This window comes from Pseudomonas sp. GD03862 (assembly GCF_029840855.1).
In the GTDB taxonomy this organism is placed as follows: Bacteria; Pseudomonadota; Gammaproteobacteria; order Pseudomonadales; family Pseudomonadaceae; genus Aquipseudomonas; species Aquipseudomonas alloputida.
On sequence record NZ_JAOCDI010000008.1, the window covers coordinates 57,672 to 167,079 of the forward strand.

General features: G+C 60.7%; 115 protein-coding genes, 5 tRNA genes and 1 riboswitch (1 of these 121 running past the window's edge). Of the genes, 36 read left to right on the top strand and 84 right to left on the bottom strand.

Translation table 11 applies throughout. From position 1 onward, the window contains the following. On the top strand, positions 1–1,275 hold the 3' portion of the coding sequence (locus N5D53_RS07715; protein ID WP_190869733.1) for a C13 family peptidase. 459 nt of this gene lie to the left of the window's left edge; only the last 1,275 of its 1,734 coding nucleotides appear in the window; the start codon falls outside the window, past its left edge; the stop codon is at positions 1,273–1,275. A gap of 27 nt (positions 1,276–1,302) precedes the next feature. Continuing rightward, the gene (locus N5D53_RS07720) at positions 1,303–1,947 is read left to right on the top strand and encodes an oxidoreductase (protein WP_104960714.1); all 645 of its coding nucleotides are present in this window, start codon (positions 1,303–1,305) and stop codon (positions 1,945–1,947) included. Positions 1,948–2,054: 107 nt separating this feature from the next. On the opposite strand, the gene N5D53_RS07725 is transcribed toward N5D53_RS07720, so the two are convergent. The 4 genes from N5D53_RS07725 to N5D53_RS07740 form a co-directional block, all read right to left on the bottom strand. Then, positions 2,055–2,342, bottom strand: a complete 288-nt coding sequence (locus N5D53_RS07725; RefSeq protein ID WP_003255347.1) for a YceK/YidQ family lipoprotein — start codon at positions 2,340–2,342, stop codon at positions 2,055–2,057. Then, a complete protein-coding gene (ubiX, locus tag N5D53_RS07730; protein WP_003255348.1) occupies positions 2,339–2,968 on the bottom strand; it encodes a flavin prenyltransferase UbiX in 630 nt (209 codons plus the stop codon). The genes N5D53_RS07725 and ubiX overlap by 4 nt, the downstream gene beginning before the upstream one ends. Next, positions 2,965–4,314: a UDP-N-acetylmuramate:L-alanyl-gamma-D-glutamyl-meso-diaminopimelate ligase gene (gene mpl, locus N5D53_RS07735; RefSeq protein ID WP_190869734.1), complete on the bottom strand. Its 1,350-nt coding sequence runs from the start codon at positions 4,312–4,314 to the stop codon at positions 2,965–2,967. The genes ubiX and mpl overlap by 4 nt, the downstream gene beginning before the upstream one ends. Positions 4,315–4,380: 66 nt before the next feature. Further along, a complete protein-coding gene (locus tag N5D53_RS07740) occupies positions 4,381–6,396 on the bottom strand; it encodes a sigma-54-dependent Fis family transcriptional regulator (protein WP_190869735.1) in 2,016 nt (671 codons plus the stop codon). Positions 6,397–6,650: 254 nt separating this feature from the next. Here N5D53_RS07740 and N5D53_RS07745 point away from each other — a divergent pair, with 254 nt between their 5' ends. The 10 genes from N5D53_RS07745 (at position 6,651) to N5D53_RS07790 (ending at position 16,879) form a co-directional block, all read left to right on the top strand. Next, positions 6,651–8,171, top strand: a complete 1,521-nt coding sequence (locus N5D53_RS07745; RefSeq protein ID WP_010951822.1) for an aldehyde dehydrogenase family protein — start codon at positions 6,651–6,653, stop codon at positions 8,169–8,171. Positions 8,172–8,398: 227 nt separating this feature from the next. Next, positions 8,399–9,847 (top strand): ethanolamine permease, encoded by a 1,449-nt coding sequence (gene eat, locus N5D53_RS07750; RefSeq protein ID WP_003255355.1) that lies wholly within the window; start codon positions 8,399–8,401, stop codon positions 9,845–9,847. Positions 9,848–9,893: 46 nt separating this feature from the next. Next, on the top strand, positions 9,894–11,288 hold the full coding sequence (locus tag N5D53_RS07755; protein ID WP_020193840.1) for an ethanolamine ammonia-lyase subunit EutB: 1,395 nt from the start codon (positions 9,894–9,896) through the stop codon (positions 11,286–11,288). 8 nt (positions 11,289–11,296) lie between these two features. Beyond that, a complete protein-coding gene (gene eutC, locus N5D53_RS07760) occupies positions 11,297–12,115 on the top strand; it encodes an ethanolamine ammonia-lyase subunit EutC (RefSeq protein WP_190869736.1) in 819 nt (272 codons plus the stop codon). A gap of 107 nt (positions 12,116–12,222) precedes the next feature. Further along, positions 12,223–12,681: a GNAT family N-acetyltransferase gene (locus N5D53_RS07765; protein ID WP_012051075.1), complete on the top strand. Its 459-nt coding sequence runs from the start codon at positions 12,223–12,225 to the stop codon at positions 12,679–12,681. Between the two features lie 217 nt (positions 12,682–12,898). Beyond that, complete coding sequence (locus N5D53_RS07770; RefSeq protein ID WP_003255361.1) at positions 12,899–13,546, top strand: DedA family protein; 648 nt, start codon at positions 12,899–12,901, stop codon at positions 13,544–13,546. A gap of 20 nt (positions 13,547–13,566) precedes the next feature. Next, the gene (locus N5D53_RS07775; protein WP_003255364.1) at positions 13,567–14,382 is read left to right on the top strand and encodes a M90 family metallopeptidase; all 816 of its coding nucleotides are present in this window, start codon (positions 13,567–13,569) and stop codon (positions 14,380–14,382) included. A 92-nt stretch (positions 14,383–14,474) separates the two neighbouring features. Next, a complete protein-coding gene (ppa, locus tag N5D53_RS07780) occupies positions 14,475–15,002 on the top strand; it encodes an inorganic diphosphatase (RefSeq protein ID WP_003255365.1) in 528 nt (175 codons plus the stop codon). A gap of 182 nt (positions 15,003–15,184) precedes the next feature. After that, entirely contained in the window at positions 15,185–15,886 is a 702-nt protein-coding gene (locus N5D53_RS07785; protein ID WP_190869737.1) for an XRE family transcriptional regulator, read from the top strand. 522 nt (positions 15,887–16,408) lie between these two features. Continuing rightward, positions 16,409–16,879 carry a hemerythrin domain-containing protein gene (locus tag N5D53_RS07790; protein WP_020193843.1) on the top strand — a complete coding sequence of 157 codons (471 nt, stop codon included), beginning with the start codon at positions 16,409–16,411 and terminating at the stop codon, positions 16,877–16,879. Positions 16,880–17,032: 153 nt separating this feature from the next. Here the strand turns inward: N5D53_RS07790 and N5D53_RS07795 are convergent, their stop codons facing one another. After that, positions 17,033–19,210: a TonB-dependent siderophore receptor gene (locus N5D53_RS07795; protein ID WP_104960709.1), complete on the bottom strand. Its 2,178-nt coding sequence runs from the start codon at positions 19,208–19,210 to the stop codon at positions 17,033–17,035. A gap of 181 nt (positions 19,211–19,391) precedes the next feature. Between N5D53_RS07795 and N5D53_RS07800 the strand changes: the two genes are divergently transcribed. The 3 genes from N5D53_RS07800 to N5D53_RS07810 all read left to right on the top strand — a co-directional run bounded on the left by N5D53_RS07800 (position 19,392) and on the right by N5D53_RS07810 (position 22,406). Continuing rightward, a complete protein-coding gene (locus N5D53_RS07800; RefSeq protein ID WP_190869738.1) occupies positions 19,392–20,084 on the top strand; it encodes a response regulator transcription factor in 693 nt (230 codons plus the stop codon). Next, positions 20,084–21,412, top strand: a complete 1,329-nt coding sequence (locus tag N5D53_RS07805; RefSeq protein ID WP_064492922.1) for a sensor histidine kinase — start codon at positions 20,084–20,086, stop codon at positions 21,410–21,412. Before N5D53_RS07800 ends, N5D53_RS07805 begins: the two co-directional genes overlap by 1 nt. Positions 21,413–21,512: 100 nt before the next feature. Continuing rightward, the gene (locus tag N5D53_RS07810; protein ID WP_121160963.1) at positions 21,513–22,406 is read left to right on the top strand and encodes an alpha/beta hydrolase; all 894 of its coding nucleotides are present in this window, start codon (positions 21,513–21,515) and stop codon (positions 22,404–22,406) included. A 21-nt stretch (positions 22,407–22,427) separates the two neighbouring features. Here the strand turns inward: N5D53_RS07810 and N5D53_RS07815 are convergent, their stop codons facing one another. Then, positions 22,428–23,408 carry a zeta toxin family protein gene (locus N5D53_RS07815; protein ID WP_104960705.1) on the bottom strand — a complete coding sequence of 327 codons (981 nt, stop codon included), beginning with the start codon at positions 23,406–23,408 and terminating at the stop codon, positions 22,428–22,430. A gap of 150 nt (positions 23,409–23,558) precedes the next feature. Then, positions 23,559–23,700, top strand: a riboswitch (FMN riboswitch). Between the two features lie 80 nt (positions 23,701–23,780). On the opposite strand from N5D53_RS07815, the gene ribB reads away from it, so the two are divergent. The 5 genes from ribB (at position 23,781) to N5D53_RS07840 (ending at position 30,430) form a co-directional block, all read left to right on the top strand. Further along, positions 23,781–24,431, top strand: coding sequence for a 3,4-dihydroxy-2-butanone-4-phosphate synthase (gene ribB, locus N5D53_RS07820; protein WP_020192444.1), 651 nt, complete (start codon positions 23,781–23,783; stop codon positions 24,429–24,431). A gap of 165 nt (positions 24,432–24,596) precedes the next feature. Continuing rightward, on the top strand, positions 24,597–24,839 hold the full coding sequence (locus tag N5D53_RS07825; protein ID WP_003255380.1) for an exodeoxyribonuclease VII small subunit: 243 nt from the start codon (positions 24,597–24,599) through the stop codon (positions 24,837–24,839). Beyond that, positions 24,836–25,723: a (2E,6E)-farnesyl diphosphate synthase gene (ispA, locus tag N5D53_RS07830; RefSeq protein ID WP_020192445.1), complete on the top strand. Its 888-nt coding sequence runs from the start codon at positions 24,836–24,838 to the stop codon at positions 25,721–25,723. Before N5D53_RS07825 ends, ispA begins: the two co-directional genes overlap by 4 nt. 177 nt (positions 25,724–25,900) lie before the next feature. Next, positions 25,901–27,796, top strand: coding sequence for a 1-deoxy-D-xylulose-5-phosphate synthase (gene dxs, locus N5D53_RS07835; RefSeq protein ID WP_104960704.1), 1,896 nt, complete (start codon positions 25,901–25,903; stop codon positions 27,794–27,796). Between the two features lie 762 nt (positions 27,797–28,558). Continuing rightward, entirely contained in the window at positions 28,559–30,430 is a 1,872-nt protein-coding gene (locus N5D53_RS07840; RefSeq protein ID WP_190869740.1) for a TonB-dependent receptor, read from the top strand. Here the strand turns inward: N5D53_RS07840 and N5D53_RS07845 are convergent. From N5D53_RS07845 to nrdR, 12 genes are all read right to left on the bottom strand, one after another. Then, a complete protein-coding gene (locus N5D53_RS07845) occupies positions 30,408–31,220 on the bottom strand; it encodes a cobalamin-binding protein (RefSeq protein ID WP_266023367.1) in 813 nt (270 codons plus the stop codon). The genes N5D53_RS07840 and N5D53_RS07845 overlap by 23 nt on opposite strands. After that, entirely contained in the window at positions 31,220–31,639 is a 420-nt protein-coding gene (locus N5D53_RS07850) for a hypothetical protein (RefSeq protein WP_020191402.1), read from the bottom strand. The genes N5D53_RS07845 and N5D53_RS07850 overlap by 1 nt, the downstream gene beginning before the upstream one ends. Next, positions 31,636–32,253, bottom strand: a complete 618-nt coding sequence (gene ribA, locus N5D53_RS07855; RefSeq protein WP_003255389.1) for a GTP cyclohydrolase II — start codon at positions 32,251–32,253, stop codon at positions 31,636–31,638. Before ribA ends, N5D53_RS07850 begins: the two co-directional genes overlap by 4 nt. Before the next feature lie 180 nt (positions 32,254–32,433). Beyond that, on the bottom strand, positions 32,434–33,177 hold the full coding sequence (locus N5D53_RS07860) for a transporter substrate-binding domain-containing protein (RefSeq protein WP_190869741.1): 744 nt from the start codon (positions 33,175–33,177) through the stop codon (positions 32,434–32,436). Positions 33,178–33,193: 16 nt separating this feature from the next. Next, positions 33,194–33,697 carry a phosphatidylglycerophosphatase A gene (locus N5D53_RS07865; protein ID WP_010951803.1) on the bottom strand — a complete coding sequence of 168 codons (504 nt, stop codon included), beginning with the start codon at positions 33,695–33,697 and terminating at the stop codon, positions 33,194–33,196. Then, positions 33,694–34,662 (bottom strand): thiamine-phosphate kinase, encoded by a 969-nt coding sequence (gene thiL / locus N5D53_RS07870; RefSeq protein WP_266023364.1) that lies wholly within the window; start codon positions 34,660–34,662, stop codon positions 33,694–33,696. Before thiL ends, N5D53_RS07865 begins: the two co-directional genes overlap by 4 nt. 18 nt (positions 34,663–34,680) lie before the next feature. Then, positions 34,681–35,181 carry a transcription antitermination factor NusB gene (gene nusB, locus N5D53_RS07875; protein ID WP_003255393.1) on the bottom strand — a complete coding sequence of 167 codons (501 nt, stop codon included), beginning with the start codon at positions 35,179–35,181 and terminating at the stop codon, positions 34,681–34,683. After that, positions 35,178–35,654, bottom strand: a complete 477-nt coding sequence (gene ribE / locus N5D53_RS07880; protein ID WP_003255395.1) for a 6,7-dimethyl-8-ribityllumazine synthase — start codon at positions 35,652–35,654, stop codon at positions 35,178–35,180. Before ribE ends, nusB begins: the two co-directional genes overlap by 4 nt. A gap of 91 nt (positions 35,655–35,745) precedes the next feature. Beyond that, entirely contained in the window at positions 35,746–36,837 is a 1,092-nt protein-coding gene (gene ribBA, locus N5D53_RS07885; protein WP_003255398.1) for a bifunctional 3,4-dihydroxy-2-butanone-4-phosphate synthase/GTP cyclohydrolase II, read from the bottom strand. Between the two features lie 18 nt (positions 36,838–36,855). Beyond that, positions 36,856–37,521 carry a riboflavin synthase gene (locus N5D53_RS07890; protein ID WP_003255399.1) on the bottom strand — a complete coding sequence of 222 codons (666 nt, stop codon included), beginning with the start codon at positions 37,519–37,521 and terminating at the stop codon, positions 36,856–36,858. A 42-nt stretch (positions 37,522–37,563) separates the two neighbouring features. After that, positions 37,564–38,694 carry a bifunctional diaminohydroxyphosphoribosylaminopyrimidine deaminase/5-amino-6-(5-phosphoribosylamino)uracil reductase RibD gene (gene ribD, locus N5D53_RS07895; RefSeq protein WP_049588007.1) on the bottom strand — a complete coding sequence of 377 codons (1,131 nt, stop codon included), beginning with the start codon at positions 38,692–38,694 and terminating at the stop codon, positions 37,564–37,566. A 2-nt stretch (positions 38,695–38,696) separates the two neighbouring features. After that, positions 38,697–39,161, bottom strand: coding sequence for a transcriptional regulator NrdR (nrdR, locus tag N5D53_RS07900; RefSeq protein ID WP_003255402.1), 465 nt, complete (start codon positions 39,159–39,161; stop codon positions 38,697–38,699). Positions 39,162–39,267: 106 nt separating this feature from the next. On the opposite strand from nrdR, the gene N5D53_RS07905 reads away from it, so the two are divergent. From N5D53_RS07905 to trxA, 3 genes are read left to right on the top strand one after another with little or no spacing between them, the layout of a single operon-like run. Further along, positions 39,268–39,714: a YbaY family lipoprotein gene (locus tag N5D53_RS07905; protein WP_020191400.1), complete on the top strand. Its 447-nt coding sequence runs from the start codon at positions 39,268–39,270 to the stop codon at positions 39,712–39,714. Positions 39,715–39,717: 3 nt separating this feature from the next. Further along, positions 39,718–40,374 (top strand): 50S ribosomal protein L11 methyltransferase, encoded by a 657-nt coding sequence (locus N5D53_RS07910; protein WP_064492914.1) that lies wholly within the window; start codon positions 39,718–39,720, stop codon positions 40,372–40,374. A 31-nt stretch (positions 40,375–40,405) separates the two neighbouring features. Then, positions 40,406–41,278, top strand: a complete 873-nt coding sequence (gene trxA / locus N5D53_RS07915; protein ID WP_190869743.1) for a thioredoxin — start codon at positions 40,406–40,408, stop codon at positions 41,276–41,278. A 151-nt stretch (positions 41,279–41,429) separates the two neighbouring features. Here the strand turns inward: trxA and N5D53_RS07920 are convergent, their stop codons facing one another. Beyond that, positions 41,430–41,774: a hypothetical protein gene (locus tag N5D53_RS07920; RefSeq protein ID WP_010951798.1), complete on the bottom strand. Its 345-nt coding sequence runs from the start codon at positions 41,772–41,774 to the stop codon at positions 41,430–41,432. 130 nt (positions 41,775–41,904) lie between these two features. On the opposite strand from N5D53_RS07920, the gene N5D53_RS07925 reads away from it, so the two are divergent. The 5 genes from N5D53_RS07925 to N5D53_RS07945 all read left to right on the top strand — a co-directional run bounded on the left by N5D53_RS07925 (position 41,905) and on the right by N5D53_RS07945 (position 45,912). Beyond that, entirely contained in the window at positions 41,905–42,504 is a 600-nt protein-coding gene (locus N5D53_RS07925; protein WP_104960700.1) for a DUF2796 domain-containing protein, read from the top strand. Next, positions 42,505–43,215 carry an ABC transporter ATP-binding protein gene (locus N5D53_RS07930; RefSeq protein WP_010951796.1) on the top strand — a complete coding sequence of 237 codons (711 nt, stop codon included), beginning with the start codon at positions 42,505–42,507 and terminating at the stop codon, positions 43,213–43,215. Then, positions 43,215–44,480 carry an FtsX-like permease family protein gene (locus tag N5D53_RS07935; RefSeq protein WP_010951795.1) on the top strand — a complete coding sequence of 422 codons (1,266 nt, stop codon included), beginning with the start codon at positions 43,215–43,217 and terminating at the stop codon, positions 44,478–44,480. Before N5D53_RS07930 ends, N5D53_RS07935 begins: the two co-directional genes overlap by 1 nt. Positions 44,481–44,606: 126 nt before the next feature. Further along, positions 44,607–45,119 (top strand): DUF3299 domain-containing protein, encoded by a 513-nt coding sequence (locus N5D53_RS07940; RefSeq protein ID WP_020191397.1) that lies wholly within the window; start codon positions 44,607–44,609, stop codon positions 45,117–45,119. A 109-nt stretch (positions 45,120–45,228) separates the two neighbouring features. Beyond that, a complete protein-coding gene (locus N5D53_RS07945) occupies positions 45,229–45,912 on the top strand; it encodes an OmpW family outer membrane protein (RefSeq protein WP_010951793.1) in 684 nt (227 codons plus the stop codon). On the opposite strand, the gene N5D53_RS07950 is transcribed toward N5D53_RS07945, so the two are convergent. Further along, the gene (locus N5D53_RS07950) at positions 45,900–47,105 is read right to left on the bottom strand and encodes an MFS transporter (protein ID WP_121160959.1); all 1,206 of its coding nucleotides are present in this window, start codon (positions 47,103–47,105) and stop codon (positions 45,900–45,902) included. The two genes, N5D53_RS07945 and N5D53_RS07950, sit on opposite strands and share 13 nt — an antisense overlap. Before the next feature lie 103 nt (positions 47,106–47,208). Between N5D53_RS07950 and N5D53_RS07955 the strand changes: the two genes are divergently transcribed. Further along, positions 47,209–47,652, top strand: a complete 444-nt coding sequence (locus N5D53_RS07955; RefSeq protein ID WP_010951791.1) for a helix-turn-helix domain-containing protein — start codon at positions 47,209–47,211, stop codon at positions 47,650–47,652. Between the two features lie 30 nt (positions 47,653–47,682). Here N5D53_RS07955 and N5D53_RS07960 read toward each other — a convergent pair whose 3' ends face one another. Together N5D53_RS07960 and N5D53_RS07965 are read right to left on the bottom strand one after the other, a co-directional pair. Beyond that, positions 47,683–48,615, bottom strand: a complete 933-nt coding sequence (locus N5D53_RS07960) for an NAD-dependent epimerase/dehydratase family protein (protein ID WP_003255418.1) — start codon at positions 48,613–48,615, stop codon at positions 47,683–47,685. Continuing rightward, on the bottom strand, positions 48,608–49,492 hold the full coding sequence (locus tag N5D53_RS07965; protein ID WP_019439170.1) for a sugar nucleotide-binding protein: 885 nt from the start codon (positions 49,490–49,492) through the stop codon (positions 48,608–48,610). Before N5D53_RS07965 ends, N5D53_RS07960 begins: the two co-directional genes overlap by 8 nt. Positions 49,493–49,750: 258 nt before the next feature. On the opposite strand from N5D53_RS07965, the gene N5D53_RS07970 reads away from it, so the two are divergent. The 3 genes from N5D53_RS07970 to N5D53_RS07980 are packed head-to-tail and all read left to right on the top strand — an operon-like array spanning position 49,751 to position 51,600. After that, positions 49,751–49,912, top strand: coding sequence for a hypothetical protein (locus tag N5D53_RS07970; RefSeq protein WP_155741836.1), 162 nt, complete (start codon positions 49,751–49,753; stop codon positions 49,910–49,912). Positions 49,913–49,954: 42 nt separating this feature from the next. Then, positions 49,955–50,746 carry a TSUP family transporter gene (locus N5D53_RS07975; RefSeq protein ID WP_014755162.1) on the top strand — a complete coding sequence of 264 codons (792 nt, stop codon included), beginning with the start codon at positions 49,955–49,957 and terminating at the stop codon, positions 50,744–50,746. Positions 50,747–50,754: 8 nt separating this feature from the next. Next, the gene (locus N5D53_RS07980; RefSeq protein WP_104960698.1) at positions 50,755–51,600 is read left to right on the top strand and encodes an alpha/beta fold hydrolase; all 846 of its coding nucleotides are present in this window, start codon (positions 50,755–50,757) and stop codon (positions 51,598–51,600) included. A gap of 11 nt (positions 51,601–51,611) precedes the next feature. Here the strand turns inward: N5D53_RS07980 and N5D53_RS07985 are convergent, their stop codons facing one another. Beyond that, positions 51,612–52,421 carry a helix-turn-helix transcriptional regulator gene (locus N5D53_RS07985; RefSeq protein WP_020191391.1) on the bottom strand — a complete coding sequence of 270 codons (810 nt, stop codon included), beginning with the start codon at positions 52,419–52,421 and terminating at the stop codon, positions 51,612–51,614. A 178-nt stretch (positions 52,422–52,599) separates the two neighbouring features. Between N5D53_RS07985 and N5D53_RS07990 the strand changes: the two genes are divergently transcribed. Together N5D53_RS07990 and N5D53_RS07995 are read left to right on the top strand one after the other, a co-directional pair. Further along, entirely contained in the window at positions 52,600–54,042 is a 1,443-nt protein-coding gene (locus N5D53_RS07990; protein ID WP_104960697.1) for an alanine/glycine:cation symporter family protein, read from the top strand. A gap of 63 nt (positions 54,043–54,105) precedes the next feature. After that, positions 54,106–55,104 (top strand): asparaginase, encoded by a 999-nt coding sequence (locus tag N5D53_RS07995; protein ID WP_279840185.1) that lies wholly within the window; start codon positions 54,106–54,108, stop codon positions 55,102–55,104. 107 nt (positions 55,105–55,211) lie between these two features. On the opposite strand, the gene N5D53_RS08000 is transcribed toward N5D53_RS07995, so the two are convergent. The 9 genes from N5D53_RS08000 to N5D53_RS08040 all read right to left on the bottom strand — a co-directional run bounded on the left by N5D53_RS08000 (position 55,212) and on the right by N5D53_RS08040 (position 66,118). Then, positions 55,212–55,307 (bottom strand) — tRNA-Sec (locus tag N5D53_RS08000). Between the two features lie 6 nt (positions 55,308–55,313). Next, positions 55,314–57,236, bottom strand: coding sequence for a selenocysteine-specific translation elongation factor (selB, locus tag N5D53_RS08005; RefSeq protein ID WP_104962848.1), 1,923 nt, complete (start codon positions 57,234–57,236; stop codon positions 55,314–55,316). Beyond that, positions 57,233–58,660: an L-seryl-tRNA(Sec) selenium transferase gene (selA, locus tag N5D53_RS08010; protein ID WP_104960695.1), complete on the bottom strand. Its 1,428-nt coding sequence runs from the start codon at positions 58,658–58,660 to the stop codon at positions 57,233–57,235. Before selA ends, selB begins: the two co-directional genes overlap by 4 nt. 139 nt (positions 58,661–58,799) lie before the next feature. After that, positions 58,800–59,726: a formate dehydrogenase accessory protein FdhE gene (fdhE, locus tag N5D53_RS08015; protein WP_064492903.1), complete on the bottom strand. Its 927-nt coding sequence runs from the start codon at positions 59,724–59,726 to the stop codon at positions 58,800–58,802. 4 nt (positions 59,727–59,730) lie between these two features. Beyond that, entirely contained in the window at positions 59,731–60,387 is a 657-nt protein-coding gene (locus tag N5D53_RS08020) for a formate dehydrogenase subunit gamma (protein WP_011953329.1), read from the bottom strand. Beyond that, complete coding sequence (gene fdxH, locus N5D53_RS08025) at positions 60,384–61,334, bottom strand: formate dehydrogenase subunit beta (protein WP_279840186.1); 951 nt, start codon at positions 61,332–61,334, stop codon at positions 60,384–60,386. The genes N5D53_RS08020 and fdxH overlap by 4 nt, the downstream gene beginning before the upstream one ends. Continuing rightward, positions 61,334–64,402 (bottom strand): formate dehydrogenase-N subunit alpha, encoded by a 3,069-nt coding sequence (gene fdnG / locus N5D53_RS08030; RefSeq protein WP_279840187.1) that lies wholly within the window; start codon positions 64,400–64,402, stop codon positions 61,334–61,336. The genes fdxH and fdnG overlap by 1 nt, the downstream gene beginning before the upstream one ends. 147 nt (positions 64,403–64,549) lie before the next feature. After that, positions 64,550–65,311, bottom strand: a complete 762-nt coding sequence (locus N5D53_RS08035) for an SDR family NAD(P)-dependent oxidoreductase (RefSeq protein ID WP_020192248.1) — start codon at positions 65,309–65,311, stop codon at positions 64,550–64,552. A gap of 21 nt (positions 65,312–65,332) precedes the next feature. Continuing rightward, positions 65,333–66,118, bottom strand: a complete 786-nt coding sequence (locus tag N5D53_RS08040; RefSeq protein ID WP_104960692.1) for a TSUP family transporter — start codon at positions 66,116–66,118, stop codon at positions 65,333–65,335. Positions 66,119–66,318: 200 nt separating this feature from the next. Between N5D53_RS08040 and N5D53_RS08045 the strand changes: the two genes are divergently transcribed. After that, the gene (locus tag N5D53_RS08045; RefSeq protein ID WP_190869744.1) at positions 66,319–67,701 is read left to right on the top strand and encodes a PLP-dependent aminotransferase family protein; all 1,383 of its coding nucleotides are present in this window, start codon (positions 66,319–66,321) and stop codon (positions 67,699–67,701) included. 90 nt (positions 67,702–67,791) lie between these two features. Here the strand turns inward: N5D53_RS08045 and N5D53_RS08050 are convergent, their stop codons facing one another. Then, the gene (locus N5D53_RS08050) at positions 67,792–68,337 is read right to left on the bottom strand and encodes a single-stranded DNA-binding protein (protein WP_003255446.1); all 546 of its coding nucleotides are present in this window, start codon (positions 68,335–68,337) and stop codon (positions 67,792–67,794) included. A gap of 9 nt (positions 68,338–68,346) precedes the next feature. Continuing rightward, positions 68,347–69,741 (bottom strand): MFS transporter, encoded by a 1,395-nt coding sequence (locus N5D53_RS08055; protein ID WP_104960690.1) that lies wholly within the window; start codon positions 69,739–69,741, stop codon positions 68,347–68,349. A gap of 129 nt (positions 69,742–69,870) precedes the next feature. On the opposite strand from N5D53_RS08055, the gene uvrA reads away from it, so the two are divergent. Next, entirely contained in the window at positions 69,871–72,705 is a 2,835-nt protein-coding gene (uvrA, locus tag N5D53_RS08060; RefSeq protein WP_162497225.1) for an excinuclease ABC subunit UvrA, read from the top strand. 72 nt (positions 72,706–72,777) lie between these two features. On the opposite strand, the gene bfr is transcribed toward uvrA, so the two are convergent. From bfr to birA, 50 genes are all read right to left on the bottom strand, one after another. Beyond that, positions 72,778–73,242 carry a bacterioferritin gene (gene bfr, locus N5D53_RS08065; RefSeq protein WP_003255449.1) on the bottom strand — a complete coding sequence of 155 codons (465 nt, stop codon included), beginning with the start codon at positions 73,240–73,242 and terminating at the stop codon, positions 72,778–72,780. Between the two features lie 163 nt (positions 73,243–73,405). Next, on the bottom strand, positions 73,406–74,845 hold the full coding sequence (locus N5D53_RS08070) for a catalase (RefSeq protein WP_010951777.1): 1,440 nt from the start codon (positions 74,843–74,845) through the stop codon (positions 73,406–73,408). Positions 74,846–75,017: 172 nt separating this feature from the next. Next, on the bottom strand, positions 75,018–75,404 hold the full coding sequence (gene rplQ / locus N5D53_RS08075; RefSeq protein WP_003255451.1) for a 50S ribosomal protein L17: 387 nt from the start codon (positions 75,402–75,404) through the stop codon (positions 75,018–75,020). 42 nt (positions 75,405–75,446) lie between these two features. After that, positions 75,447–76,448 (bottom strand): DNA-directed RNA polymerase subunit alpha, encoded by a 1,002-nt coding sequence (gene rpoA / locus N5D53_RS08080; RefSeq protein WP_003255452.1) that lies wholly within the window; start codon positions 76,446–76,448, stop codon positions 75,447–75,449. A 22-nt stretch (positions 76,449–76,470) separates the two neighbouring features. Continuing rightward, positions 76,471–77,091: a 30S ribosomal protein S4 gene (gene rpsD / locus N5D53_RS08085; protein WP_003255453.1), complete on the bottom strand. Its 621-nt coding sequence runs from the start codon at positions 77,089–77,091 to the stop codon at positions 76,471–76,473. Between the two features lie 15 nt (positions 77,092–77,106). Beyond that, entirely contained in the window at positions 77,107–77,496 is a 390-nt protein-coding gene (gene rpsK, locus N5D53_RS08090) for a 30S ribosomal protein S11 (RefSeq protein WP_003255454.1), read from the bottom strand. An 18-nt stretch (positions 77,497–77,514) separates the two neighbouring features. After that, positions 77,515–77,871: a 30S ribosomal protein S13 gene (gene rpsM / locus N5D53_RS08095; RefSeq protein WP_003255457.1), complete on the bottom strand. Its 357-nt coding sequence runs from the start codon at positions 77,869–77,871 to the stop codon at positions 77,515–77,517. A 131-nt stretch (positions 77,872–78,002) separates the two neighbouring features. Continuing rightward, the gene (gene rpmJ, locus N5D53_RS08100) at positions 78,003–78,119 is read right to left on the bottom strand and encodes a 50S ribosomal protein L36 (RefSeq protein WP_002555468.1); all 117 of its coding nucleotides are present in this window, start codon (positions 78,117–78,119) and stop codon (positions 78,003–78,005) included. 28 nt (positions 78,120–78,147) lie between these two features. Next, positions 78,148–79,479 (bottom strand): preprotein translocase subunit SecY, encoded by a 1,332-nt coding sequence (gene secY / locus N5D53_RS08105; RefSeq protein WP_003257108.1) that lies wholly within the window; start codon positions 79,477–79,479, stop codon positions 78,148–78,150. Next, on the bottom strand, positions 79,480–79,914 hold the full coding sequence (rplO, locus tag N5D53_RS08110; RefSeq protein WP_003255461.1) for a 50S ribosomal protein L15: 435 nt from the start codon (positions 79,912–79,914) through the stop codon (positions 79,480–79,482). It lies immediately after the preceding gene. Between the two features lie 3 nt (positions 79,915–79,917). Next, on the bottom strand, positions 79,918–80,094 hold the full coding sequence (gene rpmD, locus N5D53_RS08115; protein WP_003255463.1) for a 50S ribosomal protein L30: 177 nt from the start codon (positions 80,092–80,094) through the stop codon (positions 79,918–79,920). 2 nt (positions 80,095–80,096) lie between these two features. Next, positions 80,097–80,597, bottom strand: a complete 501-nt coding sequence (rpsE, locus tag N5D53_RS08120) for a 30S ribosomal protein S5 (RefSeq protein WP_003255465.1) — start codon at positions 80,595–80,597, stop codon at positions 80,097–80,099. A gap of 3 nt (positions 80,598–80,600) precedes the next feature. Further along, positions 80,601–80,951 (bottom strand): 50S ribosomal protein L18, encoded by a 351-nt coding sequence (gene rplR, locus N5D53_RS08125; RefSeq protein ID WP_003255467.1) that lies wholly within the window; start codon positions 80,949–80,951, stop codon positions 80,601–80,603. 10 nt (positions 80,952–80,961) lie between these two features. After that, positions 80,962–81,495: a 50S ribosomal protein L6 gene (gene rplF, locus N5D53_RS08130; protein WP_003255469.1), complete on the bottom strand. Its 534-nt coding sequence runs from the start codon at positions 81,493–81,495 to the stop codon at positions 80,962–80,964. A 12-nt stretch (positions 81,496–81,507) separates the two neighbouring features. Beyond that, positions 81,508–81,900, bottom strand: a complete 393-nt coding sequence (gene rpsH / locus N5D53_RS08135; protein ID WP_003255471.1) for a 30S ribosomal protein S8 — start codon at positions 81,898–81,900, stop codon at positions 81,508–81,510. Positions 81,901–82,108: 208 nt separating this feature from the next. Beyond that, positions 82,109–82,414, bottom strand: a complete 306-nt coding sequence (rpsN, locus tag N5D53_RS08140; RefSeq protein WP_003255472.1) for a 30S ribosomal protein S14 — start codon at positions 82,412–82,414, stop codon at positions 82,109–82,111. A gap of 13 nt (positions 82,415–82,427) precedes the next feature. Continuing rightward, positions 82,428–82,967 carry a 50S ribosomal protein L5 gene (rplE, locus tag N5D53_RS08145; RefSeq protein ID WP_003255474.1) on the bottom strand — a complete coding sequence of 180 codons (540 nt, stop codon included), beginning with the start codon at positions 82,965–82,967 and terminating at the stop codon, positions 82,428–82,430. 20 nt (positions 82,968–82,987) lie between these two features. Then, complete coding sequence (gene rplX, locus N5D53_RS08150; protein ID WP_003255476.1) at positions 82,988–83,302, bottom strand: 50S ribosomal protein L24; 315 nt, start codon at positions 83,300–83,302, stop codon at positions 82,988–82,990. 11 nt (positions 83,303–83,313) lie between these two features. Next, complete coding sequence (gene rplN / locus N5D53_RS08155; protein WP_002555479.1) at positions 83,314–83,682, bottom strand: 50S ribosomal protein L14; 369 nt, start codon at positions 83,680–83,682, stop codon at positions 83,314–83,316. A 23-nt stretch (positions 83,683–83,705) separates the two neighbouring features. Then, complete coding sequence (gene rpsQ / locus N5D53_RS08160) at positions 83,706–83,972, bottom strand: 30S ribosomal protein S17 (RefSeq protein WP_003255478.1); 267 nt, start codon at positions 83,970–83,972, stop codon at positions 83,706–83,708. 2 nt (positions 83,973–83,974) lie between these two features. After that, positions 83,975–84,166: a 50S ribosomal protein L29 gene (gene rpmC, locus N5D53_RS08165; protein WP_002555481.1), complete on the bottom strand. Its 192-nt coding sequence runs from the start codon at positions 84,164–84,166 to the stop codon at positions 83,975–83,977. Further along, a complete protein-coding gene (rplP, locus tag N5D53_RS08170; RefSeq protein WP_003255479.1) occupies positions 84,166–84,579 on the bottom strand; it encodes a 50S ribosomal protein L16 in 414 nt (137 codons plus the stop codon). The genes rpmC and rplP overlap by 1 nt, the downstream gene beginning before the upstream one ends. A 12-nt stretch (positions 84,580–84,591) precedes the next feature. Further along, positions 84,592–85,278: a 30S ribosomal protein S3 gene (gene rpsC, locus N5D53_RS08175; protein ID WP_003255481.1), complete on the bottom strand. Its 687-nt coding sequence runs from the start codon at positions 85,276–85,278 to the stop codon at positions 84,592–84,594. 13 nt (positions 85,279–85,291) lie between these two features. Then, positions 85,292–85,624: a 50S ribosomal protein L22 gene (rplV, locus tag N5D53_RS08180; RefSeq protein WP_003103908.1), complete on the bottom strand. Its 333-nt coding sequence runs from the start codon at positions 85,622–85,624 to the stop codon at positions 85,292–85,294. 11 nt (positions 85,625–85,635) lie between these two features. After that, on the bottom strand, positions 85,636–85,911 hold the full coding sequence (gene rpsS, locus N5D53_RS08185) for a 30S ribosomal protein S19 (RefSeq protein ID WP_003255482.1): 276 nt from the start codon (positions 85,909–85,911) through the stop codon (positions 85,636–85,638). A 16-nt stretch (positions 85,912–85,927) separates the two neighbouring features. Further along, positions 85,928–86,752 carry a 50S ribosomal protein L2 gene (rplB, locus tag N5D53_RS08190; RefSeq protein ID WP_003255483.1) on the bottom strand — a complete coding sequence of 275 codons (825 nt, stop codon included), beginning with the start codon at positions 86,750–86,752 and terminating at the stop codon, positions 85,928–85,930. 14 nt (positions 86,753–86,766) lie between these two features. Further along, entirely contained in the window at positions 86,767–87,066 is a 300-nt protein-coding gene (rplW, locus tag N5D53_RS08195) for a 50S ribosomal protein L23 (protein ID WP_003255484.1), read from the bottom strand. Beyond that, positions 87,063–87,665, bottom strand: a complete 603-nt coding sequence (gene rplD, locus N5D53_RS08200; protein ID WP_003255485.1) for a 50S ribosomal protein L4 — start codon at positions 87,663–87,665, stop codon at positions 87,063–87,065. Before rplD ends, rplW begins: the two co-directional genes overlap by 4 nt. A 12-nt stretch (positions 87,666–87,677) precedes the next feature. Then, a complete protein-coding gene (rplC, locus tag N5D53_RS08205) occupies positions 87,678–88,313 on the bottom strand; it encodes a 50S ribosomal protein L3 (protein WP_003255486.1) in 636 nt (211 codons plus the stop codon). A gap of 80 nt (positions 88,314–88,393) precedes the next feature. Next, positions 88,394–88,705, bottom strand: a complete 312-nt coding sequence (gene rpsJ / locus N5D53_RS08210; RefSeq protein ID WP_003186070.1) for a 30S ribosomal protein S10 — start codon at positions 88,703–88,705, stop codon at positions 88,394–88,396. Positions 88,706–88,846: 141 nt separating this feature from the next. Further along, positions 88,847–90,040, bottom strand: a complete 1,194-nt coding sequence (gene tuf / locus N5D53_RS08215; protein WP_010951775.1) for an elongation factor Tu — start codon at positions 90,038–90,040, stop codon at positions 88,847–88,849. Between the two features lie 27 nt (positions 90,041–90,067). Beyond that, the gene (fusA, locus tag N5D53_RS08220) at positions 90,068–92,215 is read right to left on the bottom strand and encodes an elongation factor G (RefSeq protein ID WP_003255490.1); all 2,148 of its coding nucleotides are present in this window, start codon (positions 92,213–92,215) and stop codon (positions 90,068–90,070) included. Between the two features lie 30 nt (positions 92,216–92,245). Further along, positions 92,246–92,716 carry a 30S ribosomal protein S7 gene (rpsG, locus tag N5D53_RS08225; protein WP_003246741.1) on the bottom strand — a complete coding sequence of 157 codons (471 nt, stop codon included), beginning with the start codon at positions 92,714–92,716 and terminating at the stop codon, positions 92,246–92,248. A gap of 106 nt (positions 92,717–92,822) precedes the next feature. Further along, positions 92,823–93,194, bottom strand: coding sequence for a 30S ribosomal protein S12 (rpsL, locus tag N5D53_RS08230; RefSeq protein ID WP_003255492.1), 372 nt, complete (start codon positions 93,192–93,194; stop codon positions 92,823–92,825). 211 nt (positions 93,195–93,405) lie between these two features. Next, positions 93,406–97,605, bottom strand: coding sequence for a DNA-directed RNA polymerase subunit beta' (rpoC, locus tag N5D53_RS08235; RefSeq protein WP_014589475.1), 4,200 nt, complete (start codon positions 97,603–97,605; stop codon positions 93,406–93,408). 64 nt (positions 97,606–97,669) lie between these two features. Further along, complete coding sequence (rpoB, locus tag N5D53_RS08240) at positions 97,670–101,743, bottom strand: DNA-directed RNA polymerase subunit beta (protein ID WP_003255495.1); 4,074 nt, start codon at positions 101,741–101,743, stop codon at positions 97,670–97,672. Between the two features lie 220 nt (positions 101,744–101,963). After that, entirely contained in the window at positions 101,964–102,329 is a 366-nt protein-coding gene (gene rplL / locus N5D53_RS08245) for a 50S ribosomal protein L7/L12 (protein ID WP_003255496.1), read from the bottom strand. A 77-nt stretch (positions 102,330–102,406) separates the two neighbouring features. Next, positions 102,407–102,907 carry a 50S ribosomal protein L10 gene (gene rplJ, locus N5D53_RS08250; protein ID WP_003255497.1) on the bottom strand — a complete coding sequence of 167 codons (501 nt, stop codon included), beginning with the start codon at positions 102,905–102,907 and terminating at the stop codon, positions 102,407–102,409. A 197-nt stretch (positions 102,908–103,104) separates the two neighbouring features. Then, positions 103,105–103,800, bottom strand: a complete 696-nt coding sequence (rplA, locus tag N5D53_RS08255) for a 50S ribosomal protein L1 (RefSeq protein WP_003255499.1) — start codon at positions 103,798–103,800, stop codon at positions 103,105–103,107. Continuing rightward, complete coding sequence (gene rplK, locus N5D53_RS08260; RefSeq protein ID WP_003255500.1) at positions 103,800–104,231, bottom strand: 50S ribosomal protein L11; 432 nt, start codon at positions 104,229–104,231, stop codon at positions 103,800–103,802. The genes rplA and rplK overlap by 1 nt, the downstream gene beginning before the upstream one ends. Before the next feature lie 119 nt (positions 104,232–104,350). After that, positions 104,351–104,884 (bottom strand): transcription termination/antitermination protein NusG, encoded by a 534-nt coding sequence (nusG, locus tag N5D53_RS08265; protein ID WP_003255501.1) that lies wholly within the window; start codon positions 104,882–104,884, stop codon positions 104,351–104,353. A gap of 9 nt (positions 104,885–104,893) precedes the next feature. After that, a complete protein-coding gene (gene secE, locus N5D53_RS08270; RefSeq protein WP_010951773.1) occupies positions 104,894–105,262 on the bottom strand; it encodes a preprotein translocase subunit SecE in 369 nt (122 codons plus the stop codon). Between the two features lie 44 nt (positions 105,263–105,306). Further along, a tRNA-Trp gene (locus N5D53_RS08275) sits at positions 105,307–105,382 on the bottom strand. Positions 105,383–105,436: 54 nt separating this feature from the next. Beyond that, positions 105,437–106,630 (bottom strand): elongation factor Tu, encoded by a 1,194-nt coding sequence (gene tuf, locus N5D53_RS08280; RefSeq protein WP_232895405.1) that lies wholly within the window; start codon positions 106,628–106,630, stop codon positions 105,437–105,439. Between the two features lie 78 nt (positions 106,631–106,708). Beyond that, positions 106,709–106,784: transfer RNA gene (locus tag N5D53_RS08285), tRNA-Thr, on the bottom strand. A gap of 29 nt (positions 106,785–106,813) precedes the next feature. Then, positions 106,814–106,887: transfer RNA gene (locus N5D53_RS08290), tRNA-Gly, on the bottom strand. A 24-nt stretch (positions 106,888–106,911) separates the two neighbouring features. Then, positions 106,912–106,995, bottom strand: a tRNA-Tyr gene (locus N5D53_RS08295). A gap of 152 nt (positions 106,996–107,147) precedes the next feature. Next, positions 107,148–107,573, bottom strand: coding sequence for a hypothetical protein (locus tag N5D53_RS08300; RefSeq protein WP_014589472.1), 426 nt, complete (start codon positions 107,571–107,573; stop codon positions 107,148–107,150). Positions 107,574–107,580: 7 nt separating this feature from the next. Continuing rightward, complete coding sequence (locus N5D53_RS08305) at positions 107,581–108,330, bottom strand: pantothenate kinase (RefSeq protein ID WP_010951771.1); 750 nt, start codon at positions 108,328–108,330, stop codon at positions 107,581–107,583. After that, on the bottom strand, positions 108,320–109,279 hold the full coding sequence (gene birA, locus N5D53_RS08310) for a bifunctional biotin--[acetyl-CoA-carboxylase] ligase/biotin operon repressor BirA (RefSeq protein WP_010951770.1): 960 nt from the start codon (positions 109,277–109,279) through the stop codon (positions 108,320–108,322). Before birA ends, N5D53_RS08305 begins: the two co-directional genes overlap by 11 nt. Positions 109,280–109,408: the final 129 nt, after the last annotated feature.

A 109,408-nucleotide genomic window follows, 5' to 3' on the forward strand; every position in this document is an offset into this window, starting at 1 on the left:
AAGGGCAAGCCTAACGGCGCCGGGGTGCGCAGCGATGCCAGCGGCAACCAGTTCAGCGGCCACTTCGTCAACGGCCAGCTACAAGGCGCCGGCACCTACGACAGCGTTGATGGCGAGCAGTACATCGGCGAATTCAAGGACAACCGCCTGGAAGGCCGAGGCCGCTACGAAAATGCCGATGGCGACGTGTGGATCGGTGAATTCAAGGATGGCTCGCTGATCGGCGAAGGCGAGTTGCTGGGCAGCGATGGCAGCCACTACAAGGGTGAGTTCGCCGACTGGCGTCTGTCGGGCCAGGGCAGCCTGCAACTGGCCGACGGCAGCAAGTACATCGGCGGTTTCCTCAACGATGCCTACCATGGCCATGGGCGGCTGATTCTGCCCAGTGGCAAGGTCGAAAGCGGAACATGGGCCAACGGCGTGCGCGTGCGCGACCAGAATGGCAAGCTGCTGCCAGACCCACTGGACCTGGCGTTGCTCAACCAGGGCCGGCTGCTGGACGAGGCGCTGGCTCGGGTACCTCGCTCGGCGCCACCGATCCAGCTGTATAGCCTGGTAGTGGCCGGCGATGGCCAGCAAAGCGTATTCCTGCGCGAAGCCGACTACGTAAGCAACATGCTAAAGGTGCGCTTTGGCGCCCGTGGCCAAGTGACCCTGGTCAACCACCGCGACCACATGGCCACACGCCCCATGGCCACCCGCGAAAACCTCTCCCGCGCTGCCGCCACCCTGGCAGAGCGCAGCGGCCCCGAAGACCTGGTGTTCATCTACCTCACCAGCCATGGCAGCCAGGACCACCAGCTGGTGCTCGACCAGCCCCGTCTGCAACTGGCCGACCTGGCCGCTGACGAGCTGGCCACTGCCTTGGCGCCGCTGAAGGATCGCGACAAGGTCATCGTCATCTCCGCCTGCTATTCAGGGGGCTATATCGCTCCGCTCAAAGACGAACGCACGCTCATCATGACCGCTGCCCGGGCCGACCGCGTCTCCTTCGGTTGCTCGGAGGAAGCCGACTTCACCTACTTTGGCGATGCCCTGTTCGCTGAAGCGCTGAACCAGACCGACGACCTGAAACAGGCGTTTGAACTGGCACGTGCCAGCGTTGCCGAAAGAGAACAAAGGGAAGGCTTCGAGGCCTCCGAACCGCAGCTGTGGGCACCGCCGGCCGTGCTTGAGCACTGGCACCAGCTGCGTCAGCAACAAGCCGAAGAAGCGTTGCGTAACGCCACACAGGCCAACGTGAGGGAACAGGCAAAAATGCCCGGCACTCACTAGACTTGTGTGTAACAAGGGAGAGACATCATGTACTTGACGCCTCAGCATGTCCTGCTTGCCGGAGCCACCGGCCTGACCGGTGAACACCTGCTAGACCGCCTGCTCAACGAGCCCACCATCACCCGTGTCCTGGCGCCTACACGCCGGCCATTGGCCGAGCACCCGCACCTGGAAAACCCGGTGGGCGACCCGGCGGTATTCCTTCCGCAACTGGCCGGGCGGGTCGACATCGCCTACTGCTGCCTGGGCACCACGCTGAAGCAGGCGGGTTCCGAATCGGCTTTCCGCGCAGTGGATCTGGACATGGTGGTCGCCTTCAGCAAGCGTGCCCGGGAAATGGGCGCACGGCATCTGCTGGTGATCAGTGCAGTGGGCGCCGACCCTAAGTCGTCAATTTTCTATAACCGGGTCAAGGGCGAGATGGAAGAAGCGCTCAAGGCTCAGGACTGGCCACAGCTGACCATCGTGCGGCCCTCGTTCCTACTGGGCGAGCGGCTGGAGCCACGGCTGACTGAACAGCTAGTTGCACCGTTTTCCCGGTTCATACCCGGGAAATACCGGGGAATCGAGGCTTGTACCCTGGCGCGGGCGCTGTGGCGGCTGGCGCTGGAAGAAGAAGACGGCGTGCGGGTTGTGGAGTCGGATGAGTTGCGCAAGCTGGGCAGGATCTAGGCTTCGCTTGTGCTGGCCTCTTCGCGGGCACGCCCGCTCCCACAGGGTCTCCATAATCTTCCAGTGACTACTCACCAGTAGGAATGGGCGTGCCGGCGAAGAGGCCATCACAGGCCGCCGCTAGCCTGGAAGCCTATGCCGGCCGCTGTCAGCAAAGACAACGGCAGCAGCAGGGTATCAAGCAACATGCTCCCCGGCAGATCCAGGCGCGGATACGCCGGAGCGTCAGCCCCGTAATGATCCCGCGGGCAACACCCGCCATTGATCACATACAAATCCAGCCGGGTACCGGCATACACCACCGGTGCGCCGGGCTTGTTGGCATCCAGCGTGCGCACCGTGGCGCAGCCACCCAGCATCACCAGCGCCAGCAACCCCGCCAGTGCTCGCTTCAATCATCCACCCCGAAGTGGTGCTCGCCCCAACGCGGCAACATATCCTGGGGGATGTTCAGCAGGTTGAGGATACGCGCCACGACAAAGTCGACCAGGTCGTCGATGGTCTGCGGCTGGTGATAGAACCCCGGAGCCGCCGGCAAGATCACCGCGCCCATTTGCGACAGCTTGAGCATGTTTTCCAGGTGGATGGTGGAGAACGGCGCTTCGCGTGGCACCAGGATCAGCTGGCGACGCTCCTTGAGGGTAACGTCGGCAGCACGCTCGATCAGGTTGTTGCAGGCGCCAGTGGCGATGGCCGACAAAGTGCCAGTGGAACAGGGGACCACCACCATTGCCGCCGGGGCGCCAGAACCCGAGGCTACCGGCGACATCCAGTCTTCCTTGCCATACACACGGATCTGCCCATCGGCCGCGCCGGTGTATTCCGTCAGGAAGGCCTGCATCGCCTGGGGCTTGGCCGGCAACACAACATCCGTCTCGGTAGCCATCACCAACTGTGCGGCCTTGGAGATCAGGAAGTGCACCTCGCGGTCTTCGCGTACCAGGCAATCGAGCAGGCGAAGACCATACTGGGCACCCGAGGCGCCCGTCATGGCCAGGGTGATGCGTTCCGGCCCGTTCACTTCAGCGCCTCGGCCAGCTTGCCGTGCAGGCCGCCGAAGCCGCCGTTGCTCATGATCACCACATGGGTGCCTGGGCGAGCCTGGCCTTTGATCCGCTCGATGATCGCTTCGAGGCTGTCGGCCACCACGCTGGGTACCTTGCACTGCGCAGCGGTGGCGGCCAGGTCCCAGCCGAGGTTGGCCGGCGCATACCAGATCACCTGGTCGGCGTCGTTGACGCTTTCTGGCAGGCCGTCACGATGGGCACCGAGTTTCATCGAGTTGGAGCGTGGCTCGATCACCGCGATCACAGGTGCCTCCCCCACCCGCTTGCGCAGGCCGTCGAGCGTGGTGGCAATGGCCGTCGGATGGTGGGCGAAGTCATCGTAGATGGTCACACCTTGAACTTCGGCAACCTTCTCCATGCGCCGCTTGACGCTCTTGAACGCATTCAGGCCGTCGATGCCCATGGCCGGCACCACGCCTACATGACGCGCTGCTGCCAGGGCGGCCAAGGCATTGGCGACGTTGTGCTGGCCGGTCAGCGCCCAGTCCACCACACCCTGCACTTCGCCCTCGAACAGTACTTCAAAGCGCGAGCCATCTGGGCTGAGCAGGCGGGCTTGCCACTGGCCGCCCTCCCCGGTGGTTTGCACAGGGGTCCAGCAGCCCATGCCGATCACACGCTCCAGCGCTTGCTCGGTGGTCGGGTGGATGACCAGGCCTTCGCTGGGGATAGTCCGCACCAGGTGGTGGAACTGCCGCTCGATCGAGGCCAGGTCCGGGAAGATGTCCGCGTGATCGAACTCAAGGTTGTTGAGGATCGCGGTACGCGGGTGATAGTGGACGAACTTCGAGCGCTTGTCGAAGAAGGCGCTGTCGTACTCGTCGGCTTCCACCACAAAGAACGGCGTGTCGCCCAAGCGGGCCGACACCGAGAAGTTCTGCGGCACGCCACCAATCAGGAAGCCCGGGCTCATGCCGGCGTGCTCCAGCACCCAGGCCAGCATGCTGCTGGTGGTGGTCTTGCCGTGAGTACCGGCAACGGCCAGCACCCAGCGGCCTTGCAGCACGTGGTCGGCCAGCCACTGCGGGCCGGAGACGTAAGGCAGGCCCTTGTTCAGCACGTATTCAACCGCTGGGTTGCCGCGCGACATGGCGTTGCCGATAACCACCAGGTCTGGCGCCGGATCCAGCTGGGCCGGGTCATAGCCTTGGGTCAGTTCGATACCCTGGGCTTCGAGCTGGGTGCTCATTGGGGGATAGACGTTGGCGTCGGAGCCGGTGACGCGGTGGCCAAGTTCCTTGGCCAGCACCGCCAGCGAACCCATGAAAGTGCCGCAAATACCGAGAATGTGAATATGCATGGTCGACCTCGCAAAACATCGAGGCAGGGTAGCCCAGGGCGCGACAAATCGCACCCGCTGTTTCGCTCAGTCGCCCCTGGTAATGCCGTGTTTGCGCAGTTTTCGATACAAGGTATTGCGGCTGATGCCCAAGTGCTCGGCGACGCGGGTGAGATGCCAGTGTTTTGCCTCCAGGACCTCCTTCAGCGCTTGCCGCTCCGCGTCGAGCAGAACCTCGGTCCCTGCAGATTCACCCTCAATCTCTGCGGCACCGCCGGACCTGTGTGGGCGGGCTTGCCCGCGAACGAGGGCAACGCCCTCGCCCTCCATTTCCTGGTCGGACATCTTCGCGGGCTCGCCTACCCCCGCGAGAGGTGGGCTGGTGCGGATGACTGCGGGGAGGTCCGCAAAGGTAATGCGGGCATCTTCGCAAAGCGCCACCAAAGTACGCAGCACATTGCGCATCTGCCGCACGTTCCCTGGCCAGTTAAATGCGAGCAGCGCCTGCCGCGCCCGGGGCTCGATGTCTATCCATTGCCCCTGCGTCTCCTGACGCAGCAGAAAGTCCAGCAACTGCGCCTTGTCACTGCGTTCGCGCACCGCCGGCAGCGCGACCTCCAGGCCATTGAGGCGGTAATACAGGTCCTCGCGGAAACTGCCCTGTTCAACCCGTTCCAGCAGGTCACGGTGCGTAGCGCTGACGATGCGCACGTCCACCGCCTGCGGCTCTCCCCCGATCGGCACCACCTGGCGCTCCTCCAGCACCCGCAGCAGTCGGGTTTGCAGGGCAAGCGGCATATCGCCGATCTCGTCCAGCAGCAAGGTGCCGCCGTCGGCCTGCAACAGCTTGCCGCGCATGCCCTCCTTGCGCGCGCCGGTAAAACTGCCGCCGCGGTACCCGAACAGCTCACTCTCGATCAGGCTTTCCGGGATAGACGCGCAGTTGATGGCGACGAACGGCTTGCCGCGCCGCTCACTGGCCTGATGCACAGCCTGGGCGAAGGCTTCCTTGCCACAGCCGGTCTCGCCGCGCAGCAGCAATGGCACATCGCGCTCGAACACCCGCACGCTGCGGCGGAAATCATTTTGCAACGCAGGGTCAAGCAGACAGACCAGCGGCTCCACTTCAGCTGCGGGCCGCGGCTGGGCGGCCGGCACCGACCACACCGGCGCCCGGGCCTGCCCCCGCAGGCTGGCGAACACCTGGCGACCGTCCAGGGTGCGCAGCGGCCAGACAGCACTGCCGCCGGGCGTGGCACGGCTGAACATTTCGTCATGGCTGCACGCGAAAAAGCACTCCAACGGTTTGCCCAGCACGCCACCCCGTACCGTGCCCAGCAGGTTCAGTGCGCTTTGGTTGGCAGCGCAAATGCGCCCATCGCCGTCGAACGCCAGCAAGCCTTCGCTGAACAGGCCGACCGACTCGGCTTGCAGGTGAAAACGCAATAACCATTGCTGCTCGAAATGGCGCAGGAAATAGCAGCTTTCGATCATCTTCGCCGACAGGTTGACCAACGCCATGGTGTGGAACTGGCTTTGCCGCGATACGTCGGGGCGCGCAGAGGACACGTCGAGTACCGCCAGCAGGTCGCCATGCGGGTCGAACACCGGGCTGGCCGAGCAGGTCAGCCCGGTGTGACGGCCACGGAAGTGTTCGTTCTGATGGATGGTCAGCGCCTGGCGCTCGACCAGGCAGGTGCCGATGCCATTGGTGCCCTCACGCGCCTCGCTCCAGTCGGCGCCCAACCACAGCCCGGCACGCTCGAAGCTGCGCCGCTCGGCGGGGGCACTGACGCAATTGAGGATCACCCCGCGGGCGTCGGTCAGCAGCACCGCGTGGCCTGCGCCGGAAAGCTGCCGGTGCAGGCTGTTCATTTCATGGTCGGCAATTTGCAGCACCTGGTGCAGGCGCTCGCGGCTTTCCAGCAGGCGACCATGCTCAAGCACCACCGGCGCTTCGATCACCGCCGGGTCTAGGTGGTAATCCTCCAGGCAGCGCAGCCAGGAACGGGCGATGGACGGATCACTGCCGCCCTCCCCGGCCCCGCCATGGGCAACGCTATGGACCTGCCGGGCATGGCGAGTGAAGTGATTGCTCTGCATTGTTGTAATTCTCCGCAGATAGAGCGTCAGCCCAGCATCCTCCACCCGGTTAGGCTTTGCAATGCACACGCCTGTGATGTGTCGCAAACGGCACAAAATGTCACCCCAGGCGTACCGGCGCCGGCACAGCGGTCCTTGAACAGGCCCGTAAAAATGACCCAAGTCATTGATTTGCCTGGCACCGCCAACACTGGCCCAACCCTTGCTCTATGCTTTTCAACTCCCTAAAAAGCACAATACCAAGGAGACACACCATGCGTTATGCACATCCCGGTACCGAAGGCGCGAAGGTTTCCTTCAAGAGCCGCTACGGCAACTACATCGGTGGTGAGTTCGTTACTCCGGTAAAGGGGCAGTACTTCGAAAATACCTCCCCGGTGAATGGCAAGCTGATCGCTGAATTCCCCCGCTCTACTGCCGAAGACATCGACAAAGCCCTGGATGCCGCCCATGCTGCGGCCGACGCCTGGGGCCGCACTTCAGTGCAGGATCGCTCCAACGTGCTGCTGAAGATCGCCGACCGCATCGAGCAGAACCTCGAACTGCTGGCCATTACCGAAACCTGGGACAACGGCAAGCCGATCCGCGAAACCCTCAACGCCGACATTCCGCTGGCGGTCGACCACTTCCGCTATTTCGCTGGCTGCATCCGCGCCCAGGAAGGCGGCGCTGCCGAAATCAATGAAGGCACCGTGGCCTACCACATCCACGAGCCACTGGGCGTGGTCGGGCAGATCATCCCCTGGAACTTCCCGATCCTGATGGCTGCCTGGAAGCTTGCCCCGGCACTGGCCGCTGGTAACTGCGTGGTGCTCAAGCCTGCCGAACAGACGCCGCTGGGTATCACCGTACTGCTCGAAGTCATTGGCGACCTGTTGCCACCTGGCGTGCTCAACGTAGTGCAAGGCTATGGCCGCGAAGCCGGTGAAGCCCTGGCCACCAGCAAACGCATCGCCAAGATCGCCTTCACCGGCTCTACCCCGGTGGGCTCGCACATCATGAAATGCGCCGCCGAGAACATCATCCCGTCCACCGTCGAACTGGGTGGCAAGTCGCCGAACGTATACTTCGAAGACATCATGCAGGCCGAGCCAAGCTTCATCGAGAAGGCGGCAGAAGGCATGGTGCTGGCGTTCTTCAACCAGGGTGAAGTGTGCACCTGCCCGTCGCGTGCCCTGGTGCAAGAGTCGATCTACCCGCAGTTCATGGAAGTGGTGATGAAGAAGGTGCTGCAGATCAAGCGCGGCGACCCGCTGGACACCGACACCATGGTCGGCGCGCAGGCCTCGCAGCAGCAGTTCGAAAAAATCCTCTCGTACCTGCAGATTGCCCAGGAAGAAGGCGCCGAGCTGCTCACCGGCGGCAAGGTCGAGAAGCTGGAAGGTTCGCTGGCTACCGGTTACTACATCCAGCCGACCCTGCTCAAGGGCAACAACAAGATGCGCGTGTTCCAGGAAGAAATCTTCGGCCCGGTGGTCAGCGTCACCACCTTCAAGGACGAAGCCGAAGCGCTGGCAATTGCCAACGACACCGAGTTCGGCCTGGGTGCCGGCGTGTGGACCCGCGACATCAACCGTGCCTACCGCATGGGCCGCGGCATCAAGGCTGGCCGTGTGTGGACCAACTGCTACCACCTGTACCCGGCGCATGCCGCGTTCGGCGGGTACAAGAAGTCGGGGGTTGGGCGTGAAACGCACAAGATGATGCTGGATCACTATCAGCAGACCAAGAACCTGCTGGTGAGCTACGACATCAATCCGTTGGGCTTCTTCTAGACCGCGTCGCCCTCTTCGCGGGTAAACCCGCTCCTACAGGTTCACCGTTGGTTCCAGAGCCGGTGCGGTACCTGTGGGAGCGGGCAAGCCCGCGAAGAGGCCGGACTTGCTTTACACAAAACCCAGGGCGGTAACCGTGCACCAACCGCTCTGGCTCGCTTCCTGCAGTACCCATCACCATCGGCCCGGAACCCTTCCGGCCACCAAGAAAAACAACAGGTGAATCTATGCCAAGCGAACATTCCGCCGGATCGCCGGCAGGCTCTTCCGTCGACTTCGAGAAAGTCGGCTCTGACTATTTCCAGCAACGTGAACTGAAAAAAGGCGCCGCCGGCTGGGTACTGCTGGTCGGCCTGGGCGTGGCGTACGTCATTTCCGGCGATTACGCCGGCTGGAACTTCGGCCTGGCGCAGGGCGGCTGGGGCGGCATGTTCCTGGCCACCTTGCTGATGGCAACGATGTACCTGTGCATGTGCTTCTCGCTGGCCGAGCTGTCGTCGATGATCCCCACCGCTGGCGGTGGCTATGGCTTTGCCCGCAGTGCCTTCGGCCCATGGGGCGGCTTTTTGACCGGCACGGCGATCCTGATCGAATACGCCATCGCCCCTGCCGCCATCGCGGTGTTCATCGGCGCCTACTGCCAATCGCTGTTCGGTATCGGCGGCTGGATGATCTACCTGGCGTTCTACATCGTGTTCATCAGCATCCACATTTTCGGCGTGGGTGAGGCACTGAAGCTGATGTTCATCATCACCGCCATCGCCGCCATTGCCCTGGCCGTATTCCTGATAGGCATGGTGCCCCATTTTGATGCAGCCAACCTGTTCGACATCGCCAAAACGGACGCCGTCGGCGCCAGCAGCTTCCTGCCGTTCGGCTATGTCGGCGTGTGGGCAGCCATCCCCTACGCCATCTGGTTCTTCCTTGCCGTCGAAGGCGTGCCGCTGGCCGCAGAAGAAACCAAGAACCCCAAGCGTGACCTGCCACGCGGCCTGATCGGCGCCATGCTGGTACTGCTGGCCTTCGCCTTGCTGATTCTGGTGGTCGGCCCGGGCGGCGCAGGCTCCGAGGCGCTGAAGGCCTCCGGTAACCCGCTGGTCGAAGCCCTGTCGAAGGCCTACGGCGGCTCCACCTGGATGGGCGGCTTCGTCAACCTGGTCGGTCTGGCCGGGCTGATCGCCAGCTTCTTCTCGATCATCTATGCCTATTCCCGGCAGATCTTCGCCCTGTCCCGCGCCGGTTACCTGCCGCGCAAACTGTCGGAAACCAACAAGAGCAAGGCCCCGGTACTGGCATTGGTCATCCCCGGCATCATCGGGTTTGCCCTGTCGCTGACGGGCCAGGGTGACTTGCTGATCCTGGTGGCAGTGTTTGGCGCTACCCTGTCTTACGTGCTGATGATGGCTGCGCACATCACCCTGCGCATCCGCCGGCCAAAGATGGAGCGCCCCTACCGCACCCCGGGTGGCATCTTCACATCCGGCCTGGCGCTGGTGCTGGCGTGCATCGCCGTGGTCGCCGGATTCCTGGTTGACCCGCGGGTAGTCATTGGCGCTGCAGTGATCTATGCGGTATTAATTGCCTACTTTGCTTTCTACAGCCGCCACCACCTGGTCGCGGGCACACCGGAAGAGGAATTCGCCGCGATCCAGAAGGCCGAAGAGGCCCTGCACTGATCGCCGCCACCCGCCGCGGGGCAACCCGCGGCTCTGGAGATTCTGTATGGCAAGTTTCGTACACACGGTCGGCCATCTGGTCTACCGCTTCGACAGCCTCAAGGAAGTGATGGCCAAAGCCAGCCCGGCACGCTCTGGGGACTGCCTGGCAGGCGTCGCGGCCAGCAACGACGGCGAGCGTGTCGCCGCGCAGATGGCGTTGGCCAATATTCCGCTGACGCACTTTCTCAACGAAGCACTGATCCCTTACGAAGCAGATGAAGTTACCCGCCTGATCATCGACACCCACGATGCCCAGGCCTTCGCCCCGGTCAGCCACCTGACCGTGGGTGGCCTGCGTGACTGGCTGCTGAGCGAAGAAGCCAACGAAGACAGCCTGCGCGCCCTGGCGCCCGGGTTGACCCCGGAAATGGCCGCTGCCGTGTCGAAGATCATGCGCGTGCAGGACCTGGTGCTGGTGGCGCAGAAAATCCGTGTGGTCACCCGGTTCCGCGGCACCATGGGCCTGCGCGGGCGCCTGTCGACCCGGCTGCAACCCAACCATCCGACAGACGAACCGGCCGGTATTGCCGCCAGCATCCTCGACGGCTTGCTGTACGGCAACGGCGACGCCATGATCGGCATCAACCCGGCCACCGACAGCATCGCTTCGATCTGCGCCCTGCTGGAAATGCTCGACGCCATCATCCAGCGCTACGACATCCCCACCCAGTCCTGCGTGCTGACCCACGTCACCACCTCGATCGAAGCGATCAACCGCGGCGTGCCACTGGACCTGGTGTTCCAGTCCATCGCCGGAACCGAGGCGGCCAACGCCGGCTTCGGCATCAACCTGAACGTGTTGCAGGAAGGCTACGAAGCAGGGCTGTCGCTGAAACGTGGCACCCTCGGGCAGAACCTGATGTATTTCGAAACCGGCCAGGGCAGCGCGCTCTCGGCCAACGCCCACCACGGCGTCGACCAGCAGACCTGCGAAACCCGCGCCTATGCCGTGGCTCGTCACTTCAAGCCGTTCCTGGTCAACACCGTGGTCGGTTTCATTGGCCCGGAATACCTGTACAACGGCAAGCAGATCATCCGCGCCGGCCTCGAAGACCATTTCTGCGGCAAACTGCTGGGCGTGCCGATGGGTTGCGATATCTGCTACACCAACCATGCCGAAGCCGATCAGGACGACATGGACACCTTGCTGACGCTGCTGGGGGTGGCCGGCATCAACTTCATCATGGGCATCCCCGGCTCCGACGACATCATGCTCAACTACCAGACCACCTCGTTCCATGACGCGTTGTACGCGCGCCAGACCCTGGGCCTGAAGCCCGGGCCGGAATTCGAGGCATGGCTGGCCCGCACCGGTATCTTCACCCAGGCCGATGGCCGGGTGCGCTTCGGTGACAACCTGCCGCCGGCCTTCCGCCAGGCCTTGGCACAGCTTGCATAGGGATGACCATGGACCATCGCACGCCTACCCCCGACAACCCTTGGCTGGCCCTGCGCAACCTGACCCCGGCGCGCATCGCCCTGGGCCGTACCGGCACCAGCCTGCCGACCGGGGCGCAGCTGGACTTCCAGTTCGCCCATGCCCAGGCACGAGATGCCGTGCACCTGGCTTTCGACCACGCCGGCCTGGCCAGCCAGCTGAGTGACCGCGGGCGCGAAAGCCTGGTGTTGCACAGCGCTGCCAGCGACCGCCACCAGTACCTGCAGCGCCCGGACCTTGGCCGGCGGCTGAACGAAGACTCGATTGCGACCCTTCGCCAGCATGCCCAGGCCAACCCCGGTGGCGTCGACCTGGCCATCGTGGTGGCTGACGGCCTCTCGGCACTGGCCGTGCATCGCCACACACTGTCGTTCCTGACCCGCTTCGACGAACAGGCTGCCGCCGACGGCTGGACCTGCGCCCCGGTGGTGCTGGTGCAGCAGGGCCGCGTGGCAGTGGCCGACGAGGTCGGCGAGCTGCTGGGCGCCCGGATGACGGTGATGCTGATCGGCGAGCGCCCGGGGCTGAGCTCGCCCGACAGCCTTGGCCTGTATTTCACTTACGCACCCAAGGTCGGCCTGACCGATGCCTACCGCAACTGCATTTCCAATATCCGCCTGGAGGGGCTGAGCTATGGCATGGCGGCGCACCGCCTGTTGTACTTGATGCGCGAAGCCTGCCGGCGCCAGCTTTCCGGGGTGAATCTAAAGGACGAAGCCGAGGTCCATAGCCTGGAGAATGAAGACAGCGCCAACCAGAAAGGTAACTTCCTGCTCGGCAAAGGGTAAAAAATCTGTCACGGAAGGCGGATTGCACTCGTGCCGTGCATTGGGCAGCATGCCCTTGAACGCTGCTGGCATTCCGCTGTTTCCCAAATGGACTCTGAGGGCCGCACATGCGCATCATCAAAGCAACCCTGGAACACCTCGACCTGCTCACCCCGTTGTTCGTCAAATACCGTGAGTTCTACGGGCAACTGCCCTACCCCGACAGCTCGCGCAGCTTTCTGGAAAAGCGCCTGAAGCGGGACGAATCGGTGATTTACCTGGCACTTCCGGATGATGACGACAGCAAACTGCTGGGCTTTTGCCAGCTGTACCCGAGCTACTCGTCGCTGTCGTTGAAGCGGGTATGGATTCTCAACGATATCTATGTAGCCGAGGACTCCCGGCGCATGCTGGTCGCCGACCATTTGATTCGCGAGGCGAAGAAAATGGCCAAAGAGACCAATGCTGTGCGCATGCGCGTGTCGACCAGCGCGAACAATGAAGTGGCGCACAAGACTTACGAATCCATCGGGTTTCGTGAGGATACCGAGTTCAAGAGCTACATCCTGCCAATCAGCCAGGATTGACCGGCACCGCCCGCTTCCACGAGCAAGGTAGTGATCCTTGTGGGAGCGGGCGTGCCCGCGAAGCAGTTGGCAAAGGAATACCCCTCTACCGTAACCCCCCGCTACAAACTCTCCGGGCATGTTCCTGACTTAGCCGTATAATGGCTCACCTGTCATGTGTGAAAATTTACCCTCCCCCCGGTAACCAAGCCTACGCCCAAGAACACAGGTGCTGTACATGGATTTCAACCCGCTGGACCTTATCCTGCATCTCGATGCCTACCTCGATCTGCTGGTCACCAATTACGGTCCCTGGATCTACGCCATCCTGTTCACCGTGATCTTCTGCGAAACCGGCCTGGTAGTGATGCCATTCCTGCCAGGCGACTCGCTGCTGTTCATCGCCGGCGCCGTGGCGGCGGGTGGCGGCATGGACCCGGTGCTGCTGGCCGGCCTGCTGATGGCCGCTGCAATCCTGGGCGACAGCACCAATTACGTGATCGGCCGAACAGCCGGCGAGCGTTTGTTCAACAACCCCAACTCCAAGATCTTCCGCCGCGACTACCTGCAGCGTACCCACGATTTCTATGAACGCCATGGCGGCAAGACCGTGACCATGGCGCGCTTCCTGCCCATCTTGCGCACCTTCGCACCGTTCGTCGCGGGCATCGCCCACATGCACTACCCACGCTTCCTCGGCTTCAGCGTTGCCGGTTCGCTGCTTTGGGTCGGCGGCCTGGTCACCTTGGGCTACTTCTTCGGCAACGTGCCGTTCATCAAGCAGCACCTGTCGCTGATGGTGGTGGGCATCATCATCCTGTCGCTGGTGCCGATGATTCTCGGCTTGCTGCGTGGGCGCCTGGGCCGTACGGCCAAGGCTCACTGAACAGGTAAAGAACAAACGGCATGTGGTCATTCAGCGCCTGGCGGCGCAAGCGTACTCTGGCGCGTTACCCGATCACGCCACAGCAATGGCAGGCCGTACGCGAGCGGCTGCCGATGCTGGACGGCATCAGCGACGCTGAAGACCGCTGGCTGCGCGAAGCCTGCATCCTGTTCCTGCTCGACAAGCACCTCACCTGCCTGCCCGGTGTCGAGCTGGACGACGAACAGCGCCTGTTGCTGGCTGCCCAGGCACAGTTACCGCTGCTTCACCTGGGTGAGCTGAACTGGTACCAAGGCTTCCACGAAATCATCCTGTACCCCGACGACTTCAAGAGCCCCCAGCGCCACCGCGATGCCAGTGGCGTGGAGCATGTGTGGGACGGCGAACACAGCGGCGAAGCCTGGCAACAGGGGCCGATCATCCTGGCCTGGAACGGCGTGCAGGCCAGTGGTGGCTGGGAGGCTTACAACCTGGTCATCCATGAGCTGGCGCACAAGCTCGACATGCTCAATGGCGATGCCAACGGCCTGCCACCGTTGCACAGCGGCATGCCCGTTGATGAGTGGGCAAGCGCCATGCAGCAGGCTTACGACGACCTCAACCAGCAACTGGACGCCAACCCCGACGCCGAAACCGCGATCGACCCCTATGCTGCGGAAAACCCGGCAGAGTTCTTTGCCGTTACCAGCGAGTACTTCTTTAGTGCCCCTGACCTGCTTCATCAGGCTTATCCACAGGTCTACCACCAGTTGTCGCTGTTCTACCGGCAAGACCCGCTGGCGCGCCTGTGCCGGCTGCAGGCGGAACACCCCGAGTACCGCGAAAGCCACGCCTGACGGGCCCGCACATCAGGCCAAGCGTGGCGTGCCCCGGCAGAATGTGCCTATAATCGCCGCCACTTTTTGGTCAAACACGGGGGCACTGCCCAATGAGCTACAGCAAGATTCCGGCGGGCAAAGACCTGCCGAACGACATCTACGTCGCCATCGAGATCCCGGCCAACCACGCGCCGATCAAATACGAAATCGACAAGGACAGCGACACGCTGTTCGTCGACCGTTTCATGGCTACCCCAATGTTCTACCCAGCCAACTATGGCTTCATCCCGAACACCCTGGCTGACGACGGTGACCCGCTGGACGTGCTGGTGGTTACCCCTTACCCAGTGGCCCCAGGCTCGGTTATCCGCGCCCGTCCGGTTGGCGTGCTGAACATGACCGACGACGGTGGCGGCGACGCCAAGGTCATCGCTGTTCCTCACGACAAGCTGTCGCAGCTGTACGTTGACGTCAAGGAATACACCGACCTGCCAGCCCTGCTGATCCAGCAGATCGAGCACTTCTTTGCCAACTACAAAGATCTCGAGAAGGGCAAGTGGGTCAAGATCGAAGGCTGGGAAGGCGCCGACGCCGCCCGTGCCGCGATCACTAAATCGGTCGCTGCCTACAAGGGCTGATTTCGACTGCAGGGAAACCCCGCTTTGGCGGGGTTTTTCATGCCTGAATGGAACGCGCTCACTGCTGGGAACAAATCCTACACAGTCCTACACCAGCATCCTACAAACAGCCTCTTTTCGTACAAATCCCGTCAACACCCGGTTCATTTCCTTACTGGCAACCCGCCGCTACACTCGCCGCCATGAACACTTCCGGCGACCGCCTCAGAGCCCTGCTCCACGAATGTGGCCTGACCCCTTCCGATTTCGCCGCCCAGCGCAGCGTCACAGCACAGCACGTCAACAATTGGTTCAAACGCGGTGTGCCTTTGGCCCGACTGGACGAACTGGCCGATCTGTTCTGTGTGCACCGGCGTTGGCTGCGCACCGGTGAAGGCCCCAAACACCCCAATCCACTCCTGCGCAACGGCCGTCCACGGCCAGCGCCCGCCAACCCGCTTACCCCGCTGTCGGAACATCGTGGCCGGGTATTGAAGGTGCCCTACTACGAAGTGCGCAACGGCTTGCTGTCGCCGGTGGGCAGCAAGCACCTGCGCTTGCCGGCAAAAGCCCTGAAGAGCTTGGGTGTGCAAGCCGGCAACGCAATCTGCCTGGCAATGCCGGCCAGCAACATGCTCCCGCTGATTCCGCTGCAAGCTACCTTGGCCATCGACCTGGGCATGACCCAGGTGGTCGAGGGCGAAACCTATGCCCTGCTGCAAAACGGCATGCTCAGGGTAAACAACCTCAGTCTTGGCCCGCACGACACCCTGTACCTGCACAGCCATGACCGGCGCAACTACACGGTCGAACGCTACACCGCTGCTCAGCGTCAGGCGCAGGGCCTGGAAATTCTTGGCTGGGTGTTCCACTGGTCACATTTCCGCCAGCAGCGGCCCAGTTGAAGCACTCTGGGCAATTTTTTGCTGGGCATCCTGCGCCCGCCCTTGTATGCTACGCGGCACATTAAGCCCCGACCGGCGCGAGCCGCGTTCCAGAGGGCTCGGCGATATCCCACACGGGCATCTGCCATCTCTTTCAGGCCCTTGATGGCCACACAGTTAAGGCGATTGCGGCTTACCATAAATTAGTCGGAAGCGTCCCCGAGAAGCCGGCCACAAGCCGGCTTTTTAATTTGGCAATGCCCCGTCCTGCATAAGGTTGACACCTCCCGTTGTGCTCAGCCCCCCGCTGTTCACGTTCAGCCCGCAAGCGATTCTGGGGTGTCGGCTTCTTCTCGTCGCGCATATAGATATCAAGTTGATATTTCGAAATCTTCCAATGGAGGGTTTTTTCTGAAGATGAGCGTTTCGCGCCAGACTATAATAAAACGATTAGATGTGCGCTGACACGTGCGGCCATCCTTGGAGATTGCTTATTACTTATATTTAATCTGTAACGGTTTGATGTAGTGATGAGGACTTAGCATGAATGCCTTATTGAAAGAGCTGCACGCCTATCATCATGAGGTGGCTACCAAAATTACTCAGATCAAAGAATTACTGGAGAGGATAAGGCACGGCTCTGCGGGTGCCGATGACTGCAAGCTGTTGTTTAAGCAACTGGAAGCCTTGCATGGTGATGCAGAGCGGCACCACCATGAAAATGAAGAGCTTATTCGGCTGGCCTTGCTGACAACCGACGCACCGATTCACCAACGGGTCATGGCCATCGAGCAAGATCATAAAGCCTTCACGCGAATTGCCGGACAGCTCAAGATGTTGGAGCAGTCAAAGCAAGAGGCCAGAGTAATTGCCGACACGATCGAAGACTTCATCAAGAAATATTATGACCATATGGATGCCGAGGAGAATATTTTCTTTCCGGTAGCAGACAAGTGGTTGTCAGACACCCAATGGCAGGAAATAAAGCATCAATGGCACTCGGAGACTTCTTGAATTAAAACCAAGCGCCTGATTAACACTTACTCTCACAACTTTGTTGCACTGATACCCGATGGTGCAGATACTCTTCTAGATTTCTCATGATTCAGCATCAAGGCCGCGCCCTTTGAAGGCACGGCCTTGTGTACCTAGCGGCAACAGACCCCGTCAGAAGTCATACCGCGCCCCAACCATCATGCTGCGCGACGGCCCGTAGAAGTTGAACGTAGAGGTCGAGCCCACCCGCGACAGGTAGTCCCGGTCGAACAGGTTATTGACGTTGAAGGTGGCGGTCAGCTTCGAAGTCACCGGGTACGACAGCATCGCGTCCACCGTCGCGTAGCCCGGCGCGTCGATACGCACGCCGCCGTTTTCGGAGTAGAAGTTGCTCATCGCGGAAATTCCGCCACCAATCGCCAGGCCGGTCAGCGGCCCTTGGCTGATGGTGTACTTGCTCCAAAGCGAAGCCTGGTTGCGCGGCATGATGAAGAACGTGGTTTCGGCGTCACCCTTGACGGTTTCGGTCTCCATCCAGGTGTAACCGGCCAGCAGTTCCCAATTCGGCGTCAGCTTGCCGCTCACTTCCACTTCCGCGCCCTTCACGCGGGTCTTGCCGGATGCAACGGAATCGGTAGTGGCCACACCATCGGCATCGTACACGGTGGTAGCGCGGTTCTTGTCGGTCAGGCGGAACACCGAGAAGCGCGTATTCAAATCGCCGCCAAAGTAGCTGCTCTTGAGGCCGAACTCGTACTGCTCGCCTTCACGCGGTTTCAACACCCGGCCATTGCTGTCGGTGTCGGATTGAGGCTTGAAAACCTGGGAGTAGCTAGCGTATAGCGCGTGGTTCTCGGTCAAGTCATAGACCAGGCCCCCGTACGGGGTGAAGTGGCCGTCCACACGCTTGCTGTCATTGGTCGATGCACCGCTGGTCAGGGTGGTGGTGTAGAAATCACCGCGGTACCAACTGAAACGGCCACCGGCAATCAGCGCAAGGCGCTCGATCGGACGGAAGGTGACCTTGGAATAAAGGCCGTATTCCTCTTCCTGCATGCCGGTCTCGGTACTGTAGTTGGGCGACGGTTTGGCGAACTGTTTAGGCGAGTAGGTATTGACGTTGATGGCGCCCAGGTTGGTGGTGCCGTTGAGATACTCGGTGTCGTAGTTCTTGTAGTCGCTGCCCACCACGAACTCGCTGACCTGGCCGAAGGTTTCGAACGGCTGGCTGTAACTGGCGTCCAGCGAGTAGGTGTCTTGAGTGAAATCACGGGCGCTGGCGCGCTCGGAGTTGGCGCCTGTGGTGGCATTGGTTGCAGTGAAGGCGTACAGGTAGTTGGTGTCGCGGTGCGAGCCACGGGCCGCGACACGGCCGTAACCACCATTGTCGAAGCGGTGGGTCAGCTCGGCGACCAGGTCGGTGGTCTTGCCGTCGAAGTAGTTCCAGTCGGCGCCCAGGAAACGCGAATGGCTGAAGTCGGGCACCTCGCCGGACAACGTGGCCGGGTAGCCGTTGTGCGGGGTGATGTTCTTCACTTCGTGCATCAGGCCGAACGACAGCGTAGTGGCGTCGTCCAGGTCGATATCCAGCGCACCGTAATAGCTGTTGCTGGTGTTGGCGTTGTAGTCCACTTCGCCATTGGTGTCGTCACGGGATGCAATGAAGCGCCCGCGCACGCGACCGGCGGCGTCCAGCGGGCCGCTCAGGTCGATTTCTTCATGGTTGGTGTCCCAGGTGCCGTAGCTGCCTTCGATGTGGCCCTGAAACTCGGCGGTCGGGCGCTTGCGTACCATGTTGACGATACCGCCCAGTTCGCTGGTGCTGCTGAACAACCCGGCCGGGCCGCGCATGATTTCGACACGGTCGAACGCGGCCAGCGACGGTACGGTGCCAAAGATGCTGGCCATGGGGGCCGGCAGGCCATCGATGTTGAATTCGCTGTACTCGTAGCCACGGGCGTAGATCGACGAACGGCCGCTGTCGTTGGTCAGGGTGCGCAGGCCGGCGGTGTACTTGGCCAGGTCATCCAGATGTACGAACTGGCGATCCTTGACGTAGTCCTGGGTGTAGACGGTGATCGACTGCGGGATGTCCTTGAGCGCTGCCGGCGTCTTGGTGCCCACGGTAGCGGCATCGACGCTGTAACCGCCGGTTTCCTCCGAAGGCAGCATGTCGTACAGGCGGTTGCCTTCGATGGTCAATGCAGGCAGATCAAGCGAGTTGCCTTCAGCCGCCGTCTGGGCCGCTACCGTTTCGGCCACCGCCGATAAAGAAAACGGTGCCAGCAACCCCAGCGCCAGCCATCCCCGAACCCGCTGCAAGCTGCCCACACTTTTGAAACCGGTCATGACACACCCTTCGCCCAAATGATATTGAATCGCAAACGAAACAAGTTGCTTTTTGCGAACGATACCGGAGCGAAAACCAGGGTGCAGCAGGATTAACCTTCTTAACACATCAAGGCGTTGCCCTTTCCCTGCAGCCAGTGGGATGATTCGCAACTGATAAAAGTTCTCATCAAGGCTCGCCGTGCCCACCTCACTTCTCCTTGCCGAAGACGACCCACGCCTGCTTCAGGACCTGGACCGCCATTTCCGCAATCGCGGTTTCCTGGTGCACGCCTGCGCCAGCGGCACCCAGGCCCTGAATGCCATACAGCAATCGCAGTTCGAACTGGTGCTGCTGGACATCATGCTGCCAGGCATCGACGGCCTCAGCCTGCTCGACGCCCTGCGCCGCCAGCAGGCAGTGCCGGTCATGCTGATGTCGGCACTAGGGGCCGAGCAGGACCGCATCAGCGGCTTCACCCGTGGTGCAGACGACTACCTGCCCAAGCCCTTCAGCCTGGCGGAGCTGGACGCACGGGTGGATGCCTTGCTGCGGCGCGTGGCATTCGATCGTGGTACGCCGCTGCGTGCCGACGTGGGGGAGGTGATGCTGGACCACGACCGCCAGGACGTTATTCACAACGGCAACGCCGCTGGCCTTACCGCTTCCGAATTCCGCTTGCTGGTCACGCTGCTGGCCCACCCCGACGAAGCGTTGAGCAAGCCCTTCCTGTACCAGACCGTGCTGCACAGGGCCTATACCCGACTGGACCGAGGCCTGGATGTGCATGTGTGCAACCTGCGCCGCAAACTGGCCGACATCAATGCCCAGCACCTGCAGATCCAGGCCGTGCGTGGCCAAGGGTACATCCTGGTCGACACGGATCAGGCCTGATGCGTCGCCACCCGTTGCTGTGGAAACTGGCCTTGCTACAAGTCAGCTTCTGCCTGTTGCTGATCTGGCTCATCTGGACCTGGGGCCTTTCGGTGGAGCGCAGTACCTATTTTCTGTCCCAGGCCGACCAGGACTACCTGGCGCGTTATGCTCAACAGGCCGAACAGGCGTGGGAGCAGGACGGCGCAGCCGGCACCGAAGCCTGGCGCAAGCAGGTGGCACGGGCCGAGGACACCTGGGTGGCCGTGATAGGTCCACACCTTCAGAGCCTTGGCACCACGCCGCTGAGCGCCGAGGAAGCCAGCCACCTGACATTCATGCGCAAGCTCGACTGGCCGATGAGCCGGCGCCTGCAGGATGAACTGCCCTACGTCAGCATCGAATTTCCGCAACACCCCGAGCATGGCCGCCTGGTGCTGCAACTGCCCGAACGGCTGCTACCCACAGGCCTGACACCCTGGACCCATGTGGTCACGCATGGCGTTGCCCCCGCACTGCTGGCCCTGCTGCTAGGCCTTGCGCTATACCGGCATCTTGTCGTGCCGCTGAACCGCCTGCGCGACCGCGCCGACGCCCTGCGGGCCGATGATCTGGACAGCCCCGCCCTGCCCCTGCAGGAGCGGCGTGATGAGCTGGGTGAGCTGGCTCAGGCCTTCGAGCACATGGCCGGGCGCCTGCGCCAGAGCCTTGAGCAACAGCGCCTGCTGTTGCGCACGCTGTCTCACGAATTGCGCACACCTCTGGCGCGGCTGCGCATCGCCCATGACAGCGACTTGCCACCGCCGCAGCTGCGCGAGCGCCTGGACCGTGAGGTGGCCGACATGCAGAAGCTGCTGGAAAACACCCTCGACCTGGCCTGGATGGACACCGAACAGCCCAGCCTGGCGACCGAGCCGGTATTGGTGCTTTCCGTGTGGGAAGCCTTATGCGAGGACGTCTGCTTCGAAAGCGGCTGGGACCGTGCGCGCCTGCCGTGTTCACTTGGCACCGACTGCCTGGTGCAGGCCCATCTGGACAGCCTGGCCCAGGCCCTGGAAAACCTGTTGCGCAATGCCATTCGCCACTCGCCGACCGAAGGCCAGGTCAGCCTCGATGGCTGGCGGGAGGGCGCATACTGGCACCTGCGCCTGAGCGACCAGGGGCCAGGCGTACCTGATACCGACCTAGAGCGCATCTTCAAGCCCTACCAACGCCTGGCCGACAGTGGCGCAGGCTTCGGCCTGGGCCTTGCTATCGCCCGTCGCGCCATCGAACTGCAAGGCGGCCGGTTGTGGGCCAGCAATGGGCACCCGGGCCTGTGCCTGCACATGACCTTGCCTGCGGCCTGAGACTGTTTAGAAAGTTAATGCGCTTTACGCTCGATCGGGACTGGTTATCATCTGGGCGCTCAAGCCTTGCGCTCCATGCAAAGCCCTGACGAGACGCCTGATGAGCAAGAAGAACCTGATGCTGGCCTTGGCACTTGCCCTGGCGGCCCCTCTTGTCCTGGCACAGCCCGAGCATGACCAGAAGATGGACACGTCGGTGCTACGGCGCCAGGACCTGGCCTATCACTTCAGCCAGTTTGATCTGGACTCGGCCGATGGCCTGCGTCACTACCGCCTGTGGGTTGGCAAGCCGAATCGTCCAGCGCCGGCATCGGGGTACCCGGTGCTGTGGATGCTCGATGGCAATGCTGCGCTGGGGACGCTGGATCAGCAGCAACTGGACAGGCTCGCCGCGGGCCAGGCGCCCCTGCTGGTGGCGGTGGGTTATCGGACCGAACTGCGCATCGACAGGGCCGGCCGCACGCTGGACTACACCCCGGCGCTGCCGGAGCAGGTGCAGCAGCGTGATCCGCTGACCGGCCAGCCCAGCGGCGGGGTCGATGCGTTCCTGAAGCTTCTGACCGGGCGCATGCGCACGATGGTGTCGGCTGTGGCGCCGGTCGATCCGCAACGACAGACGCTGTGGGGGCACTCCTATGGTGGCCTGGCCGTGCTTCACGCACTGTTTACGCGCCCCGGCGAATTCTGCCTTTACGCGGCTGCCAGCCCGTCACTGTGGTGGCGCGATGGCGTGATTGTCCGGGAGGCGCAAGGACTTCCCTCACGCCTGGGCGGGGCGCGCCCGCGCCTGCTGCTGATGCGCGGCGGGCAGGAGCCCGCCAACCCGCATGGTTCGCCGCACGAGGACGACGAGTTGCCTGCGCGCCGCCTGGCGGCAGATCTGGCCGCGATCAAAGGCCTCGACGTGCGCTATGAGCGCTTCGACGGTCTGGGGCATGGGCCCATGCTGGCCGCCTCCCTGCGCAGGGTGATCGAAGGCATGTCTGGCCAGTGACCAGCCCTGCGCCTGTCCGACTCAAGGTTGCGCATACTTGAGCACGTACAGGCACAGTTCCCGGTAGACATCCACAGGCAGCTGCGACATCAGCTTCTGAGCCTGGCCGAGGGTTTTGCAATTGAGTTCGGCCATCGTCCGACGGTGTTTCAAACCCAGCAGGCCGGCATGCACCACCTGCGCATACTGAATATAGGAACAGGGGAAATCGGCCTGGGGGCTGCGCTGGACCTTGAAGTTGATCTTCAGGTCTGCTCCGCGGAAGAATGCCCTGCCTTGGTAGTTCTGCTGGGGCACGAGGAGCCCTTTTTCAGGACAGGTGCTGTGACAGACCGGCAGGCTATTCCTGTCTGTCTCCAGGCCACGTCGATAGATCACGATTTCGGAACCCGGCACCTCGACACAGGCGTTTTCGAAAGCATCGATGATGGCCCTGCCATTGATTTGCGCCTCTTCGATCTGCGTCAGGCTGACCACACGCTCGATCTCCTGATTGCCAACGCTGTTGACCACACGGTCCAGGGTCGACCAGTGGCTGAATTCTTTCTGACACGCAATCAGATGGACCTCGCTCTGATAGCCCTGCCGGGCGGCTTCAGGTGGAAAATCAGCGAAATGAGGGCTGTCGAGCGCGGTCTCCATGATGATGTTGTATTTGTTTTCCATCGCATACGTGCAAATCATTGCCCCCAGGCGCCAGATGAACGACTCGGTATGCTCATAGACATGCAGCACGCCTTTGTCTTCCATCGCCCGATAATGAGGGTGCAGTTCACGAAAATGGGTTTCGTAAAGGCGAACATAATTGTCGTAGCGCCCGCTCTTCAGCAGCGTTTTTTCCAACAAGTACGTCTTACCCGAGCCTTGTGTACCGGCAATGATGAGCATTTTGGGCTTGAGCACGCCGTCGACGTAGTCGCGCTTCTTGTCGAACAAAGTGTCGACGACCTTTCTGAATGCGAGATGGAGATCGGTATCGGTAAAAGGATAGAGAGAGGACATGACGGTTCGTTTCCTTGGTTTGCCAATGTGACCGTCACGAAGGTAAGCGCTGCGGCAGGTGAGAAAGGAGTAGATGGTTACTGCTGCAAGTCTCGCCGAAGGTAGTAGCACCGCGGGTTGCCACTGGGGTGGCACTGTGCTGTATGCTTGGCCGGTCTTCAGGGCGGGGTGTAAGTCCCCACCGGCGGTAAATCGAAAGATGAGCCCGCGAGCGCCCCGACCATGTCGGGGGTCAGCAGATCTGGTGCAACTCCAGAGCCGACGGTCATAGTCCGGATGAAAGAAGGCGTCATGCAGGGGCCATCCGGGCGCCCTTGCGCGCGCATTTTGTTCGCCCCGAGACGTTCATCGATCATTCACGAGGAGCGTTTCATGTTCACCCAGCACCACGCGCAATTCCCCAATGTTTCCGCCGCCATCGCCGCCTTCCAGGCCGGGCGCCCTGTACTGTTGCTCGACGATGACGACCGCGAGGACGAAGCGGACATCATTGCCGCCGCCGAGAACATTTCGCTGCAGACCATGGCCATGATGATTCGCGATTGCAGCGGCATCGTCTGCCTGTGCCTGGACGAAGCCACCGTCGACGAACTGCAGCTGGCACCCATGGTGCAGAACAACCAGGCCCGCCACGGCACCGGTTTCACCGTCACGATCGAGGCGGCCGAAGGTATCACCACCGGGGTTAGCGCCCAGGACCGCATCACCACCATTGGCGCAGCACTGCGCTCCAGCGCCGAACAGCGCCATATAGTCAGCCCGGGGCATGTTTTTCCGCTGCGCGCCCGCAATGGCGGGGTGCTGACCCGCCGTGGGCATACCGAAGGTTCGGTGGACCTGGCGCGCCTGGCCGGCCTGCGCCCGGCAGCGGTCTTGTGCGAGCTGATGAACCCCGATGGCAGCATGGCCCGTGGTGAGCAGGTGGCGGTATATGCACGGCAGTACAATTTGCCGGTGCTGACCATCGAGGAGCTGGCGCGGTACCGTGAGGCAATGCTGGAACGGGAAGCAGAGCCGGCCTGATCCACCGAAACGGGACGCTTTGCGGTCCTTGTGCGAGCGGCCCTTTCGCGACACAGGGCCGCTCCCATATCGGTCTGCATCAGCCGATGCAGCTGCCGGAAGTTTGCTCCCCCCGCCCCGCTCTGCTAGTGTCGCGCCGTTCTGAATGCCACCGAGACAGTCGCCATGGCCCGCAAAAAAGCCTCCCTCGATTTCGAGCAATCCCTCGCAGACCTGCAAGCACTGGTCGAGCGCCTGGAGAACGGCGAGTTGTCGCTGGAAGAGTCGCTGGCCGCCTTTGAACAAGGCATCGCCCTGACCCGTGACTGCCAGGGCGCCCTGGCCCAGGCCGAACAGAAGGTGCAAATTCTGCTGGAGCGCGACGGCGAACTGGCTGCCCAACCCTTCGACGCGGAGCCGGAAGCATGATTGGCACCTACCAGGCCAGTTGCCAGGCGCGCGTCGACGCAGCCCTCGAACCGCTGTTCATCGCCCCGAGCAAAGAGCTGGAACGCCTTTACGCCGCCATGCGCTACAGCGTGATGAACGGCGGCAAACGCGTGCGCCCGTTGCTGGCCTACGCGGCCTGCGAAGCCTTGGGCGCCCCGGCCGAACAGGCCAACGGTGCAGCCTGCGCGGTCGAGCTGATCCATGCTTACTCGCTGGTGCATGATGACCTCCCGGCCATGGACGACGACGACCTGCGTCGCGGCCAGCCGACCACCCACAAGGCGTTTGACGAAGCGTGCGCCATCCTTGCTGGCGACGGTTTGCAGAGCCTGGCTTTCAGTGCCCTGCTCGACCCTTGCCTGAGCCCTCAGATCGACAGTATTCGCCTGGCCATGGTTCAGGTGCTGGCCAAAGCTGCCGGCCCGGCCGGCATGGTTGGCGGCCAGGCCATCGATCTCGGTTCGGTGGGCCAGAAGCTGGACCAGCAGGCGCTGGAGTTCATGCACCGGCACAAGACCGGCGCGCTGATCGAAGCCAGCGTACGCCTCGGCGCCCTGGCCAGTGCCCGTGCCGAACCAGCGCAGCTGGATGCCCTGCAGACTTATGCACAGGCCATTGGCCTGGCATTCCAGGTGCAGGACGACATCCTCGACGTGGAAAGCGACACTGCTACCTTGGGCAAACGCCAAGGTGCAGACATAGCGCGTGACAAACCGACCTACCCGGCCCTGCTGGGGCTGGAAGCCGCCAAACTCTATGCAATCGAACTGCGCGACCAGGCGCTGGCCGCACTGCAAGGGTTCGGCGAAAAGGCCGAGCCGCTGCGGGCCTTGGCGCGTTATATTGTCGAACGCCGTAACTAAACAGCTTCACCTATCCCTGTAGGATCGGGTTTACCCGCGAATGCGATCTTGAATTTGCCGACGCATTCGCGGGTAAACCCGCTCCTACAGGGGGCCGCGTAACCTGTGGTCGAATGGGCACTTTTCCCACAATGGGGTAAACTGCCGCGTCTTCACACACCTATAACGACTCGCCTGATGCCCACGACGTTTCAAGAGATCCCCCGCGAACGCCCGGTCACGCCGTTGCTCGACCGCGCTGACACGCCTGCCGGCCTGCGCCGGTTGGCCGAAGCCGACCTGGAAACGCTGGCCGACGAACTGCGCCAGGAATTGCTCTACACCGTTGGGCAGACCGGTGGGCATTTTGGTGCCGGTCTGGGCGTCATCGAGCTGACCATCGCCCTGCACTACGTGTTCGACACCCCGGACGACCGGTTGGTGTGGGACGTGGGGCACCAGGCCTACCCGCACAAGATCCTCACCGGGCGCCGTAACCGCATGCTCAGCCTGCGCCAGAAGGACGGCATCGCGGCCTTCCCGCGCCGCAGCGAAAGCGAGTACGACACCTTTGGCGTTGGCCACTCCAGCACCTCGATCAGCGCCGCGCTGGGCATGGCCATTGCTGCCCGCCTGCAGAACAGCGCACGCAAGTCGATTGCGGTGATCGGTGATGGCGCGCTGACCGCCGGCATGGCATTCGAGGCGTTGAACCACGCCCAGGAAGTCAATGCCGACATGCTGGTGATCCTCAACGACAACGACATGTCGATTTCGCGCAATGTCGGCGGCCTGTCCAACTACCTGGCCAAGATCCTTTCCAGCCGCACCTACGCGAGCATGCGCGAAGGCAGCAAGAAAGTGCTGTCGCGGTTGCCAGGCGCCTGGGAAATTGCCCGTCGCACCGAGGAATACGCCAAGGGCATGCTGGTGCCGGGCACGCTGTTCGAAGAGCTGGGCTGGAACTACATCGGCCCGATCGACGGCCACGACCTGCCCACCATGATCGCCACCCTGCGCAACATGCGCGACCTGAAAGGCCCGCAGTTCCTGCATGTGGTGACCAAGAAGGGCAAAGGCTTCGCCCCTGCCGAGATTGACCCGATCGGCTACCACGCCATCACCAAGCTGGAGCCGGCCGACAAGCCCGCCGCGCCGAAGAAAGCCAGCGGCCCGAAATACTCCGCGGTGTTCGGCCAGTGGCTGTGCGACATGGCCGCCGCCGACAACCGCCTGGTGGGCATTACCCCGGCAATGAAGGAAGGCTCGGACCTGGTCGACTTCAGCGAGCGCTACCCTGAGCGCTACTTCGACGTTGCGATCGCAGAGCAACATGCCGTGACCTTGGCGGCCGGCATGGCCTGCGAGGGCAGCAAGCCGGTGGTGGCGATCTACTCCACCTTCCTGCAGCGTGCCTACGACCAGCTGATCCACGACGTGGCGGTGCAGAACCTCGACGTGCTGTTCGCCATCGATCGCGCCGGCCTGGTCGGCGAGGATGGCCCGACCCACGCCGGCAGCTACGACCTGTCGTACCTGCGCTGCATCCCGGGCATGCTGGTGATGACCCCCAGCGACGAGAACGAACTGCGCAAGATGCTCAGCACCGGCCACCTGTACAACGGCCCGGCCGCTGTACGGTACCCGCGTGGTACCGGCCCGAATGCGCCGATCAGCGGTGACCTGCAACCACTGGAGATCGGCAAGGGCGTGGTCCGCCGCCAGGGCGAAAAAGTGGCCCTGCTGGTGTTCGGCGTACAACTGGCCGAGGCCATGCAAGTGGCCGAACAGATCAACGCCACGGTGGTCGACATGCGCTTCGTCAAGCCGCTGGACGAGGCGCTGGTGCTTGAGCTGGCAGGCAGCCATGAGCTGCTGGTAACCATCGAAGAAAACGCCATCATGGGTGGCGCAGGCGCTGCGGTGGGTGAGTTCCTTGCCAGCCAGGCAGTGCTCAAGCCGCTTCTGCACCTGGGGCTGCCGGATATCTATGTCGAGCATGCCAAGCCTGCACAAATGCTGGCTGAGTGCGGGCTGGATGCGGCCGGGATCGAGGCTTCGGTGAAGGCCCGCATGGCCAAGCTCGGGCTCTAGGGCCCTTTCGCGGGTAAACCCGCTCCTACGACGGCCTGCGCCCGATCACCGATGTGTGCCCACTGTAGGAGCGGGTTTACCCGCGAATACGATAGCGGCGGCAAAGGTGAACGACTGGTGAAAATTGGCCAGCAGGACCGGCCCTTTCGCGGGTGAACCCGCCTACGACGGGCTGCGCCCGATCACCTAGGTGTGCCCACTGTAGGAGCGGGTTTACCCGCGAATACGGTAGCGGCAACAACGGTGAATGACTGGTGAAAATTGGCCTGCAGGCCCGGCCCTTTCGCGGGTGAACCCGCTCCTACGACGGGCTGCGCCCGATTACCGATGTGTGCCCACTGTAGGAGCGGGTTTACCCGCGAATACGGTAGCGGCGGCGACGGTGAACGACTGGTGAAAATTGGCCAGCAGGACCGGCCCTTTCGCGGGTGAACCCGCTCCTACGACGGCCTGCGCCCGATCACCGACGTGTGCCCACTGTAGGAGCGGGTTTACCCGCGAATACGGTAGCGGCGGCGACGGTGAACGACTGGTGAAAATTGGCCAGCAGGACCGGCCCTTTCGCGGGTAAACCCGCACCTACGGCGGCCTGCGCCCGATCACCGATGTGTGCCCACTGTAGGAGCGGGTTTACCCGCGAATACGGTAGCGGCGACAACGGTGAACGGCGGGTGAAAATTGGCCAGCAGGCCCGGCCCTTTCGCGGGTAAACCCGCACCTACGGGGACAGCACAGTGCTGTGGAAATACTTTGGAACTGCCCATGAAAAAATTAGCCTGTACCACGATTCTCTGTGCCCCTACATTCCTTCTGGCCGCTGAGCGCGACGACGCTCTCAAACTCCCCGACGTGCTGATCAGCGCCAGCCGCCAGGTCGAATCGCGTACCGCCACCAGCGCTGCCAACACGGTCTTCACCCGCACCGACATCGACCGCCTGCAACCCACCAGCGTTACCGACCTGCTCTCCCGCGTGCCGGGCGTGCAAGTGGCACCTACCGGTGGCCGTGGCAGCCTGCCGGGCATCTTTATCCGGGGCACCAAGGCCGCGCAAAGCCTGGTGCTGGTCGATGGCGTGCGCATCGCCAATGCCACCTCGGGCGACAGCGGCCTGCAGTTTCTGGACATCGAACAGATCGAGCGCATCGAAGTCCTGCGCGGCTCGCGCTCAGCGGTATACGGCAGCGAGGCCATTGGCGGGGTGATCCAGATCTTCACCCGACGCAGCAATGGCCCCGGCCTGCAGCCACGCCTGCGCATGGCCGCCGGCAGCAACCAGACATTCCAACGCAGCCTGGGGCTTTCTGGCGGCAACGACTCGACCCGCTTCAACCTTGGCGCCAGCCTGGATGAAACTGCCGGTATCGACTCGACCGGGCCATCCTTCGCCAGCGATGGTGACCACGACGCCTACCGCAACAAGGCGTTGAACCTGAGCCTGAGCCACACCTTCAGTGAGCGCTTCGAGGCCGGCTTGAACCTGCTCGACAGCCGTGGTCGCAGCGAGTACGACAACCCGTTCGGCGGCTTCGACCCCGTGACCTTCGAGAGCTTCGGTCAACAACCCTACACCGACTTCAGCGTCAGCAGCCTGGGCAGCTACGTTGACGTTCAGGTCACCGAAACCTGGCACTCACGCCTTGAACTGGCACATAGCGAGAACCGGGACGACAAACGCGACAAGCTCAGCGCTGAGCGCTTCGTGTTCAACACCTACCGCGATCAGGCTACCTGGCAGAACGACCTGGCCCTCGGCGAACAGCACACCATACTGATCGGTGGCGACTGGTACGAAGACCGCGTACACGGCAGTACCGACTTCACTGAGGACAGCCGCTGGAACCGCGCCGTGTTCGCCCAGCACCGCTACCGGGGCGATCAGTTTTCCACTGAGCTGGGGGTGCGCCATGACCGCAACCAACAGTTTGGTGGCCAGACCACCTGGAGCGGCAGCCTGACCGTACCGCTGAACGCGAACAACGATGTGCTGCTGTCCTACAGCGAAGGCTTCCGCGCGCCAACGTTCAACGACCTGTATTACCCACAGTTCAGCAACCCGAACCTGGACCCAGAGCACTCCAGAAGCTACGAGCTGCAATGGCGCAGCCAGCTGACTGCAGAGAGCAGGCTGGAGACTTCGCTGTACCGCACCGACCTGCGCGACGCGATCATCTTTGGCCAGGACTCGATACCCCGTAACGTCGCCTCGGCACGAATCAATGGTGTGGAAATGGCGCTGGCGCAGCAATGGGGCGCCTGGCACAGCCAGCTTGGCCTGGCGCTGATCGACCCACGCGACCGCGACACTGGCCACACCCTCGCCCGCCGCGCCCGCCGCACCTTGAGCCTGGACCTGGACCGAGAGTTCGGGCGTTTCAGCGTGGGTGCCAGCTGGCAGGCGGTCAGCAACAGTTATGACGATGAGGCCAACCGCAACCGCATCGGTGGCTATGGTCTGCTGGGTTTGCGCAGCAGTTGGGCGGCTAGCGACGAACTTAAACTCGAAGCCAAGCTGGATAACCTGCTGGACCGCAGCTACAGCCGCGCCCTTTACAGCTATGAGGGTGCGTATCACCCTTACCGCGAAGAGGGCCGCACTGTGCTCTTGAGCATCACCTGGACACCGGCGCTTTAGCGTCCAGCAACGCACACAAGCGGGCGGTGGCTTCGATCATCTGCCCGCTGGGGCGCTCCAGCCCTTTGTCCGGCACCACCAGCAGGCGCCCATCAGCCACCGCCCGAATCTGCGGCCAGGCCTTCCAGCTGGCCAGTTGCGCCTCATCAGCGGCCAGGATGACCTGCGGATTACGCAGCAACACGGACTCCACATTCACCTGTGGCGCCGGCTGGCCAAGGTCGGCGAACACATTGCGCGCCCCGCACACGGCCAGGGCGTCGGTCACCACCTGGCGGCCACCGAGCGTGTACAACGGCCGATCCCAGACTTGATAAAACACCTGCAAGGGTTCGTCACGCCGATACTGCTGGCGCATCTGCTGCAGCCGCTCACGCAGGGCTCGCGCGTATGAATGACCCTGCTCGGCACGCCCGACACGCTCGGCAATGGCCTCGATCTGCTCGATCAGCTGGCTGATGTCATGGGGTTCGGCGCTGAAGGTGGCGATACCCAGGCGCTTGAGTTGGTCGCGCTGGGCCGGCGGCACACTGCCTGGCCACAGCAGCAACAGGTCGGGGCGCAGGCTGAGCAGGCGCTCCATGTCCAGTTGCCCTTGGCGCCCGACCGAAGGCAAGTGGCGCAGTGCAGCCGGCCGTTCGCCGCCATCGAGCACGCCCACCAGCAGGTCGTCGGCCTGCAGCTCAAGCATGATCTCGCTCATCGAGGGGGCCAGACTGACGACACGTAGCGGTTCTGCAGCCAGTACGGTGCAGGCGAACAACGCCAGCAGGCCAGGTAGCAGTCGCATCAGCCCAGCTGGCGCGGAATGCGATAGAGGTACAGCACTACAACGGTAGACACTGCGAGGAGGATCTGCGGCACTGCCTCCAGGCCGACCAGCACCGACAATGCGGCGACCCAAGCCGGGAAGCAGGCATATAGCATGGCCATGCGCCGCACCCGCGCCAGTTCGATCCAGGCAGTAGCTTCTTCGCCCGTACCGAGCACCTTTGAGGTGGCAATAAGTGCGCGCTTGTAGGCACCGAAGCGCGGCAGGCTGAGGAACATGGTGGCCGCACCGGCGATGAACAGTGGCATGGCCAACACCGGGATCAGTGCATCACCGCCCCCAAAGGCCCAAGCCATGACTGGCAGCGGCACCAGGCCCACCGCCAGGTACTGCCACCAGGCCAGCGCCAGGCGCCGCTTGACCTCGGCGCGGGTCACGCCTGGGGCACCTCGCCCTGGTGTTCGTTGCCCAGCATGTGGCCCAACTTGCCGGCCTTGGTCGCCAGGTAGTAGCGGTTGTGCGGGTTATGCCCGGTGTGCAGCGGCACACGCTCGGCAACCACGATGTTCATGTCGGTCAGGGCTTTGACCTTGCGCGGATTGTTGGTCATCAGGCGCAGCGACTTGACGCCCAGGTGCTCAAGCATCGGCAGGCATATGGCGTAGTCACGCTGGTCGGCAGCGAAGCCCAGGCGCTCGTTGGCTTCGACGGTGTCGGCGCCGCCATCCTGCAGCTCGTAGGCGCGGATCTTGTTCAGCAGGCCGATGCCACGGCCTTCCTGACGCAGGTACAACAGCACCCCACGGCCTTCGCGGGCGATGGCCTGCAGCGCGGCTTCCAACTGCGAGCCGCAGTCGCAACGCTGGCTGAACAGTGCATCGCCGGTCAGGCACTCGGAATGCAGGCGCCCCAGTACCGGCTGGCCGTCCGCGATATCACCCAGGCTGAGCACCACATGCTCACGGCCTGTGGCTTCGTCGAGAAAGCCATGCATGGTGAAGGTCGCGAAGGGCGTCGGGAGTTTAGAGGCGGCAACAAAGACGACGGGCACGTTGTGCTCCTGGAGTAAGTAGGAAATTTCTCGTGGGCCGATTGTATCAGCAGGTTGGGGAATGTGGGCTGGCTGTATACAGTGGCTTAAGATCGAAAAGTTCGATACTTATTAAAAGCCATCGCTCAACCCCAAGCCCGCAGCCCAAGAGGGCCGCGATATACCTTGGTGAATTCGGCTTCAGTGTGGGTGACTGTCCGCGCTGAACGGATAGGGCTGTTTCCAGTGCTCGAAAATCGGCTTCAGTTCGCCGCTACGTATCAGCTCCTTCATGCGCTTGTCGAACAGCTCGCACAGAGCCTTGGCCTGGTCGTTACGGGCAAAGGCCAGGTACAACGGCAACTCGGCCACATGGGTACGGCGGAAACGCTCCGGGTGAGAGGTTTGCCCGAGCACGTAGTCGACCTCGGTCAGTGCGTCGATGTAGTAGTCCACCCGGTCATGCTCGAGCATCGGCAGAATGCCCTCGCGACGCTGGATTTCGCGGAATTCGCGCACATTGGGCAAGTAGCTGCCGTAATCATAACCACGCACCCAGGCCAACCGGTACTTGCCGATGGTATCCAGGGTAGGCACAGGTTTGCTGGCCAGCCCCAGGGCATAGATATGGTCCATGTCGAAGTGCCAGCGCGGGTACAGGTTGTCGTCGTTCTCTTCCTTGTACGAGCCGACCCAGGCATCAGCCTCGCCGCGTTTGACCAGGCCAACCGCCCGGCTGTAGGGCGCGCTCTGGGTAACCACCTTGACTCCGGCCGGCTCGAACACTTTGCGCAGCACATCCCAGGCCACCCCGGTACCGTCGGCGTTGGTGTAGTCGAGCCACTCCTCGCTAACCAGATGGATCTGTTTCGGCATGCCCTCGGCAGCCGTCACCCACGGGGCAACGCTCAGCAGCATTGCCAGCAGTACAGTCCTTAAGGCCATTCACGCACTCCCTGTTTCAGGCAACCGCCCACACCAGAACCTGCATGCCCAGCCAGGCAAACACACCGGCCAGGATATCGTCGAGCATGATGCCGACGCCCCCGTGCACATGGCGGTCGATCCAGCGAATCGGCCACGGTTTGAGGATGTCGAAGAAGCGGAACATCAGGAACCCTGCCAACAGCCACTGCCAGCCCTCCGGCACCAGCCAGAGGGTGATCCACATGCCGACAATCTCGTCCCAGACAATGCCTTCATGGTCGTGTACGCGCAAATCATTGGCAACTTTGCCGCACAACCAGAAGCCAAACAGCATGCTCACGCCGAGCAACAACCAGTAGCCCCAGTCGGGCAGCAGCTGCCACAAGGGGATGAACGGTATGGCGACCAGCGAGCCCCAGGTACCCGGAGCCTTGGGCAGAGTGCCGGAACCGAAGCCAAAGGCGATGAAGTGCCACGGGTTGCGCCAGACCGAAGGCGGAACGAACTCCGCAGGCACCTGGTTGGGGTGATCGGTCACGGTCTCTCCCTAAAGTGTTGATAGCCCCGCTGGACGGGGGTTATGTCCTGGCCCTGTGAGTCGCGCAAGGTCACACCCTGCCCTTCGAGCACACGACCAATGATATGTACCTCGATGCAACCGAGACCAGCCAAGGGCGCCAGCGCTTCGGGCGGCAAGGTGAAGGCCAGTACATAGTCGTCGCCACCGGTGAGTGCTGCCTGCAACGCCGCTTCGCGCCCGAGGAATGCCTCTAAGGCAGGAGACACTGGCACCTGCGCCAGGTTCACCTCCAGCGCCACGCCGGAGGCCTTGGCGATATGCCCGCAGTCAGCGAGCAGGCCATCGGAAATGTCCAGGGCCGCAGTGGCCTTGCCACGCAGCAGAGCCCCGAGGGTGAGCTGCGGCATCGGTGACCAGTAATGAGCCAGCAGCGGCTCGGCCTGCGCGGCAGGCGCCTCGCGCTCACCCAGCACCAGCGGCAAGGCACCGGCGGCCTTGCCCAGCGAATCACCAACACACAACAGATCACCCGGCCTTGCACCGCTGCGGCGCAAGGCCTGGCCAGCCGGCACGCGGCCGAACACGGTCACGGTGATGCTCAACGGGCCGCGCGTGGTGTCACCACCGATCAGGCTCATGCGGCAACGGTGGGCCATGCGACCAAGGCCGTCGGCATAGGCCGCCAGCCAGTCAGGGCCAACGTCAGGCAGGGTCAGTGCGAGGGTGAAGCCGATTGCAGTCGCACCCATGGCTGCCAGGTCACTGGCCGCCACAGCCAACGAACGCTGGCCAAGCAGCAACGGATCGCAAACAGCAGGAAAGTGCACCCCGGCGACCAGGGTGTCGGTCGACACCGCCAGTTGCTCACCGGGGGGAAGGTCCAGCAGGGCGCAGTCGTCGCCGATACCCAGCGCCACGCCCTCGCCGCCCTGCGCACAGGGCGCTGCGGCGAAGTAATGGTTGATCAGCTCGAACTCACCCATGGCCAGGCAGCGCCAGGATCAGCGCTTGTTCGCCTTGACTTCTGCTTCACGCAGCGCCGGGGCGAGCTTGTCCAGTACGCCGTTGACGAACTTGTGGCCGTCAGTGGCACCGAAGACCTTGGCCAGTTCCACACCTTCGTTGATCACGACGCGGTAAGGCACGTCGACGCGTTTGATCAGTTCCCAGGTGGACAGGCGCAGCACAGCCAGCTCGACCGGGTCGAGCTCTTCCAGTGCGATGGTCATGCAAGGCACCAGCGCTTTGTCGATTTCGCCCTTGATTGCCGGGACCCCATGCAGGATCTCGCGGAAATAGGCACCGTCGACATCGGTGAAATCGTTATCCACCCGGAACTGCGCTTCGATCTCGTTCAGCGAATGCTGGGCCATGTGCCACTGGTAGAGGGCCTGGGTCGCGAGCTTGCGGGCTTCGCGGCGCTTGGCGCTCTTGGAGGGCTTGCCGGCATCCGCAGGTTTTGGATCGCGCGGGTTGAAACGATCGCTTTCGTCGCTAATCACTTGGCCTCCAACTGCGCCAGCAGGCTGACCATTTCCAGTGCGGACAGGGCAGCTTCAGCACCTTTGTTGCCGGCTTTGGTGCCAGAACGCTCGATGGCTTGCTCGATGGAGTCGACGGTCAGTACGCCGAAGGCCACCGGAACACCGAACTCCATGGACACCTGGGCCAGGCCCTTGGTGCACTCGCCCGCCACGTATTCGAAGTGCGGGGTACCGCCACGGATCACGGCGCCCAGGGCGATGATCGCGTCGTAGGCGCCTTGCTGGGCGACCTTCTGTGCCACCAGCGGGATCTCGAATGCACCCGGGGCACGGATGATGGTGATGTCGCTTTCGCTGACACCGTGGCGTACCAGGGCATCAACGGCACCGCTTACCAGGCTTTCGACAACGAAGCTGTTGAAGCGGCCAACCACCAAAGCATAGCGACCTTTGGGGGCGATGAAGGTACCTTCGATGGTCTTCAGGGTCATTCCGATATTCTCATCTTCAAGAGCGAGGCCGCATACAAGCGGCCTCGACAGGGGTCTGGACTCGAGCAGAGGGCGTCAATGCCGCCTCAAGTCACTCGGAGGGCACGTATTCTACAACTTCCAGATCGAATCCGGATATCGCGTTGAACTTCATCGGCGAACTCATCAGGCGCATCTTGCGCACACCGAGGTCGCGCAGGATCTGCGAACCGGCACCTACAGTGCTGTAGGTGGTCGGTGCCTTGGCCGGCGCATCGCCCGCGCTTTCGCGGATGTGCGCCAGCAGCACGTCGCCGTCCAGCGGGTGCCCCAGCAGCAACACCACACCACTGCCGGCCTCGGCCACTGCGGCCATGGCCGCGCGCAGGCTCCAGCGGCCTGGCTGCTTGACCAGCAGCAGGTCGCGCAGCGGGTCCATGTTGTGCACGCGCACCAGGGTCGGTTCTTCCGCGCAGATCTTGCCCAGGGTCAAGGCCATGTGCACGTCGCCTTCGACCGCGTCACGGTAGGTGACCAGGTTGAACTCACCCAGCTCGCTCTCCACCGATTGCTCGGAAACACGCTGCACGGTGCGCTCGTGGATCATGCGGTAGTGGATCAGGTCGGCAATGGTGCCGATCTTCAGGCCGTGCTCGGCGGCGAACACTTCCAGTTCGGCGCGGCGCGACATGGTGCCGTCGTCGTTCATCACTTCGCAGATCACGCCGCTTGGCTCGAAACCGGCCATGCGCGCCAGGTCACAGGCGGCTTCGGTGTGGCCGGCACGCGCCAGCGTACCGCCTGGCTGGGCCATCAGCGGGAAGATGTGACCAGGGCTGACGATGTCTTCGGCCTTGGCGTCCTTGGCAGCGGCAGCCTGCACAGTGCGTGCGCGGTCGGCGGCGGAAATACCGGTGGTGACGCCCTCGGCGGCCTCGATCGACACGGTGAACTTGGTGCCGAAGCCCGAGCCGTTGCGCGGCGCCATCAACGGCAGCTTCAGCGTTTCGCAACGCTCGCGGGTCATCGGCATGCAGATCAGGCCACGGGCGTGCTTGGCCATGAAGTTGATGTGCTCCGGCTGGCAGCATTCGGCCGCCATGATGATGTCGCCTTCGTTCTCGCGATCTTCGTCATCCATCAGGATGACCATTTTGCCCTGGCGGATGTCTTCGACCAGTTCTTCGATGCTGTTGAGCGCCACGCGGCACCCCCTTCTCAATCAGGATTTCAAGAAGCCATTGGCGGCCAGGAAGCTTTCGGTAATGCCACTGCCCTTGCTCGGTTCGGCGGCCTTGTCACCCAGCAGCAAGCGCTCCAGGTAACGGGCCAGCAGGTCGACCTCAAGGTTTACCCGACGCCCTGCACGGTAATCGGCCATGATGGTTTCGGACAGAGTGTGCGGGACAATGGTCAGCTCGAATTCGGCGCCATTGACCTCATTGACCGTCAGGCTGGTGCCGTCGACGGTGATCGAACCCTTGTGGGCGATGTACTTGGCCAGTTCCTTCGGTGCACGCACGCGGAACTGGATGGCGCGGGCGTTATCGCTGCGCGAAATGATTTCGCCAACCCCGTCGACGTGGCCGCTGACCAGGTGCCCGCCCAGGCGGGTAGTGGGGGTCAGGGCTTTTTCCAGGTTGACCTTGCTGCCGCTCTTGAGGTCGATGAAGGCGGTGCGCTTGAGGGTTTCGACGCTGACATCGGCCCAGAAGCCGTCGCCCGGCAGTTCTACGGCCGTGAGGCAAACACCGTTGACGGCGATGCTGTCGCCGAGCTTGACGTCCCCCAGGTCGAGCTTGCCGGTTTCTACGTAGACGCGCACGTCACCACCCTTGGGAGTCAGGCTGCGGATGGTGCCGATGGATTCGATGATGCCGGTGAACATGGGGTCTTCCTCAAAAACGGTTTGCGCGGGGCAAGCCCGGCATTATACGCCGGGCGCCGGCAGGGGGATGGCCGTGACCCGCCAGTCATCGCCCACTGCGCGCATTTCGGTAATTTTCAGCCGTGGTGCTTCGCTCATCTTGTCCATCGGCCAGTCCAGCAGCGGCCGGGCCTGAGAGCCGAGGAAGGTGCCAGCGACGAACAGCTGGTACTCATCGACCAGGCCTTGCCGTGCGAAGGCACCGACCAGGCCGGCACCGGCTTCCAGCAGGATTTCGTTGACGCCGCGGGCGGCCAGGGCGTGAAGCAGCGCCCCCAGGTCGACCTGGCCATTGTCGCCCGGCAAGCTGAGCAATTCGTGGCCGGCAGCGGCATAGCGCGGGTCATCTGCGACAGCAGTCACCACCAGAGCCGGGCCGGCCTGGAAGAACGGCGCCGCCAGTGGCAGGCGCAGACGGCCATCGACCAGCACCCGCAAGGGTGTGCGGCTAAGAGCCAGGGCAGTAGTTTCGGCATCCAGGCCCAGCTCGGCACCACGCACGGTCATGCGTGCGTTGTCTGCCAGCACGCTGGCGGCGCTGGTCAACACCACGCTGGAGCGGGCGCGCAAGCGCTGCACGGCTGAGCGGGCGGCCGGGCCGGTGATCCACTGGCTCTCACCACTGGCCATGGCGGTGCGGCCGTCCAGGCTCATGGCCAGCTTGGCGCGAACGAACGGCAGGCCGTGCTCCATACGCTTGAGGAAGCCTGGGTTGAGGGCGCGGGCCTCGGCTTCGAGCACCCCGCTGGCCACTTCGATTCCGGCTTCGGCCAGGCGCCGCAGGCCCTGTCCCGCCACTTGCGGGTTAGGGTCCTGCATGGCTGCGACTACACGCGCCACACCGGCCTTGACCAGCGCTTCGGCACACGGCGGCGTACGGCCATGGTGGCTGCATGGCTCCAAGGTGACATAGGCACAAGCACCCCGGGCAAGTTCACCGGCCTGGCGCAGGGCATGCACTTCGGCATGTGGCTCGCCGGCGCGAACGTGCCAGCCTTCGCCAACCACTTCGCCATCACGCACGATCACGCAACCTACGCGCGGGTTCGGGTGGGTGGTGTACAGGCCTTTACGCGCCAGCTCCAGCGCACGGGCCATGTAGTGGGCGTCAAGGATGGCGGCTTGGCTGGGCATGTTCACTCTTTAGCTGGCTCACGGGCCAGGCGGTCGATTTCTTCGCGGAACTCGTCGAGGTCCTGGAAGCGCCGGTACACCGAGGCAAAGCGGATATAGGCCACTTCATCGAGTTTGCGCAACTCGGCCATGACCATTTCACCGACCACCAGCGATTTGACTTCGCGCTCGCCCGTGGCACGCAGCCGGCTCTTGATGTGCGCCAGCGCAGCTTCCAGGCGCTCGACGCTGACCGGACGCTTTTCCAGGGCCCGTTGCATGCCAGCGCGCAGCTTTTCTTCGTCGAAGGGCTGGCGCGTGCCGTCCTGCTTGATCAGCCGGGGCAGCACCAGCTCGGCGGTTTCGAAGGTGGTGAAGCGCTCGCCGCAGGCCACGCATTCACGGCGGCGGCGCACCTGCTCGCCCTCGGCGACGAGGCGAGAGTCGATGACCTTGGTGTCGTTGGCACCGCAAAAGGGACAGTGCATGGTGGCAGGCAACAAAAAAAGGGAGGGCCATGGTAGCGCATTGCACTGGCAAGACAAGCCAAAGGGGTTAACATCCATGGGAAATATGCCCGTGAAGGACTCCCCCATGCACTACCGAGCGCTCGTCGTGCTGTGCTGCGCCGCTTTGCTTGCCGCCTGCGGCAGCGACAGGCCAAAGACCGACAACCCGGCGCCCGCGCCAGCCCCCTCGGCCAAGGCCGAAGTACCGGGCCCGTTGCCGGCCTACCAGCGCGAACTGAGCGGCACCTTGCTGGAAATTCCGGCGGGGGCCGAGGTGGAACTGGCCTTGCTGGTGATCGACGAGCGCGACCGCCCGCAGCGCCTGCTGGCCAGCAGCAACCTGACCGGTACCGGCCAGGCGTTGCCCTACCACCTGCGTTTCAACCCCGAAGCCTTCCCGCCCGGTGCCCGGGTCGAACTGCGTGGCCGCGCCAGCAACTCCGGCCAGCTGATCATGCACCTGCCCCCGGTGCGCATTACCCAGGCACAAACCCAGGCCACCGGCCCGCTGCGTTTCGAGAAGGCGCCTTAAGTGATGCCGCTGGCCCTGCAACAGGCCCTCAGCGGCCTGATCGGCGAAGCACGCCTGATCGTCAGCGAACTGCCCGACTGTGACCTGAAGCTATGGCTGATCGACGACCAGAACATGGATCGCGCCTTCAGCAGCGAAGAAACCCGGCGCATTCTTGAAGAACCTCCCTATTGGAGCTTCTGCTGGGCCAGTGGGCTGGCAATGGCCCGCTACCTGGCCGAACGCCCGGAATGGGTGGCAGGCAAGCGCGTGCTGGACTTTGGCGCCGGCTCTGGTATCGCCGGCATTGCTGCTGCACGCGCCGGTGCACGAGAAGTGGTGGCCTGCGACCTCGACCCGCTGGCCCTCGCTGCCTGCCGTGCGAATGCAGCACTGAACGGGGTGACACTAAGCTACAGCAGCGATTTTTTTGCCGAGGAAGACCGTTTCGACCTGATCCTGGTTGCCGATGTGCTGTACGACCGCGCCAACCTGCCGCTGCTGGATGCCTTCCTGAGCCGCGGTCGGCAGGCCTTGGTGGCCGACTCGCGGGTACGCGACTTTCGCCACCCGTTGTACCAGCAATTGGGCGTGCTCGAAGCACTGACCCTGCCGGACCTGGCCGAGCCACACGAATTCCGCCGGGTCAGCCTGTACCACGCCAGCCGCGACACCTTATAGTGGTGCCATACACGAGTTTGCGAGAGTCGCGATGACCCAAGACACGCCTTACATTTTCGACGCCACCGATACCAACTTCCAGCAACTGGTGATCGAGAACTCCTTCCACAAGCCGGTGCTGGTGGACTTCTGGGCCGAGTGGTGCGCGCCGTGCAAGGCGCTGATGCCTTTGCTGGCAAAGATTGCCGAGGGTTACCAGGGCGAACTGCTGCTGGCCAAGATCAACTGCGACGTAGAGCAACAGGTGGTTGCCCAGTTCGGCATCCGTAGCCTGCCGACAGTGGTGCTGTTCAAGGACGGCCAGCCGGTGGACGGTTTTGCCGGGGCACAACCGGAGTCGGCGATCCGCGCCATGCTCGAGCCGCATGTACAAATGCCCGCCGCGCCCACCGCCGCGCCACTGGAGCAGGCAAAGGCACTGTTTGCCGAAAGCCGTTTTGCCGAAACCGAAACGCTGCTACAGGCGCTGCTGGGTGAGGACAACAGCAATGCCGAGGCGCTGATCCTGTATGCCCGCTGCCTGGCCGAGCGTGGTGAGCTGGGCGAAGCGCAAGTGGTGCTGGATGCGGTCAAGACTGACGAACACAAAGCTGCACTGGCCGGTGCCAAGGCCCAGCTGACCTTCCTGCGCCAGGCTGCCAGCCTGCCGGAAGTGGCTGACCTTAAAAGCCGTCTGGCGCAGAACCCGCAAGACGACGAGGCGGCTTATCAGCTGAGCATTCAGCAACTGGCGCGCCAGCAGTACGAGGCGGCGCTGGAAGGTCTGCTGAGGTTGTTCCAGCGTAACCGTGGCTACGAGAACGGGCTGCCGCAGAAGGCACTGTTGCAGGTGTTCGAGTTGCTGGGTGGCGATCACCCGCTGGTTGGTGTTTATCGTCGCAAGCTGTCGGCGGCGATGTTCTGAGTGACCTTGAAGCCTGCGCTGGACCTGTTGGAGCGAGCATGCCCGCGAAGAAACCGACACAGTGGATGGCACCGGCTCTGCCGGTGTTCGCGGGTAAACCCGCTCCTACGGGTGACAGCGCAGGCGTTTCAATTTTCAAGCAAGACAGCGCTCACCCTACCCAGTGATAAACGGGCGCATCCACGCCACTCTCCACCTTGACCTCACTGCTGTGCCGCAAGCGCACCAGCAGCCGCTTACCCGCCGCCGTACTCCCTGCCAGCCCTTCCAGGCGGTCCAGCAATTCCGGCCCGCTCATCTGTCCTGCCAGACGCAACACATCACGCGCCGCAGCCCACTGAGCGTCATTTTGGCGCGGCCCGGCCACCGCAGCGGTCGCCGCAGCCTGGGCGACCACCGGCACCTCGGTCTGTCGCCCCAGTTGCGCCCACTCTTCAGGCGTAAGCTCGATGGTCAGGTCCACCGGCCAGTCACCAATCTGTCCACGAATTCTCATGATGCATTCCTTGAGCCCAAGTCAATGCAGCCATGCTACCGCAACATGAAACATGCGCCACACAGGCTGGCGGCACGCCGAGAAGTTGTTATAACATAACTCGATCTTTCAGCCCGCTCCGGAGTCGTCCATGCGTCGCCTGCTGCTCGCCCTGCCCTTCGCTTTGCTGCCACTGGCCGTAGCCCATGCCCACGATGAACATGACCATGATCATGACCACGCCCACGGCTCCCTCGGCGCCCACGAGCATGGCGTAGCCAAGCTCAACGCAGTGCTCGATGGCAATACCCTGGAACTGGAGCTGGACAGCCCGGCAATGAACCTGGTCGGCTTCGAGCATGCCGCCAGCAGCGATGCCGACAAGGCCAAAGTCGCCGCCGTGCGCCAGCAGCTTGAACAACCCCTGAAGCTGTTCGACCTTTCTGCTGCCGCGGACTGCAAGGAAGAGCAGCAGGCGCTGGAAAGCCCTCTGTTCGGTGACGCAGCGAAGGCCGACAACGATGGTGACGAGCACGAACATGAACATGAACATGAGCACGACCATCAGCACAGCGACATCGGCGCCCACTATCAGCTGACTTGCGCCAACCCCGACAAACTCACACAGCTGGACCTGGCGCCGCTGTTCAAGGCCTTCCCCGCCACCCAGAAAATCAACGTGCAACTGATCGGCCCCAATGGCCAGAAAGGCGTGGAAACCACGCCAACCAAGGCAGCGGTCGCCTTCTGAATGAACCAGCCGTTGATCGATCTGCATGACCTGGTGTTCGCCTGGCCAGGTCACCCGCCGCTGCTGGATATTCCGGCATTGCGCCTGGACGCTGGTGAAGCACTGTTCCTCAAGGGCCCCAGCGGCAGTGGCAAGACGACCTTGCTGGGCCTGCTGGGCGGGGTGAACGTGCCGGTCCAGGGCCGCATCCAGTTGCTCGGTCAGGACCTCGGCAGCCTGAGCCAGGGCGCCCGCGACCGCTTTCGGGTCGATCACACAGGGTATATCTTCCAGCAGTTCAACCTGCTGCCGTTCCTCTCGGTACGTGAAAACGTCGAACTGCCCTGCCGCTTCTCGCGCAGCCGCAAGGCACGCGCCGAGCAGCGCCATGGCAGTGTTGACCAGGCGGCCAGCACGCTGCTGACCCACCTGGGCCTGGGCGACCCTGCCATGCTCGCCCGCCGCGCCGACAGCCTGTCGATCGGCCAGCAACAGCGGGTCGCCGCCGCCCGCGCACTGATCGGCCAGCCTGAACTGGTGATCGCCGACGAACCGACCTCGGCACTGGATGCGGACACGCGCGAAGCATTCATCCGCCTGCTGTTCGATGAGTGCCGCGCCGCCGGTGCCAGCCTGTTGTTCGTCAGCCACGACCAGAGCCTGGCGCCGCTGTTCGACCGCCATCTGTCGCTTGCCGAACTGAACCGCGCCGCCAAGCCCCGGGAGGCCTGATGTACCTGCTCCGCCTAGCCTTGGCCAGCCTGGCCAACCGCCGCTTCACTGCGTTTCTGACCGCCTTTGCCATTGCCCTGTCGGTGTGCCTGCTGCTGGCTGTTGAGCGGGTCCGTACCGAAGCCCGTGCCAGCTTCGCCAGCACCATCAGCGGCACCGACCTGATTGTCGGTGCACGCTCCGGCTCGGTGAACCTGCTGCTGTATTCGGTGTTCCGCATTGGCAACGCGACCAATAACATCCGCTGGGACAGCTTCCAGCACTATGCACAGGACCCACGGGTGAAGTGGGCAATCCCGATTTCGCTGGGCGACTCGCACCGCGGCTACAGAGTGATGGGCACCACCACGGATTACTTCAGCCATTATCAGTACGGCCGCCGCCAGCATCTGCAACTGAGCCAGGGGCGTGAGTTTGCCAACGACCCGTTCGAGGTAGTGCTCGGCGCCGAAGTGGCCGAGGCATTGCACTACAAGCTGGGTGACAAGCTGGTGCTGGCCCACGGCGTGGCCGCAATCAGTCTGGTCAAGCACGACGACAAGCCGTTTACCGTGGTCGGCGTACTAAAGCGCACCGGCACCCCCGTCGACCGCACCCTGCATATCAGCCTGGGCGGCATGGAGGCGATCCATATCGACTGGCACAACGGCGTACCCGCCCGTGGCGCCGGGCGCATCAGCGCCGAACAGGCCCGTACGATGGACCTGCAACCTGCCGCCATCACTGCGTTCATGCTTGGCCTGAACAGCAAGATCGCAACCTTCAGTCTGCAGCGGGAAATCAACGAATACCGCAGCGAGCCGTTGCTGGCGATCCTGCCGGGGGTCGCCCTGCAGGAACTGTGGAGCCTGATGGGCACTGCGGAACAGGCTTTGTTCGTGGTGTCGCTATTCGTGGTGCTGACCGGTTTGATCGGCATGCTCACGGCGATTCTCACCAGCCTCAACGAACGCCGCCGGGAAATGGCGATCTTGCGTTCGGTCGGGGCCCGGCCTTGGCATATTGCGGGGTTGCTGGTACTGGAAGCACTGTCACTGGCCTCGGTCGGGATCGTGGCCGGGCTTGGCTTGCTATATGCGGGTATCGCCCTGGCACAGGGGTATGTGCAGGCCAATTATGGCTTGTATCTGCCACTGGCTCTGCCGAGTACCCATGAATGGACCTTGCTGGCTATCATCCTGGGGGCCGCGTTGCTGATGGGCAGCGTGCCGGCGTGGCGGGCTTACCGGCAATCGCTGGCCGACGGCCTGTCCATACACCTCTGAGTGCGCGTAATGATCAAACACCTCACCGCCTGCTTCGCGGGCACGCCCGCTCCCACAGAGAGCCCCGCAGGCTTCGGAGCTTGTGCAGTACCTGTGGGAGCGGGCTTGCCCGCGAAGAGGCCGGCAATGCACATGCTGCTGGCCTTGCTGTTGCTGGTAGCGATGCCTCTATGGGCCGCCGAACCCAAGGAGCTGGACTGGCCCGCACTGATCCCTGAAGGCGCCCCGGTCATCCCGCCACAACTGGCGCCGCTGCACGACATGTCACAGCTCAGCAACGCCCTGTCTGCCGAATCCGCACCTCCCGCGCGTCAGCAGGCGCCCGACGCGCCAGTGGTAAAAAGCCTCGACGGCCAACAGGTCAAACTTCCCGGTTACATCGTGCCACTGGAGGTCAGCGAAGAAGGCCGCACCACCGAATTCCTGCTGGTCCCTTACTATGGCGCGTGCATCCACGTGCCGCCGCCGCCGCCGAACCAGATCGTGCATATTTTCAGCGAGATGGGCGTGCGCGTCGAAGACCTCTACCAGCCCTACTGGATAGAGGGAAAGATGCAGGTTAAAGCTTCCAGCAGCGAGCTGGCCGACGCCGGCTACCAGATGGAAGCCGAGAAAATCTACGCTTATGAGCTGAGATGAGAACTGTTTCGAATTCGTGAAGACGCTTCGTTGAGCTGGGTCAAACTTTCCGTTTGACCAGCTCCGTACCATTGGACTACTCGATTAATAACGTCCTTTGGGAGCTTCCATGAACAAGTCCTTGCTGGGTGCCTCGCTTGTGGCCCTTGCGCTCGCCGCCCCTGCCGCCCACGCCTATCAGGCGGGGGACATGATCCTGCGCGCAGGCGCCATCACCACCGCCCCGAACGAGAGCAGCGGCGACCTCAAGTTCGACGGCAACAAGGTGTCGGGCACCAAGGCGACCCTGGACAGCGATACCCAGTTGGGCCTGACCTTTGCCTACATGCTCACCGACCACATCGGCCTGGAGCTGCTGGCAGCTACCCCGTTCAAGCACACCGTCGGCGTAAAAGGTCTGGGCGGCGGGCTGGACGGCAAGCTGGCGGACATCAAGCAACTGCCGCCAACGCTGTCGCTGCAGTACTACCCAATGGAGCCAAATTCGCGCTTCCAGCCGTACGCTGGCGTCGGTATCAACTACACCCTGTTCTTTGACGAAGACTTGAGCAGCGCACGCAAGGAACAAGGCTTCAGCAACCTCAAGCTGCAGGATTCGGTAGGTATCGCCGGCCAACTGGGCATGGACTACATGCTGACCGACAACCTGCTGGTAAACGCCTCGGTCTGGTACGTCGACATCGACACCAAGGCCAGCGTCAACGGCCCGACCGCCCTTGGCTACAGCAAGACCAAGGTCGACGTCGACGTCGACCCGTGGGTATACATGGTCGGCCTTGGCTACAAGTTCTGACCTGAACATTGCAGGGCGGCCTCGGCCGCCCTCGCGCGTTGCAGCCATAGCCAGTAGCACAGTGCGACGGCACTGATGCCCATGCCAAGCCCACACACCGCAACCCAGCCCCAGTGGGCAAACACCCAGCTCGCCAACACCGCCCCCAAACCGCTGCCCAGCGAATAGCAACACATGTAGGCGCCGATCAAACGGCTAGCCATCGCACCACGCCCGGCCAGCAACAAGCTCTGGTTGGTGACATGCACTGCCTGCACGGCAAAGTCCAGCATCAGCACACCCAGCACGAAGGCCAGCAATGAATGTTCGACGAACGCTGTTGGCAGCCACGACAGCGTCAGCAGGGCCAACGACACTCCGGTCGTACGCTCACCGCGCCCAAGGTCAGCCAGACGACCAGCATGCGAAGCCGCCAGCGTGCCCGCCACACCTGCCAGGCCAAACAGGCCGATCTCGGTATGGCTCAGTGCCAGCGGCGCAGCACTGAGTGGCATGACCATGGCACTCCACAGCACGCTGAATGCGGCGAAGATCAACACACCGAATACGCCGCGCTGGCGCAGCAACCTGTCGTGCCGATACAAGCTGAACTGGGCCAAGATCAGCGCCCGGTAACCCGGCCGGCTCCCCATCGGCTGCCCGCCGGGCAGACTGCGCCACAGCACCAGCGCCAACAATATCAAGAGCCCTGCGGCGACCAGGTACACACTCCGCCAGCCGGCCAGGTCAGCCAGCCCGCCCGAAGCCAGCCGTGCCAGCAGAATGCCCAGCACCACACCACTGGTGACAGTGCCTACCGCCTGCCCTTGCTGGCCAGGTGAGGCAAGGCTCGCAGCATGAGCCACCATCACCTGCACCATGACTGCCATCAACCCGGTGATCGCCAGAGCCAGCAGCAATATTGCCCAGTTCGGCGCCATGCCAACGCCGACCAGCGCAAGCGCCGCGAACAGCAACTGGCCAAGCAACAAGCGTTTACGGTCGACCAAGTCCCCGAGCGGCACAATCAGTAGCAGCCCCAGGGCGTAGCCCGCCTGGGTCGCGCCGACTACCCAGCCAATCTGCTGCAGCGCTACCCCCAACTCAGCAGCCATCGACTCAAGCAGCGGTTGAGCGAAGTACACCGTCGCCACCGCAATTGCGCTGGTGGTGGCAAGCAACAGGGTTATCCAGCGTGTCAGCGAAGGTGTCATCGGGCAAAGCCTCTGGAATCTGGTTTCAATTTGAAACCACATGCTGGCTATTTAGCAAATGTGGTTTTAATCTGCAACCAGATAATCAAGACAGGCTTGCCCCATGCTCGATGAAAACAATGCGCAGTGCCCCGTGGCCCGGGCTCTGGAGGTGCTGGGTGACCGTTGGGCGCTGATGATCCTGCGCGATGCCTTCGACGGCCTGCGGCGTTTCAGTGAATTTCAGAAGAACCTGGGGCTGGCGAAGAACATCCTCACCTCGCGGCTAAAGCTGTTGGTGGAAAGTGGGTTGCTGATGACACAGCCGGCGTCGGATGGCAGTGCCTATAAAGAATATGTGCTGACCGATAAAGGGCGGTCGGTGTTTCCAGTGGTGGTTGGTTTGAGGCAGTGGGGGGAGCGGTTTCTGTTCGAGGCGGGAGAAGCGCGTTCGGAACTGGTGGACGGCGTGACGGGGCAGGCGCTTGAAATATTGCAGGTCCGTGGCCAGGATGGGCGGGTCTTACATCCCGAAGATTGCCAGCGCAGAAGGGTGCGGCATGGGTGATGTCAGGGCTGCTGAGCAGCCCCGCGGGGCTCAGCCTTTACCTAGAAGCTTTGTCAGGCCTTCAACCATCGGCGTTACCTGCGCAAATTTGAACCGCGCCAACAACCGCTGGTTATCCGCTCGCGAATGGCGGATATCACCCGATCGCGCCGCCGCATAGCTGATCGCTGGCAAGCTCCCCACAACCTTCTCCAGCGCGGCCAGCAACTGGTTCAGTGAGGTCGCCTGGTTCAGCCCGATGTTCACCGCCCCCTCCTCGACCTGCGGCTGCTCCAGTGCCTGCACCATCACCTGCACCAGGTCGCCCACATAAAGGAAGTCCCGGGTCTGTTCGCCGTCACCGAACACTGTAATCGGCAAGCCCTGCACAGCACGCTCGCAGAAGATGCTGATCACCCCGGAATACGGTGAGGAAGGGTCCTGCCGTGGCCCGAAGATGTTGAAGAAGCGAAACACCACCGGCTCCAGACCATGCTGGCGACGGTAGAAGTCCAGGTACTGCTCACTGGCCAGCTTGTCCACGGCATAAGGGGTCAACGGCGCCTTGGGCGTGTCTTCGGAAATCGACTCCCCTTCACCATTGTTGCCGTACACCGCTGCGCTGGAGGCGAAGAGCACCCGGCGCACGCCATGCACGCGCATGGCTTCGCAAACGTTGAGGGTACCGATGAAGTTACTCTGGTGGGTACGCACCGGGTCTTCGACCGAGGCCTGAACCGACGCTACCGCCGCCAGATGCACCACAGCACGGCAGCCAGCCGCCGCTTGAGTGACCAGCCCTGCATCGGCAACATCACCTTCGATCAGTTCCAGCCGTGGGTGATCGACCTGCAGATTGCTTCGCCGGCCGGTGGAGAAGTCGTCGAGAATGCGTACGGCGTAGCCTTTGTCCAACAACGCATCGCACAGGTGGGAGCCAATGAAGCCGGCACCGCCGGTGATCAGGATGGGGGCGTCAGCCATGGCGGTAGAACCGGTCCAGTAGAGGTGGCAAGCCAGCGCGCCAGGCACGCGGCTTGATACCGAAGGTATGAAGGATTTTCTTGCAGGCCAGTACCGCGTGCTGTGGCTCTTCGCTGGCATCCGGGCGCGCGGCATGGGCCTGCGGCGTGGGGGCCTGAACGGCCAGCTGGCGGTATTGGCCGGCCTCGGCGAGGATCGCCTGGCCCAGCGCCAGCGGCGTGGTCGCCTCATTGCCGGCGTAGTGGTAGGTGCCCCACAGCGGCGCATTGCAATCAAGTTGCTTGAGTACCGACAGGATCACTCGGGCAGCATCATCGACCGGCGTCGGGTTGCCACGTCGATCATCGGCCAGCAGCAGCTCCTGTGGTTGCTCGGCACGGGTCAGGAAGCGGCCCAATGCGCCATCGATGCTCTCGTCCAGCAACCAGCCAAAGCGCAGCAACACATGCTGCGGGCAGGCCGCACGCACGCTCTGCTCGATGCGCCATAGAGCCTGGCCACGCATGCCCAGCGGCACTGGCTCGTCCTTTTCGCTATAGGCCGTGGCCCGCGAACCATCGAACACACGGTAGCTGGATGGCTGCACCAAGGTGATCTGATGGTGCTGGCACAGCTCTGCCAACCGCTCCACCGCCCGCTCCTGTTGGGCCAGGCGCTGCTCGCTGACCGACTCGGCCTGGAACCAGTCGAAGTAGTAGGCCAGGTTGACCAGCGCGTCGGGGCGATGGTCATCGAGCAACTGAGTGAGGCTTGAGGGCGCCCAGCCGTTCTCGGGCGGGCGCGGTGCCAGGAAAGCGATGTCCTCCTCGGCCCCAAGACGAATCAGCGCTTGCCCGAGGGCATTGCCACCACCCAACAGCATTAGGCGCATACGCATAGAGTCAGCAGATCCGGAGAGGTTGATGAGAAAAAAGAGTCATTTTGCGGTTTCCTGCCCGGGAAGTCCAACACCGGACCCATTCGATGCCACAGGGCGGGATTCCACAGTTTCACCGCTCAATACCGCCACAGACAGAAATTTCCTACGACATACGAGGAATGGGCTGACTACCACGTCACGGCATAACTGCATTGAATAGTCGACTCCCCACTTGCCAGCCAGGGAGTTTCACACAAAAACGACAAGGAACGTTCAATGCCTCATTCGGAAGCTGCCTACCTGGATTTCTACCCAGAGCAAAGCCAGGCCATAACCTTTGCAAGCCAAACCCTTGCTGATTTGGGTGGACCGGAGGCTAAAGGAGTAGCACTTCAGGCTCGTATATTCGCCGATCAACTCGAGAAAGGTGCTCGCTGAAGACCCGCTGCTGGTAGGTGGTTGAGCACAGGAAAATACTCCATGATCGAAATCGACTTGACGTTTGTTCTGCTACTCGCACTGGTTGCACTGATGGCCGGCTTTTTTGATGCTATCGCCGGCGGCGGTGGCCTTATCACGCTCCCAGTGTTGTTTATTGCCGGTGTAGAACCCTTGGCAGCTATTGCCACTAACAAGTTCCAGGCAGCTTCGGCTACGGTTTCGGCTACGTGCGCCTTCGCCCGCAAAGGCATGATCGACTGGAGACGAGGCAGTCCCATGGCTGTCATGGCGTTTATCGGTGGGGCGCTGGGGGCCTTGTCGATAACTTATGTCCCCAAAAGCGTTTTGCAGGCGTGCGTCCCACCACTGCTGATCCTGATCGCCGCCTACTTTGCCTTCAGTCCAAAGCCGAATGAACAAGCGCGCAAGGCAAAGGTATCGACCAGCCTATTCTGCGTGACGGCTGCACCAATCATTGGCTTTTATGACGGCATCTTCGGCCCCGGAGTCGGCTCGTTCTTCATGCTGGCCTGCGTGGTCCTCTTGGGCCAGCACCTCATTCAAGCCGTATGCACCAGCAAGCTTTTGAACGCGGCCTGTAACCTGGGCGCACTATCCGTCTTTTCTCTCAGCGGGGCGATCATCTGGCCGCTGGCGCTGGCAATGGCGCTCGCCGCCTTCCTGGGCGCACAATTGGGGGCTCGCTGCGCAGTTCGCTTCGGCTCTCGCCTCATAAAACCGCTGCTGGTCAGCGTCTGCTGCATCATGGCACTCAAACTGCTGCTCGATACCGGCAACCCGCTCGGCGAATGGCTCAACCAGTTCTTCTAGAGAGCACCATGCACATTCAAAAGGCTTCCCCACAGCGCGAGAAGTGGCAGTTTGACGAGCCCGCCCCGGGCAAAGAACTGTTCATCAATGAAGTCTTTGGAAACTACCAGCAACAGGCGCGATTGCTGGTACCTGATATCGAGCGCGCAGCTCCCGCATTCGTCTTGGGGGGCGCGCGTTCCGACTTTACCCGGCTCAACCCCCTGCTTTATCGCCTGCAAGCCGCGGGCATTGGTTCACTCACTGGCAATCTGTCAGGTCACAGCCTCGCCAGCGAGCCAGGCGCAATGGCGCCGTCACTGGCTACGAACCTTGATGAAGCACAGCGTTTCCACGCGCATATCGCGCCTCGATGCCGAACGCTCATAGGCCACAGCCTTGGCGGGGCAATTACGCTTAAGCTTGCAGCACAGTTGCCACAAGTGGACAGCATCGTACTGATCTGCCCCGCAGTTTATCCAGACCATGCCCACCAAGCGCCGTTCGGCCCGGCATTCACTGCGGCCATCAACAAGCCTTTCGGTTTTCTGGAGAGCGATAGCTATACCTTCCTCAACCAGTTTCTTGGAAGAGTATTGATGGTGATCGGCGAGTACGACGGGCTCAACTCCCAGAGATTCGGCAAAGGCCCCGGCACCAGCGCTGGCAACCTGTGGCTTGCCGGCACTGAACGCTATAGCCCGATTCCTGAAGAAGTTAACCTCGCCTTGATGCGAGCAGTTCCAGCGTCGCGTTTGCAATGCCTGTTTCTTACCGACTGCGACCATGGCATCGCGGCACATTTGCGCAGTACTCCGGCAATAGCGGACCAGGTTGCCGACACGGTCGCAACGTTCATCCTCGACAATGCTTAAGGCGTTTAGCATTACTCGATCTCGAACAGACCATTGCGCAATGGCGCCACGCTCAATCGCTCACGCACATCGTCATCTATGCGCGGATCATCCGGCCGGTACAGTTTCACCTGCCGGTACGCATTGATGCGATTGATCTCCTCGCCCAGGTATTCCCACACCACCCGGGTACAGGCCGGGTTGCGCCGGTCGCCGCTGGATACGCCGGCCTTCAGGCCATTCAGCCGGGTAATGCGGCTTTTGAAGCTGGGGATGAGGATGGTCTGGCTCATTTCGTTGAACGTCAGCGACTCGTAGTCGATGAGGAACATCCGGTCCTGCAGCTGGAACGCCGCCCCCAGGTAGCGGCAGCGTACCTCGGCATGCTGATCGGTGGCGCTGGAGCGCTCCTGCCGTTCCTGGCGCTCGAACAGAAAACGGCCGCGTTCTTCCCACAGGTGCACCAGCGACACTAGGATCGTGCCCGGCACCGACATGCAGTTGGAGTACTCGAAGTAGTAACCGCAATAGCGCGAAAGGTTGCCGCCATGTTCGTGCAACGGGCGGAACAACTCGCTGATCGGGTCACTGGGCTGCTGGGGCTGGGGCGATACCCGCGCACCGATCAGACGGGCGAACTGCTCGGCGGGCAGGTTCAGTTCGTAATCCTCGACACCGAAGAAGTCGCCGATACGCTTCAGGTTGAAAGCCGTCGGACGGCTTTGCCCGCTCAGGTACTTGTTGAACTGCGCGCGATTGATCGACAGCTGGCGGCAAACTTCGGAAATAGAGCGGTAATGGCTGCAGGCAAGTTTGAGGTTTGTAGCGAAGTGATCGCTCATACGCGGAGTCCAGGTGACGCTAATGGCGCCATTGTAGCATCAAGTCGCATCAATTCAGAGCAATCCGCGAAATTGTAACCACTCTTGTCATAGCCAACCATGCGCCCCAACGAATAGCGGTGCGCCTGCCGTCCGCTGGTCTTTCCACACGAAGAATAAGAATCGAGGTCATTTTCCAATGCTCGAAGTAATCAACGATTTCCTTTCGGGGAAACTCCTCATCGTGCTGATCGTAGGGCTGGGTAGCTACTTCACCATCCGCTCCCGGTTCGTCCAGTTCCGCCACTTCACCCATATGTTCAGCGTGTTCAAGGAATCGCTGCGTGGCCAGGCAGGCCAGCTGAGCTCCTTCCAGGCCCTGATGCTGAGCCTGGCCGGCCGCGTGGGCGCCGGCAACATCGCCGGTGTCGGTATCGCAGTGACCCTGGGCGGCCCAGGTGCCGTGTTCTGGATGTGGGTCACCGCACTGGTGGGCATGTCCAGCAGCTTCTTCGAATGCACCCTGGCCCAGGTGTACAAGCGCGCTGATGGCGACGGCCTGTACCGTGGCGGCCCGGCCTACTACATCCAGCACGGGCTGAAGCGCAAGAGCATGGCCATCGTGTTCTCGATCTTGCTGCTGGTCACCTACGGCTTCGCCTTCATCGGCCTGCAGTCGTACACCGTCACCCACTCGCTGCAGAATGCCTTTGCCTTCGACCCAAGCCACACCGGTATTGTCCTGGCCGTGCTGCTGGCCATCACCTTCATCGGCGGCATCAAGCGCATCGCGGCGGTGTCGGACCTGCTGGTACCCGTCAAGACTCTGGCCTACATCGGCGTGACCCTGTACGTGATCGGCACCCAGATCGAACACGTGCCAGCCATGCTGGAAACCATCTTCAAGAGCGCCTTCGGTCTCGACCCGGCGTTTGCCGGCCTGCTCGGCAGCGCCATCGTCATGGGCGTGAAACGTGGCGTGTTCGCCAACGAAGCAGGTCTGGGCAGTGCACCGAACGTCGCTGCCGTGGCTGCCGTGAAACACCCGGGCGCGCAGGGCGTGGTCCAGGCTTTCAGCGTGTTCCTCGACACCTTCTTGATCTGCACCTGCACCGCACTGCTGATCCTGCTTTCGGGCTTCTACACCCCGGGCTTCGAGGGCGACGGCATTGTCCTGACCCAGAACTCGCTGGCCGCCGTAGTCGGTGACTGGGGTCGCGTGTTCGTCAGCGTGGCGCTGTCGCTGTTTGTCTTTACCTGCATCCTCTACAACTACTACCTCGGCGAGAACAGCCTGCAGTTCCTCAGCCGTAACCGCGTAGTGTTGATGGTGTTCCGTGGCCTGGTACTGGCACTGGTCGTGTGGGGTTCGATGCAAGACCTGTCGACCGTGTTCGCCTTCGCCGACATCACCATGACCTGCCTGGCCTTCGTCAACCTGGTGGCCCTGGCCATGTTGTTCAAGGTCGGCCTGCGAGTCATGCGCGACTACGACGAGCAGCGCAAGGCCGGTGTAAAGCAGCCTGTGTTCGACTCGTCCAAGTTTGCCGACCTGGACCTGGACCGCAATGCCTGGCCTGCCAATCCTCAGGTGGAAACAGCCACTGACAAAGCAGTCGGCCAAGTTCAGACGCAGCGCTGATATCCTCCCCTGCCCAGCCGCCCCTTCCGCGGGCGGCTTTTCTTTGTCCGCTCACCGCTACGGATGCTTTCCATGCGCGCAGTAAAGAATCTTCTCGTTCTCTATACCGGTGGCACCATCGGCATGCTCGAAACCCCCGAAGGCCTGGCACCGGCCGGTGGTTTTGACGCGCGGATGCGTGAACACTTTGCCCAGATGGCCAATGCACCCCAGGTGCAATGGACACTGCACGAGCTGAACCCGCTGCTCGACAGCGCCAATATGCAACAGCACAACTGGCTGGCGATGCGCGATGCCATCGTCGCGGCGGTGGATGTAGCGGGCCACGATGGCGTGCTGGTGCTGCACGGTACCGACAGCATGGCCTACAGCGCTGCAGCGTTGTCGTTCCTGTTGCTGGGCCTGCCAGCACCGGTAGTGCTGACCGGCTCGATGCTGCCGGCAGGTGCCCCCGACAGCGATGCCTGGGACAACCTGTGCGGCGCATTGCGCCAGTTCGAGCACGGCCTGGAAGATGGCGTGCAACTGTACTTCCACGGTCAGCTGCTGCATGGCTGTCGGGCGTCGAAGCTGCGTAGCGAAGCGTTCGATGCCTTTGCTGCGCTGCCGCGCCATCGTGACGCTGAGCGGGCCGATACGATCCCTGCCGAGCTGGGCTACAAGCAACCGCGCAAACCGGTCAACCTGGCGGTTGTGCCGGTGTTCCCGGGGCTTCAGGCCGGGCATTTGCAGGCCTTGCTCGACAGTGGTGTGCAGGGCTTGCTGCTGGAGTGCTACGGCAGCGGTACCGGGCCGTCGGATGACCAGGCGCTGCTGAATGTGCTGAGCGCAGCGCGCCAGCGCGGCGTGATGTTGGCGGCTATCAGCCAGTGCCCGGAAGGCTCGGTGGTGTTCGACACCTATGCGGCGGGCAACCGCTTGCGCGGGGCCGGGCTGGTCAGTGGCGGTGGCATGACCCGTGAAGCGGCACTGGGCAAGATGATGGCGCTACTGGGCGCAGGGTCGGATGCTGACGCAGCAGACCGCTGGTTTGTCCTGGATTTGTGTGGCGAGCGGGCTTGATCAGCGCCCTTGAGGGCCTCTTCGCGGGTAAACCCGCTCCTACGACGATAGCGTTTCCTGTGTAGGAGCGGGTTCACCTGCGAAGAGGCCCTAAAAGGTTGAAAAAATGGCGGAAGGCAGCGGGAGTCGAACCTGCCCGGGAACGGCTGCCGTCCCCAACCGGGTTTGAAGCCCGGCCGCGCCACCGGGCGCGATTGCCTTCCTTGAACTCAGTGCCTGGCGTGTTGTTGAGCCAGGGCGCTGTCGGCGCGGATGTGACGCTGGTCGGCCACCCTCCGGGTCAGGCCGATGCGGTCGAAGTATTCCAGAATCTGCACACTGCGCTTGCGACCGATGCCCAACATATCGCGAAACGCGGCAACCTGCACTATCGTCGTTTCACTGGCCTGCCCCAGCATCAACGCTGCCATGCGCTGTAGCGTCGCCTCGGGGTAGAACAAGTCGCGCACCACCTGATGCACCAGGCCCAGCCGGGCCAACTTGCGCAGTAACAGGCGCACATCGGCTTCGGCACGGTTCTCCTCACTCGCCAGCGTCCTGACCCAGGGTGGGTCAAATTGCCCTGCGATCAACTTCGGCTGCAGACGTGCCCACAATGCACTGTCGGCTTCGCTCAACTGTACCTTGTGATCGGGCAGATGCAGCCATGGCCCGCTGCTGGCGATGGCGCTGTCGTCGAGCAGTTCATCCAGCAAACTGACGAATGCCGGCCGTTCCAGAGGCAAGGCTACAAAGCGCCGCAAGCGATCACGGTCAGGGCCAAGCTGGTCGGGCTCTTGCTCGTGAAAGCGCGCCAGCTGCTCCAGGACCTGCTGCTTGAGCGCCTGCCATTGAGCGTTGGCGAACAGCAGTTGGCCCTGCCGGGTGGCCACCACCCGCACATCGTCCGGTAACTGCCAGGTTTCCCGCAGGCGGTTGAACTGCCGCTCGAGCCGCTGCGGGCTAATACCGCCCGGTGCACTGGCGAGCAGCGCTGGCAGTGCCTGCTCCAGATCCGCTGCGTCGCGCAGCACCTGCAACTGCTGCAGACGGGCATCGCTACGGCGTTGGCGGCTTGGTGCGAACGGGTCGAGCACCTTGCCGCCGCCCAGCGTGCGCTGGGCGCGCTGATCGCGCAGCACCAGGCGGTCGCCGTGCACGGCCTGCAACGGCGCGTTGAGCAGCAACTGGGCAAACATGCGTTGGCCGGCAGCCAGGCTTTCGCCTTCGAGCAAGGCGACCCGGGCCGTTACATCCTGGGTGCCGAGGTGCACATGCACGGCGCTGAAATGTTCGAAAGTACGCTTCTCGTCCGGTAACAGGTACAGCTCGATATCCACCCGAACACTGGGCGCATGCAACCATTCGGGCACCAGCCAGTCGCCCCGGTGCACCTGCTCCACGGCCAGGCGCTCGGCAGCGATGTTCAGCGCCACCCGTTGGCCTGCTTCTGCCACCAACGCGGCCTGGTTCTGCGCATGCAGACCACGCACGCGCACCACCTTGCCGGCCTTGCCCAGCAACAACGTATCACCCGCACTGACCCGTCCGGCCAGTGCCGTGCCGGTGACCACCACACCGGCGCCGGTAACCGCAAAGGCACGGTCGACGGCCAGGCGAAAACCACCGTGCACACTGCGTTGCCGTGTACCTGCTTCGGCCTCCAGCAGGGCCTGGCGCAACGCTTCCACGCCCTCCCCGCTGATGCTCGACAGCGGAAACTGCCGCGCACCGGCATACGGCCCAGGCGCCAGCAGTTCACTGACTTGCATCTGCACCTCGGCCAGACGCGACGGCTCTACCCGGTCGCATTTGCTGATCGCCACCAAGGCCTGGGGAATGCCCAGCAGCTCGATGATCGCCAGGTGCTCACGGGTCTGCGGCATGACCCCGTCGTCGGCCGCCACTACCAACAGCACCAGGTCGATGCCATGGGCGCCGGCCAGCATGTTGTGGATAAAGCGCTCGTGGCCCGGCACATCGATGAAGCCGGTCAGCGGCGCGCCTTCGCTCAGCGCCGCATAGCGGTAACCAAGGTCGATGGTCATGCCGCGGGCGCGCTCTTCTTGCCGCTGGTCGCCGGCCTGGCCGGTCAGCGCCAGCAGCAGTGCGGTCTTGCCGTGGTCGATGTGGCCAGCGGTACCAACGATCACTGCACCGGCCCCAGCTGCAGGGCTGGCAACTGGGCCAGCCACTGGGCTTCGTCATCCAGCTGGCGCAGGTCCAGCCACAGGGCATCGTCGTCAATGCGGCCCAGCACCGGCACCGGCAGGTCGCGCAGGGCGCGCTCCAGCACATGCAGGCTGCGCCCGCGCAACTTCTTCGACACTTGCGGGCGCAGGCACAGCGCGGCACTGGGCAGGCGCGCAACCGGCTGGCTGCCACTGCCGATCATGCCCAACGCGGGCTCTACGCTGATTGCCCATTGCTCACCGAGACGCGCCTTGAGTTCAGGCGCCAGGCGCTCGGCCTGGGCCTGAATCTCGGCCTGGCTGCGGGTCAGCAGGCGCAGGCTGGGCAGGCGCTCGGCCAGGCGATCGGGGTTGCGGTACAGCGCCAGCACCGCTTCGAGTGCAGCAAGGGTGATCTTGTCGACGCGCAACGCACGCTTGAGCGGATTTTTCTTGATCCTGGTGATCAAGTCCTTGCGGCCGACGATGATCCCGGCTTGCGGACCACCCAGCAGCTTGTCGCCACTGAAGGTGACGATATCGGCACCATCGGCCAGAGCCTGGCGTACCGTGGGTTCGGCGGGCAGGCCCCAGCGGGTAAGGTCGAGCAGGCTGCCGCTGCCCAGGTCTTCAAGCAGTGGCAGTTGATGTTGGTGGGCGATACGTGCCAGCTTGGCAGTAGGCACCTGGGTGGTGAAGCCCTGGATGCTGTAATTGCTGCAATGCACCCGCATCAGCAGGCCAGTGCGCGGGCCGATGGCGGCCTCGTAGTCGCGGGCGTGAGTACGGTTGGTAGTGCCAACCTCGTGCAGCTTGACGCCGGCACGGGCCATGATGTCGGGAATACGGAACGCACCACCGATCTCGATCAGCTCGCCGCGAGAGATGATGCCTTCCTTGCGCGCGCCCAGGCTGTTGAGCGCTAGCAGCACGGCGGCGGCATTGTTGTTGACCACGGTGACGGCTTCGGCACCGGTCAGCTCGCGGATCAGGCCTTCGATCAGGTCATCACGGTCGCCACGTTTGCCGGTGGCCAGGTCGAATTCCAGGTTGAGCGGGTAACGAGCGGCGGTCTGCATGGCCTCGATGGCTTCTTCCGGTAGCAAGGCGCGGCCCAGGTTGGTGTGCAGCACGGTGCCGGTGAGATTGAACACGCGGCGAACCTGGCTGCGTTGCTGGAGGGCGAGGCGTTCGCCGCTGCGGCCAAGGAGGATTTCCGGAGCCAGTTCGGCGCTGCCGAGTTCGCCATTACGGGCGGGCTCGCGCAGGTCATCGAGCAACTGGCGCAGGGTATTCAGCACGGCGTCACGGCCGTGGCGATCGATCAGAGGGAGGCAAGCCGGGTGGCGAAGGAGGGTATCGATGGACGGCAGGCGTGGGGTGTCGCTGGCAAGGCTGTTGGACATGCGGTACTACCTTGGACTGATCCGTTGTCTGTGCTGGCCCATTCGCGGGTGAACCCGCTCCTACAAGTACAGCGTGATCCGGAAGGTTGGCGCAATTACCTGTAGGTACGAAGGCAAGTCGGTGTTTCAGTGTAGACCCTCAGCCACTTCCCGGGGCGAGCATCAGGTTGGGCGCCAGGCGATGGAACCCCTCCCCGTCCAGGCGTATATCCAGGGCCAGGCTGGCCAGGTCATCGGCCAGCGGCTCGGCCGCCGCATCGTTCTCCAGGTAGTTCTGCTTCAGGTAGCTGTCGCACCCTGGGCAGCATTCGGCGCGCAGCGGCGCTTTGCCTGGCGCATGGCGATCATCCTCAAGGCTGGTGTAACGCAAGTCCTTGCTCGACTCGCAGTACACGCACTTGACCCGCACCACATGCCATTCACATGCACACAACGAACAGGCCAGGTAACGTAAACCGTTGTGCTTTCCACGGTTGCGCACCACCCCGGCCATCGCCGGCGAACCACAAGCCGGGCATTGGGCCAGGCTGCCGGCAGGCTCGAGCTGGTGTGCGGGCAGCGCCAGCAGCCAGCTGGACCACGCCGCCTGCAACGCGGCCCCGAGGAACGGCACCAGTGCTGCAGGCACACCATCGTACTGGCCTGCCAGCAAAGCAATGCCCCAGCCCTTGCGCTGATTGTCATCACTGCCTCGTAGCACCTGCAGCGCCTCACCCAGCGGGCCACTGCGTTCGCCGCTGAGGTGCTCTAGCAGTGCCTGCAACCAGACCAGCCATGGGCCTTCACGCACCAGGCTGTCAGCCGCCAGCGGCGGCAAACCATGGTCCATGCACAGGCGCTGACGCTCCTCGGCCACGGGCAAGCCGCTGGGCGGGTTATCCACAAGCTGCTGCTGGATGCGGCATAAACGCGCAATCAACCTCAGGTAGTCGCCAAGCGCGTTGCCCTCAGCCAGTTGCTCCAGGCGGGCGGCGCGCAGTTCAAACAGGTTGGCGGCGGGCAGGTGCAGAAATGGCGGCGTGACTGCCGACGCTTCGATCTGCCCGGGTTCGAGTAGGGTGCTCAAGCGCTTATCCTTCTTTTCGTCCGTGATCACCCGGCGTCTTGTCGCCGGTCACTTCGCGGTACCACAACTCATGATGCTTGCGGGCCCAGGCGCGGCTGACCCAGCCATGCAGCATGGCGCCGATCGAGCCCTTGATCCAGATGCCGGCGTAGATGTGCACGATGATGCTGAGAATCAGCACGAAGGCCGCCAGCGCATGCAGCAGCGCAGACAAGCGAATGGCATCGATGCCAAACCAATGGCTGAAGTATGCGCGCCAGATCACCACGCCACTGACCAGCAATACCAGCATGCACACCAGCAGGGTCCAGAACAGCAGCTTCTGCCCGGCATTGTACTTGCCGATCGGCGGTACGCCCTCCTCCTCGTTGCGCATGACCCGGTCCACCCGGCGCAGCCACAGGCGGTCATTGGCGGTGATGAAGTTGGCCCGCCAGAAGCGTAATACCAGGCCGAGGAAAAACACGAACATCGCCACACCGATGAAGGGATGCAGAATGCGCGTCCACGGCCCGCCGCCGAACAGGTTGCTGAGCCAGAATAGCGCCGGATGGAACAGCGCAAGCCCCGACAGCCCAGCCAGGATGAACAGGATCGCCACCACCCAGTGGTTGCTACGCTCGTTGGCGTTGTAGCGCAGGATGGGTTTGTTGTCGTTCATGGCCGCTGCTCCCCTTGCCCACCGGGCTGCTTCGGATCATAGACATGGACCGACGGGTCCACTTGATGCACGCTTTCGTCCGGCGGTCTCGGGTGTTCATCCTCCTCGACACGCTGTGGGCCGATCCGCACATAGTGGAAGAACCCCGCCAGCACCGCCGCGCCCATGGCCAACAGCGCCAGCGGCTTGGTGAAGCCCTTCCACAACCCTACCAACGGGCTGATCACTGGCTGGTCCGGCAGGCCGGCATACAGCTTCGGCGTGTCGGCATGGTGCAGCACGTACATCACGTGGGTACCACCGACGCCGTCCGGGTCGTACAGCCCGGCCTTGTCGTAGCCCCGCGACTTCAGATCGACGATGCGCTCGGCCGCATGCACTTTCATCTCGTCCTTGCTGCCGAACACGATCGCCCCGGTCGGGCAGGTTTTCACGCACGCCGGCTCCAGCCCCACGCTCACGCGATCGGAACACAGGGTGCACTTGTACGCCTTGTGGTCTTTCTGCGAGATGCGCGGGATGTTGAACGGGCAGCCGGTGATGCAGTAGCCGCAGCCGATGCAGTGGTCCTGGTTGAAGTCGACGATACCGTTGGCGTGCTTGATGATCGCGCCCGGGCTCGGGCAGGCCTTCAGGCAACCTGGGTCGGCACAGTGCATGCAGCCGTCCTTGCGGATCAGCCACTCCAGGTTGCCGTCGTCGCGCTCGTGCTCGGTAAAGCGCATCAGTGTCCAGGTCTCGGCAGTGAGGTCCTGGGGGTTGTCGTAGGTGCCGTGGTTGTGGCCAACCTCGTCACGCAGTTCATTCCACTCCGAGCACGCCACCTGGCAGGCCTTGCAGCCGATGCACTTGGTAGTGTCGATCAGCTTGGCGACCTGCTCCTGCTGACGCACCGAGGGCGGCACGGTAGTGGTGGCCGAGCGGGCGATGATGTCTTGGCTGGCCATCAGAGTTTCTCCACTTTCACGAGGAACGACTTGGACTCTGGCGTCTGCGTATTGCCGTCACCGAGGAACGGCACCAAGGTATTGGTCAGGTAGCCATGCCGGGTAGCGCCGGTGAAGCCCCAGTGCAGCGGAATGCCGATCTGGTGCACGGTCTGATTGTTGACCTGCAGCGGGCGAATCCGCTTGGTCACCACCGCCACCGCATCGATATGCCCACGCTTGCTCGACACCCGTACCCGGTCGCCGGCCTTGATGCCTTTCTCGTTGGCCAGCACCTCGCCGATCTCGACGAACTGCTCGGGCTGGGCAATGGCGTTGAGCCGGCAATGCTTGCTCCAGAAGTGGAAGTGCTCGGTCAGCCGGTAGGTGGTCGCCGCATAAGGGAACTCGTCATGCGTGCCGAGGGTGTCCCACACAGAATCGAAGATGCGCCCGGCCGGGTTGCTGGTGGCCTTCTTGTTCTGCGGGTGCAGCGGGTTGATGCCGATCGGTGTTTCGAAGGGCTCATAGTGCTCGGGGAACGGGCCTTCGGCCATCTTGTCGATGGCGAAGAAACGCGCCACGCCTTCGGGGTTCATGATGAAGGGGTTCATCCCCGCCTCGGGCGGCGAGTCGACCTTGAAGTCCGGCACGTCGGTGCCGGTCCAGGCCTTGCCGTTCCACCATACCAGGCGCTTTTTCTCCGGGTCCCACGGCTTGCCTTGCGGGTCGCTGGAGGCACGGTTGTAAAGGATGCGGCGGTTGGCCGGCCAGGCCCAGGCCCAGTTCTGCACCTGGTGCATGCCATACGGATCGCTGTTGTCGCGGCGAGCCATCTGGTTGCCTTGTTCGGTCCAGCTACCGGCAAAGATCCAGCAGCCAGACGCGGTGCTGCCATCGTCCTTGAGCTGGCCGAAGCCCGCCAGTTGCTGGCCCGCCTTGATCACCGCGCCAGTCGGGTCGGTGACATCGGCCACCGCCCAGCCGTTCATCTCCTTGGCCAGCTCCTCCGGGGAGGGCTCTTCAGGGATCTTGTACGGCCAGCTGATATTCATTATCGCGTCAGGATAGGTCCCCCCTTCGGCCTGGTAACGTTGGCGCAGGCGCAGGAACAGCTCGCTCATGATCTGCACGTCGGTACGTGTCTCGCCCGGGCCGTCTGCGCCCTTCCAGTGCCATTGCAGCCAGCGGCTGCTGTTGACCAGCGAGCCGTCTTCCTCGGCGAAGCAGGTAGTGGGCAAGCGGATCACTTCGGTCTGGATAGAGGCCGTGTCGACATCGTTGAACGGCCCGGCGTTGCGCCAGAATTCCGAGGTCTCGGTGGCCAAGGGATCCATGACCACCAGCCACTTGAGCTTGCCCAGTGCCGCAGTGACGCGGTTTTTGTCCGGCAGCGCGGCGATCGGGTTGAAGCCCTGGCACATATAACCATTGACTTTGCCCTGGCCCATCATCTCGAACATGCGCAGCACGTCGTAGGCCGGTACATCGAGTTTGGGCAGCCAGTCATAACCCCAGTTGTTTTCCGCCGTGGCGTTGGCGCCGTACCAGGCCTTCATCAGGCTGACGTGGAACTTGCCGTAGTTCTGCCAGTACGACAACTGCCCAGGCCGCAGCGGCTTGGAAGCGCGCTTGTCGATGTAGGCGGCGTAGTCCTGCTCGGCGTCACCGGCCAGGGTCAGGTAGCCCGGCAGCGAGTTGGACAGCAGGCCGAGGTCGGTCAGGCCCTGGATGTTGGAGTGCCCGCGCAGGGCGTTGACCCCGCCTCCGGGCATGCCGACGTTGCCGAGCAGCAACTGGACCATGGCCGCACTGCGGATAATCTGCGCACCGATCGAATGCTGCGTCCAACCTAGCGCATAAAGGATCGTCATGGTCTTGCCCGGAACCGAGCAGGAGGCGATCTCTTCCCAGACCTTCATCATGGCGTCCTGCGGCATGCCACAGGTCATGCTCGCCAGTTCCGGGGTATAGCGGCTGTAATGCTGCTTCATCAGCTGGAACACGCAGCGAGGGTGTTGCAGTGTCGGGTCGACCTTGGCGTAGCCGTCCTCACCCAGCTCGTAACCCCAGCCGGACTTGTCGGTGTACACACGCTTGGCCTCGTCGTAGCCGCTGAACAGCCCATCCTCGAAGCCATAGTTCTCTTTGACGATGAACGACACGTCAGTGTAGTTGCGCACGTACTCGTGCTGGATCTTGTCGTTGCTGAGCAGGTAGTTGATCAGCCCGCCCATGAAGGCGATGTCGGTGCCGGTACGGATCGGTGCGTAGTAATCCGCCACCGAAGCGGTACGGGTAAACCGCGGGTCGACCACAATCAGCCGCGCCTTGTTGTGCGCTTTGGCCTCGGTCACCCACTTGAAGCCGCATGGATGCGCTTCTGCTGCGTTGCCACCCATCACCAGGACCAGATTCGCGTTGGCGATATCGGACCAGTGGTTGGTCATGGCGCCACGGCCGTACGTCGGGGCAAGACTTGCCACCGTCGGGCCATGTCAGACACGTGCCTGGTTATCGAACCCCAGCATGCCTGTTGCGCGGATGACCTTGTGGGTCAGGTAGCCAGCCTCGCTGGAAGCGGCGGAGGCGGCAAGAAAACCGGTGGTGAGCCAGCGGTTGACCGTTTGGCCTTGGGCGTTCTTCTCGATGAAGTTGGCATCGCGGTCCTGCTTCATCAGGTCGGCGACGCGGTCCAGCGCCTCGTCCCAGCTGACCCGCACCCACTCTTTGCTGCCCGGCTTGCGAACCTCGGGGTACTGCAGGCGGCTCGGGCTGTGGATAAAGTCCAGCAAGCCGGCGCCTTTCGGGCAAAGTGTGCCGCGGTTGACCGGGTGGTCGGCGTCCCCTTCGATATGGATGATGTTCTGTTTGACGTTCTTACCCGCATCACCCTGGCTGTACAGGATCAGGCCGCAGCCGACCGAACAGTAGGGGCAGGTGTTACGGGTTTCTTTGGTATGCGCCAGCTTGAAGTGACGCACCTGCTCGGCGAATGCCGGCGTCGGGGCCATGCCCAACGCCGCAAGGCTCGAGCCTCCAAGGCCGACGGCGGCGACCTTGAAGAACTGCCGACGGTTCAGGTCCATCGTGCACTCCTGATCAGGTGGTGGACGCGCGGAACATTGCCGGCGCCTCTTGGTAGTCACGGTGGCGGCCAATTGATGGCCGCCAAAGGATAAGACTAGTCAAGAATCCAGAAGGTGCGATGACCTGGGTCAGTAGTGCGGCCCCGATCAGGCACGTGGCAGGTTGCGCACCACATTCAGCGCCGCACTGCTCTGCGCCACAGGCATGATCTCGATGGTATTGATATTCACGTGCGCCGGCTGCTCGGCAACCCAGGCTACCGTCGCTGCGATGTCCTCCGGCAGAAGGGCCTCTACATCCCGATACAAGGCCTGCACGGCGTCCATGTCGCCATTGAGGCGCACCACCGAGAAGTCAGTGCCTGAGCACAGCCCCGGCTCGATGTTGCTCACCCGCACCCGGGTGCCAGCCAGGTCGGCACGCAGGTTGAGGCTGAACTGGCGGACGAACGCCTTGCTGGCGCCATACACGTTACCGCCCGGGTAGGGGTAAGTGCCGGCGATCGAGCCGATGTTGATGATCATGCCGCTATCGGCTTCCACCATCTGCGGCAGGATCTTGTGGGTGACCATGGCCAGGCCGGTGATGTTGGTGTCGATCATCTGCTGCCAGTTTGCGGCACTGCTGGTTTGGGCACGGTCCACGCCCAGCGCCAGTCCCGCGTTGTTGACCAGCAGATCGATCTGCAGCGACGCCTCACGCATCTGCTCGACCGCCTTCTCGAGCGACACTGAATCAGTGACATCCAGCGCCAGCGGAATGAAATTTACGCCCAGTTCGGCCTCCAGTGCTTTCAGTTTGTCCATGCGCCTGGCTCCACCGATCACACGGTAGCCTTTGCCGATCAGGGTGCAGCAGATGGCGCGGCCAAAGCCTGAGGAAGCACCGGTTACAAATGCGGTTTTCATTCGTTGTCTCCTATAAATGGGTCAGGTGAGGTACTTCACGCCCAGGCTGGTGAACAGGCAGAGCATCGAGAACACCAACGCCTTGCGCACCACGTCGTTGCCTTTACGCAAGGCCAGGGAACTGCCCAGGTGGTTACCGAGGATGTTGCAGGCCACAAGTGGCAATGCCAGCAGGTAGACGACCTTGCCTGCGCTGACGAACGCCACCAAAGCACCGATGTTGGAAGCGAAGTTGAAGGTTTTGGAGTTGGCCGAACTGGAGACCAGGTCCATGCGCAGCAGGTAATGGAAAGCGATGATGAACATGCTGCCGGTACCGGGGCCGAAGAAGCCGTCGTAGAAGCCAATGGCCAGGCAAGTCAACGGCACTACGGTGTACAGCATTCGCGAAGACAGTTTGCGCTCCTCGACCGGACGATCCTTGGGGGTAAGGAAAATGAGAATGCCGAGGGGGATCAGTGCCAGGATGATCTTGCCCACCGTTTCCTGCGAGATCGATACGATCAGGTGAGCCCCCAGGTAGGCGCCTAATAGCGAAAACGGCACCCCGACCAACGCTACCTGCCAGACCATCTTGCTGTTGGCCAGGAAGTTGCGGATAGCCGCCAGCGTGCCGAGGGTACTGACCAGTTTTTCCTGGCCCAGTGCCACTTGGGGCGGCATGCCAACCAGCAGAAAACCCGGCACCAGAAACAAACCACCACCACCGGCAATGCTGTCGACGAAGCCCGCAACGAAGGCGATCGCGCCAAGTATGAGGACTGCCAGCAACCAGTGCTCCGCCCAGTAAGAACCCAACATTTCCATAGCGATGTCCATCCAGTGGAGCGTTATGCCAGGCACAGCCCGAGTGTGGCCGGCCTGATCGGTGCGATGATTGTAATTTCAAAAATTGAATCGATTCAATCTAAAATAAATTCAACTCAATTTAGCCAATTACCATCATTACCTGCATCCGAGCTTTCATGCTAGGCTTTCGCGCTCTTGCAAAGCCTGGTGCCATCTCCATGTGGGTCCCCCAATACAGCCATCAAACACAGCCGGTTTACCTGATGATCGCTGATGCCCTTGAACAGGACATCGAAAGTGGTCGGCTTGCAGAAGGCGATCGCTTACCCACGCTCAAGGACCTGGCCGAGGCGCTGAATGTAACCCCCGGCACTGTTGGCAGGGCCTACGACGAAGCAGCCAAGCGTGGTCTGGTGGCTGGCGAGGTAGGCCGAGGCACATTTGTCAGGCAACTGCGGCAGCCATTACCCGCCCCGTCGGTGCCCACACCCGTTGCCGGCGAGAGTAGCCAGATCGACCTCTCGATCATCAAGCCCAACGACGCTCACATGAGCGAGTGGCTAGGCACGGCTATCAGCGAACTGGCCGCCTCATCGGACTTGGGGCAGGTACTCGACTATGTGACAGAGGGTGGTCACACCTCCCACAAACAAGCCGGTGCGACCTGGATACAGCGCTGGCTGCCTGATGCTCGCTGGCAGCAGGTAGTACTGACCGCTGGCGCCCAACATGGGCTGCTGGTGGCCATCAGCAGCCTGTCGAAGAATGACGATGTGGTGCTGTGCGAGTCGCTCTGCTACCCGGGCATCATATCCCTGGCCCACAGCCTGGGCCGGCGCCTGCGCGGCGTCGCCATGGACGAAAACGGGCTCATCCCGGAGGCATTGCGCGCGGCCTGCCTGGAACACCGCCCTTCCCTGCTGGTGTGCGTCACCACGCACCAGAACCCGACCAATTCGATCATGCCCCCTGCAAGGCGCCAGGCTATCGCCGAGATCGCTCGTGAGTTCGACCTGTTCATCGTGGATGACGATATCTACGGTTTTCTCGAGCCCAGCCCGGACTACAAGCCGCTTGCAGCGTATGCGCCTGAACGCTCGGTATACCTCACCAGCCTGTCCAAAAGCGTGCTGCCGGCGCTGCGCATCGGCTACCTGTACGCCCCGCCGCAAACCCTGTCGCGGTTATCATCGATGGTACGCAGCAGCGTGTGGATGGCATCGCCTCTGATGGCGCAATTGGCCAGTAACCTGATCAACAGCGGCAAGGCCGACCAGTTGGTGCGTATGCAGCAGCAGGAGGCGGCCGCGCGCCAGCACATGGCCCGGGAGATTCTTGGCCAATACAAGATCCGCAGTCAGCCCCACAGCTTCCATATCTGGCTGGAGCTGCCAGAACCGTGGACCAGCGACGAGTTTGCCAACCTGGCTCGTGACAACGGCGTAACGGTGGTCAGCGGCAGCCAGTTCCTGCCTGAACGCAGCCACGCCACCAGCGGTGTGCGCATCGCCCTGATGGCACCCAGCCGCCAAGAACTGGGCTTTGCCCTGACCAAGCTGGCAAGCCTGCTGGATTCGCCGGAGCCCCGGTTGTTCTACTGAAAGCGATGCCAGATACGCAGTGCTGCCCATAAAAAAACCCAGGGCAACTGCCCTGGGTTTCTGGTCTTGCTGAACGCCCTACCGCTCTGATCAGAACGGAATATCGTCATCGAAGCTGTCGAAGTCAGCCGCCGGCTGCGGCGCAGGCTGTTGCGGCGCTGGGCGCTGAGGGGCCTGTTGCGGGCGCTGGGCCTGCTGGCGTGGCGGTGCCTGGTTGTACTGTTGCTGCTGGCCGCCACCATAATTGCCGCCACCCTGGTTGTACGGGTCGCCGCCCTGCTGCTGGCCCTGCGGACGACCGCCGAGCAGCTGCATGGTGCCGTTGATGTCGACGATGATCTCGGTGGTGTAGCGCTTGATGCCGTCTTTTTCCCACTCGCGGGTCTGCAGCTTGCCTTCGATGTAGCACTGCGAACCCTTGCGCAGGTATTCGCCAGCGATTTCGGCAACCTTGCCGAACAGCGACACACGGTGCCACTCGGTACGCTCGACCTTCTGGCCCGACTGCTTGTCAGTCCACTGCTCGCTGGTGGCCAGGCTCAGGTTGGTCACGGCGTTACCGTTGGGCAGGTAGCGGACTTCGGGATCCTGGCCACAGGTACCGACCAGAATGACTTTGTTAACCCCACGGGCCATAACGTTCTCCTAGGCTTCGCACGCCGAAGAGGCTGGATTCACCAGTCGCTCGAGGGTCGCACGGTCCAAAATTTTCGTATCCAGTTTGATATAGATGGCGGCTTCTTCTTCCACCACCACAGCGTCGGTCACACCCGGCACGGCCATCAGGCGCTCGGTCAGGCCGGCTTCCCGGACCGCCTCAGGCGTCAAGGGCATGCGCAGGCTGGTCACATATGGCGGCTCGTTCATGCGCAAGGCGACGATCAGCCAGATAGCACACAGCACCGCGCTACCGAGGAACACCGTGTTCAGCCCGCCGTGCTGGAACAGCCAGCCGCCAAGAATCCCGCCTAACGCTGCACCGAGGAACTGGCTGGTGGAATACACCCCCATTGCCGTCCCCTTGCCACCGGCAGGCGACACCTTGCTCACCAGAGAAGGCAGCGAAGCCTCCAGCAGGTTGAATGCGGTAAAGAATACCACGGTGCCAATCACCAGTCCGCGCAAACCGTCAGCCCACTCCCAGAAGTATATCTCCGTCAGCAGCAGGACACTGACCGCGCCGGCCAACACACGTTTCATCTTGCGCTTTTTTTCGCCGTAGATGATGAACGGGACCATTGCAAAAAATGAGATGAACAGCGCGGTCAGGTACACCCACCAATGCTGCTCCTTGGGCAGGCCGCCACGCTCGACGAACGCCAGCGGCAGCGCAACGAAGCTGGCCATGAGGACGGCGTGCAGGATGAAAATGCTGACGTCCAGGCGCAGAAGGTCCGGATGGCGCAGGGTCGGGCCGATGGCCTGGCGCGCCACACCCGACTCGCGGTGCTGCAAAATGCTGTGGGTGCTGGGCACGACAAACGCGATCAACAGCATGCCGACCAGGGCAAGCCCAGCCGTGACCAGGAACAAACCTGACAAACCAAAGGCACTTGTCAGCAACGGACCGACGACCATGGCGACAGCAAACGACAGGCCGATGCTCATGCCGATCATGGCCATGGCCTTGGTCCGGTGTTGTTCGCGGGTGAGGTCCGACAGCAGTGCCATGACCGCAGCAGAAATTGCCCCCGCGCCCTGCAGGATGCGCCCGGCAATCACGCCCCAGATAGAGTCGGCCTGGGCCGCCAGTACACTGCCCAGGGCGAAGATCACCAGCCCCAGATAAATCACCGGCCGGCGACCGATGCGGTCGGAAATCATCCCGAACGGGATCTGCAATACCGCCTGGGTCAGGCCATAGGCACCAATGGCCAGGCCGATCAGGGCAGGCGTGGCGCCAGCCAGGTCCATGCCGTAGGTGGCCAGTACCGGCAAGACCATGAACATGCCCAGCATACGAAAGGCAAAGACCAGGGCAAGGCCGCCAGCGGCGCGGGTTTCGCCGCCACTCATGCGCTCGTTGTGGGTGTCGTGCATGGATTAACCTCGTGTGAACCGGCGGCGATTCTATCAGTCCGACAGCTTGACGGCATCTACGCGACGCTTTGCCGCGTACTGGCAGGGCGCCGTATACTTCCTTGTTTATGCCCGCCGAGCGAGGCCGCAGTGGACAAGATCCTGATTCGTGGGGCACGTACCCACAACCTGAAGAACATCGACCTGACCCTGCCCCGGGACAAGTTGATCGTGATCACCGGCCTGTCCGGTTCCGGCAAGTCGTCCCTGGCGTTCGATACCTTGTACGCCGAAGGCCAGCGCCGCTATGTGGAATCGCTGTCGGCCTACGCCCGGCAGTTCCTGTCGATGATGGAAAAGCCCGACGTCGACACCATCGAAGGCCTGTCGCCGGCGATTTCGATCGAGCAGAAGTCGACCTCGCACAACCCGCGCTCCACGGTCGGCACCATCACCGAAATCTACGACTATCTGCGCCTGCTGTACGCCCGCGTCGGTACTCCACGCTGCCCGGACCACGATATTCCGCTGGAGGCGCAAACGATCAGCCAGATGGTCGACCTGGTGCTGGAGCGCCCGGAAGGCAGCAAGCTGATGCTGCTCGCGCCAGTGGTGCGCGAGCGCAAGGGCGAGCACCTGGCGGTGTTTGACGAGCTTCGCGCCCAGGGTTTCGTGCGGGCCAGGGTCAACGGCAAGCTCTACGAACTCGATGAGTTGCCCAAGCTGGACAAGCAGAAGAAGCACAGCATCGATGTGGTGGTGGACCGCTTCAAAGTCCGCGCCGACCTGCAACAGCGCCTGGCCGAATCGTTCGAGACCGCGTTGAAGCTGGCCGACGGTATTGCCCTGGTGGCACCGATGGACGACGAACAAGGCGAAGAGACGATCTTCTCCGCGCGCTTCGCCTGTCCGGTGTGCGGCCACGCGATCAGCGAGCTGGAACCGAAGCTGTTTTCCTTCAACAACCCGGCTGGCGCCTGCCCGACCTGCGACGGCCTGGGGGTCAAGCAGTTCTTCGACACCAAACGCCTGGTCAACACCGAACTGACCTTGGCCGAAGGCGCGATCCGCGGCTGGGACCGGCGTAACGTGTACTACTTCCAGATGCTCGGTTCGTTGGCTGCGCACTACGGCTTCAGCCTGGAGGAGCCTTTCGGCGAGCTGTCAGCCGAACACCAGAAAGTGATCCTGCAGGGCAGCGGCAAGCAGAGTGTCGATTTCAAGTACCTCAACGACCGAGGCGACATCGTCAAGCGATCGCACCCGTTCGAAGGCATTGTGCCGAACCTTGAGCGCCGCTACCGCGAAACCGAATCGGCCACCGTGCGTGAAGAACTGGCCAAATTCCTTGGCACGCAACCGTGCCCGGATTGCCGGGGTACGCGCCTGCGCCGCGAGGCGCGCCATGTGTGGGTGGGCGAGAAAACCCTGCCGGCGGCAACCAATTTGCCGATCGGTGAAGCCAGCAACTACTTTGGTCAACTGACCCTTACTGGCCGGCGTGGCGAAATCGCGGCAAAAATCCTCAAGGAAATCTGCGAACGACTTCAGTTCCTGGTCAATGTCGGTCTCGACTACCTGACCCTGGATCGTAGCGCCGACACCCTGTCCGGTGGCGAAGCGCAACGTATCCGCCTCGCCAGCCAGATCGGCGCTGGGCTGGTGGGGGTGATGTACATCCTCGATGAACCGTCCATCGGCCTTCATCAACGCGACAACGACCGCCTGTTGGCCACCCTCAACCATTTGCGCGACCTGGGCAACACGGTGATCGTGGTGGAACACGACGAGGACGCCATTCGGCTGGCCGACTACGTGGTCGATATCGGCCCGGGCGCCGGTGTTCACGGTGGGCAGATTGTCGCCGAGGGCTCGCCCCAGGAGGTCATGGACCATCCCGATTCGCTGACTGGCAAGTACCTGTCCGGGCGCAAGAAGATCGTCGTGCCGGCCAAGCGCACGCCGCGCAACAAGAAGCTGCAGCTCAAGCTCAAGGGCGCACGTGGCAACAACCTGCAGAACGTCGACCTGGAAGTACCGATCGGCCTGCTGACCTGCGTGACCGGTGTATCCGGCTCGGGTAAATCGACGCTGATCAACAACACCCTGTACCCCTTGGCCGCCACCGCCCTCAATGGCGCAAGCAGCCTGGAAGCCGCACCGCACAGCAGCATGGACGGCCTGCAGCACCTGGACAAGGTGGTGGATATCGACCAGAGCCCGATCGGCCGCACGCCGCGCTCCAACCCGGCCACCTACACCGGCATCTTCACGCCGATCCGCGAGCTGTTCTCCGGTGTCCCGGAGTCACGCTCGCGTGGTTATGGCCCGGGGCGTTTCTCGTTCAACGTCAAGGGTGGCCGTTGCGAGGCCTGCCAGGGCGATGGCCTGATCAAGGTGGAAATGCACTTCCTGCCGGACATCTACGTGCCGTGTGACGTGTGCAAGAGCAAGCGCTACAACCGCGAAACCCTGGAGATCAAGTACAAAGGCAAGAACATCCACGAGGTGCTGGAAATGACCATCGAGGATGCCCGCGAGTTCTTCGATGCGGTGCCGGCGCTGGCGCGCAAGCTGCAAACGTTGATGGATGTGGGCCTGTCGTACATCAAACTGGGGCAATCAGCGACCACGTTGTCCGGCGGTGAGGCGCAGCGGGTAAAGCTGTCGCGCGAACTGTCCAAGCGCGATACCGGCAAGACCTTGTACATCCTCGACGAACCTACCACCGGCCTGCACTTTGCCGATATCCAGCAACTGCTGGACGTGTTGCATCGCCTGCGCGACCACGGCAATACCGTGGTGGTGATCGAGCATAACCTGGATGTGATCAAGACCGCCGACTGGCTGGTTGACCTGGGGCCTGAGGGTGGCTCCAAGGGTGGGCAGATCATTGCCTGCGGTACGCCAGAAGAGCTGAGCGAGATGAAGCAGTCATATACCGGCCATTACCTGAAACCATTGCTGGAGCGGGATAGGGCCTGAGTATTGCCAGCGCAATGAAAAAGCCCCTGGTACCGATGGTGCCAGGGGCTTTTACTTGAGTCTGTGGATAACTTACATCTGCGACTGCAGGTAGTTTTCCAGCCCGATGGCCTTGATCAGGCCCTGCTGCTTCTCAAGCCAGTAGGTGTGATCTTCTTCGGTGTCGGCCAGCTGCGCACGCAGGATGTCACGACTGACGTAGTCCTTGTGCAATTCGCACAGCTCGATGCCTTTGCAAAGCGCACCGCGCACCTTGTATTCGAGCTTGAGGTCTGCCTCGATCATTTCCGGCACGGTGCTACCGACCTCCAGGTCATCCGCACGCATGTCAGGGGTCCCTTCGAGCATGAGGATACGACGCATCAGGGCATCGGCGTGTTGCGTCTCTTCCTCCATCTCGTGGTTGATGCGCTCGTAGAGCTTGGACAGGCCCCAGTCTTCGTACATGCGCGAATGAATGAAGTACTGGTCGCGTGCCGCCAGTTCGCCCTTCAGCAGCGTGACGAGATAGTTGATTACGTCCGGGTGGCCTTGCATCGCCCTGATTCTCCATGTGAAAACGTCTATGCCACATAGTGTGAACCAGCTTTTGTCTATGGTCACTGAAAAACGCGCAATCAGACGCAAAAAATCGGTTAAACAGTAGTGATATTCATTGAAAAACCGCCCAAATGAGGGCGGTTCTTCTTATCACTTCGACTTAGGCGAGATTGATGCCCAAAGCCTTTGCAATCCCTTCGCCGTAAGCCGGATCCGCCTTGAAGAAGTACTGTAGCTGACGCTGAATGACATCTTCGCTGACGCCCGCCATGGTACCGGCGATGTTGCTGATCAGCAGGGCCTTCTGCTCATCGTTCATCAAACGGAACAAAGCGCCGGCATGGCTGAAGTAGTCGGTGTCCTCGCGGTGATCGTAGCGATCAGCCGAACCATTCATGGCCAATGCTGGCTCAGCATGACGTGGCGACTGTTTCGGGGCATCGCTGTAGCTGTTTGGCTCGTAGTTCGGTGCACTACCGTAACTGCCGGTGGCCATCGAGCCGTCACGCTGGTAGCTGTTCACCGGGCAGCGTGGCGCGTTGACTGGCAATTGCTGGTGGTTGGTCCCCACGCGATAGCGGTGCGCGTCGGCGTAGGCGAATACGCGGCCTTGCAGCATGCGGTCCGGCGAAAGACCGACGCCGGGCACCATATTGCTCGGCCCGAACGCGGCCTGCTCGACCTCCGCAAAATAGTTGAGCGGGTTACGGTTGAGCTCCAGCACACCCACCTCGATGAGTGGATAATCCTTCTGCGACCAGGTCTTGGTCACGTCGAATGGGTTCTCGTCGCGGCTGGCAGCCTCGGCTTCGCTCATCACCTGAATGCAGACAGTCCAGCGCGGGTAGTCGCCACGCTCGATGGCCTCGAAGAGGTCGCGCTGAGCGTAATCCGGATCGGTCCCTGCCAGGCGTGCAGCATCTGCCGGGGTGAGGTTCTTGATGCCTTGTTGGGTCTTGAAGTGCCACTTGACCCAAGTGCGCTCACCCTTTGCATTGATCAGGCTGTAGGTGTGGCTGCCAAAGCCATGCATGTGACGGTAGCCGTCCGGAATGCCACGGTCGGAAAACAGGATGGTGACCTGATGCAACGCTTCGGGAGAGTGCGACCAGAAGTCCCACATCATCTGAGCATTCTTCAGGTTGGACTGCGGGTGGCGCTTCTGGGTGTGGATAAAGTCCGGGAACTTCAGCGGGTCACGAATGAAGAACACTGGCGTGTTGTTACCGACGATGTCCCAGTTGCCTTCTTCGGTGTAGAACTTCACCGCGAAACCACGCGGGTCACGCTCGGTATCTGCAGAGCCGCGCTCGCCACCAACGGTGGAGAAGCGTAAGAAAGTCTCGGTTTGTTTACCGACCTCTTCGAACAGCTTGGCGCTGGTATAGCCGGTGATATCGTGAGTAACGGTAAAGGTACCGTAGGCGCCCGAGCCTTTGGCATGGACGCGGCGCTCAGGAATGTTCTCGCGGTTGAAATGGGCGAGCTTCTCGATCAGGTGGAAGTCGTCGAGCAGCAGCGGACCGCGCGGGCCGGCGGAGCGGGAGTTCTGGTTGTCGGCTACAGGTGCACCGCTAGCGGTGGTGAGAATCTTGCTCATGGGCTCTCCTTTTCGGTCTTCAAGGGCCGGCTAATCGGCTGTAGAGAGAGTATTGACGAGCAAGATTACAGGGACAAATTCATTACATGACTTACATCAATAGAGATAAACAATAGATGTACAAACAAAAAACCGGGCACTAGGCCCGGTTTTCTGTAGCAGACAGAACGTCTTACTCAGCAGCTTCTACAGCACCGCCGACCGGACGATCAACCAGCTCGACGTACGCCATAGGCGCGTTGTCGCCAGCGCGGAAACCGCACTTCAGGATGCGCAGGTAGCCGCCCTGACGGGTGGCGTAACGCTTGCCCAGGTCGTTGAACAGTTTGCCAACAGCGGACTTCGAACGGGTACGGTCGAAGGCCAGACGACGGTTAGCAACGCTGTCTTCCTTGGCCAGGGTGATCAGCGGCTCGGCAACGCGGCGCAGTTCCTTGGCTTTCGGCAGGGTGGTTTTGATCAGCTCGTGCTCGATCAGCGACACTGCCATGTTCTGGAACATAGCCTTGCGGTGAGAGCTGGTACGGCTCAGGTGACGTCCACTTTTACGATGACGCATGATTCATTCCTTACCAAACACTACGTTCGGTGATTACGACGATCAGGCGGTCGCCTTGTCGTCTTTCTTAAGACTTGCAGGCGGCCAGTTGTCGAGGCGCATGCCGAGAGACAGACCACGAGAGGCCAGAACGTCCTTGATTTCAGTCAGGGACTTCTTACCCAGGTTAGGAGTCTTCAACAGCTCTACTTCGGTACGCTGAATCAGGTCGCCGATGTAGTAGATGTTCTCCGCCTTGAGGCAGTTGGCCGAACGTACAGTCAGTTCCAGGTCGTCAACCGGACGCAGCAGGATCGGATCGATCTCGTCTTCCTGCTCGACTACGACAGGCTCGCTGTCACCTTTGAGGTCGACGAACGCGGCCAACTGCTGTTGCAGAATGGTCGCAGCGCGGCGGATAGCCTCTTCAGGATCCAGGGTGCCGTTGGTTTCCAGATCAATGACCAGTTTGTCCAGGTTGGTACGCTGTTCAACACGGGCGTTCTCGACCACATAGGCGATACGACGCACCGGGCTGAAGGAGGCGTCCAACTGCAGACGGCCAATGCTACGGCTTTCGTCTTCGTCGGTTTGACGGGAGTCGGCCGGCTCGTAACCACGACCACGAGCTACAGTGAGCTTCATGTTCAGAGCGCCGTTCGACGCCAGGTTCGCGATTACGTGATCGGGGTTGACGATCTCGACATCGTGATCCAGCTGAATATCGGCAGCGGTAACCACCCCCGAACCCTTTTTCGACAAGGTCAGCGTAACTTCGTCACGACCATGCAGTTTGATAGCGAGACCTTTCAGGTTCAACAGGATTTCAATTACGTCTTCCTGAACACCTTCGATCGCGGAGTACTCATGGAGTACGCCATCGATCTCGGCCTCGACTACTGCACAGCCAGGCATGGAGGACAACAGGATGCGGCGCAGCGCGTTGCCCAGGGTATGGCCGAAACCACGCTCGAGAGGCTCGAGCGTAATTTTGGCGCGGGTCGGACTGACTACCTGCACATCAATGTGGCGGGGAGTCAGGAACTCATTTACCGAAATCTGCATGGATGCACCTATTTTCTAGCCCTTACTTGGAGTAGAGCTCGACAATCAGGTTTTCGTTGATGTCGGCAGACAGGTCGCTGCGAGCAGGAACGTTCTTGAAAACGCCCGACTTTTTAGCAGCATCCACGTCAACCCACTCAACGCGGCCACGCTGGGCGCACAGTTCAAGGGCTTGAACAATGCGCAACTGGCCCAGCGATTTCTCGCGGACTGCGACCACGTCACCCGGACGAACTTGGTAGGATGGAATGTTTACAGTCTTACCGTTGACGCTGATCGCTTTGTGCGAAACCAGCTGACGGGACTCGGAACGAGTCGAGCCGAAGCCCATACGGTAAACGACGTTATCCAGACGGCACTCGAGCAGTTGCAGCAGGTTCTCACCGGTTGCGCCTTTTTTCGAGGCAGCAGCTTGGTAGTAACCGCGGAACTGACGCTCCAGAACACCGTAGATACGACGGACTTTTTGTTTCTCACGCAGCTGGGTGCCGTAGTCGGACTGACGGCCACGGCGCTGGCCGTGGATACCTGGGGCTGCTTCGATATTGCACTTCGATTCCAGAGCGCGAACGCCGCTCTTCAGGAACAGATCAGTGCCTTCACGACGAGACAGTTTGCATTTTGGACCAATGTAACGTGCCATTCTTCTGTCTCCTGATTACACGCGACGCTTCTTCGGCGGACGGCACCCGTTGTGCGGGATTGGCGTCACGTCGGTGATGCTGGCGATCTTGTAGCCGCAGCTGTTCAATGCACGAACGGCGGACTCACGACCTGGACCTGGACCCTTGACGTTAACGTCGAGGTTCTTCAGACCGTATTCCAGCGCAGCTTGACCAGCACGCTCAGCAGCGATCTGAGCTGCGAACGGGGTGGATTTGCGCGAACCACGGAAACCCGAACCACCGGAGGTCGCCCAGGACAAAGCATTGCCCTGACGGTCGGTGATGGTCACGATGGTGTTGTTGAAAGAGGCATGGATGTGGGCGATGCCATCAACCACTGTCTTTTTGACTTTCTTACGAGGACGAGCAGCAGGTTTTGCCATGTCTATATTCCTGGGCGATTACTTGCGGATCGGCTTACGCGGGCCCTTACGGGTGCGTGCGTTGGTCTTGGTGCGCTGACCGCGAACCGGCAGACCTTTACGATGACGCAGGCCGCGGTAGCAACCCAGGTCCATCAAGCGCTTGATCTTCATGTTGATGTCACGACGCAGGTCACCTTCGGTGGTGAACTTCGCGACTTCGCCACGCAGGGTTTCGATTTGCTCGTCGCTCAGATCCTTGATCTTAGCGGCTGGGTTTACACCAGCGTCTGCACAAATCTTCTGTGCAGTTGTGCGACCGACACCATAGATGTAGGTCAGCGAGATAACAGTATGCTTGTTATCTGGAATGTTGACGCCTGCAATACGGGCCATTCAGTGGGACTCCAATTGACAGCTACCTACGCCCCGGAAGCCAAGAAATAGGGCGCGAGATAATATCGCTGTAGAAACGAATAATCAACCCAGCAGCACACTAGCTGCTGGGTTTGAAGCGCAGATCACACTCAGCCTTGGCGCTGTTTGTGACGCGGTTCCGCGCTGCAGATCACTCGTACGACGCCTTCGCGACGGATGATCTTGCAGTTACGGCACAGCTTTTTCACCGATGCACGAACTTTCATTACCGACTCCTCGAACCTTAGGGGCGTATCAGCGCAGCAAACCGCTGCCACCGTAGCCTTTCAGGTTGGCTTTCTTCATCAGGGATTCGTACTGGTGCGAAACGAGGTGCGATTGTACTTGGGACATGAAGTCCATCACAACCACTACCACAATCAGCAACGAGGTCCCGCCAAGGTAGAACGGCACATTTGCTGCCACCACCAGGAACTGGGGCAGAAGGCAGACGGCCATCATGTAAAGAGCACCGAACATGGTCAAACGGGTCAGAACGCCATCAATGTAGCGTGCCGACTGCTCACCAGGACGGATACCCGGAATAAAGGCACCGGACTTCTTCAGGTTTTCCGCTACGTCTTTCGGGTTGAACATCAACGCTGTGTAGAAGAAGCAGAAGAAAATGATCCCTGCACTAAACAGCAGAATGTTCAACGGCTGACCAGGAGCGATCGACTGCGAGATGTCCTGCAGCCAGCCCATACCTTCGGACTGACCAAACCAGGCACCCAGCGAAGCCGGGAACAGCAGAATGCTGCTCGCGAAAATAGCCGGGATAACCCCCGCCATGTTCACTTTCAGCGGCAAGTGGCTAGTCTGCGCAGCGAAGACCTTACGGCCCTGCTGACGCTTGGCGTAATGAACGGCGATACGACGCTGACCACGCTCAATGAACACCACAAAACCGATAATCGCTACTGCCAGCAGACCGATGGCGACCAGGGCGAAAATGTTGATATCGCCTGTGCGTGCAGACTCGAAAGACTGCCCGATTGCTCTCGGAAGACCGGCAACGATACCCGCGAAAATCAACATCGAGATACCGTTGCCCACACCGCGCTCGGTGATCTGCTCGCCCAGCCACATCATGAACATCGCGCCTGCCACGAAAGTGGAAACAGCGACGACATGGAAGCCCAGGCCTACAGAAAACGCCACGCCCTGGTTGGCCAGGCCAATGGACATGCCAATGGCTTGGACCAGTGCCAGGATAACGGTGCCGTAGCGGGTGTACTGGCTGATCTTGCGACGGCCAGCTTCACCTTCCTTCTTCAACTGCTCCAGTTGCGGGCTGACCGCCGTCATCAACTGCATGATGATCGATGCCGAAATGTACGGCATGATCCCCAGTGCAAAGATGCTCATGCGCTCGAGCGCGCCACCGGAAAACATGTTGAACAAGCTAAGAATGGTCCCCTCATTCTGCCGAAACAGATCCGCCAGACGGTCCGGATTGATGCCGGGAACCGGGATATGCGCACCTATCCGATAGACGATGATCGCCATGAACAGAAAGCGCAGACGAGCCCAGAGTTCCGACATCCCGCCCTTACCGAGCGAAGAGAGAGCACCTTGCTTAGCCATTTATTCCTCGAATTTGCCGCCAGCTGCTTCGATAGCCGCACGCGCACCCTTGGTGGCTGCGATACCCTTGATGGTGACTGCGCGAGTAACTTCGCCAGACAGCATGATTTTCACACGCTGAATGTGCTGGTTGATCACGTTGGCATCCTTCAGGGATTGCACGGAGATCACGTCGCCTTCCACTTTGGCCAGCTCGGACAGACGCACTTCAGCGCGGTCCATGGCTTTCAGGGAAACGAAGCCGAACTTCGGCAGGCGACGGTGCAGCGGCTGTTGACCGCCTTCGAAGCCAGGAGCGATCGAACCACCCGAACGGGAAGTCTGACCTTTGTGGCCACGGCCGCCGGTCTTACCCAGACCGCTACCGATACCACGACCTGGACGATGCTTCTCGCGACGGGAACCCGGCGCTGGACTCAGATCATTGAGTTTCATCGATTAGCCCTCGACCTTCAGCATGTAGTAAGCCTTGTTGATCATCCCGCGGTTCTCGGGAGTATCCTGGACTTCTACAGTGTGACCGATGCGACGCAGACCCAGGCCTTTAACACACAGCTTGTGGTTAGGCAGACGGCCCGAGACGCTCTTGATCAGCGTTACTTTTACGGTTGCCATGATCAGAAGATCTCCTCGACGCTCTTGCCACGCTTGGCGGCAATGGATTCAGGAGATTGCATGGCTTTCAGACCCTTGAAGGTGGCGTAAACCACGTTCACTGGGTTGGTCGAACCGTAGCACTTGGCCAGAACGTTCTGAACACCAGCAACTTCCAGGACAGCACGCATTGCGCCACCGGCGATGATACCGGTACCTTCCGAGGCAGGCTGCATGTAAACCTTCGAGGCGCCGTGGGCAGCCTTGGTGGCGTACTGCAGGGTGGTGCCCTTCAGGTCAACCTGGATCATGTTGCGGCGAGCAGCTTCCATGGCTTTCTGGATCGCGGCTGGTACTTCGCGCGACTTGCCACGGCCGAAGCCAACACGACCTTTACCATCACCAACCACGGTCAGCGCGGTGAAGGTGAAGATACGGCCGCCTTTTACGGTTTTGGCAACGCGGTTAACTTGAACCAGCTTCTCGATGTAGCCTTCGTCGCGCTTTTGATCGTTATTTGCCATAACTTAGAACTCCAGCCCGCCTTCACGAGCAGCATCAGCCAGCGCTTTGACGCGGCCATGGTACTTGAAGCCGGAACGGTCAAAGGCAACTTGAGATACACCGGCGGCTTTCGCACGCTCAGCTACCAGCTTGCCAACCTTAGTGGCCGCGTCGATGTTGCCAGTGGCGCCATCACGCAGGTCTTTGTCCAAGGTCGAGGCGCTTGCCAGAACCTTGCTGCCGTCGGCCGAAATGACCTGGGCGTAGATGTGCTGCGAGGAGCGGAACACGCACAGGCGCACGACTTCGAGTTCGTGCATCTTGAGACGTGCTTTGCGAGCGCGACGCAGTCGAATAACTTTTTTGTCGGTCATTTACTAGGCCCTACTTCTTCTTGGCTTCTTTACGACGGACTACTTCGTCCGCGTAACGCACACCTTTACCTTTGTAAGGCTCTGGCGGACGGAAGTCGCGGATTTCAGCGGCCACCTGACCTACCAGCTGCTTGTCGATACCCTTGATCAGGATGTCGGTCTGGCTAGGTGTTTCAGCGGTGATACCGGCTGGCAGTTCGTAGTCCACTGGGTGAGAGAAGCCCAGGGCCAGGTTCAGGACGGTGCCTTTAGCCTGTGCCTTGTAACCAACACCGACCAGCTGGAGCTTGCGCTCGAAGCCTTGGCTTACGCCTTGGACCATGTTGTTGACCAGAGCGCGGGTGGTACCGGCCATGGCACGAGCTTGCTGGTCACCATTGCGAGCGACGAAACGCAGCTCACCAGACTCTTCGGTAACTTCAACAGACGAGTGAACGTTCAGTTCGAGAGTACCTTTGGCACCCTTCACCGAAAGCTGCTGACCGGCGAATTTGACTTCGACACCGGATGGCAGCTTAACGGGGTTCTTAGCGACGCGAGACATGTCTATCCCCCCTTAGAACACTGTGCACAGAACTTCGCCGCCGACACCGGCAGCGCGCGCAGCGCGATCAGTCATCACACCTTTGTTGGTGGAGACGATAGACACGCCCAGACCGCCACGTACTTTCGGCAGATCGGTGACGGCCTTGTACTGGCGCAGGCCTGGACGGCTGGAGCGCTTCAGTTCCTCGATGACCGGACGGCCTTCGAAGTACTTCAGTTCGATCGACAGGGAAGGCTTGGCCTCACCAGTTACCTGGTAGCCAGCGATGTAACCTTCGTCCTTCAGAACTTTGGCAACCGCGACCTTCAGGGTAGAGGAAGGCATGCTTACGACGGACTTTTCAGCCATCTGGGCATTACGGATGCGAGTTAGCATGTCCGCTAACGGGTCCTGCATACTCATGGGCTAGATGCTCCTGATACAAGAATTATTAGCCTTGCGGCTATGACAACCACCCGAACGGTTTGGGCAAAAACCCAGGCTCAGGTGAGCCGGTCATTCTAGACACAAGGCAGAAACGAAACAAGCCCCATATAGGGGCTTGTTTGTTGGCAAGGTCACCGGCGGTCGGAAGATTGCTCCCCTTCCACCCGTGCCTTGCCTGCAGCGATTACCAGGAGGCCTTGACCAGACCTGGTACGTCACCGCGCATTGCAGCTTGACGCAGCATGTTACGGCCCAGGCCGAACTTACGGTATACACCGTGAGGACGACCGGTCAGGCGGCAACGGTTGCGCAGGCGCGAGGCGCTAGCGTCGCGTGGCTGCTTCTGCAGAGCGACAACGGCAGCGAAACGCTCTTCTGGAGAGGCGTTCAGGTTGACGATGGTCGCTTTCAGCTCAGCACGCTTCTTAGCGAACTTTGCTACCGTGAGCTGACGCTTCAGCTCGCGGTTTTTCATGCTCTTCTTGGCCATTTTCCTACTCCAATCAGTTGCGGAACGGGAACTTGAAAGCACGCAGCAGAGCGCGGCCTTCGTCGTCCGAACGAGCAGTGGTGGTCAGGGTGATGTCCAAACCGCGCAGAGCATCGATCTTGTCGTAGTCGATTTCCGGGAAGATGATCTGCTCTTTCACGCCCATGCTGTAGTTGCCACGACCATCGAAGGACTTGGCATTCAGGCCGCGGAAGTCGCGAACCCGAGGCAGGGAGATCGCCAGCAGGCGGTCCAGGAATTCGTACATCTTGTCGCTACGCAGGGTCACCTTGACGCCGATCGGCCAGCCTTCGCGGACTTTGAAGCCAGCGATGGATTTGCGAGCGAAAGTCACGACCGGCTTTTGACCGGTGATCTTTTCCAGGTCGGCAACAGCGTGCTCGATGACTTTCTTGTCGCCGATCGCTTCGCCCAGACCCATGTTCAGGGTGATCTTGGTAACGCGCGGAACTTCCATCACGTTCGACAGCTTAAGTTCTTCCTTAAGCTTAGGAGCGATTTCGTTCCGGTAAATCTCTTTCAGTCGTGCCATGGTCTTCTACCTAGCAGTGTTCAAGCATCAACCGCTTTTTGGGTCGACTTGAAGACACGAATTTTTTTACCGTCTTCTACTTTGAAACCAACGCGGTCAGCCTTGTTGGTTTCACCGTTGAAGATGGCAACGTTGGAAGCGTGCAGAGGCGCTTCTTTCTCGACGATACCGCCCTGTACGCCCGCCATCGGGTTAGGCTTGGTATGACGCTTGACCAGGTTCACGCCACCGATAACCAGACGGTCATCAGCCAGAACCTTCAGCACCTTACCGCGCTTACCTTTGTCTTTGCCGGCGATCACGATGATCTCGTCGTCACGACGAATCTTTTGCATGTCGGATCTCCTTACAGCACTTCAGGGGCGAGCGAGACGATCTTCATGAACTTCTCAGTACGAAGTTCACGGGTCACTGGCCCGAAGATGCGAGTGCCGATCGGCTCTTGCTTGTTGTTCAGCAGAACAGCAGCGTTGCCGTCGAAACGAATGATGGAACCGTCAGCGCGACGAACACCGTGACGGGTACGTACGACGACAGCGGTCATCACTTGGCCTTTTTTGACCTTACCGCGCGGAATTGCTTCCTTGACGGTTACTTTGATGATGTCACCGATACCGGCGTAACGGCGGTGCGAACCGCCGAGTACCTTGATGCACATGACGCGACGAGCGCCGCTGTTATCGGCCACATCGAGCATGGATTGAGTCTGAATCATAAAATTTCTCCGACCCTTAGCCCTTAGACTTCAACAGCGCGTTCGAGGACTTCAACCAGTGCCCAGGACTTGGTCTTGGCCAGCGGACGGGTTTCACGGATGGAAACCTTGTCGCCGATCTTGCACTGGTTGGCTTCGTCGTGCGCGTGCAGCTTAGTCGAACGCTTAACGTATTTACCGTAGATCGGGTGCTTTACGCGACGCTCGATCAGAACGGTGATGGTCTTGTCCATTTTGTCGCTGACGACACGGCCAGTCAGCGTACGGACGGTTTTTTCAGCTTCAGCCATGATCACTTACCTGCCTGCTGGTTGAGCACAGTTTTCACGCGAGCGATGTCACGCTTAACTTGCGAGAGCAGGTGCGACTGCCCCAACTGGCCAGTTGCTTTCTGCATACGCAGATTGAACTGGTCGCGCAGCAAGCCGAGCAGTTGCTCGTTCAGTTGCTGTGCCGATTTTTCACGAAGTTCATTCGCTTTCATCACATCACCGTCCGCTTAACAAAGGAGGTGGCGAGAGGCAGCTTTGCAGCAGCCAGGGCGAAAGCTTCGCGCGCCAGCTCTTCAGAAACACCCTCGATCTCGTACAGGACTTTGCCTGGCTGAATCTGGGCAACCCAGTATTCCACGGAGCCCTTACCTTTACCCATACGAACCTCAAGAGGTTTTTTGGAGATCGGCTTGTCCGGGAACACACGGATCCAGATCTTACCGCCACGCTTAACGTGACGGGTCAGCGCACGACGTGCGGACTCGATCTGGCGAGCGGTGAGGCGACCGCGAGCAACAGCTTTCAGGGCGAATTCGCCGAAGCTGACTTTGCTACCGCGCAGTGCCAGACCACGGTTGTGGCCAGTCATCTGCTTGCGGAATTTTGTACGCTTTGGTTGCAACATTTGGCGTACCCCTTACTTAGCAGCTTTTTTACGAGGCGCTGGTGCTTGTGGTTTCAGTTCTTCTTGGCGACCACCAATAACTTCGCCTTTGAAGATCCAAACCTTCACACCGATCACACCGTAAGTGGTGTGAGCTTCGTAGGTGTTGTAGTCGATATCGGCACGCAGGGTGTGCAGAGGCACACGACCTTCGCGATACCACTCGGTACGAGCAATCTCAGCACCGCCGAGACGACCGCTCACCTGGATCTTGATGCCCTTGGCACCAATACGCATGGCGTTCTGTACCGCGCGCTTCATGGCACGACGGAACATTACACGGCGTTCCAGCTGCTGAGCTACGCTCTGCGCAACCAGCATAGCGTCGAGTTCCGGCTTGCGGATCTCTTCGATGTTGATGTGCACAGGCACACCCATCTGCTTGGTCAGGTCCTGACGCAGCTTCTCGACATCTTCACCTTTCTTACCGATAACGATACCGGGACGAGCGGTGTGGATGGTGATGCGTGCAGTTTGAGCCGGACGATGAATATCGATACGGCTTACGGACGCGCTTTTTAGTTTGTCTTGGAGGTACTCACGCGTTTTCAGATCCTTCAACAGGTAATCTGCGTAAGTAGCACCGTCTGCGTACCAGACGGAGGTGTGCTCCTTGACGATTCCCAGGCGAATGCCAGTGGGATGTACTTTCTGACCCATCTGATCGACTCCGTTACTTGTCCGCAACCTTGACAGTGATATGGCAAGACCGCTTGACGATGCGATCAGCACGGCCTTTGGCACGTGGCATGATGCGCTTCAGCGAACGCCCTTCGTTGACGAAGACGGTGGAGACCTTCAGGTCATCAACGTCTGCGCCTTCGTTGTGTTCGGCGTTGGCTACGGCCGACTCGAGGACTTTCTTCATGATTTCAGCGGCTTTTTTGCTGCTGAAGGCCAACAGGTTGAGCGCTTCGCCCACCTTCTTCCCGCGGATCTGGTCGGCGACCAAGCGGGCTTTCTGGGCGGAGATGCGAGCGCCCGACAACTTAGCGGCTACTTCCATTTCCTTACCCCTTAACGCTTGGCTTTCTTGTCAGCCACGTGCCCGCGATAGGTGCGGGTACCGGCGAACTCGCCCAGTTTGTGGCCGACCATGTCTTCGTTCACGAGAACTGGAACATGCTGGCGACCGTTGTGAACCGCGATGGTCAGACCGACCATTTGTGGCAGGATCATCGAACGGCGCGACCAGGTTTTAACTGGCTTGCGATCGTTCTTCTCCACCGCCACTTCGACCTTCTTCAACAGGTGAAGATCGATAAAAGGACCTTTTTTCAGAGAACGTGGCACTGTCGTATCCCTCTAGTTACTTGCGACGACGGACGATCATGTTGTCGGTACGCTTATTACCACGGGTTTTAGCACCCTTGGTTGGGAAGCCCCATGGCGATACCGGATGACGACCACCGGAGGTACGACCTTCACCACCACCGTGTGGGTGGTCAACCGGGTTCATGGCAACACCACGAACGGTTGGGCGAACGCCGCGCCAGCGTTTGGCACCAGCTTTACCCAGCGAACGCAGGCTGTGCTCGGAGTTCGAGACTTCGCCCAGGGTCGCACGGCACTCAGCCAGGACTTTACGCATTTCACCAGAGCGCAGACGCAGGGTCACGTAGACACCTTCGCGAGCGATCAGCTGAGCCGAAGCACCAGCGGAACGAGCGATCTGAGCACCTTTACCCGGCTTCAGTTCGATGCCGTGAATGGTGCTACCTACTGGAATGTTGCGCAGCTGCAGGGAGTTACCGGCCTTGATTGGGGCCAGGGCACCTGCGATCAGCTGGTCGCCAGCGCTCACGCCTTTAGGCGCGATGATGTAGCGACGCTCACCGTCTGCGTAGCACAGCAGGGCGATGTGAGCAGTACGGTTTGGATCGTATTCGATACGCTCGACAGTGGCTGGAATGCCATCTTTGTCGTTGCGACGGAAGTCGACCAGACGGTAATGCTGCTTGTGACCACCACCAACGTGACGAGTGGTAATGCGGCCATTGTTGTTACGACCACCAGACTTCGATTTTTTCTCGATCAGCGGTGCGTGAGGAGCGCCTTTGTGCAGCTCCTTGTTGACCACCTTGACCACGAAACGGCGGCCAGGGGAAGTCGGTTTGCATTTAACGATTGCCATGATGCACCCCTTCCTTACTCAGCACTGCTGCTGAAATCGAGATCTTGGCCTGGCTGAAGGGAGACGATCGCCTTCTTCCAGTCATTACGCTTGCCCAGACCACGTGCGGTACGCTTGGTTTTACCCAGAACGTTAACAGTCGACACGTTTTCAACTTTTACGTTGAACAGGCCTTCGACAGCTTTCTTGATTTCCAGCTTGGTTGCATCAGTAGCAACCTTGAATACGAACTGGCCTTTTTTCTCAGCCAGAACGGTAGCCTTCTCGGAAACGTGCGGGCCAAGGAGGACTTTGAATACGCGTTCCTGGTTCATCCCAGCAGCTCCTCGAATTTCTTCACGGCCGAGACAGTGATCAACACTTTCTCGTATGCGATCAGACTGACCGGGTCGGAACCTTGTACGTCACGTACGTCGACGTGCGGCAGGTTACGAGCAGCCAGGTACAGGTTCTGATCAACAGCGTCGGAAACGATCAGTACATCGCTCAGACCCATGCCGTTCAGCTTGTTCAGCAGATCTTTGGTTTTCGGTGCTTCAACAGCGAAGTCCTGAACCACGACCAGACGGTCGCTACGCACCAGCTCAGCGAGGATGGAGCGCAGAGCTGCGCGATACATCTTCTTGTTGAGCTTTTGCGAGTGATCTTGAGGGCGAGCTGCGAAGGTTACACCACCGCCACGCCAGATCGGACCACGAGTGGTACCAGCACGAGCACGGCCAGTACCCTTCTGACGCCATGGGCGCTTACCGCCACCAGCCACGTCGGAACGGGTCTTCTGCTGCTTGGTGCCCTGACGGCCGCCGGCCATGTAGGCCACGACTGCTTGGTGAACCAGCGTCTCGTTGAATTCGCCACCGAAAGTCAGTTCGGAAACTTCGATCGCCTGAGCGTCATTTACATTAAGTTGCATGTCAGTTTCCCCTTAACCGCGAGCCTTGACAGCTGGACGTACAACCACGTCGCCGCCAGTAGCGCCAGGTACGGCACCCTTGATCAGCAGCAGGTTGCGTTCAGCGTCTACGCGAACTACTTCCAGGGACTGAACAGTCACGCGCTCGGCGCCCATGTGACCGGACATTTTCTTGCCCTTGAACACACGACCAGGAGTCTGGCACTGGCCGATGGAACCAGGAACACGGTGCGACACGGAGTTACCGTGGGTGTTGTCCTGACCACGGAAGTTCCAGCGCTTGATGGTACCGGCGAAGCCTTTACCTTTGGACTGACCAGTAACGTCTACCAGCTGGCCTGCAGTGAAGAGTTCAGCTTTGATCAGATCGCCAGCCTGGAAATCGCCTTCTTCAAGACGGAACTCCCAAACACCGCGACCAGCGGCAACGTTGGCCTTGGCGAAGTGGCCTGCCTGAGCGGCAGTCACACGCGAAGCACGACGCTCGCCGACAGTGACTTGCACTGCACGGTAGCCATCGGTTTCTTCAGTTTTGAACTGGGTGACGCGATTCGGCTCGATCTCAATGACCGTGACCGGAATGGAGACACCTTCTTCGGTGAAAATGCGGGTCATACCGCACTTGCGACCGATTACACCAATAGTCATGTTGTAAACCTCATGAGTGTACGGGGCTTTCACCCGCTATGGCCGCCCATTTCAGAGCGTTACACGACTAGACCGAAGTCTTAGCCGAGGCTGATCTGTACTTCCACACCTGCCGCCAGATCAAGCTTCATCAGCGCGTCAACGGTTTTATCCGTTGGCTGGACGATGTCCAGAACACGCTTATGAGTGCGAATCTCGTACTGGTCACGCGCGTCTTTGTTGACGTGCGGGGAGACCAGAACGGTGAAACGCTCTTTGCGGGTAGGCAGTGGAATTGGACCACGCACTTGTGCACCAGTACGTTTCGCGGTTTCCACGATTTCCTGGGTGGATTGGTCGATCAGGCGATGGTCGAAAGCCTTCAACCTGATACGGATTTGCTGATTTTGCATTGGATTTCAGACTCCAGGCTGTTCCCAACGGACGCACTACGCCCGCTAAAAGGAGGCGTGATTCTATAGACGCCCCCAATTAGTGTCAACCCAATAAAAAAAACCCCCGCTGAGCGGGGGTTTTTTCAATCGGTCGAGTGATTACTCGATGATTTTGGCCACAACGCCGGCGCCGACGGTACGACCGCCTTCACGGATAGCGAAGCGCAGACCGTCTTCCATTGCGATGGTCTTGATCAGGGTAACAGTCATCTGAATGTTGTCACCTGGCATTACCATTTCAACGCCTTCCGGCAGTTCGCAGTTACCGGTCACGTCAGTGGTACGGAAGTAGAACTGTGGACGGTAGCCTTTGAAGAACGGAGTGTGACGGCCGCCTTCTTCCTTCGACAGGACGTAGACTTCTGCGGTGAACTTGGTGTGCGGCTTGACCGAACCTGGCTTGACCAGAACCTGGCCACGCTCAACGTCGTCACGCTTGGTACCACGCAGCAGAACGCCGCAGTTCTCGCCAGCACGACCTTCGTCCAGCAGCTTGCGGAACATCTCAACACCGGTGCAGGTGGTGGTGGTGGTGTCACGCAGACCAACGATTTCCAGCGGATCCTGAACGCGGACGATACCACGCTCGATACGACCGGTAACAACGGTACCACGACCCGAGATCGAGAATACGTCTTCGATCGGCATCAGGAACGGCTGGTCGATGGCACGAACTGGCTCAGGGATGTAGGCATCCAGAGTTTCTACCAGCTTCTTGACAGCGGTAGTGCCCATTTCGTTGTCGTCTTTGCCTTCCAGGGCCATACGAGCGGAACCGATGATGATCGGAGTGTCGTCGCCTGGGAAGTCGTAGGTGGACAGCAGGTCGCGAACTTCCATCTCGACCAGTTCCAGCAGCTCAGCGTCGTCTACCAGGTCAGCCTTGTTCAGGAAGACCACGATGTACGGAACGCCTACCTGACGGGACAGCAGGATGTGCTCACGGGTTTGTGGCATCGGACCATCGGCGGCCGAGCAAACCAGGATCGCGCCGTCCATCTGGGCAGCACCGGTGATCATGTTCTTCACGTAGTCAGCGTGACCTGGGCAGTCAACGTGAGCGTAGTGACGAATGTTCGAGTTGTACTCGACGTGAGCGGTGTTGATGGTGATACCGCGCGCTTTTTCTTCCGGAGCCGAGTCGATCTTGTCGAACTCAACGACTGCCGAACCGAAAACTTCGGAGCAGACGCGAGTCAGAGCTGCGGTCAGAGTGGTCTTACCGTGGTCAACGTGGCCGATGGTGCCGACGTTAACGTGGGGAAGGGAACGATCAAATTTTTCTTTAGCCACGACAGTGAACCTCTTGCCTAAAGGGGATTAGCCTTGTTTTTTAACGAGTGCTTCGACGATGTTCGACGGAGCTTCGGCGTATTTGGAGAATTCCATGGAGTAGCTTGCGCGACCCTGAGACATGGAACGAACGTCGGTTGCGTAACCGAACATCTCTCCGAGCGGTACTTCAGCACGGACGACGCGGCCAGAGACCGACTCATCCATACCCTGGACCAGACCACGACGACGGTTCAGGTCACCCATCACGTCACCCAGGTAGTCTTCCGGGGTTACAACTTCGACTTTCATGATCGGCTCGAGAACCACGCCACCGCCCTTCTGGGCCAGTTGCTTGGTCGCCATCGAAGCAGCGATCTTGAACGCCATTTCGTTGGAGTCGACGTCGTGGTACGAACCGTCGAATACCGCGGCCTTCAGGCCGATCAGAGGATAACCGGCAACAACGCCGTTTTTCATCTGCTCTTCGATACCCTTCTGGATCGCAGGGATGTATTCCTTAGGAATCACACCACCAACGACTTCGTTGGAGAACACCAGACCTTCTGTGATGTTGCCCTTGTCGTCCACGTCCGGCTCGGAGAAGCGAACCCAGCAGTGACCGAACTGACCACGACCACCCGACTGACGAACGAACTTGCCTTCGATCTCGACGTTGGATTTGGTGATCTTCTCGCGGTACGAAACCTGCGGCTTGCCGATGTTGGCTTCGACGTTGAATTCGCGCTTCATGCGGTCAACGAGGATGTCCAGGTGCAGCTCACCCATACCGGAGATGATGGTCTGACCGGTTTCTTCATCGGTCTTGACGCGGAACGATGGGTCTTCCTGAGCCAGCTTGCCCAGTGCGATACCCATCTTCTCCTGGTCCTGTTTGGTTTTCGGCTCTACAGAGAGCGAAATCACAGGCTCAGGGAAGTCCATACGCTCAAGGATGATCGGCTTGTCGGCGTTGCACAGGGTATCACCAGTAGTGACGTCCTTCATGCCGATCAGAGCAGCGATGTCGCCTGCACGTACTTCTTTGATCTCTTCACGCTGGTTGGCGTGCATCTGGACCATACGACCAACGCGCTCTTTCTTGCCTTTGACCGAGTTGATGACGGAGTCACCGGAGGTCAGGAAGCCCGAGTAAACGCGAACGAAGGTCAGAGTACCAACGAACGGGTCGGTGGCAATCTTGAAGGCCAGGGCCGAGAACGGCTCGTCGTCGTCAGCATGACGCTCGTCGAACTGCTCTGGCTTGACTTCGTCCTTAGGCACGTCGATCAGATCAGGGTGGATACCCTTGATCGCAGGGATCTCGGTCGGAGCTGGCAGGAAGTCGATAACGGCGTCGAGAACCAGGGGAACACCCTTGTTCTTGAACGACGAACCGCAGACAGCCGGAACGATCTCGCTGGCCAGGGTGCGCGCGCGCAGGCCTGCCTTGATCTCTTCGACGGACAGCTCACCTTCTTCAAGGTACTTGTTCATCAGCTCTTCGGTGGCTTCGGCGGCGGCTTCAACCATGTTGTTGCGCCATTCGTTAGCCAGCTCGACCATATCCGCAGGAATTTCTTCCTCGCGGTAGGTAGTACCCTTGTCGTCGTCGTTCCAGTAGATAGCCTTCATCTTGATCAGGTCAACCTGACCCTGGAAGTTATCTTCCGAACCGATGGCCAGCTGAACAGGAACCGGAGTGTGACCCAGACGGTTCTTGATCTGACCTACGACGCGCAGGAAGTTTGCACCAGCACGGTCCATCTTGTTCACGTAAACAACACGCGGAACGCCGTACTTGTTGGCCTGACGCCATACGGTTTCGGACTGCGGCTCAACGCCGGAGGTGCCACAGAACACAACGACCGCGCCGTCGAGTACACGCAACGAACGCTCTACTTCAATGGTGAAGTCAACGTGGCCAGGGGTATCGATAACGTTTACGCGGTAGTTGTCATACTGACCACGGGAACCTTTCCAGAAGGTGGTAACGGCAGCGGAGGTAATGGTGATACCCCGCTCCTGCTCCTGCACCATCCAGTCGGTGGTCGCGGCGCCGTCATGCACCTCGCCCATTTTGTGGCTCAGACCTGTGTAGAACAGGATCCGCTCGGTAGTGGTGGTCTTGCCCGCGTCAACGTGGGCACAGATACCAATGTTACGGTAGCGGTTAATTGCTGTAGTACGAGCCATAAAGCCCTCGCAAAAAGATTGATGCTTGAATTAGAAGCGGTAGTGCGAGAACGCTTTGTTGGCTTCAGCCATACGGTGAACGTCTTCACGCTTCTTGACTGCAGCACCCTTGCCTTCGGCAGCATCCAGCAGTTCGCCGGCCAGACGCAGAGCCATCGACTTCTCGCCGCGCTTGCGGGCGTAGTCTACGAGCCAGCGCATTGCCAGAGCGTTACGACGGGATGGACGAACTTCAACCGGGACCTGGTAAGTGGCACCGCCGACACGACGGGACTTTACTTCGACCAGCGGAGCGATGGCGTCGAGAGCTTTCTCGAAGATTTCCAGGGGGTCGCTGTTCTTGCGTGCTTTGACGGTATCCAGGGCACCGTAAACGATGCGCTCGGCTACGGCCTTCTTGCCGCTTTCCATCACGTGGTTCATGAACTTCGCGAGAATCTGGGATCCGTACTTCGGATCGTCAAGGATCTCACGTTTTGCTGCTACACGACGTCTTGGCATGATAAGCCCTCAAACGGTCTTCAGGTTAGCCCGGGACCAGGTCATTCGACCCACGCCCGACCTTACTCTTATCGACTCAAAAAAATGGATGTCTGCAAACGACCGATTACTTCGGACGCTTGGTACCGTACTTCGAACGACCCTGGTTACGGCCTTTAACGCCCGAAGTATCCAGAGAGCCGCGAACGGTGTGGTAACGAACACCTGGCAAGTCTTTTACACGGCCGCCACGAATCAGGACGACGCTGTGCTCTTGCAGGTTGTGGCCTTCACCACCGATGTACGAGGAAACCTCGAAACCGTTGGTCAGACGCACACGGCATACTTTACGCAGTGCCGAGTTAGGTTTTTTCGGCGTGGTGGTGTACACACGGGTGCACACGCCACGACGCTGCGGGCAGTTCTGCAGCGCAGGAACGTCGGACTTCTCGACCGAACGCTTACGCGGCTGACGTACCAGCTGGTTGATAGTTGCCATCTACTAGCTCCACTGATTGTCTTGCGACTCTATTGTCTTGCAAGAAAGCCAAAAATTGGCGAGACGGAGCCTCACCAAATTTAAGGGTACAAAAGTCTAAAGAGGATCTTGCACCCAGTCAAGACGAGGCCCCGGCCCTCCCCGCCCGATCATCGGCAACATTTCATGTCGCCGATGATCGCCCGAGGCTTGCCGGGGCCTTGCCCTGTACTTAATTACCGCTGGAATTCAGCGCTTCGGTCAGTGCAGCTTCCACTTCACTGGCGCTTACACGCAGCGGTTTGTCGGCATCACGGCGACGCTTGCGCTCGCTGTGGTAGGCCAGACCAGTACCGGCCGGGATCAGACGACCCACGACCACGTTCTCTTTCAGGCCGCGCAGGTAGTCGCGCTTGCCGGTTACCGCCGCTTCGGTCAGTACGCGGGTTGTTTCCTGGAAGGAAGCCGCGGAGATGAACGACTCGGTGGACAGCGAGGCCTTGGTGATACCCAGCAGCACTCGGGTGAACTTGGAGATGAACTTGTCCTCGCTAGCGAGACGCTCGTTCTCTACCAGCACCTGGGTCAGTTCCATCTGGTCGCCCTTGATGAAGCTGGAATCGCCCGACTCGGAGATCTCAACCTTGCGCAGCATCTGACGCAGGATGGTCTCGATGTGCTTGTCGTTGATCTTCACGCCTTGCAGACGGTAAACGTCCTGGATCTCGTTGACGATGTACTTCGCCAGCGCACTCACACCCAGCAGACGCAGGATGTCATGCGGATCGCTCGGGCCGTCGGAGATAACTTCGCCGCGGTTTACCTGTTCACCTTCGAAGACGTTCAGGTGGCGCCACTTTGGAATCAGCTCTTCGTACGGATCGCTACCGTCGGTCGGAGTGATCACCAGGCGACGCTTGCCCTTGGTCTCTTTACCGAATGCGATGGTGCCGCTGACTTCAGCCAGAATCGAGGCTTCTTTCGGACGACGCGCTTCGAACAGGTCGGCAACGCGCGGCAGACCACCGGTGATGTCACGGGTCTTCGACGTCTCTTGCGGGATACGCGCGATAACGTCACCAACACCGATCTGAGCACCGTCAGCCACACCGACAAGGGCGTTGGCCGGCAGGAAGTACTGGGCAGGTACGTCAGTACCTGGCAGGTACAGGTCCTTGCCTGCAGCATCGACCATCTTGATTGCCGGACGGATTTCCTTGCCTGCGGCAGGGCGATCCTTGACGTCCAGTACTTCAATGTTGGTCAAGCCGGTCAGTTCGTCGGTCTGACGCTTGATGGTGATGTTTTCTTCCATGCCCACGAAGGTCACGGTACCTTTCAGCTCGGTAACGATCGGGTGGGTGTGTGGGTCCCACTTGGCGACGATGGCGCCAGCTTCGACCTTTTCACCTTCCTTGACCGAAATCACCGCACCGTAAGGCAGCTTGTAGCGTTCACGCTCACGACCGAACTCGTCAGCAATCGCCAACTCACCCGAACGCGATACGGCAACCAGGTTACCGTCGGCACGCTCAACCTGCTTCAGGTTGTGCAGACGCACCATACCGCCATTCTTAACCTGGACGCTGTCGGCAGCCGAGGTACGGCTTGCAGCACCACCGATGTGGAACGTACGCATGGTCAGCTGGGTGCCCGGTTCACCGATCGACTGGGCAGCGATAACGCCGACAGCTTCACCGATGTTCACCTGGTGACCGCGAGCCAGGTCACGACCGTAGCACTTGGCACAGATGCCGTAGCGGGTTTCGCAGTTGATCGGCGAACGCACGATCACTTCGTCGATGCTGTTCAGCTCGATGAACTCAACCCACTGCTCGTCGACCAAGGTACCGGCCGGAACGATAACGTCCTCGGTGCCTGGCTTGAACACGTCACGGGCGATGACACGACCCAATACACGCTCACCCAGTGGCTCTACAACGTCGCCGCCTTCGATGTGTGGCGTCATCACCAGGCCCTGATCGGTGCCGCAATCGATCTCGGTCACTACCAGATCCTGGGCAACGTCCACCAGACGACGAGTCAGGTAACCGGAGTTAGCGGTTTTCAGTGCGGTATCCGCCAGACCCTTACGAGCACCGTGAGTCGAGATGAAGTACTGAAGTACGCTCAGACCTTCACGGAAGTTCGCGGTGATCGGCGTCTCGATGATGGAGCCGTCCGGCTTGGCCATCAGACCACGCATACCGGCCAGCTGACGGATCTGGGCTGCGGAACCCCGCGCACCCGAGTCAGCCATCATGTACATCGAGTTGAAGGACTCTTGCTCGACTTCCTTGCCTTCGCGGTCGATGACCTTCTCTTTCGAGAGGTTGGCCATCATCGCCTTGGACACTTCGTCGTTCGCCTTCGACCACAAGTCGATGACCTTGTTGTACTTCTCGCCCTGGGTTACCAGGCCGGAGGCGTACTGGCTCTCGATTTCCTTCACTTCGTCGGTAGCGTTACCGATGATGCGGGCTTTCTCGTCCGGGATAACGAAGTCGTTAACACCGATGGAAACGCCGGAAATGGTCGAGTATGCGAAACCGGTGTACATCAGTTGGTCGGCGAAGATAACGGTCTCTTTCAGACCAACCACGCGGTAGCACTGGTTGATCAGCTTGGAGATCGCCTTTTTCTTCATCGGCTGGTTGACCACGTCATACGGCAGACCTGCCGGCACAACCTGGAACAGCAGCGCACGGCCGACGGTGGTGTCGACGATGCGGGTGTTCTTGACCACCGAGCCATCACGCTCTTTCACGGTTTCGTTGATACGAACCTTGATTTTCGCGTGCAGGGCGGCTTCGCCGGCGCGGAATACGCGGTCGACTTCCTGCAGGTCGGCGAACACGCGACCTTCGCCCTTGGCATTGATGGCTTCCCGGGTCATGTAGTACAGACCCAGTACAACGTCCTGCGACGGAACGATGATTGGCTCACCGTTGGCTGGCGACAGGATGTTGTTGGTCGACATCATCAGCGCACGCGCTTCGAGCTGGGCTTCCAGGGTCAGCGGCACGTGAACGGCCATCTGGTCACCGTCGAAGTCGGCGTTGTACGCAGCACAGACCAGCGGGTGCAGCTGGATAGCCTTACCTTCGATCAGTACGGGTTCAAACGCCTGGATACCCAGACGGTGAAGGGTCGGTGCACGGTTGAGCAGTACGGGGTGTTCGCGAATCACTTCAGCGAGAACGTCCCACACCTCTGGCAGCTCGCGCTCGACCATCTTCTTGGCAGCCTTGATGGTGGTCGCCAGACCACGCATTTCCAGCTTGCCGAAAATGAACGGCTTGAACAGCTCGAGGGCCATCTTCTTCGGCAGACCGCACTGGTGCAGACGCAGGGTCGGACCTACGGTAATTACCGAACGGCCGGAGTAGTCAACACGCTTACCGAGCAAGTTCTGACGGAAGCGACCTTGCTTACCTTTGATCATGTCGGCCAGGGACTTCAGCGGACGCTTGTTCGAGCCAGTGATGGCGCGACCACGACGGCCGTTGTCCAGCAGAGCGTCAACCGCTTCCTGCAGCATGCGCTTTTCGTTGCGCACGATGATGTCCGGCGCCGACAGATCCAGCAGGCGCTTCAGACGGTTGTTACGGTTGATCACCCGGCGATACAGGTCGTTCAGGTCGGAAGTCGCGAAACGGCCACCATCCAGCGGAACCAGCGGACGCAGGTCCGGCGGCAGCACTGGCAGGACGGTCAGGACCATCCACTCAGGCAGGTTGCCCGAGCCCTGGAAAGCTTCCATCAGCTTCAGACGCTTGGAAAGCTTCTTGATCTTGGTTTCCGAGTTGGTCTGCGGAATTTCTTCGCGCAGGCGGCCGATCTCGTGCTCCAGGTCGATAGCGTGCAGCAGCTCGCGGACAGCCTCGGCACCCATACGGGCATCGAAGTCGTCACCGAACTCTTCCAGCGCTTCGAAGTACTGCTCGTCGTTCAGCAGCTGGCCCTTTTCCAGGGTAGTCATGCCCGGGTCGATAACGACATAGCTCTCGAAGTAGAGCACGCGCTCGATATCACGCAGGGTCATGTCCATCAGCAGGCCGATACGGGACGGCAGCGACTTCAGGAACCAGATGTGGGCAACCGGCGAGGCCAGCTCGATGTGCGCCATGCGCTCACGACGAACCTTCGCCAGGGCAACTTCAACGCCGCACTTCTCGCAGATTACGCCGCGGTGCTTGAGGCGCTTGTACTTGCCGCACAGGCACTCGTAGTCCTTGACTGGGCCAAAGATCTTGGCGCAGAACAGGCCGTCACGCTCAGGCTTGAACGTACGGTAGTTGATGGTTTCCGGCTTCTTAACTTCACCGAACGACCACGAACGGATCATTTCAGGCGACGCCAGACCGATGCGGATGGCGTCGAACTCTTCGACTTGACCCTGGTTTTTCAGCAAATTCAGTAGGTCTTTCAAGGCCTTTCCTCCTGGCGGAGCAGGGAGCGGGCATTACCTGCCCCACTCCCCTTCGCGTCACGTGTTATTCGGTTTCCAGATCGATATCGATACCGAGCGAACGGATCTCTTTGATCAACACGTTGAAGGACTCGGGCATGCCCGGCTCCATACGGTGATCGCCATCCACGATGTTCTTGTACATCTTGGTACGGCCGTTCACGTCGTCCGACTTCACTGTGAGCATTTCTTGCAGGGTGTATGCCGCGCCGTATGCTTCCAGCGCCCACACTTCCATCTCCCCGAAACGCTGACCACCGAACTGCGCCTTACCACCCAGCGGCTGCTGGGTAACCAGGCTGTAGGAACCAGTGGAACGCGCGTGCATCTTGTCGTCCACCAAGTGGTTCAGCTTGAGCATGTACATGTAACCAACGGTCACAGGACGCTCGAACTTGTTGCCGGTACGGCCGTCGAACAGCACCATCTGGCCGCTCTCTGGCAGGTCGGCCAGTTTCAGCATGGCCTTGATCTCGCGCTCCTTGGCACCATCGAAGACCGGGGTAGCCATCGGCACGCCTTTCTTCAGGTTGTTAGCCAGGGCCAGGATCTCTTCGTCGGTGAATTCGTCGAGATTTTCCTGACGACCGCCGATCTCGTTGTAGACCTCGGTCAGGAACACGCGCAGCTCAGCGGCTTTACGCTGCTCTTCGAGCATGCGGTCGATCTTCTCGCCCAGACCCTTGGCCGCGAGGCCCAGGTGGGTTTCAAGGATCTGACCAACGTTCATACGCGAAGGTACACCCAGCGGGTTCAGTACGACGTCAACCGGAGTACCGTTGGCATCGTGCGGCATGTCTTCAACCGGCATGATGACCGAGACGACACCCTTGTTACCGTGACGACCGGCCATCTTGTCACCCGGCTGGATGCGGCGGCGGATTGCCAGGTAAACCTTGACGATCTTCAGTACGCCCGGTGCCAGGTCATCGCCCTGCTGCAGCTTGCGCTTCTTGTCTTCGAACTTGTCGTCCAGCAGACGGCGACGGTCGACGATGTACTGCTGAGCCTTTTCCAGCTGCTCGTTCAGTGCATCTTCAGCCATGCGCAGTTTGAACCACTGGCCATGCTCCAGACCGTCCAGCACCTCGTCAGTGATCACGGTGCCTTTCTTCAGACCTGCACCACCATCAACCACTTGGCCGTTCAGAGCAGAACGCAGACGCTCGAAGGTTGCACCTTCGACAATGCGGAACTCTTCGTTGAGGTCCTTGCGGATCTCGTCGAGCTGCATCTTCTCGATGGCCAGCGCGCGGCTATCGCGCTCCACGCCATCACGGGTGAAGACCTGTACGTCGATGACAGTACCCTTGGTGCCGGTTGGCACACGCAGGGAGGTGTCCTTAACGTCGCTGGCCTTCTCACCGAAGATTGCGCGCAGCAGTTTTTCTTCCGGAGTCAGCTGGGTTTCGCCTTTTGGCGTGACCTTGCCGACCAGGATGTCGCCAGCGCCAACTTCAGCACCTACGTATACGATACCGGCTTCGTCCAGCTTGTTCAGTGCGGCTTCACCCACGTTCGGGATGTCCGCAGTGATTTCCTCTGGGCCAAGCTTGGTGTCACGCGCCACACAGGTCAGTTCCTGAATGTGGATGGTGGTGAAGCGATCTTCCTGAACAACACGTTCGGACAGGCAGATGGAGTCTTCGAAGTTGAAGCCGTTCCACGCCATGAACGCGATGCGCATGTTCTGACCCAGAGCCAGCTCACCCATGTCGGTGGACGGGCCGTCGGCCATGATGTCACCACGCTGAACCTTGTCACCCTTGCTCACCAGCGGACGCTGGTTGATGCAGGTGTTCTGGTTCGAACGGGTGTACTTGGTCAGGTTGTAGATATCCACACCTGCTTCGCCGGTTTCCACTTCGTCGTCGGCAACGCGAACAACGATACGGCTGGCGTCGACCGAGTCGATCACACCACCGCGGCGAGCAACCACGCAGACACCGGAGTCACGGGCAACGTTGCGCTCCATGCCAGTACCTACCAGCGGCTTGTCGGCACGCAGGGTTGGTACAGCCTGACGCTGCATGTTCGAACCCATCAACGCACGGTTGGCGTCGTCGTGCTCGAGGAACGGAATCAGCGACGCTGCAACGGAAACAACCTGCTTCGGCGAAACATCCATCAGGGTGACGTCTTCCGGCGCCTTGACGGTGAATTCGTTCAGGTGACGAACTGCTACCAGCTCATCGATCAGTTGCTTCTTGTCGTTCATCGCGGCCGAAGCCTGTGCGATAACGTGATCTGCCTCTTCGATTGCCGACAGGAACACGATGTCGTCGCTGACAACGCCTTCCTTCACCACGCGGTACGGGCTTTCCAGGAAGCCGTACTGGTTGGTGCGGGCATAGGCCGCCAGGGAGTTGATCAGACCGATGTTCGGACCTTCAGGGGTCTCGATCGGGCACACACGGCCATAGTGGGTCGGGTGTACGTCACGGACTTCGAAGCCGGCACGCTCACGGGTCAAACCGCCAGGGCCGAGTGCGGAGACGCGGCGCTTGTGGGTAATCTCCGAGAGAGGGTTGTTCTGGTCCATGAACTGGGACAGCTGGCTGGAACCGAAGAACTCTTTCACCGCTGCCGCTACCGGCTTGGCGTTGATCAGGTCTTGCGGCATCAGGCCTTCGCTTTCCGCCATCGACAGGCGTTCCTTGACCGCGCGCTCGACACGCACCAGGCCAACGCGGAACTGGTTCTCGGCCATCTCGCCGACGCAACGTACGCGACGGTTACCCAGGTGGTCGATGTCGTCGACGATGCCTTTGCCGTTACGGATATCGACCAGGGTCTTCAGAACCTCGACGATGTCTTCCTTGCTCAGCACGCCCGAACCCTCGATCTCGGTACGACCGATACGACGGTTGAACTTCATGCGGCCTACGGCGGACAGATCGTAACGCTCGGCACTGAAGAACAGGTTGTTGAACAGGGTCTCGGCTGCGTCCTTGGTTGGCGGCTCGCCTGGACGCATCATGCGGTAGATCTCGACCAGCGCTTCCAGTTGGTTGCTGGTGGTATCGATCTTCAGAGTGTCAGAGATGAACGGACCGCAATCGATGTCGTTGGTGTACAGGGTCTCGATACGGACAACCTGCGCCTTGGCGACCTTGATCAGCAGCTCGGTAGTCATCTCGGTGTTGCATTCGGCGAGAATTTCGCCGGTAGCCGGATGCACGATAGCCTTGGCGGTAGTGCGGCCCAGGACGTATTCCATTGGAACGTCCAGTTGCTTGACGCCGGCCTTCTCGAGCTGGTTGATGTGGCGCGCGGTAATACGGCGGCCTTGCTCGACGATGACTTTGCCGGTTTCGTCATGGATGTCCATGACTGCAACTTCACCACGCAGACGCTGCGGTACCAGTTCCAGGCTGAGTTTTTCGCCGGAAATGTGGAACACGTTGGTGGTGTAGAAGGTGTTCAGCACTTCTTCAGTGCTGTAACCCAGGGCGCGCAGCAGCACCGAGGCCGGCAGTTTGCGGCGACGGTCGATACGCACGAACACGCAGTCCTTCGGGTCGAACTCGAAGTCCAGCCAGGAACCGCGGTAAGGGATGATGCGAGCGGAGTACAGCAGCTTGCCCGAGCTGTGGGTCTTGCCACGGTCGTGGTCGAAGAACACACCAGGCGAACGGTGCAGCTGGGAAACGATCACACGCTCGGTACCGTTGATAACGAAGGTACCGTTCTCAGTCATCAGGGGGATTTCACCCATGTAGACTTCTTGCTCTTTGATGTCCTTGATCGCTTTGTTCGACGATTCCTTGTCGAAGATGATCAGGCGCACCTTGACCCGCAGTGGGACCGCGAAGGTCACGCCACGCAGGACACATTCCTTCACATCGAAGGCGGGTTCGCCCAGGCGATAGCCTACGTACTCCAGGGCAGCATTGCCGGAGTAGCTGATGATCGGGAATACCGATTTGAAGGCCGCGTGCAGGCCGACGTCGCGGAAGTGATCCTTGGATGCTCCCGCTTGCAGGAATTCGCGATACGAATCCAGCTGGATGGCCAGGAGGTAAGGCACATCCATGACGTCCGGCAACTTGCTAAAGTCCTTGCGGATACGTTTTTTCTCAGTGTATGAGTAAGCCATCAGCGTTCCCCAGCTTGGTCACCTGCTTGTTTGGCTTCTCCCGGCGGGAGCAGCCAGAAAATCGTGCAAACCCCTTGGTTTGCGCCACCCACATGGGTGTCTTGCAGCTCGTTATCGGGACCGGCCTGACCGGCCACCAATAACGGAAAAAGGCCGGTGGCATAAGCCACCAGCCATCAGCCTTTCGCTCAACGCTCAGGCTGGCATCGCAAGGTCGAGATTACTTCAGCTCGACTTTAGCGCCTGCTTCTTCCAGCTTCTTCTTAGCGTCTTCAGCGGCTTCTTTCGAAACGCCTTCAGCTACAACCTGAGGAGCGCCATCGACTTTCTCTTTGGCTTCTTTCAGGCCCAGACCGGTCAGTTCGCGAACGGCCTTGATCACGTTCACTTTCTTGTCGCCGGCTTCAACCAGAACAACGTTGAACTCGGTCTGCTCTTCAACAACGGCAGCAGCAGCAGCTGGGCCAGCAGCGGCAACAGCAGCGGTAACGCCGAAGGTTTCTTCCATTGCTTTGATCAGCTCAACAACTTCCAGAACGGTTTTCTGGCCGATTGCTTCGATGATTTGTTCGTTAGTCAGAGACATGACTTAAATCCTGTATTGGGGTGACAGCCTACGCAGCCATCAAATTAAACGTATGATTTTGAAAGAATTCGCGCGCCTTAGGCGGCGGTAGCTTCTTTCTGGTCGCGAATGGCTGCCAGAGTACGAGCCAGCTTGCTGGTGGCGCCTTGAATAACGCTCATCAGTCGTGCAATAGCTTCGTCGCGGGTCGGCAGGGTAGCCAACACGTCGATCTGGTTCGCTGCAATGAAATTGCCGTCAAACGCAGCTGCCTTGATCTCGAACTTGTCCTGACCCTTGGCGAACTCTTTGAACAGACGAGCAGCAGCGCCCGGGTGTTCGTTGGAGAAAGCAATCAGGGTCGGGCCTTTGAACGCGTCGTTGAGGATCGAGAATTCGGTGCCTTCAACAGCGCGCTTGAGCAGGGTATTACGCACTACACGTACGTATACGCCAGCTTCGCGGGCCTCTTTACGGAGTCCGGTCATTGCGCTTACAGTCACACCACGGGCATCAGCCACGACAGCGGACAGAGCGACTTTGGCAGCCTCGTTGACTTCAGCGACGATGGCCTTCTTGTCTTCGAGTTTAATTGCCACGGGTTTACTCCTGGTTTTTACCGTTTCATCTGGCCGAGGCCGGATGTCGTTTTGGTGTCTGATTCGGTAACGAATCGGGAGCACCATCTGCGTGGGCTGATGTTTTAAGGCTTGCGCCGCCTACGGTCTTGGATAGCCCCCGCCAGGCAGGGACCCCAATTTTTGCTGGCGGCGCGACTGGTCGCGCCGCCATGTTCTTACACGTTCAGCGAGCTCTGATCGATGACCAGACCTGGGCCCATGGTGGTGCTCAGGGTAACGCGCTTAACGTAGATACCTTTCGAGGAAGCTGGCTTGATACGCTTCAGGTCAGCGATCAGGGCTTCAACGTTTTCCTTCAGCTTGTCAGCTTCAAAGCCGATCTTGCCAACGGAGGTGTGGATGATACCGTTTTTGTCGGTACGGTAGCGAACCTGACCAGCCTTGGCGTTTTTCACGGCAGTGGCTACGTCTGGGGTCACGGTACCAACTTTCGGGTTAGGCATCAGGCCGCGAGGACCCAGAACCTGACCCAGCTGACCTACAACGCGCATGGCATCAGGCGATGCGATAACGACGTCATAGTTCAGGTCGCCGCCTTTCATTTCGGCAGCCAGATCGTCCATACCTACGCGATCAGCGCCGGCAGCCAGAGCAGCTTCAGCTGCTGGACCCTGGGTGAAGACAGCAACGCGAACGGTCTTGCCAGTGCCGTGTGGCAGCACGGTAGCGCTACGTACGACCTGGTCGGATTTACGCGGATCAACACCGAGGTTAACGGCGATGTCGTAGGACTCGACGAACTTGGCAGCAGGCAGCGAGGCCAGCAGAGTTGCCGCTTCTTCGAAGTTGTAGGCCTTGCCTGCTTCGATTTTCTCGGCGATTGCCTTTTGGCGTTTGGTCAGCTTAGCCATTACACACCCTCCACGTTCAGGCCCATGCTGCGGGCAGAGCCAGCGATGGTGCGTACAGCAGCGTCCAGGTCAGCGGCAGTCAGGTCAGCCTGTTTGGCTTTCGCGATGTCTTCCAGCTGAGCACGGGTAACGGTACCGACTTTAACGGTGTTCGGGCGAGCCGAACCACTGGTCAGGCCAGCAGCTTTCTTCAGCAGAACCGAGGCAGGGGTGCTCTTGGTCTCGAAGGTGAAGCTACGGTCGCTGTAGACAGTGATGATCACTGGAGTCGGCAGGCCGGCTTCTTGACCCTGGGTACGGGCGTTGAAGGCCTTGCAGAATTCCATGATGTTCACACCATGTTGACCCAGTGCTGGACCAACGGGTGGGCTTGGGTTGGCCTGGCCGGCCTTAACTTGCAGCTTGATGTAAGCCTGAATCTTCTTAGCCATGAGCTACTCCAAAATCGGGTACGAACGCCTGATGGCTCCCCGGATGACTTGCGTTTTATCCCAGTGACGACAAAACCCCGCAGCACACAGGGCTGCGGGGTATGGGATGCTTCGTCCGCCTAGACCTTTTCGACCTGGCTGAACTCGAGCTCCACCGGAGTAGAGCGACCGAAAATGAGCACCGCAACCTGCAGGCGACTCTTTTCGTAGTTAACTTCTTCGACACTACCATTGAAGTCAGCGAACGGACCATCAATGACTCGAACCACTTCACCTGGCTCGAACAGCGTCTTGGGCTTCGGCTTATCGCTACCGTCGGCAACGCGACGCAGGATGGCCTCAGCTTCTTTATCGGTAATCGGCGCAGGCTTGTCAGCAGTACCGCCAATAAAGCCCATCACGCGAGGGGTGTCCTTGACCAAGTGCCAAGTCCCTTCATTCATCTCCATCTGGACCAGTACATAGCCAGGGAAGAATTTACGCTCACTCTTGCGCTTCTGGCCGTTGCGCATTTCGACGACTTCTTCGGTCGGGACCAAGATCTCGCCGAAACCGTCTTCCATGCCAGCCAGCTTGACGCGCTCGATGAGGGAGCGCATTACATGCTTCTCGTAACCCGAGTAAGCATGCACAACATACCAACGCTTAGCCACGGGACACCTTTAGCCAACGATCAAGGAGACCGCCCAGCCGAGCAGGGAGTCGAGCCCCCACAGCAGCAGTGCCATAACCAGCACGACAGCCACGACAATCAGCGTGGTCTGGGTGGTTTCCTGGCGGGTCGGCCACACGACTTTACGAATCTCGGTACGAGCTTCCTTCGCCAACGCAAAGAACGACTTGCCCTTCGCAGTCTGCAGAGCTACAAAGCCCGCGACAGCAGCAAGGACGAGAAGAACAAGAACGCGATACAGGATTGGAGAGCCGGAGTAATATTGATTACCCACAACACCAACAACCACCAAAGCCACTACAGCCAGCCACTTGAACAGATCAAAACGCGATTCTTGGGCTTCAGTTTTGGGGGTCATCGAGGAGGATCCTGTAAGAAGAAAGCCATCACACCGAGGTGAAATGGCAGGTCAGGAGGGAATCGAACCCCCAACCTACGGTTTTGGAGACCGTCGCTCTGCCAATTGAGCTACTGACCTGTAACGCTGTATCAGGCCGGCCATTATACCGGCCTGATCAAGTAAATCAACTACTTATTCAATAATTTTTGCTACGACGCCGGCGCCGACGGTACGACCGCCTTCACGGATAGCGAAGCGCAGACCGTCTTCCATTGCGATGGTCTTGATCAGGGTAACAGTCATCTGAATGTTGTCACCTGGCATTACCATTTCAACGCCTTCCGGCAGTTCGCAGTTACCGGTCACGTCAGTGGTACGGAAGTAGAACTGCGGACGGTAGCCTTTGAAGAACGGAGTGTGACGGCCGCCTTCTTCCTTCGACAGGACGTAGACTTCTGCGGTGAACTTGGTGTGCGGCTTGACCGAACCTGGCTTGACCAGAACCTGGCCACGCTCAACGTCGTCACGCTTGGTACCACGCAGCAGAACGCCGCAGTTCTCGCCAGCACGACCTTCGTCCAGCAGCTTGCGGAACATCTCAACACCGGTGCAGGTGGTGGTGGTGGTGTCACGCAGACCAACGATTTCCAGCGGATCCTGAACGCGGACGATACCACGCTCGATACGACCGGTAACAACGGTACCACGACCCGAGATCGAGAATACGTCTTCGATCGGCATCAGGAACGGCTGGTCGATGGCACGAACTGGCTCAGGGATGTAGGCATCCAGAGTTTCTACCAGCTTCTTGACAGCGGTAGTGCCCATTTCGTTGTCGTCTTTGCCTTCCAGGGCCATACGAGCGGAACCGATGATGATCGGAGTGTCGTCGCCTGGGAAGTCGTAGGTGGACAGCAGGTCGCGAACTTCCATCTCGACCAGTTCCAGCAGCTCAGCGTCGTCTACCAGGTCAGCCTTGTTCAGGAAGACCACGATGTACGGAACGCCTACCTGACGGGACAGCAGGATGTGCTCACGGGTTTGTGGCATCGGACCATCGGCGGCCGAGCAAACCAGGATCGCGCCGTCCATCTGGGCAGCACCGGTGATCATGTTCTTCACGTAGTCAGCGTGACCTGGGCAGTCAACGTGAGCATAGTGACGAATGGTCGAGTTGTACTCGACGTGAGCGGTGTTGATGGTGATACCGCGCGCTTTTTCTTCCGGAGCCGAGTCGATCTTGTCGAACTCAACGATTGCCGAACCGAAAACTTCGGAGCAAACGCGAGTCAGAGCTGCGGTCAGAGTGGTCTTACCGTGGTCAACGTGGCCGATAGTGCCGACGTTAACGTGGGGAAGGGAACGATCAAACTTTTCCTTAGCCATCGATACAATCCTCCGCAGAAGAAATAGTCTTGCGCTGATAAAACAAAGGCAGATATTTTCATATCTGCCTTGTTTATATGGAGCTCTTGAGCGGACTTGAACCGCTGACCTCACCCTTACCAAGGGTGTGCTCTACCAACTGAGCTACAAGAGCGAAACACTTTGTGCAAAATCCGGCAAACTTGGAGCGGGTAGCGGGAATCGAACCCGCATCATCAGCTTGGAAGGCTGAGGTTCTACCACTAAACTATACCCGCGGAGCTTGCGGCTCTCGCTAAAACTGGTGGAGGGAGAAGGATTCGAACCTTCGAAGCTCTCGCAACGGATTTACAGTCCGTCCCCTTTGACCGCTCGGGAATCCCTCCAGATGTGGCCGGCATTCTATTTGTCTGCCGTCCTAGTGTCAAGCATTTTTTCAAATTTTTTCAATCAAATCTGAAACTTAGCTGCTTTGACACCGCTTCCAGCTCTACCACCTGAGTGGTGTTCCCTGTGAAGCGGGCGCCATTCTATCAAGCTATTCGTCAGTTGCAATACCCTGGCAGAAAATAATTTTATGTTTTAAGTCTTTGAAATCATTGGAAAGAGCCAAGAGCACCGTTTGGTCCAGCAAACGCTCGCTTTCGGGGGCAACCTTGAGCCAGCGACCATCCGCCCCCGGCAGCTGTCCTGACACCGGCAAGGTGGCAATATCCAGACTCAGCAGGCGTTGACGCAGCGCATCCAACTGCTCCTGCCCCTTCACGCCACCGACCACCAGGCATTCATCACGACGCTTAGGCGGTGCCGACACACCTGTTTCACGCAACAGACGGATTTCTTGCTGATTCCCCTTGTACAGCGACAACGGGGCGACTTCCTTGACCTTCAGCGGGGCTTCCTGCTGATGCCATACGTAATAAAAGACGTTGAGCACCAGTAACAGCAGAAACAACCAGCGCATAGGCACCTCAATCCAATGGGCAGGCCATTGCCAGGCCAACGAAAACCAGGTCAGGCACGACACGCGCCTGTGGTAGGGCCGCCCTCACCAGTGGCGCATCACCGCCAGTGAGGAACACGGTGAACTCCTCACCCCATAGCACACGAGCCTGCTCAAGCTGGGTGTAGGCAAAGCCCTGGAGCATCAATACGCAACCGCGCTCTACCGCTTCGACAGTCGAGCGACCTGGTGACAAGCTGCTCAATGCGCGCTCCGCGGAGGCGTCGTCATAGCGGATACGACGGGTGTGAGTGCGCAGCTGGCTACGCATCAATGGCATACCCGGGCAGATGTAGCCCCCAAGATGCTCGCCATCTGCAGAAACGAAGTCCGCTTTTGCCGCGGTACCCAGGTCAATCACCAGGCACGCACCCTTGGCCAGGTGAAATGCCCCCAACGCCGCCAGCCAACGATCCATACCCAGGCGCTGATAGTCGTCATAGCCATTGCGCACACCTGCCATTTCACGGACAGGGTGGGCAACCTTCGCCTGCACGGCAAATGCCTGAGCAATCAACGCGCAAAGCGCATCGGTCTCTTCTTCGCTGCGCACACTGACAATACGGCAACCCGTGAGACGCACTGAAGCGAGCGCAGCCACTTCCGCCACCAGCGCCTGATCGGAATCGACGATCCCACCACCTTCAATCACAGCATCGGCGACATGGATCACCCGCCACTTGATGAAGCTGTTACCGCAATCGAGCTCAAGAATCATCACGCAACCTCAAACTGAGCTCACCACCACTGAAGCTCTTTTCCATCCCGTCCACCTCAAGGCGCAAACCACCCTGCCCGTCGACGCCAAGAACCACGCCATCAATACGTGTACTACCAGCAACCAGCGATACATTGCGCCCCTGCCACAAGTGCGCCTGCTCCCACTCCTCCTGGAATGCGGCAAAGCCGTAGCGGCGATGGCGCGCCAATTCGTGCTGTAGCTGCTGACTGAGCAGCGCGACCAAGTGATTGCGATCTATGGCTGCACCAACCTCACGCCGCATAGAAGTCCACTGCTGATCGACCTGTTCGTTTACCTGCATGTTTACATTGATACCAATGCCTAGCACCACATGACAGACATCTGCAGGATCGCCCACCAACTCCAGGAGGATCCCGGTGATCTTCTGCCCACGCACCAACACATCGTTAGGCCATTTGAGCCCGACATCCTTTACACCGAACGCCTGTAAGGTGCGCATTACCGCCAACCCCACTACCAAGCTCAACCCCTCGAGCTGACGCATGCCTCCATCAACGCGCAGCACCAGGCTGTAATAGAGATTTTCAGCAAATGGGCTGACCCACTGCCGGCCGCGCCGACCGCGTCCGGCGCTCTGGCGCTCAGCCAGAACCAGGAATGGAGCCGCCTGCCCTTCACTGGCAAGGCGCAAGCCTTCGGCATTGGTCGAATCGATGGTTTCGTGGATGAAGACCGGCCACTGTTCGCCCACGGCGAATCCGGCGATTGCCTGCGCCTCAAGCAACGCCAGTGGCGCGGCCAACTGGTAACCGCGCCCACGAACTTTGTGAATGGTGAGGTTCAGCTCACTTTCCAGATGCTGCAGCTGCTTCCAAACTGCGCTGCGACTCACCCCTAGGGCTGCCCCCAGAGCTTCTCCGGAATGGAACCGACCGTCCTTGAGGAGATTCAACAACTTCAGCATGCCAGTCTCGACTTGGAATAAGGCAGGCATGATAGCCATGGGCTGTTGGCTTGCATAGGAAAAGGGCCTGCAGGAGAGGCCGCGTATCGCAATCACAGGGAGGAGCATTGGCAAGGCTAGGATTTTTAA

Excerpts from the sequence above, each read along its gene's own strand:
- N5D53_RS07720 (WP_104960714.1), top strand. The coding sequence starts at position 1,303 with ATGTACTTGACGCCTCAGCATGTCCTGCTTGCCGGAGCCACCGGCCTG.
- mpl (WP_190869734.1), bottom strand. The coding sequence starts at position 4,314 with ATGCATATTCACATTCTCGGTATTTGCGGCACTTTCATGGGTTCGCTG.
- N5D53_RS07740 (WP_190869735.1), bottom strand. The coding sequence starts at position 6,396 with ATGCAGAGCAATCACTTCACTCGCCATGCCCGGCAGGTCCATAGCGTT.
- N5D53_RS07745 (WP_010951822.1), top strand. The coding sequence starts at position 6,651 with ATGCGTTATGCACATCCCGGTACCGAAGGCGCGAAGGTTTCCTTCAAG.
- eat (WP_003255355.1), top strand. The coding sequence starts at position 8,399 with ATGCCAAGCGAACATTCCGCCGGATCGCCGGCAGGCTCTTCCGTCGAC.
- N5D53_RS07755 (WP_020193840.1), top strand. The coding sequence starts at position 9,894 with ATGGCAAGTTTCGTACACACGGTCGGCCATCTGGTCTACCGCTTCGAC.
- eutC (WP_190869736.1), top strand. The coding sequence starts at position 11,297 with ATGGACCATCGCACGCCTACCCCCGACAACCCTTGGCTGGCCCTGCGC.
- N5D53_RS07765 (WP_012051075.1), top strand. The coding sequence starts at position 12,223 with ATGCGCATCATCAAAGCAACCCTGGAACACCTCGACCTGCTCACCCCG.
- N5D53_RS07770 (WP_003255361.1), top strand. The coding sequence starts at position 12,899 with ATGGATTTCAACCCGCTGGACCTTATCCTGCATCTCGATGCCTACCTC.
- N5D53_RS07775 (WP_003255364.1), top strand. The coding sequence starts at position 13,567 with ATGTGGTCATTCAGCGCCTGGCGGCGCAAGCGTACTCTGGCGCGTTAC.
- ppa (WP_003255365.1), top strand. The coding sequence starts at position 14,475 with ATGAGCTACAGCAAGATTCCGGCGGGCAAAGACCTGCCGAACGACATC.
- N5D53_RS07785 (WP_190869737.1), top strand. The coding sequence starts at position 15,185 with ATGAACACTTCCGGCGACCGCCTCAGAGCCCTGCTCCACGAATGTGGC.
- N5D53_RS07790 (WP_020193843.1), top strand. The coding sequence starts at position 16,409 with ATGAATGCCTTATTGAAAGAGCTGCACGCCTATCATCATGAGGTGGCT.
- N5D53_RS07795 (WP_104960709.1), bottom strand. The coding sequence starts at position 19,210 with ATGACCGGTTTCAAAAGTGTGGGCAGCTTGCAGCGGGTTCGGGGATGG.
- N5D53_RS07805 (WP_064492922.1), top strand. The coding sequence starts at position 20,084 with ATGCGTCGCCACCCGTTGCTGTGGAAACTGGCCTTGCTACAAGTCAGC.
- N5D53_RS07810 (WP_121160963.1), top strand. The coding sequence starts at position 21,513 with ATGAGCAAGAAGAACCTGATGCTGGCCTTGGCACTTGCCCTGGCGGCC.
- N5D53_RS07815 (WP_104960705.1), bottom strand. The coding sequence starts at position 23,408 with ATGTCCTCTCTCTATCCTTTTACCGATACCGATCTCCATCTCGCATTC.
- ribB (WP_020192444.1), top strand. The coding sequence starts at position 23,781 with ATGTTCACCCAGCACCACGCGCAATTCCCCAATGTTTCCGCCGCCATC.
- N5D53_RS07825 (WP_003255380.1), top strand. The coding sequence starts at position 24,597 with ATGGCCCGCAAAAAAGCCTCCCTCGATTTCGAGCAATCCCTCGCAGAC.
- ispA (WP_020192445.1), top strand. The coding sequence starts at position 24,836 with ATGATTGGCACCTACCAGGCCAGTTGCCAGGCGCGCGTCGACGCAGCC.
- dxs (WP_104960704.1), top strand. The coding sequence starts at position 25,901 with ATGCCCACGACGTTTCAAGAGATCCCCCGCGAACGCCCGGTCACGCCG.
- N5D53_RS07840 (WP_190869740.1), top strand. The coding sequence starts at position 28,559 with ATGAAAAAATTAGCCTGTACCACGATTCTCTGTGCCCCTACATTCCTT.
- N5D53_RS07845 (WP_266023367.1), bottom strand. The coding sequence starts at position 31,220 with ATGCGACTGCTACCTGGCCTGCTGGCGTTGTTCGCCTGCACCGTACTG.
- N5D53_RS07860 (WP_190869741.1), bottom strand. The coding sequence starts at position 33,177 with ATGGCCTTAAGGACTGTACTGCTGGCAATGCTGCTGAGCGTTGCCCCG.
- thiL (WP_266023364.1), bottom strand. The coding sequence starts at position 34,662 with ATGGGTGAGTTCGAGCTGATCAACCATTACTTCGCCGCAGCGCCCTGT.
- ribE (WP_003255395.1), bottom strand. The coding sequence starts at position 35,654 with ATGACCCTGAAGACCATCGAAGGTACCTTCATCGCCCCCAAAGGTCGC.
- N5D53_RS07890 (WP_003255399.1), bottom strand. The coding sequence starts at position 37,521 with ATGTTCACCGGCATCATCGAATCCATCGGCACCATCCGCAGCCTGACT.
- ribD (WP_049588007.1), bottom strand. The coding sequence starts at position 38,694 with ATGCCCAGCCAAGCCGCCATCCTTGACGCCCACTACATGGCCCGTGCG.
- nrdR (WP_003255402.1), bottom strand. The coding sequence starts at position 39,161 with ATGCACTGTCCCTTTTGCGGTGCCAACGACACCAAGGTCATCGACTCT.
- N5D53_RS07905 (WP_020191400.1), top strand. The coding sequence starts at position 39,268 with ATGCACTACCGAGCGCTCGTCGTGCTGTGCTGCGCCGCTTTGCTTGCC.
- N5D53_RS07910 (WP_064492914.1), top strand. The coding sequence starts at position 39,718 with ATGCCGCTGGCCCTGCAACAGGCCCTCAGCGGCCTGATCGGCGAAGCA.
- trxA (WP_190869743.1), top strand. The coding sequence starts at position 40,406 with ATGACCCAAGACACGCCTTACATTTTCGACGCCACCGATACCAACTTC.
- N5D53_RS07920 (WP_010951798.1), bottom strand. The coding sequence starts at position 41,774 with ATGAGAATTCGTGGACAGATTGGTGACTGGCCGGTGGACCTGACCATC.
- N5D53_RS07925 (WP_104960700.1), top strand. The coding sequence starts at position 41,905 with ATGCGTCGCCTGCTGCTCGCCCTGCCCTTCGCTTTGCTGCCACTGGCC.
- N5D53_RS07930 (WP_010951796.1), top strand. The coding sequence starts at position 42,505 with ATGAACCAGCCGTTGATCGATCTGCATGACCTGGTGTTCGCCTGGCCA.
- N5D53_RS07935 (WP_010951795.1), top strand. The coding sequence starts at position 43,215 with ATGTACCTGCTCCGCCTAGCCTTGGCCAGCCTGGCCAACCGCCGCTTC.
- N5D53_RS07940 (WP_020191397.1), top strand. The coding sequence starts at position 44,607 with ATGCACATGCTGCTGGCCTTGCTGTTGCTGGTAGCGATGCCTCTATGG.
- N5D53_RS07945 (WP_010951793.1), top strand. The coding sequence starts at position 45,229 with ATGAACAAGTCCTTGCTGGGTGCCTCGCTTGTGGCCCTTGCGCTCGCC.
- N5D53_RS07950 (WP_121160959.1), bottom strand. The coding sequence starts at position 47,105 with ATGACACCTTCGCTGACACGCTGGATAACCCTGTTGCTTGCCACCACC.
- N5D53_RS07955 (WP_010951791.1), top strand. The coding sequence starts at position 47,209 with ATGCTCGATGAAAACAATGCGCAGTGCCCCGTGGCCCGGGCTCTGGAG.
- N5D53_RS07960 (WP_003255418.1), bottom strand. The coding sequence starts at position 48,615 with ATGGCTGACGCCCCCATCCTGATCACCGGCGGTGCCGGCTTCATTGGC.
- N5D53_RS07965 (WP_019439170.1), bottom strand. The coding sequence starts at position 49,492 with ATGCGTATGCGCCTAATGCTGTTGGGTGGTGGCAATGCCCTCGGGCAA.
- N5D53_RS07970 (WP_155741836.1), top strand. The coding sequence starts at position 49,751 with ATGCCTCATTCGGAAGCTGCCTACCTGGATTTCTACCCAGAGCAAAGC.
- N5D53_RS07975 (WP_014755162.1), top strand. The coding sequence starts at position 49,955 with ATGATCGAAATCGACTTGACGTTTGTTCTGCTACTCGCACTGGTTGCA.
- N5D53_RS07980 (WP_104960698.1), top strand. The coding sequence starts at position 50,755 with ATGCACATTCAAAAGGCTTCCCCACAGCGCGAGAAGTGGCAGTTTGAC.
- N5D53_RS07985 (WP_020191391.1), bottom strand. The coding sequence starts at position 52,421 with ATGAGCGATCACTTCGCTACAAACCTCAAACTTGCCTGCAGCCATTAC.
- N5D53_RS07990 (WP_104960697.1), top strand. The coding sequence starts at position 52,600 with ATGCTCGAAGTAATCAACGATTTCCTTTCGGGGAAACTCCTCATCGTG.
- N5D53_RS07995 (WP_279840185.1), top strand. The coding sequence starts at position 54,106 with ATGCTTTCCATGCGCGCAGTAAAGAATCTTCTCGTTCTCTATACCGGT.
- selA (WP_104960695.1), bottom strand. The coding sequence starts at position 58,660 with ATGTCCAACAGCCTTGCCAGCGACACCCCACGCCTGCCGTCCATCGAT.
- N5D53_RS08020 (WP_011953329.1), bottom strand. The coding sequence starts at position 60,387 with ATGAACGACAACAAACCCATCCTGCGCTACAACGCCAACGAGCGTAGC.
- fdxH (WP_279840186.1), bottom strand. The coding sequence starts at position 61,334 with ATGGCCAGCCAAGACATCATCGCCCGCTCGGCCACCACTACCGTGCCG.
- N5D53_RS08035 (WP_020192248.1), bottom strand. The coding sequence starts at position 65,311 with ATGAAAACCGCATTTGTAACCGGTGCTTCCTCAGGCTTTGGCCGCGCC.
- N5D53_RS08040 (WP_104960692.1), bottom strand. The coding sequence starts at position 66,118 with ATGGAAATGTTGGGTTCTTACTGGGCGGAGCACTGGTTGCTGGCAGTC.
- N5D53_RS08045 (WP_190869744.1), top strand. The coding sequence starts at position 66,319 with ATGTGGGTCCCCCAATACAGCCATCAAACACAGCCGGTTTACCTGATG.
- N5D53_RS08050 (WP_003255446.1), bottom strand. The coding sequence starts at position 68,337 with ATGGCCCGTGGGGTTAACAAAGTCATTCTGGTCGGTACCTGTGGCCAG.
- N5D53_RS08055 (WP_104960690.1), bottom strand. The coding sequence starts at position 69,741 with ATGCACGACACCCACAACGAGCGCATGAGTGGCGGCGAAACCCGCGCC.
- bfr (WP_003255449.1), bottom strand. The coding sequence starts at position 73,242 with ATGCAAGGCCACCCGGACGTAATCAACTATCTCGTCACGCTGCTGAAG.
- N5D53_RS08070 (WP_010951777.1), bottom strand. The coding sequence starts at position 74,845 with ATGAGCAAGATTCTCACCACCGCTAGCGGTGCACCTGTAGCCGACAAC.
- rplQ (WP_003255451.1), bottom strand. The coding sequence starts at position 75,404 with ATGCGTCATCGTAAAAGTGGACGTCACCTGAGCCGTACCAGCTCTCAC.
- rpoA (WP_003255452.1), bottom strand. The coding sequence starts at position 76,448 with ATGCAGATTTCGGTAAATGAGTTCCTGACTCCCCGCCACATTGATGTG.
- rpsD (WP_003255453.1), bottom strand. The coding sequence starts at position 77,091 with ATGGCACGTTACATTGGTCCAAAATGCAAACTGTCTCGTCGTGAAGGC.
- rpsK (WP_003255454.1), bottom strand. The coding sequence starts at position 77,496 with ATGGCAAAACCTGCTGCTCGTCCTCGTAAGAAAGTCAAAAAGACAGTG.
- rpsM (WP_003255457.1), bottom strand. The coding sequence starts at position 77,871 with ATGGCCCGTATTGCAGGCGTCAACATTCCAGATAACAAGCATACTGTT.
- rpmJ (WP_002555468.1), bottom strand. The coding sequence starts at position 78,119 with ATGAAAGTTCGTGCATCGGTGAAAAAGCTGTGCCGTAACTGCAAGATC.
- secY (WP_003257108.1), bottom strand. The coding sequence starts at position 79,479 with ATGGCTAAGCAAGGTGCTCTCTCTTCGCTCGGTAAGGGCGGGATGTCG.
- rplO (WP_003255461.1), bottom strand. The coding sequence starts at position 79,914 with ATGAAACTCAATGATCTGAGTCCAGCGCCGGGTTCCCGTCGCGAGAAG.
- rpmD (WP_003255463.1), bottom strand. The coding sequence starts at position 80,094 with ATGGCAACCGTAAAAGTAACGCTGATCAAGAGCGTCTCGGGCCGTCTG.
- rpsE (WP_003255465.1), bottom strand. The coding sequence starts at position 80,597 with ATGGCAAATAACGATCAAAAGCGCGACGAAGGCTACATCGAGAAGCTG.
- rplR (WP_003255467.1), bottom strand. The coding sequence starts at position 80,951 with ATGACCGACAAAAAAGTTATTCGACTGCGTCGCGCTCGCAAAGCACGT.
- rplF (WP_003255469.1), bottom strand. The coding sequence starts at position 81,495 with ATGTCTCGCGTCGCTAAGAACCCCGTTAAGCTGCCATCCGGTGTCGAA.
- rpsH (WP_003255471.1), bottom strand. The coding sequence starts at position 81,900 with ATGAGTATGCAGGACCCGTTAGCGGACATGCTAACTCGCATCCGTAAT.
- rpsN (WP_003255472.1), bottom strand. The coding sequence starts at position 82,414 with ATGGCCAAGAAGAGCATGAAAAACCGCGAGCTGAAGCGTCAGCTCACG.
- rplE (WP_003255474.1), bottom strand. The coding sequence starts at position 82,967 with ATGGCACGACTGAAAGAGATTTACCGGAACGAAATCGCTCCTAAGCTT.
- rplX (WP_003255476.1), bottom strand. The coding sequence starts at position 83,302 with ATGCAAAAGATTCGTCGTGACGACGAGATCATCGTGATCGCCGGCAAA.
- rplN (WP_002555479.1), bottom strand. The coding sequence starts at position 83,682 with ATGATTCAGACTCAATCCATGCTCGATGTGGCCGATAACAGCGGCGCT.
- rpsQ (WP_003255478.1), bottom strand. The coding sequence starts at position 83,972 with ATGGCTGAAGCTGAAAAAACCGTCCGTACGCTGACTGGCCGTGTCGTC.
- rpmC (WP_002555481.1), bottom strand. The coding sequence starts at position 84,166 with ATGAAAGCGAATGAACTTCGTGAAAAATCGGCACAGCAACTGAACGAG.
- rplP (WP_003255479.1), bottom strand. The coding sequence starts at position 84,579 with ATGTTGCAACCAAAGCGTACAAAATTCCGCAAGCAGATGACTGGCCAC.
- rpsC (WP_003255481.1), bottom strand. The coding sequence starts at position 85,278 with ATGGGTCAGAAAGTACATCCCACTGGCATTCGCCTGGGAATCGTCAAG.
- rplV (WP_003103908.1), bottom strand. The coding sequence starts at position 85,624 with ATGGAAGTAGCCGCTAAGTTGTCGGGCGCTCGCATCTCCGCCCAGAAA.
- rplB (WP_003255483.1), bottom strand. The coding sequence starts at position 86,752 with ATGGCAATCGTTAAATGCAAACCGACTTCCCCTGGCCGCCGTTTCGTG.
- rplW (WP_003255484.1), bottom strand. The coding sequence starts at position 87,066 with ATGAACCAGGAACGCGTATTCAAAGTCCTCCTTGGCCCGCACGTTTCC.
- rplD (WP_003255485.1), bottom strand. The coding sequence starts at position 87,665 with ATGCAACTTAATGTAAATGACGCTCAGGCGATCGAAGTTTCCGAACTG.
- rplC (WP_003255486.1), bottom strand. The coding sequence starts at position 88,313 with ATGACTATTGGTGTAATCGGTCGCAAGTGCGGTATGACCCGCATTTTC.
- rpsJ (WP_003186070.1), bottom strand. The coding sequence starts at position 88,705 with ATGCAAAATCAGCAAATCCGTATCAGGTTGAAGGCTTTCGACCATCGC.
- fusA (WP_003255490.1), bottom strand. The coding sequence starts at position 92,215 with ATGGCTCGTACTACAGCAATTAACCGCTACCGTAACATTGGTATCTGT.
- rpsG (WP_003246741.1), bottom strand. The coding sequence starts at position 92,716 with ATGCCAAGACGTCGTGTAGCAGCAAAACGTGAGATCCTTGACGATCCG.
- rpsL (WP_003255492.1), bottom strand. The coding sequence starts at position 93,194 with ATGGCAACTATCAACCAGCTGGTACGTCAGCCGCGTAAGCGTTCGGTC.
- rpoB (WP_003255495.1), bottom strand. The coding sequence starts at position 101,743 with ATGGCTTACTCATACACTGAGAAAAAACGTATCCGCAAGGACTTTAGC.
- rplL (WP_003255496.1), bottom strand. The coding sequence starts at position 102,329 with ATGTCTCTGACTAACGAACAAATCATCGAAGCAATCGGCCAGAAAACC.
- rplA (WP_003255499.1), bottom strand. The coding sequence starts at position 103,800 with ATGGCTAAGCTGACCAAACGCCAAAAGGCAATCGCCGAGAAAATCGAA.
- rplK (WP_003255500.1), bottom strand. The coding sequence starts at position 104,231 with ATGGCTAAGAAGATTCAGGCTTACATCAAGCTGCAAGTTAAGGCCGGC.
- secE (WP_010951773.1), bottom strand. The coding sequence starts at position 105,262 with ATGACCCCCAAAACTGAAGCCCAAGAATCGCGTTTTGATCTGTTCAAG.
- tuf (WP_232895405.1), bottom strand. The coding sequence starts at position 106,630 with ATGGCTAAGGAAAAGTTTGATCGTTCCCTTCCCCACGTTAACGTCGGC.
- N5D53_RS08300 (WP_014589472.1), bottom strand. The coding sequence starts at position 107,573 with ATGCGCTGGTTGTTTCTGCTGTTACTGGTGCTCAACGTCTTTTATTAC.
- N5D53_RS08305 (WP_010951771.1), bottom strand. The coding sequence starts at position 108,330 with ATGATTCTTGAGCTCGATTGCGGTAACAGCTTCATCAAGTGGCGGGTG.
- birA (WP_010951770.1), bottom strand. The coding sequence starts at position 109,279 with ATGCTGAAGTTGTTGAATCTCCTCAAGGACGGTCGGTTCCATTCCGGA.